The 114,020-nt window shown below is 67.5% G+C and carries 96 protein-coding genes, 1 tRNA gene, 6 pseudogenes and 1 other annotated feature (1 of these 104 running past the window's edge); of the genes and pseudogenes, 62 read left to right on the top strand and 41 right to left on the bottom strand.

Features of this window, described 5'->3' with window-relative positions:
• A protein-coding gene (locus MKK50_RS07220) for an Nramp family divalent metal transporter (RefSeq protein ID WP_499021392.1) crosses the window boundary here: on the top strand, nt 1–1,170 show its 3' portion. Its footprint begins 165 nt before the window's first position; 1,170 of the gene's 1,335 nt are visible here — the last part of the coding sequence; its start codon lies off the left edge, out of view; the stop codon is at nt 1,168–1,170.
• 12 nt (nt 1,171–1,182) lie between these two features.
• On the opposite strand, the gene MKK50_RS07215 is transcribed toward MKK50_RS07220, so the two are convergent.
• Entirely contained in the window at nt 1,183–2,073 is an 891-nt protein-coding gene (locus MKK50_RS07215; RefSeq protein WP_499021390.1) for a LysR family transcriptional regulator, read from the bottom strand.
• Nucleotides 2,074–2,249: 176 nt separating this feature from the next.
• On the opposite strand from MKK50_RS07215, the gene MKK50_RS07210 reads away from it, so the two are divergent.
• The 7 genes from MKK50_RS07210 to MKK50_RS07180 all read left to right on the top strand — a co-directional run bounded on the left by MKK50_RS07210 (nt 2,250) and on the right by MKK50_RS07180 (nt 8,683).
• Complete coding sequence (locus tag MKK50_RS07210) at nt 2,250–3,575, top strand: SLC13 family permease (protein ID WP_499021389.1); 1,326 nt, start codon at nt 2,250–2,252, stop codon at nt 3,573–3,575.
• A 127-nt stretch (nt 3,576–3,702) separates the two neighbouring features.
• Entirely contained in the window at nt 3,703–4,104 is a 402-nt protein-coding gene (gene sdhC / locus MKK50_RS07205; protein WP_253370535.1) for a succinate dehydrogenase, cytochrome b556 subunit, read from the top strand.
• A gap of 9 nt (nt 4,105–4,113) precedes the next feature.
• Nucleotides 4,114–4,533: a succinate dehydrogenase, hydrophobic membrane anchor protein gene (gene sdhD / locus MKK50_RS07200; protein ID WP_004446649.1), complete on the top strand. Its 420-nt coding sequence runs from the start codon at nt 4,114–4,116 to the stop codon at nt 4,531–4,533.
• Between the two features lie 29 nt (nt 4,534–4,562).
• Nucleotides 4,563–6,380: a succinate dehydrogenase flavoprotein subunit gene (gene sdhA / locus MKK50_RS07195; protein WP_253370533.1), complete on the top strand. Its 1,818-nt coding sequence runs from the start codon at nt 4,563–4,565 to the stop codon at nt 6,378–6,380.
• Nucleotides 6,381–6,424: 44 nt separating this feature from the next.
• Nucleotides 6,425–6,985 carry a hypothetical protein gene (locus MKK50_RS07190; RefSeq protein ID WP_499021597.1) on the top strand — a complete coding sequence of 187 codons (561 nt, stop codon included), beginning with the start codon at nt 6,425–6,427 and terminating at the stop codon, nt 6,983–6,985.
• A 67-nt stretch (nt 6,986–7,052) separates the two neighbouring features.
• Nucleotides 7,053–7,877, top strand: coding sequence for a succinate dehydrogenase iron-sulfur subunit (locus MKK50_RS07185; protein ID WP_499021386.1), 825 nt, complete (start codon nt 7,053–7,055; stop codon nt 7,875–7,877).
• A gap of 242 nt (nt 7,878–8,119) precedes the next feature.
• On the top strand, nt 8,120–8,683 hold the full coding sequence (locus MKK50_RS07180; RefSeq protein ID WP_499021385.1) for an AprI/Inh family metalloprotease inhibitor: 564 nt from the start codon (nt 8,120–8,122) through the stop codon (nt 8,681–8,683).
• 12 nt (nt 8,684–8,695) lie between these two features.
• Here MKK50_RS07180 and MKK50_RS07175 read toward each other — a convergent pair whose 3' ends face one another.
• The gene (locus MKK50_RS07175; protein ID WP_499021383.1) at nt 8,696–10,480 is read right to left on the bottom strand and encodes an outer membrane beta-barrel protein; all 1,785 of its coding nucleotides are present in this window, start codon (nt 10,478–10,480) and stop codon (nt 8,696–8,698) included.
• A 249-nt stretch (nt 10,481–10,729) separates the two neighbouring features.
• Here MKK50_RS07175 and MKK50_RS07170 point away from each other — a divergent pair, with 249 nt between their 5' ends.
• From MKK50_RS07170 to MKK50_RS07160, 3 genes are all read left to right on the top strand, one after another.
• Complete coding sequence (locus MKK50_RS07170; protein ID WP_253370524.1) at nt 10,730–11,752, top strand: KpsF/GutQ family sugar-phosphate isomerase; 1,023 nt, start codon at nt 10,730–10,732, stop codon at nt 11,750–11,752.
• 1,055 nt (nt 11,753–12,807) lie between these two features.
• Nucleotides 12,808–14,001 carry a GmrSD restriction endonuclease domain-containing protein gene (locus tag MKK50_RS07165; protein WP_499021381.1) on the top strand — a complete coding sequence of 398 codons (1,194 nt, stop codon included), beginning with the start codon at nt 12,808–12,810 and terminating at the stop codon, nt 13,999–14,001.
• Nucleotides 14,002–14,673, top strand: coding sequence for a hypothetical protein (locus MKK50_RS07160; RefSeq protein ID WP_499021379.1), 672 nt, complete (start codon nt 14,002–14,004; stop codon nt 14,671–14,673).
• 74 nt (nt 14,674–14,747) lie between these two features.
• On the opposite strand, the gene MKK50_RS07155 is transcribed toward MKK50_RS07160, so the two are convergent.
• Together MKK50_RS07155 and MKK50_RS07150 are read right to left on the bottom strand one after the other, a co-directional pair.
• Nucleotides 14,748–14,858, bottom strand: a complete 111-nt coding sequence (locus MKK50_RS07155) for a hypothetical protein (protein WP_499021377.1) — start codon at nt 14,856–14,858, stop codon at nt 14,748–14,750.
• Between the two features lie 95 nt (nt 14,859–14,953).
• Nucleotides 14,954–15,190, bottom strand: a pseudogene (locus MKK50_RS07150) (DMT family transporter); the annotation flags it as partial.
• 363 nt (nt 15,191–15,553) lie between these two features.
• On the opposite strand from MKK50_RS07150, the gene MKK50_RS07145 reads away from it, so the two are divergent.
• The 5 genes from MKK50_RS07145 (at nt 15,554) to MKK50_RS07125 (ending at nt 19,807) form a co-directional block, all read left to right on the top strand.
• Entirely contained in the window at nt 15,554–16,318 is a 765-nt protein-coding gene (locus tag MKK50_RS07145; protein WP_499021374.1) for an enoyl-CoA hydratase-related protein, read from the top strand.
• Between the two features lie 2 nt (nt 16,319–16,320).
• Nucleotides 16,321–17,169 carry an SDR family NAD(P)-dependent oxidoreductase gene (locus MKK50_RS07140; RefSeq protein ID WP_499021372.1) on the top strand — a complete coding sequence of 283 codons (849 nt, stop codon included), beginning with the start codon at nt 16,321–16,323 and terminating at the stop codon, nt 17,167–17,169.
• The gene (locus tag MKK50_RS07135) at nt 17,166–18,020 is read left to right on the top strand and encodes an SDR family oxidoreductase (protein WP_499021371.1); all 855 of its coding nucleotides are present in this window, start codon (nt 17,166–17,168) and stop codon (nt 18,018–18,020) included. Before MKK50_RS07140 ends, MKK50_RS07135 begins: the two co-directional genes overlap by 4 nt.
• A gap of 25 nt (nt 18,021–18,045) precedes the next feature.
• Nucleotides 18,046–19,050 (top strand): magnesium transporter CorA family protein, encoded by a 1,005-nt coding sequence (locus MKK50_RS07130; RefSeq protein ID WP_253370512.1) that lies wholly within the window; start codon nt 18,046–18,048, stop codon nt 19,048–19,050.
• Between the two features lie 211 nt (nt 19,051–19,261).
• On the top strand, nt 19,262–19,807 hold the full coding sequence (locus MKK50_RS07125; RefSeq protein WP_499021369.1) for a YciE/YciF ferroxidase family protein: 546 nt from the start codon (nt 19,262–19,264) through the stop codon (nt 19,805–19,807).
• A gap of 152 nt (nt 19,808–19,959) precedes the next feature.
• On the opposite strand, the gene MKK50_RS07120 is transcribed toward MKK50_RS07125, so the two are convergent.
• A complete protein-coding gene (locus MKK50_RS07120) occupies nt 19,960–20,241 on the bottom strand; it encodes a hypothetical protein (RefSeq protein WP_253370508.1) in 282 nt (93 codons plus the stop codon).
• 1,031 nt (nt 20,242–21,272) lie between these two features.
• On the opposite strand from MKK50_RS07120, the gene MKK50_RS07115 reads away from it, so the two are divergent.
• Nucleotides 21,273–22,943, top strand: coding sequence for a methyl-accepting chemotaxis protein (locus MKK50_RS07115; RefSeq protein ID WP_499021367.1), 1,671 nt, complete (start codon nt 21,273–21,275; stop codon nt 22,941–22,943).
• A 397-nt stretch (nt 22,944–23,340) separates the two neighbouring features.
• Here MKK50_RS07115 and MKK50_RS07110 read toward each other — a convergent pair whose 3' ends face one another.
• Nucleotides 23,341–24,546: an FAD-dependent monooxygenase gene (locus MKK50_RS07110; RefSeq protein WP_499021366.1), complete on the bottom strand. Its 1,206-nt coding sequence runs from the start codon at nt 24,544–24,546 to the stop codon at nt 23,341–23,343.
• 742 nt (nt 24,547–25,288) lie between these two features.
• Nucleotides 25,289–26,209, bottom strand: coding sequence for an oxidoreductase (locus tag MKK50_RS07105; RefSeq protein ID WP_499021364.1), 921 nt, complete (start codon nt 26,207–26,209; stop codon nt 25,289–25,291).
• Nucleotides 26,210–26,333: 124 nt separating this feature from the next.
• On the opposite strand from MKK50_RS07105, the gene MKK50_RS07100 reads away from it, so the two are divergent.
• The 8 genes from MKK50_RS07100 to MKK50_RS07065 all read left to right on the top strand — a co-directional run bounded on the left by MKK50_RS07100 (nt 26,334) and on the right by MKK50_RS07065 (nt 31,115).
• Complete coding sequence (locus MKK50_RS07100) at nt 26,334–26,918, top strand: fasciclin domain-containing protein (protein ID WP_499021362.1); 585 nt, start codon at nt 26,334–26,336, stop codon at nt 26,916–26,918.
• A 260-nt stretch (nt 26,919–27,178) separates the two neighbouring features.
• Nucleotides 27,179–28,015 carry an alpha/beta fold hydrolase gene (locus MKK50_RS07095; RefSeq protein ID WP_499021361.1) on the top strand — a complete coding sequence of 279 codons (837 nt, stop codon included), beginning with the start codon at nt 27,179–27,181 and terminating at the stop codon, nt 28,013–28,015.
• A 198-nt stretch (nt 28,016–28,213) separates the two neighbouring features.
• Nucleotides 28,214–28,726, top strand: a complete 513-nt coding sequence (locus MKK50_RS07090) for a GAF domain-containing protein (RefSeq protein ID WP_499021360.1) — start codon at nt 28,214–28,216, stop codon at nt 28,724–28,726.
• Nucleotides 28,727–28,785: 59 nt separating this feature from the next.
• Complete coding sequence (locus MKK50_RS07085) at nt 28,786–29,004, top strand: hypothetical protein (RefSeq protein ID WP_253370496.1); 219 nt, start codon at nt 28,786–28,788, stop codon at nt 29,002–29,004.
• 241 nt (nt 29,005–29,245) lie between these two features.
• Entirely contained in the window at nt 29,246–29,479 is a 234-nt protein-coding gene (locus MKK50_RS07080; RefSeq protein ID WP_253370494.1) for a hypothetical protein, read from the top strand.
• A gap of 5 nt (nt 29,480–29,484) precedes the next feature.
• Nucleotides 29,485–29,730, top strand: coding sequence for a BrnA antitoxin family protein (locus MKK50_RS07075; RefSeq protein ID WP_253370492.1), 246 nt, complete (start codon nt 29,485–29,487; stop codon nt 29,728–29,730).
• Nucleotides 29,731–29,801: 71 nt separating this feature from the next.
• The gene (modB, locus tag MKK50_RS07070) at nt 29,802–30,515 is read left to right on the top strand and encodes a molybdate ABC transporter permease subunit (RefSeq protein WP_499021358.1); all 714 of its coding nucleotides are present in this window, start codon (nt 29,802–29,804) and stop codon (nt 30,513–30,515) included.
• 240 nt (nt 30,516–30,755) lie between these two features.
• Nucleotides 30,756–31,115 (top strand): energy transducer TonB family protein, encoded by a 360-nt coding sequence (locus MKK50_RS07065; protein WP_499021356.1) that lies wholly within the window; start codon nt 30,756–30,758, stop codon nt 31,113–31,115.
• Nucleotides 31,116–31,310: 195 nt separating this feature from the next.
• On the opposite strand, the gene MKK50_RS07060 is transcribed toward MKK50_RS07065, so the two are convergent.
• Entirely contained in the window at nt 31,311–31,967 is a 657-nt protein-coding gene (locus MKK50_RS07060; RefSeq protein WP_499021355.1) for a glutathione S-transferase, read from the bottom strand.
• A 112-nt stretch (nt 31,968–32,079) separates the two neighbouring features.
• Between MKK50_RS07060 and modC the strand changes: the two genes are divergently transcribed.
• Nucleotides 32,080–33,174 carry a molybdenum ABC transporter ATP-binding protein gene (modC, locus tag MKK50_RS07055; RefSeq protein ID WP_499021353.1) on the top strand — a complete coding sequence of 365 codons (1,095 nt, stop codon included), beginning with the start codon at nt 32,080–32,082 and terminating at the stop codon, nt 33,172–33,174.
• 107 nt (nt 33,175–33,281) lie between these two features.
• Here modC and MKK50_RS07050 read toward each other — a convergent pair whose 3' ends face one another.
• On the bottom strand, nt 33,282–33,461 hold the full coding sequence (locus MKK50_RS07050; protein ID WP_499021351.1) for a hypothetical protein: 180 nt from the start codon (nt 33,459–33,461) through the stop codon (nt 33,282–33,284).
• A 520-nt stretch (nt 33,462–33,981) separates the two neighbouring features.
• Here MKK50_RS07050 and MKK50_RS07045 point away from each other — a divergent pair.
• The 6 genes from MKK50_RS07045 to MKK50_RS07020 all read left to right on the top strand — a co-directional run bounded on the left by MKK50_RS07045 (nt 33,982) and on the right by MKK50_RS07020 (nt 39,436).
• Nucleotides 33,982–34,587, top strand: coding sequence for a nucleotidyltransferase domain-containing protein (locus tag MKK50_RS07045; protein WP_499021595.1), 606 nt, complete (start codon nt 33,982–33,984; stop codon nt 34,585–34,587).
• Nucleotides 34,588–34,712: 125 nt separating this feature from the next.
• Nucleotides 34,713–35,282: a hypothetical protein gene (locus tag MKK50_RS07040; protein WP_499021349.1), complete on the top strand. Its 570-nt coding sequence runs from the start codon at nt 34,713–34,715 to the stop codon at nt 35,280–35,282.
• Nucleotides 35,283–35,423: 141 nt separating this feature from the next.
• Nucleotides 35,424–36,473: a 4-hydroxythreonine-4-phosphate dehydrogenase PdxA gene (gene pdxA / locus MKK50_RS07035; RefSeq protein WP_499021347.1), complete on the top strand. Its 1,050-nt coding sequence runs from the start codon at nt 35,424–35,426 to the stop codon at nt 36,471–36,473.
• A gap of 8 nt (nt 36,474–36,481) precedes the next feature.
• Complete coding sequence (rsmA, locus tag MKK50_RS07030; RefSeq protein WP_499021345.1) at nt 36,482–37,357, top strand: 16S rRNA (adenine(1518)-N(6)/adenine(1519)-N(6))-dimethyltransferase RsmA; 876 nt, start codon at nt 36,482–36,484, stop codon at nt 37,355–37,357.
• 437 nt (nt 37,358–37,794) lie between these two features.
• Nucleotides 37,795–38,667, top strand: a complete 873-nt coding sequence (gene hchA / locus MKK50_RS07025; RefSeq protein ID WP_499021342.1) for a glyoxalase III HchA — start codon at nt 37,795–37,797, stop codon at nt 38,665–38,667.
• A gap of 64 nt (nt 38,668–38,731) precedes the next feature.
• Entirely contained in the window at nt 38,732–39,436 is a 705-nt protein-coding gene (locus tag MKK50_RS07020) for a PA1136 family autoinducer-binding transcriptional regulator (protein WP_499021341.1), read from the top strand.
• A gap of 241 nt (nt 39,437–39,677) precedes the next feature.
• Here MKK50_RS07020 and MKK50_RS07015 read toward each other — a convergent pair whose 3' ends face one another.
• From MKK50_RS07015 to MKK50_RS06970, 10 genes are all read right to left on the bottom strand, one after another.
• The gene (locus tag MKK50_RS07015; protein WP_499021339.1) at nt 39,678–40,793 is read right to left on the bottom strand and encodes an alpha/beta fold hydrolase; all 1,116 of its coding nucleotides are present in this window, start codon (nt 40,791–40,793) and stop codon (nt 39,678–39,680) included.
• A gap of 137 nt (nt 40,794–40,930) precedes the next feature.
• Entirely contained in the window at nt 40,931–42,436 is a 1,506-nt protein-coding gene (locus MKK50_RS07010; RefSeq protein ID WP_499021338.1) for a SulP family inorganic anion transporter, read from the bottom strand.
• Nucleotides 42,437–42,506: 70 nt separating this feature from the next.
• Nucleotides 42,507–42,562, bottom strand: a sequence feature (sul1 is cis-regulatory element that is thought to sense ions involved in sulfur or methionine metabolism; They are found in Alphaproteobacteria).
• Between the two features lie 49 nt (nt 42,563–42,611).
• Nucleotides 42,612–43,328 (bottom strand): LrgB family protein, encoded by a 717-nt coding sequence (locus MKK50_RS07005; RefSeq protein ID WP_499021336.1) that lies wholly within the window; start codon nt 43,326–43,328, stop codon nt 42,612–42,614.
• Nucleotides 43,325–43,711 carry a CidA/LrgA family protein gene (locus tag MKK50_RS07000; protein WP_253370461.1) on the bottom strand — a complete coding sequence of 129 codons (387 nt, stop codon included), beginning with the start codon at nt 43,709–43,711 and terminating at the stop codon, nt 43,325–43,327. The genes MKK50_RS07005 and MKK50_RS07000 overlap by 4 nt, the downstream gene beginning before the upstream one ends.
• Before the next feature lie 93 nt (nt 43,712–43,804).
• Nucleotides 43,805–44,281, bottom strand: a complete 477-nt coding sequence (locus MKK50_RS06995; protein ID WP_499021335.1) for a tellurite resistance TerB family protein — start codon at nt 44,279–44,281, stop codon at nt 43,805–43,807.
• 333 nt (nt 44,282–44,614) lie between these two features.
• Complete coding sequence (locus MKK50_RS06990; protein ID WP_499021333.1) at nt 44,615–45,349, bottom strand: class I SAM-dependent methyltransferase; 735 nt, start codon at nt 45,347–45,349, stop codon at nt 44,615–44,617.
• Nucleotides 45,350–45,376: 27 nt separating this feature from the next.
• Nucleotides 45,377–47,965: an LPS-assembly protein LptD gene (locus MKK50_RS06985; RefSeq protein ID WP_499021593.1), complete on the bottom strand. Its 2,589-nt coding sequence runs from the start codon at nt 47,963–47,965 to the stop codon at nt 45,377–45,379.
• Between the two features lie 72 nt (nt 47,966–48,037).
• On the bottom strand, nt 48,038–49,126 hold the full coding sequence (gene lptG / locus MKK50_RS06980; protein WP_253370455.1) for an LPS export ABC transporter permease LptG: 1,089 nt from the start codon (nt 49,124–49,126) through the stop codon (nt 48,038–48,040).
• A gap of 10 nt (nt 49,127–49,136) precedes the next feature.
• The gene (gene lptF, locus MKK50_RS06975) at nt 49,137–50,306 is read right to left on the bottom strand and encodes an LPS export ABC transporter permease LptF (RefSeq protein ID WP_253370453.1); all 1,170 of its coding nucleotides are present in this window, start codon (nt 50,304–50,306) and stop codon (nt 49,137–49,139) included.
• Nucleotides 50,307–50,493: 187 nt separating this feature from the next.
• The gene (locus MKK50_RS06970; RefSeq protein WP_499021332.1) at nt 50,494–50,631 is read right to left on the bottom strand and encodes a hypothetical protein; all 138 of its coding nucleotides are present in this window, start codon (nt 50,629–50,631) and stop codon (nt 50,494–50,496) included.
• Between the two features lie 348 nt (nt 50,632–50,979).
• Between MKK50_RS06970 and MKK50_RS06965 the strand changes: the two genes are divergently transcribed.
• The 3 genes from MKK50_RS06965 (at nt 50,980) to MKK50_RS06955 (ending at nt 55,112) form a co-directional block, all read left to right on the top strand.
• Nucleotides 50,980–52,473, top strand: coding sequence for a leucyl aminopeptidase (locus tag MKK50_RS06965; protein WP_499021330.1), 1,494 nt, complete (start codon nt 50,980–50,982; stop codon nt 52,471–52,473).
• On the top strand, nt 52,470–53,270 hold the full coding sequence (locus tag MKK50_RS06960) for a hypothetical protein (RefSeq protein WP_499021329.1): 801 nt from the start codon (nt 52,470–52,472) through the stop codon (nt 53,268–53,270). Before MKK50_RS06965 ends, MKK50_RS06960 begins: the two co-directional genes overlap by 4 nt.
• Before the next feature lie 99 nt (nt 53,271–53,369).
• The gene (locus tag MKK50_RS06955; RefSeq protein WP_499021328.1) at nt 53,370–55,112 is read left to right on the top strand and encodes an AMP-binding protein; all 1,743 of its coding nucleotides are present in this window, start codon (nt 53,370–53,372) and stop codon (nt 55,110–55,112) included.
• A 195-nt stretch (nt 55,113–55,307) separates the two neighbouring features.
• On the opposite strand, the gene MKK50_RS06950 is transcribed toward MKK50_RS06955, so the two are convergent.
• The 3 genes from MKK50_RS06950 to MKK50_RS06940 are packed head-to-tail and all read right to left on the bottom strand — an operon-like array spanning nt 55,308 to nt 58,858.
• On the bottom strand, nt 55,308–56,315 hold the full coding sequence (locus MKK50_RS06950; protein WP_499021326.1) for an SGNH/GDSL hydrolase family protein: 1,008 nt from the start codon (nt 56,313–56,315) through the stop codon (nt 55,308–55,310).
• Nucleotides 56,215–57,117, bottom strand: a complete 903-nt coding sequence (locus tag MKK50_RS06945) for a glycosyltransferase family protein (RefSeq protein WP_499021325.1) — start codon at nt 57,115–57,117, stop codon at nt 56,215–56,217. The genes MKK50_RS06950 and MKK50_RS06945 overlap by 101 nt, the downstream gene beginning before the upstream one ends.
• A 4-nt stretch (nt 57,118–57,121) precedes the next feature.
• Nucleotides 57,122–58,858 carry a glycosyltransferase family protein gene (locus MKK50_RS06940; protein ID WP_499021323.1) on the bottom strand — a complete coding sequence of 579 codons (1,737 nt, stop codon included), beginning with the start codon at nt 58,856–58,858 and terminating at the stop codon, nt 57,122–57,124.
• Nucleotides 58,859–59,454: 596 nt separating this feature from the next.
• Here MKK50_RS06940 and MKK50_RS06935 point away from each other — a divergent pair.
• Nucleotides 59,455–60,636: a mechanosensitive ion channel family protein gene (locus MKK50_RS06935; RefSeq protein WP_499021321.1), complete on the top strand. Its 1,182-nt coding sequence runs from the start codon at nt 59,455–59,457 to the stop codon at nt 60,634–60,636.
• A gap of 66 nt (nt 60,637–60,702) precedes the next feature.
• On the opposite strand, the gene MKK50_RS06930 is transcribed toward MKK50_RS06935, so the two are convergent.
• The gene (locus tag MKK50_RS06930) at nt 60,703–61,482 is read right to left on the bottom strand and encodes a DsbA family protein (protein WP_499021320.1); all 780 of its coding nucleotides are present in this window, start codon (nt 61,480–61,482) and stop codon (nt 60,703–60,705) included.
• Between the two features lie 313 nt (nt 61,483–61,795).
• Between MKK50_RS06930 and MKK50_RS06925 the strand changes: the two genes are divergently transcribed.
• Together MKK50_RS06925 and MKK50_RS06920 are read left to right on the top strand one after the other, a co-directional pair.
• A complete protein-coding gene (locus tag MKK50_RS06925; RefSeq protein WP_301288787.1) occupies nt 61,796–62,839 on the top strand; it encodes an HD-GYP domain-containing protein in 1,044 nt (347 codons plus the stop codon).
• 138 nt (nt 62,840–62,977) lie between these two features.
• A complete protein-coding gene (locus tag MKK50_RS06920; RefSeq protein WP_499021318.1) occupies nt 62,978–64,141 on the top strand; it encodes a pyridoxal phosphate-dependent aminotransferase in 1,164 nt (387 codons plus the stop codon).
• A gap of 172 nt (nt 64,142–64,313) precedes the next feature.
• On the opposite strand, the gene MKK50_RS06915 is transcribed toward MKK50_RS06920, so the two are convergent.
• On the bottom strand, nt 64,314–65,756 hold the full coding sequence (locus MKK50_RS06915; RefSeq protein ID WP_499021317.1) for a sulfatase family protein: 1,443 nt from the start codon (nt 65,754–65,756) through the stop codon (nt 64,314–64,316).
• 242 nt (nt 65,757–65,998) lie between these two features.
• Complete coding sequence (locus MKK50_RS06910; RefSeq protein ID WP_499021315.1) at nt 65,999–69,139, bottom strand: Rne/Rng family ribonuclease; 3,141 nt, start codon at nt 69,137–69,139, stop codon at nt 65,999–66,001.
• 948 nt (nt 69,140–70,087) lie between these two features.
• Here MKK50_RS06910 and MKK50_RS06905 point away from each other — a divergent pair.
• The 10 genes from MKK50_RS06905 to MKK50_RS06860 all read left to right on the top strand — a co-directional run bounded on the left by MKK50_RS06905 (nt 70,088) and on the right by MKK50_RS06860 (nt 83,115).
• Complete coding sequence (locus MKK50_RS06905; RefSeq protein ID WP_499021591.1) at nt 70,088–71,413, top strand: N-acetylmuramoyl-L-alanine amidase; 1,326 nt, start codon at nt 70,088–70,090, stop codon at nt 71,411–71,413.
• A gap of 142 nt (nt 71,414–71,555) precedes the next feature.
• A complete protein-coding gene (locus MKK50_RS06900; RefSeq protein ID WP_253370431.1) occupies nt 71,556–73,973 on the top strand; it encodes a penicillin-binding protein 1A in 2,418 nt (805 codons plus the stop codon).
• Nucleotides 73,974–74,266: 293 nt separating this feature from the next.
• A complete protein-coding gene (gene sfnG / locus MKK50_RS06895) occupies nt 74,267–75,379 on the top strand; it encodes a dimethylsulfone monooxygenase SfnG (RefSeq protein ID WP_499021313.1) in 1,113 nt (370 codons plus the stop codon).
• A 273-nt stretch (nt 75,380–75,652) separates the two neighbouring features.
• Nucleotides 75,653–76,912, top strand: coding sequence for an SfnB family sulfur acquisition oxidoreductase (locus MKK50_RS06890; RefSeq protein ID WP_499021312.1), 1,260 nt, complete (start codon nt 75,653–75,655; stop codon nt 76,910–76,912).
• A 159-nt stretch (nt 76,913–77,071) separates the two neighbouring features.
• Nucleotides 77,072–77,722 (top strand): aldehyde dehydrogenase iron-sulfur subunit PaoA, encoded by a 651-nt coding sequence (gene paoA / locus MKK50_RS06885; protein WP_499021310.1) that lies wholly within the window; start codon nt 77,072–77,074, stop codon nt 77,720–77,722.
• A 13-nt stretch (nt 77,723–77,735) separates the two neighbouring features.
• Nucleotides 77,736–78,710: an FAD binding domain-containing protein gene (locus MKK50_RS06880; RefSeq protein ID WP_499021309.1), complete on the top strand. Its 975-nt coding sequence runs from the start codon at nt 77,736–77,738 to the stop codon at nt 78,708–78,710.
• An 11-nt stretch (nt 78,711–78,721) separates the two neighbouring features.
• Nucleotides 78,722–80,959, top strand: a complete 2,238-nt coding sequence (locus tag MKK50_RS06875) for a molybdopterin cofactor-binding domain-containing protein (RefSeq protein ID WP_499021307.1) — start codon at nt 78,722–78,724, stop codon at nt 80,957–80,959.
• Between the two features lie 126 nt (nt 80,960–81,085).
• Entirely contained in the window at nt 81,086–81,340 is a 255-nt protein-coding gene (locus MKK50_RS06870; protein WP_499021305.1) for a hypothetical protein, read from the top strand.
• Between the two features lie 108 nt (nt 81,341–81,448).
• Nucleotides 81,449–82,789, top strand: coding sequence for an NCS2 family permease (locus MKK50_RS06865; protein ID WP_499021304.1), 1,341 nt, complete (start codon nt 81,449–81,451; stop codon nt 82,787–82,789).
• Nucleotides 82,790–82,920: 131 nt separating this feature from the next.
• Entirely contained in the window at nt 82,921–83,115 is a 195-nt protein-coding gene (locus tag MKK50_RS06860; RefSeq protein ID WP_499021303.1) for a hypothetical protein, read from the top strand.
• Here the strand turns inward: MKK50_RS06860 and MKK50_RS06855 are convergent.
• The 3 genes from MKK50_RS06855 to MKK50_RS06845 all read right to left on the bottom strand — a co-directional run bounded on the left by MKK50_RS06855 (nt 83,104) and on the right by MKK50_RS06845 (nt 86,278).
• On the bottom strand, nt 83,104–84,135 hold the full coding sequence (locus MKK50_RS06855) for an LLM class flavin-dependent oxidoreductase (RefSeq protein WP_499021302.1): 1,032 nt from the start codon (nt 84,133–84,135) through the stop codon (nt 83,104–83,106). The two genes, MKK50_RS06860 and MKK50_RS06855, sit on opposite strands and share 12 nt — an antisense overlap.
• A gap of 345 nt (nt 84,136–84,480) precedes the next feature.
• The gene (locus MKK50_RS06850; protein WP_499021301.1) at nt 84,481–85,107 is read right to left on the bottom strand and encodes a hypothetical protein; all 627 of its coding nucleotides are present in this window, start codon (nt 85,105–85,107) and stop codon (nt 84,481–84,483) included.
• A gap of 907 nt (nt 85,108–86,014) precedes the next feature.
• On the bottom strand, nt 86,015–86,278 hold the full coding sequence (locus MKK50_RS06845; protein ID WP_499021300.1) for a hypothetical protein: 264 nt from the start codon (nt 86,276–86,278) through the stop codon (nt 86,015–86,017).
• Between the two features lie 310 nt (nt 86,279–86,588).
• Between MKK50_RS06845 and MKK50_RS06840 the strand changes: the two genes are divergently transcribed.
• Complete coding sequence (locus MKK50_RS06840; RefSeq protein ID WP_499021299.1) at nt 86,589–86,813, top strand: hypothetical protein; 225 nt, start codon at nt 86,589–86,591, stop codon at nt 86,811–86,813.
• A 188-nt stretch (nt 86,814–87,001) separates the two neighbouring features.
• Here MKK50_RS06840 and MKK50_RS06835 read toward each other — a convergent pair whose 3' ends face one another.
• Nucleotides 87,002–88,171, bottom strand: a complete 1,170-nt coding sequence (locus MKK50_RS06835; RefSeq protein WP_499021298.1) for a dimethylmenaquinone methyltransferase — start codon at nt 88,169–88,171, stop codon at nt 87,002–87,004.
• Between the two features lie 411 nt (nt 88,172–88,582).
• Between MKK50_RS06835 and MKK50_RS06830 the strand changes: the two genes are divergently transcribed.
• The 5 genes from MKK50_RS06830 (at nt 88,583) to MKK50_RS06810 (ending at nt 94,884) form a co-directional block, all read left to right on the top strand.
• Nucleotides 88,583–90,217 carry a glucan biosynthesis protein D gene (locus MKK50_RS06830; RefSeq protein WP_499021296.1) on the top strand — a complete coding sequence of 545 codons (1,635 nt, stop codon included), beginning with the start codon at nt 88,583–88,585 and terminating at the stop codon, nt 90,215–90,217.
• Nucleotides 90,218–90,290: 73 nt separating this feature from the next.
• Nucleotides 90,291–92,453, top strand: coding sequence for a glucans biosynthesis glucosyltransferase MdoH (mdoH, locus tag MKK50_RS06825; RefSeq protein ID WP_499021294.1), 2,163 nt, complete (start codon nt 90,291–90,293; stop codon nt 92,451–92,453).
• Between the two features lie 134 nt (nt 92,454–92,587).
• Nucleotides 92,588–92,677 (top strand) — tRNA-Ser (locus tag MKK50_RS06820).
• Nucleotides 92,678–92,841: 164 nt separating this feature from the next.
• The gene (locus MKK50_RS06815) at nt 92,842–94,128 is read left to right on the top strand and encodes a tyrosine-type recombinase/integrase (RefSeq protein WP_499021293.1); all 1,287 of its coding nucleotides are present in this window, start codon (nt 92,842–92,844) and stop codon (nt 94,126–94,128) included.
• 501 nt (nt 94,129–94,629) lie between these two features.
• The gene (locus MKK50_RS06810) at nt 94,630–94,884 is read left to right on the top strand and encodes a helix-turn-helix domain-containing protein (protein WP_499021291.1); all 255 of its coding nucleotides are present in this window, start codon (nt 94,630–94,632) and stop codon (nt 94,882–94,884) included.
• Nucleotides 94,885–95,121: 237 nt separating this feature from the next.
• Here the strand turns inward: MKK50_RS06810 and MKK50_RS06805 are convergent, their stop codons facing one another.
• The 5 genes from MKK50_RS06805 to MKK50_RS06785 form a co-directional block, all read right to left on the bottom strand.
• Nucleotides 95,122–95,307, bottom strand: a complete 186-nt coding sequence (locus MKK50_RS06805; RefSeq protein WP_499021289.1) for a hypothetical protein — start codon at nt 95,305–95,307, stop codon at nt 95,122–95,124.
• A gap of 24 nt (nt 95,308–95,331) precedes the next feature.
• Nucleotides 95,332–96,828, bottom strand: coding sequence for an exodeoxyribonuclease VII large subunit (locus tag MKK50_RS06800; RefSeq protein WP_499021287.1), 1,497 nt, complete (start codon nt 96,826–96,828; stop codon nt 95,332–95,334).
• Nucleotides 96,829–96,857: 29 nt separating this feature from the next.
• A complete protein-coding gene (locus MKK50_RS06795) occupies nt 96,858–97,763 on the bottom strand; it encodes a hypothetical protein (protein ID WP_499021285.1) in 906 nt (301 codons plus the stop codon).
• 354 nt (nt 97,764–98,117) lie between these two features.
• A complete protein-coding gene (locus tag MKK50_RS06790) occupies nt 98,118–99,989 on the bottom strand; it encodes a hypothetical protein (protein ID WP_499021589.1) in 1,872 nt (623 codons plus the stop codon).
• A 62-nt stretch (nt 99,990–100,051) separates the two neighbouring features.
• Nucleotides 100,052–100,441, bottom strand: a complete 390-nt coding sequence (locus tag MKK50_RS06785) for a hypothetical protein (RefSeq protein WP_499021614.1) — start codon at nt 100,439–100,441, stop codon at nt 100,052–100,054.
• Between the two features lie 37 nt (nt 100,442–100,478).
• On the opposite strand from MKK50_RS06785, the gene MKK50_RS06780 reads away from it, so the two are divergent.
• Nucleotides 100,479–100,706: a hypothetical protein gene (locus MKK50_RS06780; RefSeq protein WP_499021611.1), complete on the top strand. Its 228-nt coding sequence runs from the start codon at nt 100,479–100,481 to the stop codon at nt 100,704–100,706.
• Here MKK50_RS06780 and MKK50_RS06775 read toward each other — a convergent pair.
• Together MKK50_RS06775 and MKK50_RS06770 are read right to left on the bottom strand one after the other, a co-directional pair.
• Nucleotides 100,599–100,826, bottom strand: a pseudogene (locus tag MKK50_RS06775) (relaxase/mobilization nuclease domain-containing protein); the annotation flags it as partial. The gene MKK50_RS06780 and the pseudogene MKK50_RS06775 sit on opposite strands and share 108 nt — an antisense overlap.
• A gap of 182 nt (nt 100,827–101,008) precedes the next feature.
• The gene (locus tag MKK50_RS06770; RefSeq protein ID WP_499021283.1) at nt 101,009–101,317 is read right to left on the bottom strand and encodes a plasmid mobilization protein; all 309 of its coding nucleotides are present in this window, start codon (nt 101,315–101,317) and stop codon (nt 101,009–101,011) included.
• Between the two features lie 629 nt (nt 101,318–101,946).
• Here MKK50_RS06770 and MKK50_RS06765 point away from each other — a divergent pair.
• Together MKK50_RS06765 and MKK50_RS06760 are read left to right on the top strand one after the other, a co-directional pair.
• On the top strand, nt 101,947–102,723 hold the full coding sequence (locus MKK50_RS06765) for a hypothetical protein (protein WP_499021282.1): 777 nt from the start codon (nt 101,947–101,949) through the stop codon (nt 102,721–102,723).
• 1,213 nt (nt 102,724–103,936) lie between these two features.
• Complete coding sequence (locus tag MKK50_RS06760; RefSeq protein WP_499021280.1) at nt 103,937–104,521, top strand: hypothetical protein; 585 nt, start codon at nt 103,937–103,939, stop codon at nt 104,519–104,521.
• Nucleotides 104,522–104,659: 138 nt separating this feature from the next.
• On the opposite strand, the gene MKK50_RS06755 is transcribed toward MKK50_RS06760, so the two are convergent.
• Nucleotides 104,660–105,211, bottom strand: a complete 552-nt coding sequence (locus MKK50_RS06755) for a tyrosine-type recombinase/integrase (protein ID WP_499021278.1) — start codon at nt 105,209–105,211, stop codon at nt 104,660–104,662.
• A 926-nt stretch (nt 105,212–106,137) separates the two neighbouring features.
• On the opposite strand from MKK50_RS06755, the gene MKK50_RS06750 reads away from it, so the two are divergent.
• Nucleotides 106,138–106,317: a hypothetical protein gene (locus MKK50_RS06750; protein WP_499021275.1), complete on the top strand. Its 180-nt coding sequence runs from the start codon at nt 106,138–106,140 to the stop codon at nt 106,315–106,317.
• A 531-nt stretch (nt 106,318–106,848) separates the two neighbouring features.
• On the opposite strand, the pseudogene MKK50_RS06745 reads toward MKK50_RS06750, so the two are convergent.
• A pseudogene (locus MKK50_RS06745) lies at nt 106,849–107,327 on the bottom strand (IS3 family transposase); the annotation flags it as partial.
• Nucleotides 107,328–107,358: 31 nt separating this feature from the next.
• Nucleotides 107,359–108,542, bottom strand: a pseudogene (locus MKK50_RS06740) (IS3 family transposase).
• Between the two features lie 785 nt (nt 108,543–109,327).
• Between MKK50_RS06740 and MKK50_RS06735 the strand changes: the two are divergent.
• From MKK50_RS06735 to MKK50_RS06720, 4 genes are all read left to right on the top strand, one after another.
• Nucleotides 109,328–110,064, top strand: a protein-coding gene (locus MKK50_RS06735; RefSeq protein WP_499021587.1) for an IS5 family transposase whose coding sequence is annotated in 2 segments (ribosomal slippage) — nt 109,328–109,657 and nt 109,660–110,064 — 735 coding nt in all. Because the reading frame shifts where the segments join, the coding sequence is not laid out codon by codon here.
• A 36-nt stretch (nt 110,065–110,100) separates the two neighbouring features.
• Nucleotides 110,101–111,093 carry an IS481 family transposase gene (locus MKK50_RS06730; RefSeq protein ID WP_499021273.1) on the top strand — a complete coding sequence of 331 codons (993 nt, stop codon included), beginning with the start codon at nt 110,101–110,103 and terminating at the stop codon, nt 111,091–111,093.
• A gap of 169 nt (nt 111,094–111,262) precedes the next feature.
• A protein-coding gene (locus MKK50_RS06725; protein WP_499021272.1) for an IS5 family transposase occupies nt 111,263–112,068 on the top strand; the annotation gives its coding sequence in 2 pieces (ribosomal slippage) (nt 111,263–111,794 and nt 111,794–112,068; 807 coding nt in all).
• Between the two features lie 490 nt (nt 112,069–112,558).
• Nucleotides 112,559–113,362 (top strand): ABC transporter permease, encoded by an 804-nt coding sequence (locus tag MKK50_RS06720; protein WP_499021271.1) that lies wholly within the window; start codon nt 112,559–112,561, stop codon nt 113,360–113,362.
• Between the two features lie 373 nt (nt 113,363–113,735).
• Here the strand turns inward: MKK50_RS06720 and MKK50_RS06715 are convergent.
• Both MKK50_RS06715 and MKK50_RS06710 read right to left on the bottom strand, forming a co-directional pair.
• Nucleotides 113,736–113,879, bottom strand: a pseudogene (locus MKK50_RS06715) (IS5 family transposase); the annotation flags it as partial.
• A 16-nt stretch (nt 113,880–113,895) separates the two neighbouring features.
• Nucleotides 113,896–114,020 (bottom strand): annotated as a pseudogene (locus tag MKK50_RS06710) (IS630 family transposase); the annotation flags it as partial.

Raw genomic sequence — 114,020 nt, 5'->3', positions numbered from 1 at the left:
AACTGGGCCACCGACATCGCCGGCGGCGCCCAGTTCGGCTACACGCTGCTCTCCGTCATCCTGCTCTCGAACCTGATGGCGATCGTGCTGCAGGCGCTGGCCGCGCGGCTCGGCATCGCCACCGGCCTCGACCTCGCCCAGGCCTGCCGCGAGCGGACCTCCCGGCCCGTCTCCATCGCCCTGTGGCTGATCTGCGAGGCGGCGATCATCGCCTGCGACCTCGCCGAGGTGATCGGCACGGCCATCGCCCTCAAGCTCCTGTTCGGCATCCCGCTGACGCTGGGCGCCATCCTCACGGCCCTCGACGTGTTCGTGGTGCTGCTGCTGCTGCGCCGGGGTTTTCGAGCGCTGGAGGCCTTCGTGATCGGCCTCCTGACGATCATCTTCGTCTGCTTCGGCCTGCAGATCGCGATGGCCGCGCCGCCGATCCAGGCGGTGCTCGGCGGCTTCGTGCCCTCGCGGGAGATCGTGACCAACCCAGCCGCGCTCTACATCGCCATCGGCATCATCGGCGCGACGGTGATGCCGCACAACCTCTACCTCCATTCCTCGATCGTGCAGACGCGCGCCTATCCCCGCACCGATGAAGGCCGGCGCGAGGCCCTGCGCTTCGCCGTCACCGATTCGACGGTGGCGCTGATGCTCGCTTTGTTCGTCAACGCCGCGATCCTGATCATGGCCGCCTCCGTGTTCCATGCGGGCGGGCGCACCGATGTCGAGGAGATCGAGCAGGCCTACGAGCTGCTCTCGCCGCTCCTCGGCGTCGGCCTCGCCTCGACGCTGTTCGCCGTGGCGCTCCTGGCGTCCGGCCTCAACTCGACGGTGACCGCCACGCTCGCCGGCCAGATCGTGATGGAAGGCTTCCTGCGGCTGCGCCTGCCGCCCTTCGCCCGGCGGCTGGTGACGCGTGGCATCGCCATCGTTCCCGTCGTGGTCGTCACCGCGCTCTACGGCGAGCAGGGCACGGCCCGGCTCCTCGTGCTGAGCCAGGTGGTGCTGTCGATGCAACTGCCGTTCGCGGTGATCCCGCTGGTGCGCTTCGTCTCCGACCGGCGGCTGATGGGCCCTCTCGTGATCCCCGGCTGGCTGAAGGGGCTGTCCTGGGTCATCGCCGGCATCATCGTGGTGCTGAATGTGAAGCTCTTGGTCGACACGCTCGCCGGCACCTGATCCGACGGCGCCTCAGGCGTCAGCCGCACGCAGATGCGCCACGAAATCCTGCGCGAAGGGCGGCAGGCCTGCGAGATCCCGCAGGCAGAGCTTGAGGTCGCGCGCCGCCCAGGGATCCTCCAGCGGGACGGGCGCGATGCCCATGGTGCGCTTGGCCCGCCGCGCCGTGGTCTCCGGCACGATGCCGAGGCCGACGCCGCATTCCACGAGGCGGCAGACCGCATCGAAGCTGCGCAACTGCACCCGCAGCCGCATCGGCCGGCCGATGCGGGCGGCCTTGGCCGCGAGGAAGCGGGTCAGCGCGCTCGGCCGGTCGAGGCCGACGAGGTCATGCTCCAGCACCTCCGCGAAGCCGAGGCTGTCGCGGCCCGCGAGCGGGTGGCCGGCGGCGACCACCACGACGAAGCGATCGTGGCGGAAGGGGAAGGTCTGGAGCGTGCCGGTATCGACGGTGCCCGCGACGATGCCGAGATCGGCCGCCCCGTCGGCGACCATGCCGACGATCTCGTCGGATGTCCGCTCCTCGATATCGACGCTGACGCGGGTGTGCAGGGCGAGGTAGGCGGAGAGCGCCTCGGGCAGGAATTCGGTGAGCGCATTGGTGTTCGACAGAACCCGGATCTGGCCGACCGCGCCGCCTGCGAACACAGAGAGATCGCCTTGCAGCCGCTCGATCTGGCCCATGATCTCGCGGGCATGCGCCAGCAGGGTGCGGCCGGCGGGCGTCACCGTCACGCCCTGGCGCCCGCGCAGGAGGAGAGCCGCGCCGAGCGACGCCTCCATCGCCCGCACCCGCGCCGAGGCGGCGGCAAGCGCGAGGTTCGCCCGCTCGGCCCCATGGGTGATCGAACCGGCCTCGACGACGTGGCGGAACAGGTTCAGATCGACTAGATCGAAGCGCATCACAGGTTGAATTCGACAAGGCGCTCTCAGGCCCGCATTCGCGTGGGATGGAGCGAGGAAGGGTGATGAAGCCTATCACGAGAGCGTGAGACTGGCACCCGCCTTCGCGAGTGGCGAAGGCACCCACCACGAAAGCCGAATTGCGAACGCTTCCAATTCGCGTTTGAAGCGCGCCCATGAGCGCGGCAACCGCCAGCATTCTCGGAGCACAAGGCACGGTCGTCGCGGCCGGGGGCCTGCTCGTGCTGTGCATGGGGCTGTGGGCGACCGGGCTCGTCGCCGAGATCGTCACCGCGCTGATGTTCTTCGCGCTGGCGATGCTGCTCAAGCTCGCCCCGGCGCAGACGGTGTTTTCGGGCTTTGCCTCCGCCGCCTTCTGGCTGGTGACGAGCGGCATGGTGGTCGGGCTCGCCATGAACCGCACCGGGCTGGGCGACCGCCTCGCGCGGATGCTGGCGGCGCGGCTGCCGGCTTCCTATCCGGGATTCGTCGCGGGCCTCGTCGCCTTCTCCTTCGCGCTGGCCTTCGTAATGCCGTCCAATCTCGGGCGCATCGCCCTGATGGTGCCGGTGGTCATCGCCCTGTGCGACGCCTTCGGGCTGGAGGCCGGGCGCCCGGGCCGGACGGGAGCGTTGCTCGCCTTCGGTGTCGCCACGCCGATGCTCTCGGCGGCGATCCTGCCGGCCAACGTGCCGAACCTCGTCATGGCCGGCACCGCCGAGACACTGTTCGACATCCATCTGAGCTATCTGCCGTACCTGTTTCTGCACGCTCCGGTTCTCGGCCTGGTCAAGGGCGCGCTGCTCGTCGCCTGCACGATCCTGATCTTTCCCGATCGCCTCGACGAGACGCGGCCCGAACTGCCGCCGCTGCCCCCGTTATCGGCTGCGGAGCGGCGCCTCTCGGTGATCCTCGCGGTGATGCTGGCGCTTTGGTTGAGCGACGGCTGGCACGGCATCCCGCCGGCCTGGATCGGGCTCGCGGCCGCGGTGATCTGCCTGCTGCCGCGCGTCGGCGTCCTGTCGTCCCAGAGCTTCGGCGAGATCCCGCTGCGGACCTGCTTCTACGTCGCCGCCCTGTTCGGGCTGACGGCGGTGGTCAACGAGACCGGGCTCGGAGCCGATCTCGGCCACGCGCTGCTCTCGGTCGCCCCACTGGAGCCGGGCGCGCCCGCCAAGAACTTCGCCACCCTGACCGGCCTGTCGATCGGCTTCCTGTTCACCGCCACCGCCAACGGCGCGCCCGCCCTCTACACGGCGCTGGCGGAGGAATTCTCGCGGGCCAGCGGCTTCGACCTGATGGGCGTGCTGATGGTGCAGGTGGTCGGCTACTCGACGCTGTTCCTGCCCTATCAGGCGCCGCCGATCATCATGACGATGGATCTCGGCCGCCTGTCTCTGGCCGATGCGACCAAACTCACCCTCGCCACGGGCATCGCCTCGCTGCTGATCGCGACCCCGCTCGCCTATTTCTGGTTCAGGCTGACCGGGAGACTGGCGTGAGACAGATCCGCGCGATCGTCAGCTTGACCAATGCTGCACCGCAGCACCGGCATTGCCGGCCGGAGCCGGCCGCCCTAACCCTTCCCTGGAATTTATCCAGTCTTCGACGCGAGGATCGTGAGCCGCGATGAACCCTACCGTCAGACCTACGGTCGCCCAGCCGCTCTCGCCCCATCTCCAGATCTACCGCTGGACCTGGACCATGGCGATGTCGGTGTTCCACCGCATCACCGGCACGGCGCTCTACGGCGGCACCTTCCTCGTTGCGGTCTGGCTGGTGGCGCTCGCCTCCGGTCCGCGCGCCTACGACACGGTAGCGTGGTTCTTCGGCTCGTGGGCCGGGCGCGCCATCCTGTTCGCCTATACCTGGGTGCTGCTGCACCACATGCTCGGCGGCCTCCGCCACTTCATCTGGGATGCGGGCTACGGCTTCGACCGTGACCGCCGCCTGGCGCTCGCCCGCGCCACGCTGATCGGCTCCGTCATCCTGACCGTCGTGATCTGGGCGGTCGCCCTGCTCGTTCGCTGAGGCTTGCCCATGTCCCAGGTCGACAACCGCCAGAACACCGCGCTCTCCATGCGCACGCCCCGCGCCCGGGTGAAGGGGCTGGGCGCATCGGGCCACGGCGCCGGCCATTTCTGGCTGCAGCGCCTGACCGGCGCCTCGAACGCGCTTCTGATGCTCGCCTTCGTCGTCATCATCGCGCTGATGGCCGGGCGGACCTACCCGCAGGCCGTCGCGCTGGTGTCGCACCCGCTCGTTGCGATCATCCTGATCCTGGCCGTGGTGTCGGTGACGATCCACATGCGTCTGGGCATGCAGACGGTCATCGAGGACTACGTGCACAGCCACGGCCTCAAGTTCGCGGCGCTCATCGCCAACACCTTCTACGCGGTCGCGGTGGCCGCCGCCTGCCTCTACGCGATCCTCCGCGTGAGCCTGGGCGGCCTCGCCTGATCGTCGTCCCGGAACCAAGGATTCACGCCATGGCCTCCAACGGAACCAACGGCGGCGCCCCCGCCTACGCCATCATCGACCATACCTTCGACGTGGTGATCGTCGGCGCCGGCGGCGCGGGCCTGCGCGCCACGGTCGGCTGCTCCCAGGCCGGCCTGCGCACCGCCTGCATCACCAAGGTGTTCCCGACGCGCTCGCACACCGTGGCGGCGCAGGGCGGCATCTCCGCCTCGCTCGGCAATATGGGCCCGGACGACTGGCGCTGGCACATGTACGACACCGTCAAAGGCTCGGACTGGCTCGGCGACCAGGACGCGATCGAGTACCTCGTCCGCAACGCGCCGGCCGCGGTGTATGAGCTGGAGCACTGGGGCGTCCCGTTCTCGCGGACCGACGAAGGAAAAATCTACCAGCGGCCGTTCGGCGGCATGACCACCGATTACGGCAAGGGCACTGCCCAACGCACCTGCGCTGCGGCCGACCGAACCGGCCATGCCATGCTTCACACGCTCTACGGGCAGGCGGTGAAGAACAAGACCCAGTTCTTCATCGAGTACTTCGCCCTCGACCTGATCATGGACGAGGACGGCCGCTGCCGCGGCGTGATGGCGATCGATCAGGCGACCGGCGAGATCCACCGCTTCCGCGCCCAGCAGACCATCCTCGCCACCGGCGGCTACGGCCGCGCCTACTTCTCGGCGACCTCGGCTCACACCTGCACCGGTGACGGCAACGCCATGGTGCTGCGCGCCGGCCTGCCGCTGCAGGACATGGAGTTCGTGCAGTTCCACCCCACCGGCATCTACGGCGCCGGCTGCCTCATCACGGAAGGGGCGCGCGGCGAGGGCGGCTACCTTACCAACTCCGAGGGCGAGCGCTTCATGGAGCGCTACGCCCCCTCGGCCAAGGACCTCGCCTCCCGCGACGTGGTCTCGCGCTCCATGACGATGGAGATCCGCGACGGCCGCGGCGTCGGCAAGGAAGGCGACCACATCTTCCTGCACCTCGACCACCTCGACCCGAAGATCCTGCACGAGCGCCTGCCCGGCATTTCGGAGAGCGCGAAGATCTTCGCGGGCGTGGACGTGACCAAGGAGCCGATCCCGGTCCTGCCGACGGTCCACTACAACATGGGCGGCATCCCGACGAACTTCCACGGCGAGGTGCTGACCCTGAAGAACGGCAACCCCGACACGGTGGTGCCGGGCCTGATGGCGCTGGGCGAGGCGGCCTGCGTCTCGGTGCACGGCGCCAACCGCCTCGGCTCGAACTCGCTGATCGACCTCGTGGTGTTTGGGCGGGCCGCGGGTCTGCGCTGCGCCGACATCGTCGAGCCCGACGCCCGTCAGCCGGAACTGCCGAAGGGCTCGGCCGACAAGGCGCTCTCACGCCTCGACCGCTTCCGCTACGCCGACGGCGGCACTCCGACCGCGCAGTTGCGCGACCGGATGCAGCGGACGATGCAGAACAACTGCGCCGTCTTCCGCACCGGCGAGGTGCTGGAGGAGGGCAAGGGCCTGATCCACGACGTCTGGCGCGGTGTCGCCGACATCGCGATCACCGACCGTTCGCTGGTGTGGAACACCGATCTGCTCGAGACCCTGGAATTCGACAACCTGATCGGTCAGGCGGTCGTGACTATGGAATCGGCGGTCAACCGCAAGGAAAGCCGCGGCGCGCATGCCCGCGAAGACTTCCCCGACCGCGACGACAAGGAGTGGATGAAGCACACGCTCGCGTGGCTCGACCAATCCAAGCACGGCGTCGAGATCGATTACCGCCCGGTCCACACCTACACGATGTCGAACGACATCCAGTACATCGAGCCGAAGGCGCGGGTGTACTGATGCAGCCCGCGGCGCAGTCGGTCGAACGGGAAGCGGCGGGGGCGATGATCCCGGTCTCCCGTCGCCTCGTGCAGGCCGTCCTGTCCGCCGCGGCGGGGTTGCTGCTGATCGTGTCGGCAACGGCGCGGGGACCGGCCTTCGACTTCCCGGCCGAAGTCGCCGGCTTCAGTCGCGGCCCCCGCACGGATTACGAGGCCCGCGCGCCGGGTCTCGGCTACTCCGTCGTCTACACGAACGGGCGCTGGAAGGCGGACGTCTACGTCTACGATGCCGGTGTGGCAAAGATCCCCGACGGGCCGTCTTCCCCTGCCGTCACCGGGCAGCTCGCGCAGGCGGCCGGCGACGTCAGGACGGCGGTGGCACAGGGCATCTACCGCGGCAGCGAGGATCGCGGCGCGGTGCGCCTGCCGGGAGAGGCGGGCGCCAAGTTCACCTGCCGCGCCTTCACCATCGATCACCCGGCCCTCGGCCCCACCGAGAGCCTGCTCTGCCTCACCGGTCTGCGCGGCCGCTTCGTGAAGTTCCGCCTGTCCGGCCCGGCCGCGAAGCAGCCTCCGAAGGCGGAGGCCGAGCGGTTCATGACCGGCTGGCTCGACCGGCAATAGGATCTTCGAAACTCGGAGCGCGCCGCAAGGCCGCCGCACCCAAAGGCACAGGGACAAGGCACAGGACATGGCCCAGTTCAATCTTCCCAAGAACTCCCAGGTCACCGAAGGCCGGACCTGGCCGGCGCCGAACGGCGCCAAGAACCTCCAGACATTCCGGATCTATCGTTGGAACCCGGATGACGGGAAGAACCCGCGCATCGACACCTACAAGGTCGATCGCGACGATTGCGGGCCGATGGTCCTCGACGCCCTGCTCTGGATCAAGAACAAGGTCGATCCGACGCTGGTCTTCCGCCGTTCCTGCCGCGAGGGCATCTGCGGCTCCTGCGCCATGAACATCGAGGGCCAGAACGCGCTCGCCTGCACCATGGGCATCGACGAGTGCAAAAGCCCCGACAACGCCCTGCCGTTCCTGACCCGCAAGGACAAGGACGGGGCGGTGAAGATCTACCCGCTGCCGCACATGCCGGTCCTGAAGGACCTCGTGCCGGATCTCACCAACTTCTACGCCCAGCACGCGTCGATCGAGCCCTGGCTCCAGACCGAGACGCCCGCGCCCGAGAAGGAGTGGAAGCAGACGCCCGAGGACCGCGCCCGGCTCGACGGCCTCTACGAGTGCATCCTGTGCGCCTGCTGCACCACGAGCTGCCCGAGCTACTGGTGGAACGGCGACAAGTTCCTCGGTCCGGCCGCCTTGCTCCAGGCCTATCGCTGGCTGATCGACAGCCGAGACGAGAACACCGGCGAGCGCCTCGACGGGCTGCACGACCCATTCCGGCTCTACCGCTGCCACACGATCATGAACTGCGCCAACACTTGCCCGAAGAACCTCAACCCGGCCAAGGCGATCGCCGAGATCAAGAAGATGATGGTCGAGCGCGAGGTCTGATTTCCTCGCCGCAATACAGCCGCCGAGACGACGGTCGAGAGCCGCGCCAGATCCTGGCGCGGCTCTCGCTATTTCGGCCCCCACGGGCGGCGCTCATCGACTGAGGCAGGGCCGCCACACCGCCGCAAAAACCTGGGCGTGTACGGCTTTTCCCGAGTTCGGCGTGCAGCCTGCCTTGCCGCAAGCGCATTTGGCCCTGAGGGCAAGCGCGACCGTTGCGTGTTTGGGGTGAGGGGTCTTTGATGACGCGTGGGTTCCTGTCGAAAGCCGCCTGTCTCGCGCTGGCCGCGAGCGTCGGCGCCTGCGCCTCCAACCGCTTCGAGGGGCCCCGCGAGCGTCCGCGGCCCCAGGCGGCGCTCGAACCCGCCACGCCCGCACTGCCCGCCGGCACGGTGACGAGCGAGCCGCTCGCGCCCCCGCCGGGTACCTCCGCCGCGCCGGGCGAGCCGCCGCCCCCGAGCGTCGCCGCGGCGCCCTCGCAGGCGATCGAGCCGCCGCCCCCGCCCGCCCCGCCGCCTGTTATCGCGACCGGCCGCTCCTCGGTGGTGGGCGCGTGGAACGCCACCGATGCGGCGGGAAGTTGCAAGGTGTCGCTGTCGAGCACGCCTTCGCTCGACCTCTACAAGGCCTCGGCCGCAGGTTGCGGCAACAAGGATCTCGCCAAGGTCTCGGCCTGGGATTTCCGCGACGGAGAGGTCTACCTCTACCAGCCGGGCGGCACCGTCACCGCGCGTCTGCGGCAGGCCGGCGGCGGTCTCGAGGGTGCGCTCTCGAAGTCCGGCGCGCAGCTTTCGATGGCGCGCTGAGGAACACTCTCCTCAAGGGTTCACGCGCACACCGAGCAGCACCGTGTGCGCCTCGTAGGTCGAGAGCGGGATGGTGCTGGCCAGCGTCGAGTAGATGTAGCTGCCGCGGAACGCGAGCCAGCGGTTGAAGCGGTAGTCGAGCCGGGCGGTGGCGGAATACCCCCGCTCGCGGATGCGTACGCCGTCGTAGTTGGTGGAGAGGTAGGCGCCGCCCAGCGTGATCGAGAGGTTGCGCAAGAGGTCGTGCTGCACTTCGAGGGTGGCGGCGTCGGTGAAGGCGCCGCTGGAGCCCGGCACCGCGGTCTCGATCACCCCGGTCTGCTGGTTGAACCGCACCGTGGTGAGCGGCGAGACCGACCAGACGAGCGCCGCGTTGATGACCGGCGCGTTGATGTCCTGCAGCGTGCGGTCGACGTAGGAGCGGTGCTGCAGGCCGCCCGAGATCTCCGCCGTCAGCGTGCTGTTGAGCGCCACCGTCGCGCCCGCGGTGAAGGCGATGCCGTCGGAATCGCGGCGCAGGCCGAACTGATCCACCGGCGTGTCGTAGACACGGGTGTCGAGGAAAGTCTCGACGAAGGGCGTGATCGCGGGCGAAATCTCGTATCCGGCGCGCAGGCGCAGGCCGTACTGGTTGGCGTCGCGGTCGCTCTGGATGATCGTGGTGCCGTTGCCGAGCTGCGCATCCTCGAAGACCGAGCGGTCGATCGAGCCGCGCAGCGAGAGTTGCAGCCGGTTGAAGTTTTCCTGCACGCCCGCGGTCGCGCCGTAGCTGGCAAAGAGCGGCCGGCTCGTTGCCCCGCCCGCGCCAAGATCCGGGCTGCCGAGGCGCTGGCTGTCGAGCAGGAAGCGGGTCTCGAGATCGACGCGGGTGTCGCGGTCGACGTCGATGCGCATCCGCGCGGTGCCCACCGCGTTGGGGCGGCTCGCCTCCGGGTTCTGCGGATATTCGAGATAGCTGCCGCGCATCTCGGCGGTGAGTTCGGAGGCCGACCACTCGCTGCGCAGCGCCAGCTCCGCCTCGCTGCGGAGCGTGAGGGAGGGCCGCAGGCGGGTGCCGCCGATCTGGTCCGGGTTCGAATCGTAGCCGACGCTCTGGGTGAAGGCCGGCAGCAGCGTGAAGGTGCCGAGCCGGATGCCGAGCGGCGCGTAGGCGGTGTCGGCGGGGATCGGCTGGCGCAGCGCCGTGCCGAGCAGGAGCCCGGTGGCGTTCGGCAGGCCGAGCCCGAGGATCGGCGTCGGCAGCGGCACGCCGGAGACCGGTGTCTGGATGACGGGCGAGAGGCGCAGATCCGTGATCGTCTGCTGCGTGCGCGTCTGGGTGATCTGGCGGACCGCCGAGCCGAGCCGGCGCGGGGGTGCCGCGCGCAGGCGCAGGAGAGAGGGCCGGGCCGGGGTGCCCCGCGTCGCGGCGGAGCCGGGCAGGCTCGTCGCGCTGCGGAAGCGCGGCAGGCGCGCCACCGTCGGCTCCTCGCTCTCGGAGGCGGCGGAGGGCGCTTGATTCGTGGTCGTGCCGCTGCCGAGCGGGGCGGGGGACGAGAAGGCGCCGGCGCCGCGCAAAGCCGTCGGCGCGTCGAAGCCGGAGCGGCGCGGGCGGCCCGCGGTCGCCGGTTCGGAGGCGGTGCGCGCCAGCGGGTTCGACGCCGCGCTCGGGGCGGGCTCGGCCTGCGACGGGTCGGGCGTCTCCTGCGCCAGGGCAGGGGCGCCGGGAACGGCCCCGAGCAGGGCGGGGAGCAGCGCCAGAGCGAGCGCCCCGCGGCGCCCCCCGTGCTTGTCCCCGTTCGGCCGCTCGCGTGACACCGGCAGGCTCTTTCCCTGGATACGGCCGGCGGCCCGTGGACGGGGCGGCGTTCCGTGTCCGGCCGGCGCCCCATGGTTAACGGAGCTACACCGGGCATGGTTAACGTGCCGTTGCGGGGCGCCGCGGGCCCTGTCCCGCTGTGGCCAGCCCCCTTCACAGCCCCCTTGCGGCCACAGTCGCGGGTGAAGAGGGCGCGCAAGGAATCGCGAGAGCCCGGCGCCGGGCTTCGAGACGGAAACGACAGCGTCATGGCCCTGGCACAGCGGATCGAGGACCGGAACCGGACGGACGGGGCGGCGCGCCCGCCCGCCATCGCCTCGGCCCTGCGCACCATCGAGACCGAGCGCGAGGGCCTGGCCTGCCTGATGGCGGCGATCGACAACGGCCTCGGCGCGCCGTTCGCGCAGGCCGTCGAGCGCATCGGCGCGGCCCGCGGCCGGGTGATCTGCACCGGCATGGGCAAGTCCGGCCACGTCGCCCGCAAGATCGCGGCGACCTTCGCCTCCACCGGCACCCCGGCGCTCTACGTCCACCCGGCCGAGGCGAGCCACGGCGATCTCGGCATGATCCAGCCCGACGACGTGGTGCTGGCGCTGTCGTGGTCGGGCGAGACCACGGAACTGGCCGACATCATCGGCTACACACGGCGCTACCGCGTCGGCCTCGTGGCGATCACCTCCAACGCCGCCTCGACGCTGGGGCGCGAGGCCGACACCTGCCTCGCGCTGCCGAAGGCCAAGGAGGCCTGCCCGAACGGGCTCGCGCCGACCACCTCGACGGCGATGCAGCTCGCGCTGGGCGACGCGCTCGCCGTGGCGCTGCTGGAGGCCCGCGGCTTCTCCGCCCGCGACTTCTCCGTGTTCCATCCCGGCGGCCGGCTCGGCGCCTCGCTGCGGCAGGTGCGCGAGGTCATGCATGGCGGGGCGCACCTGCCCGTGGTCGCCATCGGCACCGCGATGCGGGCCGCCGTGGCCGAGATCGACGCCAAGGGGTTCGGCTCGGTCCTCGTGGTCGATGCCGACGGCGCGCTCGCCGGCATCCTCACCGACGGCGACGTGCGCCGCGCCGTCTTCTCCCGCGAGGGGCTGGACCGCCTGCCGGTCGAGGCGGTGATGACGAAGAACCCCCGCACGATCACCCCCGAGACCCTGCTCGCCAAGGCGCTGCAGATCCAGGAGGCGATGAAGATCACCGCCCTCGTGGTGGTGGACCAGGGCCGCCCCGTCGGCCTCGTGCACTACCACGACCTGCTGCGCACCGGCGTGGCCTGATCCGGTTTCCGCTCGATCCAAGCGGGGAGCCGGATCAGCCAGCCCGCGCGGCGCCTGAGGAGGGCACCCCATCGCGCGAGCGCGATGGGATCCCGCCGAAGCCCGAATCCGCCATCCCGAAGGGATCAAACGGATTGGGGTTGAGACGCCGCGCTCGGCCTCGTCCGCCCACCCACGCCCTCACGGGTCGAAGAGCACCCGCACAACACGTGTCCCCCCGCGGCCTCAAGGCCCGGAGGACGGCTGGCCGATCGGCCGGCGGGGTACGCATCGGACACAAACCCCGAGGGGGACGCGGGACGCCGCGAAACCTCCGGATGATTGTTTGAGACTTTGCCGGTTTCCCGGCGTCCCGCGGAGGGGCCGCTTCCTTATCACGAGAAGCCGTCCCTCCGTTTTGGCGTCACGGTCTCTCCACCGGCATCGACCCCGGATCTAGGCGCTGTGGACCCCTCGGCCCGCCTCCCCGCGAGGGGAGAGGGTACCTCGGCAGACGGCTATGGGCGGACTCGTCCGCACCGGACCTCGTATTGGGCCCGGCTCCGGTTGTTCCTGGGCGCCAACCCGAGACCGGCCTATGGCCCCATCCCGAGACGGCGTTGTGTCGCGCACAGCGCCCGAGGCGATGGCGACCGGGCCACCGACGCGGGAACCGCCCCACCTCCCAACGAGCCTCGCCGGCCGGTCACCGGAAAAGCTCCCCCGGTTGGTCTGGGAGGCGAGTGGCAGGGGTTGTAGGATTATTTGTCTATTACGTCAAGTGATTTTTCCGGCTCGGTTCGCGAATTTGGACTTGCGCCAGACTGTAGGAAGCATTCATGCTTCAGAGACCCAAACCGAAGCACGTCAGCGGCCAGCTACGGATGCCGTTTGCGGAAGCATTTAGCCCTTCTTCTAAACGGATCGCTCCAAGTGTCCGCGGCATAATATTGATTTATAGCTGTTATTTTTACCGGATAACCCCATTAGGCATACCATTCTATAGATGTGTTACTATAATTATCCAAGGTTAAGACAAAGCATCTATAGCGATTTTACTCGGGAAATCATGGAACATGGCTGATAACGAACTCGAGTTTGTTGACGAAGAAGACACTGCACTCGCGACTGAGGATACTGCAGCCTTCTCGGAGGCAGTCCTATATTCATCCGATTGGACCGTGGAAACGGTCATTTCACAAATGACTAACTCGAATATTGAGATGAATCCTCGTTTCCAACGGCGCGATGCATGGTCGCCAGGTGGAAAAAGCCGCTTCATCGAAAGCATAATTCTCGGGTTCCCTATTCCCCAAATTGTACTTGCTGAAAAGAAGGGTAAAAAAGGCCAATTTATCGTTCTCGACGGAAAGCAAAGGCTCCTATCATTGCTTCAGTTTACGGGACGCGCCGAAGGGGCAAGAAACGGATTTCGATTGAGTGGCCTGGAAGTTAGGGCAGACCTCAACCGAAAATCATATACAGCTATCAAGGATGACCCAAATCGCCGCGATGATATAAATGCATTCTTGAACAATACTATTCGAACTGTTGTGATTCGCAATTGGCCTAGCACAAATTTTCTGCATATAGTTTTTCTGCGCCTAAATACTGGTAGCGTCAAATTATCTCCACAAGAGCTCCGCCAAGCCATGGTGCCGGGGCCATTTTCTGAATTCATCGATGATACAGCGTTAGCCTCGGTGCACACACAGAGGCTCCTTGGAAGAACATCACCTGATCCCCGCATGAGAGATGTTGAGCTTCTCGTTCGCTTTCTAGGATTCCGAAATTATCTCCCAACCTACGGGGGTCGAATGAAAGAATTTCTAGACAGCGTATGTCAACAACTCACTGACACATGGGCAAACAGCCAGCCCCGCGTCCAGGATGATCTTAATGCATTTAATTCAGCAGTTGATGCTTTGATCGAAATATTTGGGGTTGATGACATAGCTCGGAAACCAGGGTCAAAATCATTCAACCGAGCAATTTTTGATGCTCTCGTGTTTTATGCGGCGGACAGCGAAATTCGCAATTCAATGACTGCGCATCCGGAACAAATAAAGGTACTTTATGCGGAATTAGTGAGGGATGATCGATTTAGCGAAGCTATAGAAAGCGATACGGCAGGCATTCCCCACACATTTGCTCGTTTATCGTTATGGGGATTGGGCCTCCGGCGTGTGCTTGGGATTAGATTCAACGTACCCATGCTCATAGAGCGAGCAGATGGAAGCGCGAGCATCGGATTTGATGGATTTAGGTGAATGCCGTCAACGCGTTATCTCGAGCTTGCAGAACGAATCAAAGAGCTCAAGCGTCTCTTGCTACCCAGTAGGTTCGATCCAACGGGCACCTACAAAGACCCTCTTCGAGTCACAACTCGAGCCTTGTCATTTCGCGTTCTCTCTCACGCCGAAGTAGAAACTTACTTTGAAGACCGGGCAATTGAGATAGCGACGACCGCACTAAAGTCGTGGAAAGATCATAAATTTGTTTCGGTTGTAACATTTCACCTTCTAGGCTTCAGTGGAATCGAAACAAGCCGACCCCCACCTACGCTAGAACCTCCAGATCGGCATAAAGCAAAAGACTGGTCCGCAAAATTACTTATTGATGACCGACTTACCAGATGTGTGTCTGGTTTTTATCATCGTGTACATAAAGAAAATCACGGCGTAAAGGAGCAAAATATTATCGATATGCTTATACCTCTTGGCTATGATATGTCTCTCTGCGATCCATTATTTATGCAAAAAATGAGCAGTTTCGGTGAGGCTCGAGGAGCCACGGCTCATACTAGTGGAAAGGGGCACATAAAAAAGGCAGTCGACCCTAAAGATGAATATAATGTTCTGAGAGAAATTCTTGACGGGATACTGCCGATCGACACTGAACTCGACCGGCTACTTCTAGCGTCTCGATCTATTAATAATTGATATTGATACATTTGAAGCAACAGAATGATATATCCTTATATTATCTGTTAAATGATGAAAATCAAAAATATAAATTAAAAGATTGCCACTAACCCACCCCCAATCACCATCAGCGCCGCTCCGGCGACGCGCCAAACGCTCGCCGGGTGCACCTGAAACCCGATCCAGCCAAATTGGCCGAGCACGAGCGAGGCGAGCACGCCCACGGTGACGATGCCCCCCAAAAGGTCGCCGCGCCGATGGCGGGGGAGGCGTAGAGCTGGGCTAGGATCAGCAGAACACGCAAAAACCTGCCGAGCCACGCCCACCCCGGCACCTGCCGGAGTTGCGGGCCGGTGGGCATTGCGAGTTTGCCCAGGGCGAGGCCGCCCACGGGCAGGGCGGCGGTGCTGAGCAGCCGGGTCAGGAGGGCCGCCGTCACCGGCAGGCCGAGCGACTTCGACAGCGGCGCGTTCGGTCCCGGCGGGATCGCGTCGGCGAGACCGGCGAGGATCGTGAGCGCGGAGAGGGACCCCATAGCCCGTCATCCGACGCGCGGACCGCCCGGTTTCGCGGGGGCGACACCGGGCCCGCCCGCTTCGCACCTCCCAAAAATACCGCGCCGATGGCCCCTCGACAAAGCGTCGCCGCAGGGAGAAGGGTGGGGCGGGGGCCGAAGGCTTTTCGGGACACGCCCGCCGCGCGGTCAAACGCCCGAGCGGGCCGTGCGGGAGACCGGGCGTTTCGTGAGGCACGCGGCGTCCCCCAAAGAAGCGCTCTTTCGACGAAGCGGCGGCCGGTTCGGCGAGAGACAGCGCGGTGACACAAAGACCGGGAGACGCCGGCCCGAGGCCATCGGGTCGGAGGCGGCTCTCGGGATCGGCGCGGGGGGCGAGGGCGGATGAGCGAAGCCATCACCATCGAGGACGTGTCCGGCGGCGTCCGCCTGATCCGCTGGAACCGCCCGGCCAAGAAGAACGCGCTGACCGGGGCGATGTACGACGCCGCCACTGCGGCGCTCATGGGCGCCGACGACGCGTCCCAAAACATCGGGGCGGTGGTGTTTGCCGGGGGGCCCGGCGCCTTCACCGCCGGCAACGATCTGGCCGATTTCTTCGCCGCCGGCACGGCGCCGCGCGATTCGTTTTCCGAGATGCCGGCCCTGCGCTTCATCCGGCAGCTCGCCCGCACCCGCACGCCGCTTGTCGCGGCGGTGGACGGGCTCGCCATCGGCGTCGGCACGACGCTGACGCTGCATTGCGACCTCGTCTATGTCGGGCCGCAGGCGCGCTTCCGCATGCCGTTCGTGGAACTCGGCGTGGTGCCGGAGGCCGCCGCGAGCCACCTGCTGCCGCGCCGGATCGGGCTCGCCCGCGCCTCGGCGCTGCTGCTGCTCGGCGAGCCGTTCGACGGCGCGGCCGCCGTGGCGCTCGGGCTCGCCAACGCCGAACTGCCCTCCGACGCGCTGGAGGCGCACGCGCTGGCCCAAGCCGCGCGGCTGGCCGCCCTGCCGCGCCGGGCGGTGCAGGCGACCCGCGCGCTGATGCGCGGCGATCAGGGGTTGGTCGAGGCGGCGATCGAGGCGGAGGCGGAGGCGTTCGAGGCGGGCCTGCGCGATCCGGAGACGCAAGCGCGGCTCGCCCGCTTCCTCTCCGGCAAGGCGTGAGCGTGCCGCCGGATCTGCGGGGAAAGGTCTGCCTCGTGGCCGGGGCCTCGCGCGGGGTCGGGCGCGGGCTCGCCCGCGGGCTGGGGGAGGCGGGCGCCACGGTGATCGTCACCGCGCGCTCCTCCGAAACCGGGCGGCGCACCGAGACGCGCCCGGAAGCGATCGAGGACACCGCCCGCGAGGTCGATGCGGCGGGCGGGGAGGGGCACCATTACCTGTGCGACCACACGAGCGAGCGGGCGGTGGACGAACTCGTGCACTGGTGCTTGCGCCGGTTCGGGCGGATCGATGTCGCGGCCGCAAGCGTCTGGGGCGGCAACGAGGGCTATGACGGCGCGCGCTACCCCGACGGCGCCGCCTGGGGCACGCCGTTCTGGCGCCGCTCGGCCGAGCCGTTCTCGCACTTTCTGGGGACGGGGCCGTATCCGGGGCTGCTGCTGGCCCGCGCCGTGGCGCCGGCCATGGTCGCGGCGCGCGCCGGGCTGATCGCCTTCGTCTCGTTCGGCACCGAGACCTATCTCGGCGACATCTACTACGACATGGCCAAGGCGGCGACGAACCGGCTCGCCTTCGCCTGCGCCGCCGAGCTGCGCCCTCACGGCGTCTGCGCGCTCGGCCTCTCGCCGGGCTTCGTCGCCACGGAGCGGGTGCGCGATCTGGGGCAGGAGGCGCTCGCCACTGAGAGCCCGCTCTATGCCGGCCGGGCGCTCGCGGCGCTCGCCGCCGACCCGTCGGTGCTGGACCGGGCGGGGCGGACGGTCCATGTCGGGGATCTCGCCCGCGCCTACGGCTTCACCGACGCCGACGGCCGCCAGCCGGAGCGCTTCCGGATCGCAGAGGACGACGCATGAGCCTGGCCGGAAAGACGCTGTTCATCACCGGCGCCTCACGGGGCATCGGGCTTGCCATCGGCCTGCGCGCCGCCCGCGACGGCGCCAACGTGGCCATCGCGGCCAAGACCGCGCAGGCGCATCCGAAGCTGGAGGGGACGATCTTCACGGCGGCGCAAGAGATCGAGCGGGCCGGGGGCAGGGCGCTGCCGCTGACGGTGGATGTGCGCGACGAGGCGGCGGTGAAGGACGCCCTCGACCAGACCGCGAAAACGTTCGGCGGGATCGACATCGTGGTCAACAACGCGAGCGCGATCTCGCTGTCGAACACGCCGAAGACCGAGATGAAGCGCTTCGACCTGATGCATCAGATCAACACGCGCGGCACCTACATGGTGAGCAAGTACGCGATTCCCCATCTGGAGCGGGCGGAGAACCCGCACATCCTGATGCTGTCGCCGCCGCTCGACATGGCGGAGCGGTGGTTCGCGCCGCATCTAGCCTACTCGATGGCCAAGTTCGGCATGTCGCTCTGCGTGCTGGGGCTCGCCGGGGAACTCCGGGGCCGGGGCATCGCCGTCAACGCCCTGTGGCCGCGCACCACCATCGCCACGGCGGCCGTGCAGAACCTGCTCGGCGGCGACGCCCTGATGCAGGCGAGCCGCCGGCCCGAGATCGTGGCGGATGCCGCGCACGCCGTGTTCCTGCGGGAAGCCAAGGGCTTTACCGGGCACTTCCTCATCGACGACACGGTTCTCGCCGAGGAAGGCGTCACGGACTTTTCAAAATACCGCGTCACAGCAGGCGTCCCGCTTGCGCCCGACTTCTTCGTGCCGGACACAAGCGTCGCCCCGCCCGGGGCCCTCGACTGAAGCCTCATCCCACAGGTCACATCCGTTGATCTTCACCCACAAGCCCGTCGCGGGCGGCTCCCAGACGGTGCTGGAGCGCCGCTACCTCGAACTGCAGGAGCCGATCTCCGAGGACACGGTCTGGCTCGACCTCGTGCGCCCGACGCGGGAGGAGGAGGTGAAGGTCGAATCCTTCCTCGGCATCACCGTGCCGAGCCGCGAGGAGATGAAGGACATCGAGCCTTCCGAGCTGCTCTACGTCGAGGCCGGCGCCCGCTACATGACGGGGCGCGTGCTCTCCCGCGTCAGCGATTCCGAGGAGCCGGGCCTGGCCGGCATCACCTTCATCCTGCGCGACAACCGGCTCATCACCGTGCGCTACGAGGAGCCGCAGGCGTTCCGGATGTACACCCAGCGCGCCGGCCGGGCGACCGGCAACGGGCCGTCGCGCTCGGTCTCGGGCGAGTCGATCCTGGCCGGGCTGATCGAGGCGGTGATCGACCGGGCGGCGGACGTGCTCCAGCTCCAGGGCGAGCGCATCGACCGCCTGTCGCGAAAGATCTTCGAGGACAAGGGCGACCCGTCCTCGCGCAACAACGCGCTGCAGGACACGCTGCGCTCGCTCGGGCGCTACGGCGACCTGATTTCGAAGCAGCGCGAGAGCCTCGTTTCGATGGAGCGCATCCTGCTCTCGCTCTCGGCGACCTACCGCACGGCGAAAGCGCCCCGCGAGCTGCGCGAGGACGTGCGCTCCACCCTGCGCGACCTGCAATCGCTGGAGGAACACGCGACCTTCATCTCGGCCAAGATCCAGTTCCTGCTCGACGCGACGCTCGGCCTCGTGAACCTGGAGCAGAACAACATCATCAAGCTGTTCTCGGTCATGGCGGTGGTGTTCATGCCCCCCACCCTGATCGCCTCGATCTACGGCATGAACTTCAAGACCATGCCGGAGCTCGACTGGCATTTCGGCTACCCCGCCGCCGTCGGCATGATGGTGGTGGCCGCCGTGCTGCCTTACGTGTTCTTCCGCTGGAAGAAGTGGCTGTAGCCCGCGCCGAGCCCTGCGCCGGGGCATGGGGCCCGGCCTTCGGACGAATCCCGGAAACCCCGCCGCCACCGGCCGCGGTTCCCGGAATTTAACGGCCTCCCCCCAAGAGAATTTTCGGACCCTGTCGCCTGAACTCACGTTCTTAAGGTGTCGGCCGACGGTGAGATCACTCCCCCGGCCCCCTCGTTCAGAAATCGGGAGACGAAACCTAATGGCCACCAAGCCAAAGACCTTGCACGATGCATTCTACGAGACGTTGAAGGACGTCTATTACGCGGAAAAGCAATCGGTGCGTGCGCTGAAGAAGTCGGCCAAGGCGGCCGAACATGACGAACTGCGCCAAGCGTTCGAAACCCATGCCGAGGAAAGCGCCAACCAGGTGGAGCGCCTGCAGCAGGTTTTCGAGATCATCGGAAAGCCGGCCCGCGCCAAGACCTGCGAGGCGATGCAGGGCCTGACCTCCGAGATGGAGGAGGATCTGGAGGATTTCGAGGACAGCCCGGCTGCCGACGCGGTGCTGGCAGCCTGCGCCCAGGCGATGGAGCATTACGAGATCGCCCGCTACGGCACGCTCAAAACCTGGGCGAGCCAGCTCGGCTACGCGGACGCCGCCAAGTTGCTCGACGAGACCCTTCAGGAAGAGAAGAAGACCGACGCGCTGCTCTCGCAGATCGCCGAGCGGATCAACACCGAGGGCTCCGAGGAGGAGGCCGAGGCCAGCGAGGCGAAGGGTAAGGGACGCCGCAAGAGCGCCTGACGCTCAGGCGACGGCCACTGCAGAGGAAAGGGCGCCGCAAGGCGCCCTTATCCCGTTGAGGAGCCCCGAGAACCGGGCCTCCCGCGCCCGGCCGATACCGGCGCACCAGGGCCGGAACCGAAAGGGGCGCCGAACGGCGCCCCTTTCATGCGTCAGTACCGGTCATTCCGGCCCGAATAGGCCTGCCCGCCGCCATAGCCCGCCCCGCGGGGCTGGACCCGGGAGCCGTAATCGACCTCCCGCCGCGCCCGCCGGTTCGCCAGGGCGCGTCCAGCCAGACAGCCGGCCACGGCACCGACCACGCCGCGCTCGGCCAGATAGTGCCCGGCGACACCGCCGATGATCGCGCCCTTGATGCATCCCTTGGCTTCCGCGGCTCCCGCGCCGAGCCCCGTCATGACCGTCAGCGCCAACGCCGTCGCAAGAATTCGCATGCCGTTCCTCCCAAGTGCTGGCGAGAGAAACAACGGCGGCGCGGATGGCGTTCCGCGCCGGTCTCGGCGATGGCCGGGGAACGAGCGTGCCCATAAAAGCGCGGCGCGGACCGGCCTGTCTCGCCCGGTAGAACGGGGCCGTGGGACGGACCTAGATGCGCCGGCCCGATGCAATCAGGTCGGATGCGGCTTCGGCGCCAGCCGGGCTGACGCGCGACGAAGGGATTTGAGTCGAGCCCATCGAACGGTCTGACCTGATCCAGCGTTAAGGGTCCCCAGGTCTGAGGATCCGAGGATCGAGCGATGTGGAGCTGGCGGATCATGGATCGGGCGCCCCGTGACGGCCGCTGGATCATTGCCATCAACCGACGCGAGCCGGACCGCCGAGCCGTCATTCGCTGGGATCCGGTCAGTTCCGGGGACAACGAGCCCTGGCGGGTCGTTTCGTGCGACTACGGCTACGCGTCGGACGCTTTCACAGACTGGATGCCCTTTCCGCCTTGGCCAGATCAGGGCGAAACAGCAGACGCGAGCCCAAGCGAGACACCGGCGGCGTCGGACGGTGAGACGTTGCCGACCCGATTGTGAGGCGTCGAAGGTTCGGGTCAAAACCCAGTCAGCTGACCTTGGGAATAGCCGCTCAGGGCGGGGAGCGGGCTTTGGTGCTGCAACCGTAAGCTGACGTTCCGTCTCCGACCCATCAGAGACGCTCAGCCCTCCGTATTGGCACCCCGAAAATGGTCATAGGATCGCATCGCTCAAGACCTTCCCTCCGAACACCCTTACTGGTCCGAGCGTAGCAAATCGCGGCAAAGATCCAATTTCCGATCAATACGAAATTTTGTCCGTGAAATCGCTCGATCGAGAGCCAGGCAGAAATTTTTCCTCAAAAATGTATTTCAAGCATCCATCCGTCGATACCCATTGTCTTACAAGAATGATCATTGCGCGAATGCGATTGGATGGCGCACAATTTAACATATTTTACATTTTAATGGGATTAGATCTGGGGATCAACCTGGACGAGTACCATGAACTTCAAGATCAAATACGCTCTCACGAGCTTCATTTCTGTGCTCGTTTTGGCCATTCTGGCCCAAGCGGTCCTTGGACTTGTCCAGCTCCGATCGGTGAACAACAATGCGCTCGACTTGTCGGGCAATTGGATGCCGAGTGTCCGGGAGCTTGGCGAACTCAAGTACAAAATCACCCGCCTGCGCCTCGTCGACGCGCGCTTCGTCACGGCCATTGAGCCTGTCGGCGAACTCACCAAGGTGTCGGACAAGCGGCTCGACGAGGTCGTCACCAACGCGGCCCGCTACAAGCCCCTGATCTCCAGCGAGCAGGAGAAGGCGCTCTGGACCGAGTACGAACAGGCGTGGAATACCTACCTGACCTATCGCACGAAACTGATCGCGGCGGCCCACGCCAAGGATCAAGGTGCCCTGAACGAGCTCTTCACGGCGTCGCGTAAGCCCTTCGAAGGGGCCCTGGATTCGCTCAACCGCGGCACCGCCCTGAACATCGCGGGTGGAGACGACGCCACGGCCAATGCCGATCAGACCTATCAGCGGTCGACCTGGCTGACGACGATTCTCTCCGCCGTCGCGCTCGCTTTCGGTCTCGGCGCGATCCTGTACCTGACCTTCGGCGTGACCCGCCCCATCGACCGCCTCATCCGCCGGATGACGGAACTCGCCGCCGGCGACCTCCAGGCCCCGGTCCCCTACACGGATCGGCCCAATGAGATCGGTGCGATCGCCGTCGCCCTGGAGGCCTCGCGCGACGTGTCGCTCCGGACGAGCCAGCTCGAAGCCGAGACCGCCCAGGCGCGGATGGCCGCCGAGGAACAGCGCAAGGCCGGCATGCGCCAGATGGCGGACGGCTTCGAAGCGGCGGTGGGCGGAATCATCAGACTGGTTTCGTCCTCCGCCACCGAGCTGCAGGCGACCGCCCAGCAGATGACGGCGACCGCCACCGAGACCGCCTCGCAATCCACCACGGTCGCCGCTGCCGCCGAAGAGGCCGCCACCAACGTCAACACCGTCGCGGCGGCCGCCGAGGAGCTCGGGACCTCCGTGCAGGAGATCGGCCGGCAGGTCTCCGGCTCGACCCAGCTCGCCCAGTCCGCGGTGGGCGAGGCCAGCCAGACCGTGCACTTGGTGCAGGCGCTGCAGGCCACCTCGTCCCGCATCGGCGACATGGTGGGCCTGATCTCCAACATCGCCAGCCAGACCAACCTGCTCGCACTCAACGCCACCATCGAGGCGGCGCGTGCCGGCACGGCCGGCCGCGGCTTCGCGGTGGTGGCGACCGAGGTCAAGGCGCTCGCCGAGCAGACCGGCAAGGCGACCGAGGAGATCAGCCGCCAGATCGGGGAGATCCAGGGCGTGACCGGTCAGGCGGTCGCGGCGATCGGCGCCATCGCCACGCGAATCCGCGACATCAATGCGGTCTCGACGTCGATCTCTGCGGCGGTGGAGCAGCAGGGTGCGGCCACGCAGGAGATCGTGCGCAACGTCGCCCAGGCGTCCACAGGCACCAACGAGGTGACCAGCAACATCGCCGGCGTCGCCCAGGCGTCGGAGGAGACCGGGGCGGCGGCGGCCCAGGTTCTGTCGGCGGCCTCCGATCTGTCGCGCCAGTCCGAGCATCTCGGCGCGGAGGTCGCCCGCTTCCTCGCCACCGTGCGGGCGGCCTGATCTCAATCCGCTGGCGCCCGAACCCGCCCGGGCGCCCGATCACCACTCGACCGTCCGCTGAAGCACCGAGGGGTGACGGAAGCGGACGGAAAGTCCAGCTAGAGCATCGTCCCGGATATCGGATCCAGGACGATGCTCTAGCCTTTTGTTTTTGCATCATCTTCTTCCGAAAGCCAGCAGCCAGCTTTCGGGATGATGCTCTCGGTTCTTGTTTTGGCGTCGTCTTGTCCGAAAGCCGGTGGTCACCTTTCGGGACGACGCTCTAACCCGGCCGTCGGCCTGCGCCCGACCGGCCCGGCCTGGGACCGTCCGCGGATCGGCCCAGGGGTCGAAAGCGGCCCCTCATACGGCCAAGTTGATTGGGTCTTGACCCTGGCCCGCTCCGGCGCTGACGGCGTCAACGGCGGGGCGTTCCCGGTTCGGCTCCGGAGATGCCGCGGTCGGCTTTCGATCCGAATGGGTGCGCGGGTCCGCCGAGACGCGCGAGAGGTGAAGCCGCGTGGCCGGTCAATTTGGTATAGCGCCCCCGTAAATACAGATACGTTCTTGCAGGCATCCGCTTCAGCAGGCGAGAGCGCCTTGCGAGCAGGAGCGTCAAGAAGGTGGGTGCGTTGTAGCGGATGTAGCGTGGGAGGTTCTCGAACCATTCCGCACTCAGGCGCGCATCCCGTTGCACGCGGGCGAGGGCGCGGCGGCGTCGATGGTCGTACGCGTCCAGGGCGCGGGGAAGGCTGTCGTGCTCGCTCAAGGCCGAGGCGAGCGCGGTCGCGTCGTCGATGGCGAGGCGCGTCCCCGAACCGATCGTGAAATGGGTCGTGTGTGCGGCGTCGCCGATCAGCACCACATTGTCCGCGTGCCACGTTCGGTTGGCCAACGTGCGGAAGCTCAACCATGGCAGTCTGTTGCCGTGGCCATCGCGGCTGATCAGTGCGTGGCCGTCGAGATGCTGGGCAAAGAGGCTTTCCAGCACCCGCAGCTCGGCATCCGCGGGCATCGTGCCGAGTCCGAGCCCGTTCCACGTCTCCGGCGCGCATTCCACGATGAATGTACTCATTCCCTCCTTGAAGGAATAGGCGTGAAACCAGACCCATCCGGCGCGGCTCGGAACGAATCCGAAGGTGAAGGACGGGAATCGCTGTGTCGTTGCGAGCCAGATGTACTTGTTGCGGCCGGCTTCGATCTGCGGCCGGAACTGATCCGCGCGATGCCGACGCAGCTGACTCGCGACCCCGTCTGCCGCCACGATGAGGTCGGCGTCGGCGAGCTGACCCAACTCGCTGATCTCGCTCTCGAACCGCACGTCGACGCCGAGCGCGAGCGCCCGCTCGATGAGGATCTGCAGGAGGCGACGACGGCAGATGCCGTAGCCCCCGCCTCCGGAGTGAAGCGGCGGCTGCCCCTCGACGTCGACCACCTGCCCGGACCAGGGCACCGCCTCATCCGCGATCGCCTGCGCGCTGTCCGGATCGTTGGCCCGCAGGGTGGCAAGAAGATCGTCCCAGAAGACGACGCCCCACCCATGTGTCGTTCCCGCCGGGTTTCGCTCGTGAACGACGATCTCATGGTTCGGGTCGCGCCGCTTCATCACGATCGCGAAGTACAATCCGGCAGGCCCCGCACCGACACACGAAATCCGCATCAAGACTCTCCGTTTAGTCCGACGCTTCATGCATCATGACACGAGGTTACTTTGCTCAAGCGCATTCCGACGCAGTGGCGGCCGGTTCGTCGAAAGAATGCGCGTTCCATCGAAGACCGAGAGACGTCGGCCCGATGCGGCCCCAGGCCGTGATTTCATACGTAGTTTTGTTACCACACCCGTAGAATCAGCAATATTTCCTGCGCACATCAAAAACAAATGCGGCTTTTGACGGTTACAAGAATGCTGACGATCAGCCTGCGCGACGATGCCGCCGTGGCGGCACGACGAAAGCCAGCGATGAAAGCTTGAGACGAACCACCAACGCGCGCAACGTCGATTGCGGAGGGTGGTCGTAACCCCAACGGACTACGCTCGCCTCCAGCCGACCGCTGCACCTGCATTCATTGATCGGTCCTCGCCCCGGGGCCGGGTCGCCAGCGCTGAGTGCGCCGGCTGGTGACGATCCGTGCCTCCACGTCGCAATCGGGTCCGCACGCCCTCGACAAGTCTCGCGAAGCGGCGGTTCAGTCTCTGCTAGCCGAACCGCCGGTTCCCACCCAGGGCGGGCCCCTCAACGACACTTCCGTGGCGACAGGCGGCCCGCAAGGAGCAGCAGGAGCGCGGCCGCTCCGGCCAGTCCGGGCGCCAAGACGAGCGCCGCCTGCATCAAGCGAGACGAGCGGGCGCAAGCCCGACGCGGCCCTCACGACGGGAACCGCACCCCCGTCAGCGTCTCCGAGACCGCCCAGAGCCGCCCGGCCGCCGCGCGGTCGAGGGCGTGGGCGGCGATCGCGGCGGGCTTCGGGTGGCCGCGGGCCTCCCAGATGCCGTCCGGCCCGTAATAGCCCCCGCGCTCCGCCTCCGGCGCGGTGGCCGCGTAGAGGATCGGCAGGGCGCCCTGCGCCGCCGGCTGGCCGATCAGCGAGAAGATGATCCGCCCCGCCGCCTGCTGGACCGCGCCGGCCCGGTCGCCCCGGCGGAACACCTCGGTGAGGGCGAGCCCCGGATGCGCTGCGAGCGAGGCGATGCCCGATCCCGCCGCCTTCAGACGCCGGTCGAGTTCGAGGGCGAACATCAAGAGCGCGAGCTTGCTCTGCCGGTAGGCGCGTTGCGCCCCGTAGGTCTCGCGCCAGTGCAGGTCGTCGAACCGGATGCGTCCGCTGCGATGGGCGAGGCTCGCCACCGACACCACCCGCGCCGCCGGGCTCAGGGCCGGCCGCAGCAGCCCGGTCAGCGCGAAATGCCCGAGATAGTTCGTGGCGAGTTGCCGCTCGAACCCGTCCACGCTGGCCTCGCGCCGGGGCACTGCGGCGATGCCGGCATTGAGCACGAGCCGGTCGATCGCCCACTCCGCCGGCCATTCCGCCGCAAAGGCGCGCACGGAGGCGAGCGAGGCGGTGTCGATGAGGCGCAGTGACAGCGCGGCGCCGGGATGCGCCCGCCGGATCGCCGCCGCGGCGCGCTCCCCCTTCTCGAGATCGCGCACCGCCAGCACCACCGCAGCCCCCGCCCCGGCCAGCGCCCGCGCCGTCTCGAACCCGAGCCCGGCGCTCGCGCCCGTCACCACGGCGCAGCGGCCGGCCTGCGAAGGGATGTCGGCGACGGTCCAGGGCTGTCTCGCCATCGGGCTGCAGTTCTCACACTTCGGTTCGAAAAAAAATCGATCGCGCGAAACCGATCGCGCGCGGGCTCCGTAATGGGCGGCGTGATCCCCGGAAGAAGACGGGGCACGGGCACAGGAGGAAACCATGTTCCGTATCCGCAGTTCGGTTGCCAAATCGCTGACCAAGTCGCTGACCCTTGGCGCTGCGCTCGCACTCAGCCTCGCCGCCGCGCCGACGGCGGCGCTCGCCAAGAACCCGATGGTCGGCGGCGCGCCGATGTACGCCTCGAAGACCATCGTCGAGAACGCGGTGAACTCGAAGGACCACACCACGCTGGTGGCGGCGGTGAAGGCGGCGGGCCTCGTCGACACGCTCTCCGGCCCCGGCCCCTTCACCGTCTTCGCGCCGACCAACGCCGCCTTCGCCAAGCTGCCGCCGGGCACGGTCGAGACCCTGGTGCAGCCGCAGAACAAGGCGACGCTGACGGGGATCCTGACCTACCACGTCGTGCCGGGCACCTACACGGCCAAGGATCTGATGGCGTTGGCCAAGCAGGGCGGCGGCGAAGCCAGCCTGAAGACCGTCCAGGGCGCGCCGCTCACGGTGCAGGCGCGGGGCAAGAAGGTGTTCGTGACGGACGCCAAGGGCAACACCGCCACCGTCACCGTCGCCAACGTGATGCAATCGAACGGGGTGATCCACGTCATCAACGGCGTGCTTCAGCCCTGATCCTTCGCTGAGATGCGCTGACACGCGAAGCCTCGGCCCGTCTGGGCCGGGGCTTTTTCGTTCGACCCCGATCGACGCACGGCGCCGCGCCGGCTCCGCCGGTTGGCATCCGCGTCCCCTGCAAAGTACCACTTCTGGAAACGATGGGTTTCCATCGTTTCTCATGTTCAAATCCGCGTCCCAGGATCATCCTCGCATCGTCGAACCACACCCGGAGCCGAAGTCCGCTCCGGATCACCACATCGCGAGGAGAGGCGAGCATGGCGACGATCACCACCGGGGACGGCACCGAGATCTTCTACAAGGACTGGGGGCCGAAGGACGCGCAGCCGATCCTGTTCCACCACGGCTGGCCGCTCTCGTCCGACGACTGGGACGCGCAGATGCTATTCTTCGTGGGCCAAGGCTTTCGCGTCGTGGCCCACGACCGGCGCGGCCACGGACGCTCGGCGCAGGTCTCCGAGGGCCATGACATGGACCATTACGCCGCTGACGCCGCGGCGGTGGCCGAGCATCTCGATCTCAGGAACACCGTCCACATCGGCCATTCCACCGGTGGCGGCGAGGCCGCGCGCTACGTCGCCCGGCACGGCGAGCCGCAGGGCCGCGTGGCCAAGGCGGTGCTGGTGAGCGCCGTGCCGCCGCTGATGCTGAAGACCGAGGCCAACCCGGAGGGGCTGCCGATCGCGGTCTTCGACGGGTTCCGCAAGGCGCTGGCCGACAACCGCGCCCAGTTCTTCCTCGATGTCGCCGCCGGCCCGTTCTACGGCTTCAACCGCGACGGCGCGGCGGTCCAGGAGGGCGTGATCCGCAACTGGTGGCGGCAAGGCATGATGGGCTCGGCCAAGGCGCATTACGAGGGCATCAAGGCGTTCTCGGAGACCGACCAGACCGAGGATCTGCGGGCGATCTCGGTGCCGACGCTGGTGCTCCACGGCGAGGACGACCAGATCGTGCCGATCGTCGCGGCGGCGCGCAAATCGATCACGCTCCTGCGCAACGGCACGCTGAAGACCTATCCGGGCCTTCCGCACGGCATGCTCACGGTCAACGCCGACCGGCTCAATGCCGACATCCTCGCCTTCATCCGCGGCTGAGCGGGCGCCGGCCCCGCCTCGATGGGGCGGCGCTGGCAGAAGCGGCAATGGCAGAGCGTAACCTGCAGCGGCGGCGAGCGGCTCCTGCGGCGCGGCGGCGGTGATCACCATGCCGTCGTCTCCCGTTTTTGCCCCTCGCGCGTCGCTGCGGGGAGAGGCCTCCTGTACGGATCGGCCCAAACACCCTACCCTAAGCCCATGTTAGATGAGCGCTCCCAGGCCGACCCGCATCTGATGCGGACCGCCGAGCTCATGGCCGCGACTCAGTCCTTGGAGGACGTCGTCGACGTCCTGGCTCGAACGGCCCGTCGGATCGCCGGCTCCGATGGCATCGCCGTCGTGCTGCGGCAGGATGACGCCTGCGCCTACGTGGCCGAGGACGCGATCGAGCCGCTGTGGAAGGGGTGCCGCTTCCCGCTCGACCTCTGCGTCTCCGGCTGGGCGATGCAGAACCGGGAGACGGCCGTCATCCTGGATGTCGGCAGCGATCCCCGCATCCCGGCCGCCGCCTATACCTACAAGGCGATCCGAAGCCTCGTGATGGTCCCGATCGGTGGGCCCGAGCCGGTGGCCGCACTCGGCGCGTATTGGTGCGCCATGGTCTGGCTCGACACGACGACGGTGTCCCGCCTCGAAGCGCTGGCCCACCAAGCCACGGCGGCCCTCGCCCGCCTGCGTGCCCGGCAGAGCACCGAACCGGCCGCCACCTGAGTGCCGGCATGGGTGACCGGCCGCCCGTTCGGGGATAAGCCGCATCGATGGGGGGATGCATGCCGGTTTTCGTTCTCAGAGGCGCCTGCCGCGCACCCGACGGCCAGATCGGGCCGCCCCTGTTCGAGGAGGCGATCACGGCGGCCAGCCCGAGCGAAGCGGTTCGGCTCGCCAACACGCAGGATCTCTCGACCAAGGACGAGCGGGCGAACGCGCTCTGGCTCGTCGATGCGCAGGGCGTGCTGCACTGGTCCCTGCGGCGCGCGGACCGGGATTGAACGGCGCGGGACCGAGCGGACCGGCCCCTGTCTCACGAACGGCGCGATGAGCGGGGGAAAACCGGTCCCACCCCGGCTGAATTGGTCATTGCCGGTGCTTTCGTGCTAAGTCTCGAGGAGAAATCCTCGATGGTCCTGCTCGGGGTTCTTTGCCATCCCGCGCCCGATCTCTCCCGCGTCGGGACGCCGCGCGCCGCCGCCGGGACTTCACGCGGCGCGAATTCTCGTCGAAAGACCTTTCATGAGCGACGATATCGACGCCAAGACCCGCGCCGCCGAGCGCGCGGAGCGATCCGAGCGCATGGCCCGCGAGGGGCAGCAGGCCATGGCCGAGCATCTGGCCGCGGTCAAAGCCGTGGACGAGCGCACCGTGCGCCTTCGGGCCCTGCGGCTCGCCAAGGAGGCGGAGGAGGCCGCCGAGCGAGCCGCCAACCCGCCCGCGCCCAAGCGCGGCCGCAAGAAAGCGACGGCCTGAGCCACATGGCCATCGACCGCACCCGCCGCCCGAGCGACCCGCGCCAAGCGGCCGAGGCCGCTTTCCGGGCGGTGACGACGAAGAAGGCCCCCGAGGCCGCGCCGGCCCCGCCGAAGGCTCCGCTCATTCCCGGCACGCGCGAGACGGTGTCCTTGCGCATCGACCGGGCCGTGCTGGAGCACTACCAGAAGGACGGCCCCGGCTGGCAGGACCGCATCAACGCCGCCCTCAAGGCCGCCGCCGGACTTTGAGGACGGGATCGTGAAGGTGGGGCTCGGCGGATGACCGCGCTCGTCCCTCCCGTCTCACCGGGGAGGGCGCCGTGAGCGGACCCTCGGACTGGCTCGGCCTCAGCCCCGACGAGACGACGGCCCTCCTCCTGTCCCTGCGCGTCGCCCTCGTCGCGACACTGGCGAGCCTCCCGCTCGGCTTGGCACTGGCGTGGCTGCTGGCGCGAAAACGCTTCCCCGGTCACGCCCTGCTCGACGGACTCGTCCACCTGCCGCTGATCCTGCCGCCAGTAGTGACGGGCTACCTGCTGCTGCTCGCCTTCGGCCGGCGAGGGCTTTTCGGCGCGTGGCTGGCCGAGATCGGTATCGTGTTCTCGTTCCGCTGGACCGGCGCGGCGCTCGCCTGCGCGGTGATGGGCCTGCCGCTGATGGTGCGGGCGATGCGCCTGTCGATCGAGGCGGTGGACCGCCGGCTGGAACAGGCGGCGGCGACGCTCGGCGCCGCGCCGCCCCTGGTGTTCCTCAGCGTGACCTTACCGCTCAGCCTACCCGGCATCCTGGCGGGCGCGGTGCTCGCCTTTGCCAAGGCGATGGGCGAGTTCGGCGCGACCATCACCTTCGTCTCCAACATCCCCGGCGAGACCCAGACCCTGCCTTCGGCGATCTACACGCTCACCCAGGTGCCGGGCGGGGAGGCGGGGGCGCTGCGCCTCACCCTGGTCTCGGTCGCGGTCTCGATGCTGGCGCTCGTCGCATCCGAGGGGCTGGCGCGGCGTATGAGCCGGCGGATCGGGGCAGGGCGGTAAGCGCCCATTCCCGGATCCGGGGGCGCGCCGCCCGTCACGCACGGATCTACGGTTGCCACAGGCCATAGCCCGGCAACCGCTGCAATCTCGAGTTATATATTGCAAAAACACAACTTTTGGATCAATTTGCTCAAGCTCGGCCGTTCGCGTCCATCCAGGGGATCACGGCGGTGTCGAGCCGATCGAACCACCCCCGCGACACGACCGGTTATGCTCATCCCCCCGACACCGACAAAAGGAATGGCCGTCGCCATCATGCTTTTGGCATGGATGACGGCCCCAGCCGATGCGTATGCCAAGTCTCGCTGCCGCACAGAAGACGATCCTGGAATATCGGACTACAAAAAAGTCCTTTATCCAATTGCCGTCAGGCTCGTTCGATCGAGAGTCTATGCCCCTCACATCGACCTTGCGACTGTCATCCGCATAACGATCGACAAGAGTGGTCGGCTGGTTTCCTCCAAAACCGAACGGCGGTCGAGGTCGCCCTGGTTCGACAGGGAAGTCCTTTTTGTCTTTCCGGTGGGACTGCGTCTTCCCCCCCTGCCAGACTGCGGACCGGAGGCGATCGAGGTCTCGATTCCCATTCGCATTCGTTGAGCGGTCCGCTTCCCGGGCTCCACCGTCCCTTCGGGACGAACCGATTCCCGCCTCACGGCCGACAGATGGGCGGCTCCCGCGCCGTCCGGCCTCCATGGCGACGGATGGCCCTGCCGACATCGGACGAAGCGGTGACCCGCGAGACCGGCGGCCCCCTTCGGCCATCGCGCCCGCACCCCACCCGCATCGCCCGCCTCACGCATAGGCATACGGCCCGCCCCGCTCCAGCGCCCGCCGGTAGGCGGGCCGCGCGTGGATGCGGGCCAGCCAGTCCGTCAGCTGCGGGCCGGCTCCGGTCCCGCGGGCGGCAAAGGCTTCGAGGGGGAAACTCATCATGATGTCGGCGGCGGTGAAGGCGTCACTGCAGAAATACGGGCGCTCGGCCAGCTCAGTCTCCCAGTAGGCGGCGTGGCGGCGCAGCTCCGGATCGACGAAGCCGCCGGTGACCTTCCCCGCGATGGCCCGCACCAGCGGGCGCAGCAGGGCGGGACTGCCGGGCGCGAGCCGCGAGAAGATCAGCTTCAACAGCAGCGGCGGCATCGCCGAACCTTCCGCGTAATGCAGGAAGTAGGTGTAGCGCGCCCGCTCCGGCGTGCCGGCCGGCGGCACCAGGGCACCGTCGGCGCGGGCGGTCAGGAACTCGACGATGGCGCCGGTCTCCGCCACCACATGCCCGTCCGCGGCGATCACCGGCGACTTGCCGAGCGGATGCACGGCGCGAAGTTCGCGCGGCGCCTGCATCGTCGCGGGGTCGCGCTCATAGCGCTTCACGGTGTAGTCGAGCCCCAGCTCTTCGAGCAGCCACAGCACCCGCTGCGAGCGGCTGTTCTCCAGATGGTGGACGGTGATCATCGCCTGCCTTTGTTCGGTCCTGCGCCGACAACGCGGCAGCGCGCGCATCGGGCCACTTGTCTCCGCATCGGTTTTTCTGAGATGCCGAGGAGACCGTACGGACCGAGGCCGCATGACCATCGCCGTCGATGTTTCCCTCCGCCGCGAAGGCTTCGCGCTCGATGTCGCCTTCACCGCGGGCGCCGGCCTCACCGCCCTGTTCGGGCGCTCGGGCTCGGGCAAGACCACGGTGATCGACCTGATCGCCGGGCTCAGCCAGCCGCAGCGCGGGCGCATCGCCATCGACGGCACGGTGCTGCTCGACACGGAGCGCGGCCTCCGCGTGCCGGTGCATCGGCGGCGGATCGGCTGCGTGTTCCAGGAGGCGCGGCTGATGCCGCATCTCAGCGTGCGGCAGAACCTGCGCTTCGGCCGCCTCTTCTCCCGCGGGGCAGGGGGCCCGAGCCTCGATGCCGTGGCGGACCTGCTCGGCATCCGCCCGCTGCTGGAGCGGCGCCCCGCCGGCCTGTCGGGGGGCGAGCGGCAGCGGGTGGCGATCGGCCGGGCGCTGCTGGCGCGCCCGCTTCTGCTGCTGATGGACGAGCCGCTCTCGGCCCTCGACGAGGCCCGCAAGCGCGAGATCCTGCCCTATATCGAGCGGCTGCGCGACGAGGCCGGCCTGCCCATCGTCTATGTCAGCCATTCGGTGGCCGAAGTGGCGCGGCTCGCCTCCACCGTGGTGGTGCTGGAAGGGGGCCGCGTGGCGGCGAGCGGACCGGTCGATACCGTGCTGCGCCGGCCCGACCTGATCCCCGACGGCGCGGAAGCCGGCAGCGTGCTCGCCATGCGGGTCGAGCGCCACGATCGGGAAGCCGGCCTGACACGCCTGAGCGGCCCCGCCGGCCCGCTCGACCTGCCACTGATCGACGCGCCCCAGGGCCGCCGCCTCAACCTGCGGGTGCCCGCCCGCGACGTGCTGCTGGCGCTCGCCCGGCCGGACGGCTTGAGTGCCCGCAACGTCCTGCCGGGCCATGTTCTGTCCCTCAGGGAAGAGGGGACGGCCTGCCTCGTCGAGGTGACCTGCGGGGAGGCGACGCTGGCCGCTCGCCTCACCCGCGCCTCCGCGCGCGACCTGGGACTCACGGTGGGGTGCCCGGTCTTCGCCATCGTGAAGAGCGTGGCGCTCGATGCGGGCGGTGCGCCGGGGAGCGGGCGGATCGAGATTTGAGGGGGCGCTGCCAAGGCGCGGGAGCCGATGCTCGTCGCAGATCACCCTCGGAACCGGACAACCCGCCCCAGCCGAGCCGGGCGGGGCACCGATGGCGATGCACATCCTCAGTCGGTCAACTTCGCCTGGTTGTCGTTCAGGGCCGGAACGTAGGATTCCGTATTGCGCTGCGCCGACTTTTCGCGCGCCGACAGAATAGCCTTGGCGGTGGCCGGCGAGCGCCGATTGATCCAGGCTTCATGACGGGCGCGCGGCTCGCGAAGGGAGCGTTGTGGGCGGGTATTCATCTTGCCTCCGCAACATACATTGTCGTTTTCTAAGAATGCGCGGAGCGACGGCAACGACAATTTTTGCGACGATTGCAACTTCGCCCGGGCCCTCTTCCGCCATGGGCGTGTCGCCCTGAGGTTCGGTTGGCCGCGCGCGAGGCCACGTTGGGTCCGTTGAGGGGCTGGGGCTCGACGACGGTGTCAAACGAGCGCTGACGGGGCCGCGGCAGGCATCACGGATCAGAGACCGAGCGGTCCGGCCTCACGCGTCCTCCAGCCCCCGCGGCGATGCGCGCCCACGGTTCCTCATCGGGGTCGCTGTGAGGCGGGGCCCACCTCTCGGCCGCTCCCCCGACACCTCGGCGATCGGTGTAATCGCGCTATAAGCCTGCCCATGGCCTCCGACGACAGACCGCTCGACCTCACCCTCGGCGATCGCGCTGGCCGTGGGGCACCCGATCCCGCCTCCGCCCCGAGAGGAGCGGGTTTCTCGCGATCCGATCCGGCGCGCCGCATCGCCGCGCGCGACCGCCCCGGAATGACGGAATGCGGCGTCCCCCCGGATGACGATTGGGCACCATGGCATCCGAGCGAGGTGGCGCGGCGGCTGAGCGCGATCTCACGGCCTTGGTGCGTCGTCGGCGGCTGGGCCCTCGACCTCTGGCATGGACGCCAGACGCGCGACCACGATGACCTCGAAATCACGATCCTGCGCGAAGACTTCAGCCTCTTCCGCCAAGCCCTTGCGGACATGAGGTTCTACACGGTGGACGACGGCCGCTTCGAGCGGCTGCCCCAGGATGAGGAGCCGCCGCCCCACATCGCCCAGATCTGGTGCTTCGACGTCTCCGCCGGCCGCTGGCGGGTCGATCTGATGATCGAGCCGGGCGAGCGTGACCTCTGGGTCTGCAAGCGGTGCCCGGCCATCCGGCGCCCGCGCGCGGAGATGGTGGCGGTGACGCCCGACCGTATCCCCTACCTCAGGCCCGCCGCCGTGCTCCTCTTCAAGGCGAAGCACCGGCGCGACAAGGATCAGGCGGATTTCGTGCGGGCCCTGCCACACCTCCCCCAAGCCGAACGGCTCTGGCTGCGGGACTGCCTCGACCGCTTGCATCCCGGACATGTGTGGTTGCAGGCACTGTAGAAGAAACGCTGGACATGTCCGCTATGCCCTCCGACGACAGACCGCTTGACCTCACCCTCGGTGATCCTTCCGGGATCGGGCCGGCTGTGGAGCGACCGGGGGCGATCGGCGTTCGAGGGCTTGCGATGAGGTTCGGTACGATTGCGGCCCTCGTCGTCGCCCTTCAGGCAAATCCGGCGTTCGCGCAGCAGGAGCCGGTGGAGACGGCCTTCTCGAGCGTCCTGCGGGGTTGCGAGACCTGGGTGATGAACCCGGCGAGCTGGGTCAACGGACCGGAACCGTTCCTCGCCGCGATGGATCTCGGCCCGCGCGTCACCGCCGTGGCGACGATCCCCGAGGCGTTCCGGCCGCCGCCGGGAGAGCTACGGCGTGGCAATCGCTTCTGGCGTATCAACGCGACGGACCGGGCGGGCTTCGCGCTCACCGTCTCCGACCAGCGTCCCATGTGCCATATCGTGGGCGTGGGCTTTGCCGACTTCCGCAAGGCGACCGCAGCCCTCCTCGCTTCCGCGGCATTCACCGCCTCGTGGGAGCCGTTCGACGCGGGGGCGAAAGACACAGGGCGCTCGCTCGTCTTCCGTCACCGCACCGACCGAAAGTTCGTCCTGACGTTGAGCCAGCGGACCGAGGCGCAGGATGGGGCCGGCATCATCCACGTCATCGCCACGGCGACCTACGCGCCCGATGCGGATTGAACCGCCGCAGCCGTGCGAGGGCCGCAACCGGGGCGATGTCGGCACCGCCCGGCTTGGCATCCTCCCGGCCCGGCCACCGCCGTCCGGCCGATCCCCCCAAATCACCTCGGCGATCCAAAAAATCGCGCTATAAGCCCGCCCATGGCCTCCGACGACAGACCGCTCGCCCTCACCCTCGGCGATCCCTCCGGGATCGGGCCGGAGATCGCGCTGGCGGCGTGGCGGCTGCGGGGCGAGAGGGGGGTGCCGCCGTTCCAACTCATCGGCGATCCCGACTTCCTGGAAGCCACCGCCTACCGGCTCGGTCTCTCGGTGCCGGTGGCCGAGGTCGAGCCCGACGACGCCTGCGAGGTGTTTGCCCGCGCCCTGCCGGTGCTGCCGCTGCCGAGCGGCGCCAAGGTGACCGCCACGCCCGGCGCGCCGGATTCGGCCAATGCCGGGGCGATCGTCGAGTCGATCACCGCCGCCGTCGATCTGGTGCGCGCCGGCACGGCCTCGGCCGTGGTGACCAACCCCATCGCCAAGTTCGTGCTGACGCGGGTGGGCTTTGCCCATCCGGGCCATACCGAGTTTCTGGCCGCGCTCGCCGCGCGAGAGGGGCGTGAGCCGCCGCTGCCGGTGATGATGATCTGGAGCGACATCCTCGCGGTGGTGCCGGTGACGATCCACGTCGCCCTGCACCGCGTACCCGAGTTGCTGACGCAGGACCTCGTCGAGCGCACCGCCCGCATCGTCCACGCCGACCTGCGCGCCCGCTTCGGCCTCGCAACCCCCCGCCTCGTCCTCTCGGGCCTCAACCCGCATGCGGGCGAATCCGGCACCATGGGCACCGAGGATCGCGACGTGCTGGCGCCCGCCGTCGCGGTGTTGCGCAGCGAGGGCATCGACATCCGCGGACCGCTGCCGGCCGACACCCTGTTCCACGAGCGGGCGCGGGCGACCTACGACGTGGCGCTGACCCCCACCCACGATCAGGCGCTGATCCCGGTCAAGACGCTCGCCTTCGACGAGGGCGTGAACGTCACGCTGGGCCTGCCCTTCGTGCGCACCTCGCCCGACCACGGCACCGCCTTCGACATCGCCGGCCAGGGCATCGCCAAGCCCGACAGCCTGATCGCCGCCCTGCGGCTGGCGCACCGCCTCGCCCACCGCCCGGCGGACACCGTCCTGCCTTTCCCCGTCCGCGCCTGAAGCGATCGATGACCCTTGACGCGTTGAGCACCGACGGCCTGCCGCCCCTGCGCGAGGTCGTGCGGCGGCACGGGCTGGAGCCGAAGAAGGCGCTCGGCCAGAACTTTCTGTTCGACCTCAACCTGACGGGCCGTATCGCGCGCTCGGCGGGCGCCCTCGACGGCGTGACGGTGGTGGAGGTCGGCCCCGGCCCCGGCGGGCTGACGCGGGCGCTGCTGGCGGCGGGCGCGAAACGCGTGGTGGCGATCGAGCGCGATCCCCGCGCGCTGCCGGCTTTGGCCGAGATCGCCGCGCATTACCCCGGCCGGCTCGACGTGATCGATGCCGACGCCGTCGGCTTCGACCCGCGCCCGCTCGTCGGCGACGGGCCGGTGCGGATCGTCGCCAACCTCCCCTACAACGTCGCCACCGTGCTGCTCACCGGCTGGCTCGGCGCCGACACGCGGGATGACGTCTGGCCGCCTTGGTGGGACTCGGCGACGCTGATGTTCCAGCGCGAGGTCGCCGAGCGCATCGTCGCCGACGAGTCGGACCGGGCCAATTACGGCCGGCTCGGGGTGCTCTGCGGCTGGCGCACGCAGGCGACCATCCTGTTCGATGTGGCGCCAAGCGCCTTCGTGCCGCCGCCGAAGGTCACCTCCAGCGTCGTCCACCTGCGCCCGCGGCCCGAGCCGCTGCCCTGCCGGATCGCCGACCTCGAACGGGTGACCCGCGCCGCCTTCGGCCAGCGCCGCAAGATGCTGCGCCAGAGCCTGAAGGCCGCCACCCCCGACCCCATCCGCCTGCTCACCGCCGCCGGGCTGCCGGAGACGGCGCGGGCGGAGGAAATTCCGGTCGCGGGGTTCGTGGCGCTGGCGCGGGCGCTGGAGGCGGGGGAATCGTGAAAGCGCCCCGTAACCGGGCTTCCGGGGCCGGGCGACGTCATTTTACGGAGTTGGCGGGCATCCTCCGACATGGCCGTCGGTCACGAACTCCGTGCTGGCCTCAGGCCAAGTTCGCGGACGCCTCTGGGCTCGCCTTTCATCGGGGCCCGATCATGGGCCGGTCCTTGTGCCGAACACGGATGGAAGCCAGGAGCCCCTTGGGTGCGAAACCATACGTGTGGTGCCAGACCGCCGATCGCACTTTCAGCGCGATCGGACGAGAAGCCGCTTTCGACTCTAAACGGACAATCGAGCCAGCTTGGTACGAGGACCGAAGTCCTCTGAAAGCGGACGAGCGGCGGCAAAAAACCTACACGTCCCAGGGTTAGGGGATTTCCCTCATTCGCTCCCTGCCGGACCACCTATAGGTTGGTGCATCGTCAGCGAGGGAGGAACACATGGCCAGCAGCGATGACCTGAGCAAGCAACCAACACCGGACGTGGCGGAGGACAACGCATTCTTCCCCTCTGCCTACTCGCTCGGTCAGTTCACCTCGGGCAAGTCCGATCTCGACGGGGCGAGCTACCCGAACGCCTACACGGGCGGGCAGCACAAAATCCTGATGATCGCCACGGATGAGCGCTACCTGCTCATGCAGAACGGCACATTCTTCTCGACCGGCAATCATCCGGTGGAGATGCTTTTGCCGATGTACCACCTCGACAAGGCCGGGTTCGCTTTCGATATCGCTACGATCTCCGGCGAGCCAGCCAAGCTCGAACTCTGGGCCTACCCTAAGGACGACGAGGCGGTCGCCACCATCTACGACAAGTACAAGAAGAAGTTGAAAAGCCCGCTCAAGCTCGCTGACGTGGTGGCCAACAGCCTTGGGGCCGACAGCCCCTACGTTGCGGTCTTCATCCCCGGCGGCCACGGCGCGCTCAACGGCGTACCGTTCAGCACCGACGTGAAAAAGGCGCTCGACTGGGCCTTGCGGGCGGACAAGCACATCATCTCCTTGTGTCACGGCCCGGCTGCGCTGCTTTCGGCCAAGCTCGGCGAGGAAGAGAACCCGTTTAAGGGGTACAAAATCTGCTCGTTCCCCGACACCATCGACGCCAAGACCCCAGAGATGGGCTACATGCCGGGGGCTATGCCGTGGTTCATCGGCGAACGCCTGCGCGCGGACGGCTTGGAGATCGTCAACACCGACATCAAGGGTACCGTCCATCAGGATCGCAAGCTCATCACGGGCGACAGCCCGTTCGCCTCAAACAATCTCGGCAAGGCGGCGGCTGAAGCGCTGCTAGCCGAGTACGGAGCGAAGTAGCCCCGCGCGCCCGACGGCGGGGGGGGCGACGCTCCCGCCGTTGTACATGGAACCGATGATAGCGATGCCTGAGCCTTGGGACGCGCTTAGCCTCATTGAGGCGGGCAGTAATCTCGCCGCAATCCAGCAGGCAGTCCGCAATCTTGCTCAGCCGCTCGGCTACGATCGGATTGTGGTGTTCTCGATCACGGCGCGGCAGGACGAGTTGGTGGAGCAGATCTACTGGGTCGAGGGCGATTGGTTCGAGACGGGGGAGGCGGTCGATGCACTCACCTACGTCCGTCGTTGCCCGGTTACACGGCACGTCCTTGACACCGATCAGCCGTTCTTCTGGACCAAGACCCATACCGAGCAGGGCGCGAGCTACCGCATCGTCAGCGTCCCTCAGGGCTCAGGCATCCACGGGCTCCAGGTACCCGTGTTCGGGCACGGGGGTCTCGAAGGCGCGGTCAGCTTCGGCGGCGGGCGGATCGACGCTACGGCTCAAACGCGCCAGACCCTTGCACTTCTGGGTACGGTAACGTTCCAGGCCGCCCGTCGCTTGGTCGAGGACCACACGCCGACCCTTGCGCGGAAACTTTCAGCACGTGAACGGGAAATCCTGCGGTGGGTGGCGGCCGGGCGTCGCACGGCCGACATCGCGAGTACGCTTGGTCTCTCGGAGCGAACGATTGAGAACCATCTACGGCGCATCCGACAACGACTGCGGGTGACAACGACCGCACAGGCCGTCCAGATGGCGATCCGTTACGGCGACATCGCGCTGTAGGACATCACGACCAGCACCGTCCGCTTTGGTCTGCTTGGTGGACATTCGCTGCGGGGCCGCCGAACTTCGGCTCCCACCCCACGCGAACCTCCCAGCAAGCGCGGTGACATATCCCCCTCGATGTCGGAGGCCCGATGACAGAAGGCTCTGATCGGCCCCCGTGTGGCCCTCGACGAGGACACGTCTCGATGCCCGGCGATCCGGGGCCCGACGGTGCCGGATTCGGCCCCTGCGGGCGCAGCTATCCGAGCTTCATCACCGCGTCGATCGCGCGCTCCACCTTCAGCCGCGCGCCGTAATGGATCATGTGGCCGAGGCCGGGCAGGAGCCGCAGCGTGCTTCCGGGGATCGTCGTGTGCAGCCGCACCGAGTGCTCGCCGGCCTTGACGATCGCGTCCGCGTCCCCGGCCAGGATCGACACCGGCAGCGTCAGGCCACTGTAGCGGCGCTGGAGCCCCGTGACGGCGGAATTCATTGAGGCGGCGTCCTCCGAGACCGCGCGCAACTGCGTCGCCGCCGCAGCGATCTCGATCGGAAACCGCGCCGTGAAGCGGGCCGGCACGGGTTGGGGCCAGAAGACCTGCCGGAACGATTGCCCGGTGAGCGACGCGCTCACCTTCGCCGGCACCATGGCCCGCATCGCGTCGCCGAAGCCCGGCACGGCGAGCGGTGCGATCAGGGCCGCGTCGGTGCGATGCCCCGGAAAATAGGAGCCCGACAAGAGCACGAGCCCGCGCAGCGGGCGCCGCCCGTCGGCGGCGAGCGCCAGGGCGACGATGGTGCCCCAGGAATGCCCGACGATGAGGGGACGCTCGACGGAAAGCTGTTCCAGCACCCGGTGCAGCAGCACGGCCTGCCCTTGAGCGGTCCAGACCCGGTGGCGGGGGCGGCCGGTGTAGCCGAAGCCGGGCCGGTCAATCGCGATCACCCGGTAGCGGGCCGCCAGCCGGTCGATCAGGCCGCAGATCGCGAAATCCTCGGCCATGGTGCCGTTGCCGTGGACGAGCACCACCGGCCGCCCGCGTCCGCGGACGATGACGTGCACCGGCAGGCCATCGACCGTCACGAACTGGCCGGGCGGCTTGCGGGTCGTCTCAGACCCTTTCGCGGTGAGGGCGGCCGCGACCACCTTCTCGGTGTCCCGGACCGTTCGCTTCACGGATCGGACTGTCGCCTTGCGCGTCTCCCGGATCGCCGTCTCGGTCGAGCGGGTCACGGCCTTGGTGGCGGCCTTCGTGACGGACTTGGCGGCGCTCTCGAGGGAGCGCGTAAGCTGCCCCGTCACTTTCCGTGTCGTGCGGGTGAGGCTGCGGCTCGCGCGGCGCCGGGTCTGGCGAGGGGGGTCGAAGGGAAACACGGCGCCTCGCAGGGCAACGGGCCGGCTCGGCCTCAGGGCGACACCACACCGCGACGCTCCGGAGGGTCGCGCGCCGACATTACCGAGTTTCGACCGCACTGCACAACCAAGGCTGGAAATGGAACGCGCCGTGGCCCTCAATGCGCCGGCAGCGAAGCGTCCGCCTTGTCGTGCTGGCCGAAGCGCTCGACCAGGGTCGTGCTGGCCTCGTTGAGACCCACGACCTCGACGGTCCGGCCGGCGGCGCGGGCCTTCATCACCACGCGGTCGAGGGCGCCCACCGCCGAGATGTCCCAGAAATGCGCCGCGTGCACGTCGATGACGAGCCGCTCCACCGGCTCGCGGACGTCGATACCCTCGGCGAAGGTGCCGGCGGAGGCGAAGAACACCTGGCCCGCCACCCGGTAGGTGCGGGTGCGCCCGTCCGGCGACAGCTCGGCGGTGATCCGGCTCATCCGCGCGACCTTGCCCGCGAAGAACACGCCCGAGAGCAGGACGCCGACGAGCACGCCGATGGCGAGATCGCGGGTGGCGACCACCACCGCGACGGTGGCAAGCATCACCAGGGAGGAGGGCAGCGGGTTGGTGCGAAGCTCGAGCAGCGAGCGCCAGGAGAAGGTGTTGAGCGAGACCATGATCATCACGGCGGTCAGCGCCGCGACGGGGACGATGGCCAGCAGATCCTGCAACAGCACCAGCAGCGCGAGGAGAAAGCCCCCCGCCACCAGGGTCGAGAGCCGGCCGCGGGCGCCGGACGACACGTTGATGACCGATTGGCCGATCATGGCGCAGCCGCCCATGCCGCCGAACACCGCCGAACTCATGTTGGCGAGCCCCTGGCCCATGCATTCCCGGTTCTTGGAGCTGCCGGTGTCGGTCATGTCGTCGACGATCTGCGCTGTGAGCAGGCTCTCCAGCAGGCCGACCGCGGCGAGCGTCGCCGAGTAGGGCAGGATGATGCGCAGGGTCTCTAGGTTGAGCGGCACGTCGGGCAGGGCGAAGCTCGGCAGGGCGGTCGGCAGCGCGCCGAGATGGGCGACGGTGCGCACGTCGAGCCCGAGATACGCGGTCAGCGCGGTGAGCACGGCGATGGCGACCAAGGGCGAAGGCACCGCGCGGGTGATTTTGGGAAAGCCGTAGATGATGGCGAGCCCCAGCGCGATCAGCCCGTAGGTGGCCGGCGTGACGCCGGTGAGCTCGGGGAGCTGCGCCAGGAAGATCAGGATCGCCAGCGCGTTGACGAAGCCGGTCATCACCGAGCGCGAGACGAAGCGCATCAGCCGCCCGAGGCGGGCGAGCCCCGCCAGGATCTGGAACACCCCCATCAGGATGGTGGCGGCGAAGAGATACTGGACGCCATGGTCGCGCACGAGATCGACCATCACCACCGCCGTGGCGGCGGTGGCGGCCGAGATCATGGCCGGACGCCCGCCGGCAAAGGCGATGACGCAGGCGATCACGACGGAAGCGTAGAGGCCGACCTTCGGATCGACCCCGGCGATCACCGAGAAGCCGATCGCCTCCGGGATCAGGGCGAGCGCGACGACGATGCCGGAGAGGATGTCGGCCCAAGGGCTGGCGAACCAGTTGGCGAACCAAGCCGAGCCGAACCGCCCGCGGGCGGTTGAAACAGTCGATGACATGGCAGAAGATTCCGCAGAGGGACGCGAGGCTCCGCCGGCTGATGCGGGGAGGGAGCGAGCGTCACGAATGCGTGGTCCGGCGGATCGGCGGCCGGAAGAGCCACCCGGGCTTGCACCGGGTCCGAGCGATTGCGCCGAGGTGTACGGTGCGTTGGGCTGCGGCGCAATACGCAGCCTAACGCAAGAAACTCACCGCCACCGGCACCAGGATCGCCGTCAGGAACGCGTTCAGCCCCATGGCGATGCCGGCAAACGTGCCGGCGACCTCGCTGACCTGGAAGGCGCGGGCGGTGCCGAGGCCGTGGGCGGCCAGCCCCGCTGCGAAGCCGCGGGCGCGCATGTCCTCGACGCGCAGGGTCCGCATCAGCGGCGTGACGATCACTGCGCCGGCCATGCCGGTCAGCATCACCAGCACGGCGGCGAGCGTCGGGTCGCCGCCGAGCGCCTCGACGATGCCCATGGCAACGCCCGTGGTCACGGATTTCGGGGCCATGGCGAGGCGCACGTCGTAGGGGATGCCGGCGAGCTTGGCGAAGACCAGCGCCGAGGTCATCGCCGTGACGCAGCCGACCAACAGGGCGGCGAGCATCGGCAGGAGCGCGCGGGTCACCGTCGCCCGCCGCTCGTAGAGCGGCACGGCGAGCGCCACCGTGGCCGGCCCGAGCAGGAAGTGCACGAACTGCGCGCCCTCGAAATAGGCGCGGTAGGGCGTGCCGGTCAGCGTCAGCACAAGGCCGATCATCCAGATCGCGTGGATCACCGGATTGGCGATCGGATGGCGCCCCGCCGCCTGGAACAGGCGGTCGGCCACCGCGTAGGCCAGCAGCGTCACCGCGAGCCACAGCAGCGGGGTGCGGCTCAGATAGACCCAGAGCGCGAACTCGCCGGTCATCGGCGGTCCAGAAGCTTGGAGACCGCGACGAAGGTGAGCACCGTCGCCGCCAGCGTCAGGGTCACGGAGAGGGTGAGCACCGCCGCCAGCGCGAGCCCGTGGCTCGCCAGCACGTCGAGCTTGCCGACGATGCCGACGCCCGCTGGCACGAACATGATCGAGAGGTGGGCGAGCAGCCCCTTGGCGGTGCCCTCCAGCCCGCCATCGACCAGCGGCGGCGGCAGCCAGCGGGTCGAGGCCGGCTGCGTCCGGTCGCGCAGCACGAGGAAGCCGAGGAGCAGCGCCATGCCGATCACCGGCCCCGGCACCGGCAGGCCGGCGGCGCGGGCCGCCACCTCGCCCAGAAGCTGGGCGAGCAGGATCAGGGTCAGGCTGACGATCATCGAAAGGTCCGGGGTCCCAAGGGGATCATCCCCTCGGCGGGGTGTCGGGGCAGCGCCCCGATGGTTCTCCAGGGCTCTGCTCTGGATCGGCCATCACGCGCCGGCGGGCTCGCGGAAGCCGCGGTCGCGGGCGGCGGCAATCGCCGGCTCGTCGAAGCCGAGCAGCTTGCCGAGGCGCCAGACCAGCGCCTCCTCGAACTCGTGCACCTCGCCGTCGGCGCCGGCCACCGACCACGCCATCGCGAGCAACCGCCCCCGCTCTTCCGGGCTGCTGCCGTCGCTGCCGATCAGCTCGACCAAGCTCGTCATGTCGCGGGTCTGCGCCTCGAAGGTGGCGGCGCGCTCGATCAGGCTCTGCGCCTCCGCGTCGCTGGCCGCGTAGCGGCGGCGCACCAGCCGCACCAGCCGCTCGCCCTCGGCCGGGTCGAGCACGCCGTCGGCGCGGGCGACGTGGACGAGGAGCGCGGTCGCCGCGAGATGCTCCTCGCTGCCGTCGGGCACCGTCTCGGCCGGGGCCGGCAGGCCGAAGGCCGAGGAAGCGTAGGAGAGAAGCCGCTGAAGGAGGGCCATGTCCGTTCCCGTCCGATTTTGCGCGCCACCGTCGGGGGCGTGCGGGACGGGGTCAAGCGCGGAGCGGGCCGAAGCCCGCCCCATCACAGGATTTCCGGCCTCGCCGTGGTGCGGCTGCATAGGGTGTAGCCGCGTCCTGGGCGTGCCGAGGCGAGCGTCGTCTTGCTCGGATCCATCAGCGGCGTGGGATCGGCGGGTCCGTGAAACCCTCCGCCGGGGCGTCCGCGTTGGAGTGACGAGCGAACGCATCGCGCCCGTCGCCCTTCGTTGCGCTCCCGATGCCTTTGCGGGCCATACGTGGGACGATGCCGCCGACACCCCAACCCGAGCGTTTCAGCCTTGCCGGCTCGGCGCCGGGTAGCGCGTGCCGTCCACGATGGCGTCGAGGGGGATGCGGGTCCAGTCGAAGCCCGCCGGCTCGGCGCGCTTGCGGCACAGGATTTCGCTGTGGCCGTACATCTCGGTGATCGGCGCGAAGCGCAGGCCCGGCCGCGCCCGGTCGGTGAAGTAGCCGACGATCGGGCTGCTCATGCCCTTGTCGATCAGCTCGAAGCCGAGGGCGTCGTTGAACAGGGCGCGCAGGCCCATGTCCGAGAACTGGAAGAAGTTCCACGGCCGCTCGTGCGAGCGAAACGAGAAGTGCGTCTCGACGAAGACGTGGCCGCCGACCTTCAGGAGCTTGGCGATCTCGACCGCCGCCACCCAGGGCGCGGCGAGATGCTCGAACACCGCCGAGGAGAAGATCAGGTCGAAGCGCTCGTCTTCGCCGAAATAGTGGGAAAGCCGGTGGGCATCGCCGACCACATCGACGTTCTCGCCCGCGTAGAGATCGAAGCCGACATACTCCGCTTGGGCAAAGCGGTGGCGGAAGTTGGCGCCGGTGACGTTTCGCGAACCCACCTCCAACACGCGCAGGCCCGGCTTGTCGAAGCGCTCCGACAGGATGTCGATCCAGGCGCCGTGCGCCAGGTCCTTCGGCGGGGCGATGCGGTCTCGGCGGAACCTGAACGGGAGCGTGGCCAGGGCGCCATAGGCGCGGATCAGCGAATCGGCCGCCCCCTTCAGCATCGTTGCATTCCGGCGCAGACGACCATCTCAGCGCACCGAGGCGATGCCGTCGGCGGTGGTCGAGCTGCTGACGTTCTGGCGCAGGTCCGCCTCGCCCAGCGTCTTCAGCTCCAGGCGCAGCAGCACGGTCTGGTTGCGCTCGCGCACGCCGATCGCGGTGGCGATGGGCGAGACGATGTAGTTCAGCGAGACCGTGGTGCACTCGTCCTGATAGCCGCCGCCGAGGCTCAGGCCGGAGAGGTAGGTCAGGCCGGGGCTGCTGTAGACCGGGGCGAGGCCGACGGGGTTGGCGAGGTAGGCGGTGTAGAGGTCGGCGAACGTGTCGCGGGTGTCGAGGTAGCGGGTGAAGTCGACGAGCGCCGAACCGGTGACGAACCAGTTCGGGGTGATGCGGTAGGTGGCCGAGGCCGTCACGCCCTCGCGGCGGTGGACGAAGCCGAGCGCCGGCTGCGCCTCGTAGTAGGAGTAGAACAGCGAGGTCTCGAGCGGCAGGAACGGCGAGAACCGCGCGGTCACGCCGGTCTCGAACCGGTTCACGGCAAAGTCGCGCTGGTCGAAGCGGGCGCGGCTGATGAAGCTGATGTTCTGGTTGGGCGAGAGCTGGAACCGGCCCACGAAATCCGAGCGGCGGTTCTCCAGGCCGGAATCGAGGCCGACATTGGCCAGATCCCCGCGGCGGAACGAGTTCACGCCCGCGACCTGGATCGACTCGCCGAACATCAGGTTGGCGTACCAGCCCGACGGGGTCACGACGGAATATTGCGCGCCGAGATTGGCCCGCACGCCGCCCTCGACCCGGTCGTAGCCGGAGAACTTGTCCCACTGGAACAGCGAGGTGTCGTCGAAGACGAGGCTCTGGGCGTCCTCGTTGGGCAGGCGGCCGATCCGGGTCTCGGAGGGCCGGGCGATCACCTGGGCGATCGGCTCCAGGGTGTGGACGCCGAGCCCGCCGAAATCGGCGACGAAGGGATAGCGGTAGTCGAGGCCGATCGCCGGCATGATCCGGCCGGAGAAGCCGTCATCGACGGTGGTGATGTTGTTCACCAGCGCGTTCTGGAAGCCCGAGCGGCTCGGGTTCACGAAGAAGGCGTCGGTGCGCAGATAGGTGAACGGCGTGAAGACCTGGCCGAAATCGTCGATGAAGCTGCGGCGCCAGGAGACCTGGGCCGAGAGCCGCGTGTCGACGCCGCCCAAACCGCGCACGATGCAGCGGTCGCGCACGAAGGTGGTGCAAGTCTCGTAGAGCGGGTAGCTGATCCCGTTGACGCTCGGGGCGAACAGGTAGCTGCCGGTGCGCGGGATGCCCTGGAAGTCGGTCGCCTCGCGGCTGAGGCTCGTGACGTTGGCCTCGAACCGCACCTCGCCGCCGATCTTGCCCGGCCCGTCGATGCGCTTGTCGTAGTCGATCACCGGCAGGACGATCGGCTGCTCCTTCTGCCAGTCGAAGCTCGACAGGGCCTTGAAGTAGTAGCCGCGTGCCTCGAACCACGAGCGGTCGCCCTGGCCGATCAGGTAGGCGGACGAGACCGCCTCGCGGAAATAGTCGGTGGTGATGCTCTGGTTGCGGATGCGGTAGTTGTCGAGGAACCACTTGTCGGTCACGCCGACGAGGTCCCAGCCCGTACGCCAGTGCTCGTTGATGAAGAAGCGCCCGCGCGTCTCGACCGAGCCGCGGAACTCGCGGTCGGCGGCACCCAGCGGCCCCGGCAGGAAGGCCGAGGGCGTCGATTGGAAGATGCCCGACAGGCGCAGGTTGTAGCTGCCGTTGTCGAGGCGCTGGCGGAACTCGGCCTGGCCCAGCACGCCCTGGCGCGAGACGAAGGCCGGCGTGAGCGTCAGGTCGTAGCTCGGGTCGAGATTGATGAAGTACGGGGTCGCGACGCCGCTGCCGAGCGGGGTCGAGGTGATGAAGCGCGGCGTCAGGAAGCCGGTCTTGCGCTTCACCGTCGGGTCGGCGGACTCGAAATAGGGCAGGTAGGCGACCGGGATCCCACCGATCTCGAGGCTCGAATCCTCGTAGGAGATCGTGTGGGTCTCATTGTTGTGGATGATCTTGGCCGCCTTGATCTGCCAGAGCGGCGGCGTCTCCGGATGGTCCTTGCACGGCTCGCAGGCGGTGTAGGTGGCGTAGTCGAAGCTCGATTGCTCGCCCGCGATCCGCTCCGCCCGCGGGGCGGAGATGCGGGTGCGCACCGTCTCGCCCTTCATCACGACAGTCTGCTGGATGCGCAGGGCCTCGACGAAGCCGTTCTTGAAGTCGTCGGTCAGCTCCATCCGCTCGCCGGTGACCAGGGCCCCGGTCTCGTCGGTGAGGCGGACATTGCCCTCGGCGAAGACGCGGCTCGTGCCGCGGTCATAGCGCACCCGGTCGGCCTGGAGCGTGCGCGCGCCGTAATGCAGCTCGGCATTGCCGCGCGCGGTCACGGTGTTGCGGTCGTTGTCGTAGATCAGCTCGTCGGCCTCGACGAGCAGGCGCTGGCCCTTCTCGCCGGGCTTGGAGCCGGCGAGCTTCTCCAGTCCGGCCTGGGCATGGGCGCGCGGCGCGGCGAGCCCGTAGGCTGCCGTCAGCAGTGCGGCCACGGAGACCGTGATCGCGATGTCGGCGACCTTACGCAACGCGCCACCCAACTCCTGTGCAGCCCCCTGCACGACGACCCCGTCCACCCGCCCCACCCGGACAACCGTGCATCAGCCGTCCTCCTGGTAGAGAAGCGTGAGCGTACCGAGCAAGCTCCCTACCACGGCGGGGAACCACGCCGCCACTGTCGGCGCGACCATCCCCGACGCGCCGAGGCCCTCCATGACCTGCCGCGCGACGTAGAGCACGAAGCCCGCGCTCACCCCGCCGAGCACCAGTTTTCCGACACCACCAAAGCGGAAGAACCTTAAGGAAACCGTTGCCGCCACGAGGACCATCGCGAGGTAGAGCAGGGGCGTTGCCAGCAGCACATCGTACTGGAGCCGGTAGCGCGTGGCATCCAGCCCGGCCCGCTCGTGGCGTGCGATGGTCTCGGGAAGTTGCCAGAAGGGCACAGATTCCGGAGGGGTGAAGCGCTGGCGGATCTGGCTCGGATCGAGCGTAGAGGCGACGAGGTAGACCTCGTGGCTCTCGGGCGGTTCATCGCGTGTGAGAACCCGCACATCGCGCAACTCCCACCAGCCGTCGTGCAGGGTCGCCCGTGCCGCCTCGAGCTGCGCGGTGAAGATGCCCGCGTCGTCGAACTGGAACACGGTGACGCCGGCCAGCGTCGTCGTGCCCTCGACCGCCGTCTCGGCGCGGATGATCGCCTGGCCGTCGATGCTGCGCTGGCGCAGCCACAGGTCCTTGCCGGTGCCAGCCTTGGTGGATTTGGCGAAGATCTTCGCCTCGATCTCGCTGGAACGCTGCTTGAGCGCCGCCGAGAGGGGATTGTAGGCGCCGATGGCGAGCGCACCGATCGCCAGCGCCACGAAGGCGCCGGGCTGGAGGAACTGCCACGCCGAGATGCCGGCGGCCCGCGCCACCACGAGTTCGAGCTTGCGCGAGAGCTGCAGCAGGGCGGCCATGGAGCCGAACAGCACCGCAAACGGCAGCACGCTCTCAGCCACGGCGGGCGTGCGGTAGAGCGCGAGCTGCGCCATCAGCCCCGGCGAAGCGCCCTCCGCATCGCCCGCGCGACGCAGCAGCTCGACGAAATCGAGGGTGTAGACCAGGGCGAAGACCGTAAGGAACACGCCGAGGATGGTGCGCACGAAGCGCCACGCGAAGTAGCGGCCGAGGGTCGCGCCGATCAGCATGCCGGTGCCCTCAGGCCCGTCCGGCGAGCGGGCGCCGCCGCAGGCTACCGGCGAGCCTCCGACCGAGCCGGCCGAACCACTCGTTCATCGCGCGGGTTCGGGCGCCGCCGAAGATCAGCAGGCAGGAGAGGGCGATCGCACCGAGCGGCGCGGCGTAGATCGCGACCACGGCGCCAGGACTGCGCACGGCCGCACTGCTCGCGGCAAAGCCCGCGATGCGCAACGCGATGACGCCGAGCACCGCGCCGGCCACGGCGAGGCCCCGGCCCTGTCGCGTGGTGCGCGGATCGCCCAGAGCGGCAAATGCGATGAAGGCCAGCGCCAGCGGGTAGAGCCAGGCCGAGAGCCGGTCATGCAACTCGGCCCGGAAGCGGCCCTTCTGCAGGCGGTAATAGCCCTCGCCCGTATCGGGGAAGAGCAGCGCCAGGGTCGAGCGCTCGCGCGGCTTGTAGACCGTCTCGGAATCCGGCGGCGTGAAGGCGGCGAGATCGACGGCGTAGCGCTCGTAGCTCACGATCGAGGAATCGCGGCTGTCCTTCTGCTGGCGGTGGATGCTGCCCTTCTCCAGCACGAGGTAGGTCTGCCCATCGACCTCGCTGACGCGCCCGCGCTCGGCGAGGTAGACCACCGCCTTGCCGGCCTCGCGCTTGTCCTGGATGAACAGCCCCTGGAGCGAGCCGTCGGCACCGCGCTCGCGGAAATGGAAGGTGATGCCGTTGTCGAGCGCCGTGAACTGGCCCTCCTTGACGACGTTGGCGACGAAATCCCCGCGCACCCGGGTCAGCACGTCGCGCAACTCCTGGAAGGAGGAGGGCATCACCTGGATCGTCAGGAAGGCGACCACGACGCTGATGGCGAGGGCCAGCGTCGCGAAGGGCCGCAGCAACTGGCGCGGCGGCATGCCGGCCGCCGACATCACGATGAGTTCGGAATCGCCGTTGAGCTTGTTGAGCGCGTAGACGCAGGCGATGAACAGGGCGACCGGGGCGATCACCGTGATCAGCGTCGGCAGCGACAGGGCGGTGATGAACAGGAAGACGAGGAGCGTCTGCCCCTTGGCCGTGACGAGGTCGAGTTCGCGCAGGGCCTGCGTCACCCAGATCGTGCCGGTGAGGCCGATCAGGCAGGTGAGGAAGGCCCCGAGCGCGATCCTGAATATGTAGCGCTCGATCTGCGTCATCCGCGCCTTCCGACCCTCGCACCCCTTCCTCGCCGCCGGTCCCGGCGCCGCGCATTCTCGCCGGTCGCGGCGTCCAGGCCAAGCTGTCCCGAATGCCGATGCCTTTGGCCTTGAGTCTCGGGGCGCCCGGATTGAGGCCGTTTCGCGGCGCGGGCCAGTGGTGGCGGGGGAAGGGCTGGGGGCGGCTTCAGGCGGCCTCGGGCCCGGTACGCACCGCGGCGACCGTCATCCGCGGGTAGGCCGCGGCATCCTCAGGCGTGCGGATGTCATTCGCGCTGTCGAATGGCGTCGTCGGCCTTCCTGGCGACGCGTCGGGATTCGACATGACCTCCTGCTCGAGCGGCCCGGGCAAGCACCTTCGCGCAGTTCGTCTCCGGCAGGATACGACGGCGGATAGTCCGGTGCATGAGCAACGATGCTCAAGCGAGCATGCCGCCCTCCGAAGCGGGCTCGCGGACAGGCCGGCCATCACGTACCGCTGGTGGAAGCCTTCCCCTGTCTCCGGTCTCCGGCAGGAACTCGGGCTACTGGCTTGAGTGCCCCCTCGGCAGTGCCCCCCCTCTGCGGCTCGCCCACGCGTTGCGTTCTGCGTTTCAGCGGGTACACAGGTTCGCCGGTTGTCGCGGGATCCGCGGAGGAGCCGGCGGAAGACGGGTTGAGAGCGAAGAGCATCATGGCCGGTGGGATCGAAATCGCCTTTGAACCGCTGTCGTCGCGCGGTGCCGGGGGCGACCTCGTGGTGTTCGTGGGCGACGACCTCGCCGTGTCGGGGGCTGCGGCCGAGATCCTGGGGCGGCCCGGCACCGAGCTGGTCGCCCGCGCCGCCGCGAGCGAGCGCTTCAAGGGCAAGGCGCAGAGCGCGCTGGCCCTCCCGGCCCCGGCGGGCGTGGAGGCCGATCGGCTCGTGGTGATCGGGCTGGGGTCGGAGAAGGACCGGGCCAAGATCGACTGGACCGTGCTGGGCGGCTTCACCGCCGGCAAGGTCGGCGCACGCAGCGCCCGCATCGTGCTCGACGGGCCCGGTTTCGCCGCCAGCGCCCGGGATGTCGCCGACTTCACCCTCGGCGCGCGCCTGCGCAGCTACCGCTTCGACCAGTACAAGACCAAGAAGAAGGACGAGGACGAGGCGGGCGCCGCGCTGACCCTGCTGGTCGCCGACCCGTCCGGGGCGCAAGCCGCCGCGCGGAGCGCCGAGGCGGTGGCCGAGGGCGTGATCCTCGCCCGCAACCTCGTCAACGAGCCGCCGAACGTCCTCTACCCCGAGGAATATGCCCGGCGCGTCTCCGAGCTGACGCAGCTCGGCGTCGAGGTCGAGATCCTCGACGTGGCGCGGATGAAGGAGATCGGCATGGGCGCCCTGCTGGCGGTGGCGCAGGGCTCGGCCCGCGAGCCGCGGGTGGCGATCATGCGCTGGAACGGGGCGGACGACGCCGCCGAGCCGCCGCTGGCGCTGATCGGCAAGGGCGTGGTGTTCGATTCCGGCGGCGTCTCGATCAAGTCGGCCGGCGGCATGGAGGACATGAAGGGCGACATGGGCGGCTCGGCCGCGGTCGTCGGCACCCTGCACGCGCTGGCCTCGCGCAAGGCCAAGGCGAACGTGATCGGCGCCATCGGCATCGTCGAGAACATGCCCGACGGCGCGGCCTACCGCCCCTCCGACATCGTCACCTCGCTCTCGGGGCAGACCATCGAGGTCATCAACACCGACGCGGAAGGGCGCCTCGTGCTCGCCGACGTGCTCTGGCACGTCCAGGCGACCTACAAGCCCAAGGCGATGATCGATCTGGCCACGCTCACCGGCGCGATCATCGTCGCGCTCGGCCAGGACATCGCCGGGCTGTTCTCCAACGACGACGCGCTCTCGGGCCAGATCACCGCGGCCGGCGAGGCGGCGGGCGAGCGGGTGTGGCGGATGCCGCTGATCCCGACCTTCGACAAGGCGATCGACTCGAAGTTCGCCGACATGAAGAACACCGGCGGGCGTCACGGCGGCGCGGCGACGGCGGCCGCCTTCCTCAAGCGCTACGTCAACGACGTGCCGTGGGCCCATCTCGACATCGCCGGCGTCGGCATGTCGTCCACCCCCTCCGAGATCAACCGGAGCTGGGGCGCGGGCTGGGGCGTGCGCCTGCTCGACCGGCTCGTGCGCGAACACTACGAGCGGTGAGCCGCACCGGAGCGCTCTCCGCCGGCCTTGAGGCCGGCCCGGCGGAGACGCGTGCATCGCGATCGGAACGGGGCCGCTTGGCCATCGCCGCGGCGCCGCTGCTGGCAGCACTCGCCGCCCTGTTCGCCGTCTTCCTCACCGGCTTCGATGGTCGCAGCGCGATGCCGCCGGACGTGGCGACGCGGTTCTACGGCTTCTTCCTCGACCGCTACCCGCTCTTCGCCTTCGCGCTGGTCTACGGGCTCACCCGCATCCTGGCGGTGATGCTGGCGCCGGGCCCCGCCTCGCTCGCCCGGCGGGTCGTCGGCGGGGGGATCGGCCTCGTGCTGCTGCTGGGGGTGAGCCTGCACCCGACCTTCGGCGGCCTCGTGCTGCGGGCGGGCTTCGGCACCGGCAGCGGTGCCTTCCTCAACGGCACGCCGATGGTGATCGCCTACACGATGGGGGCGGGCGCCGCTGCGGGCCTGTTCGGGCTGGCCATGGGGCTCGGCGCGCGGCTGGCCGGCCGGCCGGGTCCGGCGCGTAGCGGAGGCCGCTGGCGCAGGGCAGGGCGGGCGCTGCTGGGATGGGCCGCGGGCTTCCTGGCCCTGTGGTTCGCCGCCGCCCTGATCGGGCTCGCCCGCGATGCCGGGTTCGGCCCGTGGCCGCGCCGCCCGCTCGACGCCCGCGACCTCGTCGTCGCAGCAGGGCTGCTGACGGTGGCCGCCCTGCCGCACGGGCTGCTCGTGGCCGCCCGCCTGCGGCCGCAGCGGACAGCCCAGGCAACACCTCAAGCCGCGCGGGCGGGCACGGCTTGATCGAACGCGCCGGAAACGCTTAAGCCACGACGGGAAGCGGCGGAGCCGGCGTGAGGCCGGCCCTCATAAGCCGCATGCCACAGGGCAGGAGGGACGAGGATGGCGCAGGACCGGAGCGCGGAGCGTCCCTGGCTGGCCGCCTATCCCCCCGGCATTCCCGCCGACATCGACACCGATTCCGTCGGCACGGTGGTCGATCTGTTCGACCGCAGCGTGCTGCGCTTCGCCGAGCGCCCGGCGATCACCTGCTTCGGCGCGAGCCTGCGCTACCGCGAGGTCGGCGCCGCGGCGCAGGCGGTGGCGGCGTGGCTCGCTTCCAACGGCTACGGCAAGGCGAGCCGGGGAAGCGAGGCGGGCGTCGACGGCATCGGCGACCGCGTCGCGGTGATGATGCCCAACGTCCCGGCCTGTCCCGTCGCGCTCCTCGGCGTGCTGGTGGCGGGCTGCACCGTCGTCAACGTCAACCCGCTCTACACCCCGCGCGAACTCGCCGCGCAGATCAACGATTCCGGCGCCCGCGTCCTCTTCGTGCTGGAGAATTTCTGCCACACGGTCGAGCAGGCGCTGCCGCAGATGCCGAGCCTGGAGCGGATCGTCGTGGCCGGGCCCGGCGACGGGCTCGGGCTGAAGGGACGGATCGTCGATCTCGTCTCGCGGCGGGTGAAGCGGGCGGTTCCGCCCTACGCCCTGCCGGCCGGGCGGACCCAGCGGTTCGAGGCGGTGGTGCGGGCGGGCCGCGGCCTCAAGCGGCCCTCGGTCCTGATCGAGCCCGGCGACGTCGCCTTCCTGCAATATACCGGCGGCACCACCGGCATCGCCAAGGCGGCGATGCTGACCCACCGCAACATCATGGCCAATGTCGAGCAGAGCCGGGTCTGGTTCCGCGGCCCGTTGGGGGGCGGGGATGGGGAGAGGCAGGTGGCGGTGACGGCGCTGCCGCTCTACCACATCTTCGCGCTGACGGCCTGCTTCCTGTTCTTCTTCCGGCTCGGCGGCTGCTGCCTCCTCATCCCGAACCCGCGCGACCTCGACGGCTTCGTGAAGACGCTCAGCCGCACCCGCTTCACCAACTTCGCCGGGGTGAACACGCTGTTCAACGCGCTGAACAACCACCCGAAGATCGGCACGGTCGACTTCTCGCAGGTCGAGTACGTCGTCGGCGGCGGCATGGCGGTGCAATCGGCGGTGGCCGCCCGCTGGAAGGCGATCACCGGCCAGACCATCCTCGAAGGCTACGGCCTGTCGGAGACCTCGCCGGTTGTGAGCGTCAACCCGCTCGGGCTCGCCGAATGGACCGGAACCATCGGTTATCCGCTGCCCTCGACCGAAGTGACGATCCGCGCCGAGGACGGCACGGTGCTGCCCTTCGGCGTACCGGGCGAACTCTGCGTGCGCGGGCCGCAGGTGATGGCCGGCTACTGGAACCGCCCGGAGGAGACGCGGGCGGCGATGACCGCCGACGGCTTCTTCCGCACCGGCGACGTGGCGGTGATGACGCCGGACGGGCAGATCCGCATCGTCGACCGGATGAAGGACATGATCCTCGTCTCCGGCTTCAACGTCTACCCGAACGAGGTCGAGGACGTGCTCGCCACTCATCCGGCGGTGCTCGAATGCGCCGTGGTCGGCGCGCCCTGCGGCGACAGCGGCGAGATGGTCGTCGCCCACGTGGTCCTGCGCGATCCGTCCGTAGAGCCGGACGCGCTCAGGGCACATGCCCGCGCGAGCCTCACCGGCTACAAGGTGCCCCGCCGGATCGTGATCCAGGACAGCCTGCCGAAGACCAATGTCGGCAAGGTGCTACGCCGCGCGCTGCGGGAGGGCGGGCCGGCGGCCGGGTGAACGGTCCCGGGTGACGGGGACCGTCGCGTCGAAACGCGCTCCGAAGCATCGCCCCCGACCATCGGATTTGGAACGATGGTCCCGAATCTCGATCCGACTCTCTTCACCGCAGATGAGCATCTTTCACAAAGCGCCCGCTGCGCCTTCGTGCACGGAGGAAAAGCGCCCAGCGACCGGGCGTCTTGTGAGAGATACTCAGATCACGCCCTGGTCTCGGAGCGCCTGGGCGAATCCGCGCTCGACCAATGCCTCTGCTGCCCGCCCCGCCCCGAGCCCGGTCAAATGGATGTCATCATAGAACATGCCATCCAAGCCGTCGGCAAACGACTGGATGTCGATGTAATGAGCACCGAGCTGGCAGCATAGGTCTTCGATCTGCCGGTTCGCCAAGCGGCGATTGCGCACCCTGACGGAATACGCGTCCTTGCTTGGATAATGTCCTTGTACATACGCTCCCTGAAAGACAGTCTGGTGCGGGGTCGAAACGAACACGAGCGGAATCGCGAACGCTCGCGCGGCGTCGATGAGCAGTCGATTGAGGGTCGATCGACTGTTCTCGTCCATTTCCTCGCGAAAATTCTGGTCCCAGAAACCCGGCGCGTCGCCGTTGTCCATGATGCTGCGCAGATAGGCGTCTTTGCTCCAGAAGCTGTCGACCTTGAACATCGCTTCCAGATCCATGATGCCGGTCATGAGGAAGACCGCATCCGGTTTCAGCGGGACGACCTTGTTGATGAAGGCATTTAGGACATGGAGCGTCGTACTCCCGCTGTAGCCGCCATTCAGCACATTGATACTCTGACTCGTCTCCTGACGTATCCGTTTCTGGAGCTGCGCACAGAAGCGGTCATCTTCTTTGACGAACAGGCATTCCAGCACGCTGTCCCCCAATCCGATGATCGTCTTACCTGTTAAGGAATGGCCGGACAGAATGAACCCGTTCTCATCGGTACGAACGCGGCACGGGCGGTCATCGATGGCATGACCACGGGCCTCAACGTAATCTGCGGAGGGGATCGCCTCGAAATCAAGGTTGGCACCATATTCCTTCAGTCGGATTGATCTTCCGGCCACACGCCCCTCCGCGATAACTATCAAAATTTCATTTTGCGCGCGACAAGCACCTATCGATGAACTGGTTTGCGGAGCACAATGTTTCCAGCTCGCGCCGGAATGCTTCAGCGCGCCGCAGCTGCTCGTCATAGCTCTCCAAGGCCAAGTCGAGGCGAGACATGAGATTGCTGCCCAGGTCGTTGGTGAAGATGAAGGGGCAGGCCGTCATCCAGGGCGGGATCGGAATAGGCTCCGACACGACCACTGCCCCGACCGCGGCACCGATCAAGGTCCGAGGCTCGAACGACACATGATCCTCCGCATGGATGTTCAAAACGACCTTGGACCTACGAAGCAAACTGACAAGTTCTTCACCGAACAACCCGTGATCGATGCTGACCAATCTAAATTTTCGCCGCTTTAACGGTTCGAGCATTTCGTACCTACGCGGCGAGACACGCCCTATGAAAAGTACATCGATATCTTTATGGCAACTTTTTCGCTCGAAAAGTATTGGATTCAGAGGATAAGGAGGAAAATCTGCAAATTTCATTCCGACACTATCGAAAAATTCTTTTGAAGAGATGTCATAATGATAGAGCTGATCGAACCGCCGGATCGCGCTATTGTCGAAAAAATCGAATTTCCTTCTATGAACCTCTGCTCCGACGATGCGATCCCCGATTTTTTGCGGGAAGATTTCGCTTGAGAAGCCGATTTTCTCGCCGGAAAACGAGAGCAGCACGGATAGCGGCACGAGCTCGGGCCGAAACGCAAGCAGCGCGTCCGGCTTGAAAGCCTCGATTACGTTGAATGCGCGATTCTCAACACCATGATAAAATTCGAGCTTATGGATCAGCGTCTTTCCATGCGTCTCCGGCATGTGAAGTTCAAAGTAGGGTCGGTGCCCCACAACGAGGACCCTGCGCTCGTAGTTCTGGTTGATCGCCATCCCACTAGCTCCAGGCAACGAAATCATCGTTGAACATTTTTGGAAACCAGACACTGGCGTGACCGACCGATGTGTACAATTGGAGACGCTCGCGATCCCAGACGAATTTACTGTCGTCGAAATCAGCTTCGTAGTGTACGTGCCACCCTTTTTCCATTCGCTCTTTCTCGAATCGGGGGAGCCTTTCCAGCGTAATCTTACGTCGAGCGTGGCTCACGGAGCGAAGTGCATAATGTTTGCGCGGGAGGCGCAGGGGATAAGCTTTGATACCGCCGAACTGCACACAATGTCCGGCTGAACTGGCGAGATCCACAACTGTATCGGGCTGAACCCAAGCCTTTAGTTGGCTCGCATATCCGGGCTTGTCACTGAACTCGAAATAGTCGAAATGCGCTTCGATATCAGGACCGGGCTCCGATCGGTCGATCGGCCTGAAGTCGAACATGCGCATGTTGACAGCATTATACCCGAGCGAGGCTATCGCCTGCAGCATCGATGCGCAGGTGGAATTGCCGACAAGCGAGGTGGTTATCTCGTCGCTGTCCTGATGAAGGATCCATCGGCCAGGAAATTGGCTGGCGATTACCTGCTTCCGGCTGAGGATGCCGTGCCAGTCGTACTGATCGCTCGGCCCGGCGGATGGGAATCTCTCGATTCCGTCGATATAGGGCGTCAGATCGGATGCTGAAGCCAACTCACTGATGATCTCGTAGGTCGCGTCAGTCGACCAGTTATCGATCAGCCATAGCGAGAGACCTTCTCTCACAGCGGCACGAAGCACGGCCTCGATACAATCAGCATCGTTGTACATAGCAATAATGGCAAGTGGGCGACGCGCGTCCTTTCCTCTGTCTTCGCCGATGCGGTAGATCAGCTTATCGAGGTAGATGTAGCGGTTAAAAATCTCCTTTGTTCCGAAATAGTCGGAATAATTTACGAACTTGAACTGCAATCGATCGATCTCGTTCGCGTGGCCGGCAGGCGAATCGTTCAAGGGCATTGTCACGCGGCGCTCGCCGAGACCGTAGGCGGTGAAATGCGCCAGCGGGCTGACGTTGTTTTGAGCGACGTCGGGATATCGGGCGTTGTAGAATTTGGTGTCGAAAAGGGGGTGGGTATCGATAGCACTCCATTTGTCGTTCGAAGACATGTAAATTTTGAGAATAGGCAGGGTTTGCCCGGAATTTACGCCAAGCGCGCTGCCGATCCGGTGCATCGAGAAAAAGGGCGACGTACTATACCCGTTCTCGGAGCCAATCTGTAAAAAGTGCTCGAGAGGAGAGCCCCCTCGTTCGGTGTGCTTCATGTATGTGCCGACATACCAATCGTTATCAAAATACATCGATGGAGAGATATTATCCCTCCAACCATCTTTGCAATAATGCTCGAATGGTTCGACATCGATGCAAAAACCTTTCTTTTCCGCCTCATGAATATAGTATCCGATATCGAACATGACATGAGGACACAGTCCAATCCTCCACCCTCTCTTGATGTAATGCAGGAGATAGTTGGCTGGGCGTCGAGCGTGCGCTGGAAATCGTGCTTTGTAAAATTCGAGGTCGAATACGCCATCAGTGCCGATTTTTGATTGCCGCTCAGACCGCCGGTATGAACGTGCAGCTTTTAGCCTGCCCTCGTGAGGCAAATTCTTTATCAAGCTGAATGAGTTGAAGACTGCGCTGCTTGCCAGCAGCCGGATATCTTCATTTTTTACAATGATGGACAACAGTCTTCTCATCGACGGTCGAGTCTCCACAAGGATGTCTTCGGCGCGAACGGTCTCCGAAAGTTGCGCCTGCGCTGCGGCGTCGCTTCGCCACCTGCTGACCGGTGACCGGGTGGGGCTACGTCAAGACTGATCTCGTTGCGGCCGAAGCGACACTCCAACGAAGCATCGATATGCATCGCTCAATCGCTCATCTCGCCATGAAGAGGATACACCCGAAAGCTCAAAGCAACAGAACATGAGCACAAGTGATATCCTGAAATATTTGATGCCATCGTCCACTTTTATCGATGAGTGCCAGCGCTTTTCACATGACGTGAACCCGCCACCATAAATCTCTCTAAGGTTGGCTTTCCAGGCAGAAGCCGCGCGGTTAGCAACTTAAAAGAACGCTCAGGGTGTCGAACGTCTCGTGCTGCCACGCAGAAGGACCGCGTGCCGTTGTGTTGGCGCTTCAGCGCTCGCGGATCGGGCCCGCCGGTTGCCGGCGCCGCGCCTCGGTGCCGCGGGGCATGCAATAAGGGCGGTGGCGGGAGAGTAGCTGCACCATTGTGCAGTGCGGAACCGTGCCTGGCAGCGATCATTGCCCCCTGACGAGGAGGTGATCGATGGCGGAAGTTCACGCATTCTTCGATCAGATGATCGGCTGGATCGTCCAATGGCCCTGGTGGGTGGCGAGCCCGATCCTGCTGGCCGGCTGCTGCGCGCTGGTGCTGCCCCTGCACGGGGCGGCCTACCGCTTTGCGCAGAGGGCGGTGAGCGGAAAGAGCCTGTTCTGGCGCTCGCTGGTGTCACGCACCCGAGGGCCGAGCCGGCTCGCGCTGCTGGTCATCAGCTTGGCACTAGCGGTCTCCACCGCGCCGCTGACGTGGCAGATCCGGCTCGTCCTCAATCAGGTGCTGCTCGTCGCCTTCGTGACGCTCGCGGGTTGGACCTGCGCCACGGCGATCCACATCGCCACCGTGATCTACCTGCGCCGGTTCAAGCTCGATGCGGAAGACAACCTGCTCGCCCGCAAGCACTTCACGCAGATGCGTATATTGGAGCGGGCGGCGCTGACCTTGGTCGCCCTCGTCACCGTCGCCATCGCGCTGATGACCTTCGAGCCGGTGCGGCAATACGGGGTGAGCCTGCTCGCCTCGGCGGGCGCGGCGGGGCTGATCCTCGGGCTGGCGATGCAGCCGGTGCTCTCCAACCTCGTGGCGGGCATCCAGATCGCCATCACCCAGCCGATCCGGATCGAGGACGCGGTCATCGTCGAGAACGAGTGGGGCTGGGTCGAGGAGATCAACGCGACCTACGTCGTCGTGCGGCTATGGGACTGGCGCCGCCTCGTTCTGCCGCTGACCTACTTCATCCAGAAGCCGTTCCAGAACTGGACCCGCGACGGCGCCTCGCTGATCGGCTCGGTGTTCCTCTACGTCGATCACAGGGCACCGATCGAGGCGATGCGCAAGGAACTGCGGCGCATCGCCGGGGCGTCCCGGCTCTGGGACGGCAACGTGGTCAACCTGCAGGTCTCGGACGCGCGGGAGAGCGGGATCGAGCTGCGGATGCTGGTGAGCGCCCGCAACGCGCCCCAGACCTGGGACCTGCGCTGCGAGGTGCGCGAGAAGATGATCGGCTTCCTGCAGAAAGAGTATCCTGGCGCCCTGCCGCGCCAGCGCGCGGAATGGGTGAACCCCGATCCGCCCCCTGCCGGCGGCCAAGCCGCGCTGCAAGCCGGCAACGAGCCCGGCATCCGCGGCGAGCGCCCGCTCCGGAGCGATCCCCGCGCCGCGGCGGCCTGAACGAGAAAGGGCCCGGTGCGGATCGATCCGCACCGGGCCCTTCTTCTGTCCGCCGAGGGTGGCGGCTCAGCAGCTCGCGTGGCCGCACTGGCGGATGTCGCTGATGGTCTTGCGCATCGGCTCGACGCCGACCGCGCCGGGCAGGATCTCGTCGCCGATGACGAAGGCGGGCGTGCCCGACAGGCTGAGCTTGTCGCCGAGGCCGACATTCTCGGTGAGCGCGGCCTTCACCTCCGGCCCCTGCGCATCCTTCTTCAGGCGCTCCACGTCGGCACCGAACTCACGCGCCACCGCGATCGCCCGCTCGCCGTTGATGCGGCCCTTGGTCTCGAGCAGCTTGGCGTGGAAGTCGAACATCTTTTCCGGCTTGATCTGCATCTTGGCCGCGAGCGCGATCCGGCTCGCCTCCAGCGACTCGGCGCCGAGCACGGGGAAGTCCTTGAGCACCACGCGCAGCTTCGGATCGGACTTGATCAGGGCCTGCACGTCGGTGAAGGCCTTGCGGCAATAGCCGCAATTGTAATCGAAGAACTCGACCACGGTGACGTCGCCGTTCGGGTTGCCGGCGACGATGCCATGGGGCGAATTCGTCAGCGCCTCGCGCGACTCCTTCAGCGCGGCGGCCTGGGCGAGCTTCTGCGTCTCCTGGGCGCGGTGCTCGCCCTCGGCGATCGCCTCCTGCAGGACGTCGGGGTTCTTGACGAGGTAGTCCTTGACGATTCCCTCGATCGCCTTGCGCTGGGCGTCGGTGAAGGGGGCGGCGTCCTCCGCGCGGGCGCCCACACCCGCACCGAGCGCAAGGCCGCCGGCGAGGGCGAAGACGGAAACGGAGCGGAAGAGCTTCATCGATACCTCGAAATGCGTGGCGGGGACGAAATCCCGGCCGGGACCATCGACAAGGCGCTCCAACCGGCCCCGCCGACGAAACTATGGCACAGCGCGCGCCCCGCGCCGATCCGAATCTGCCCGGACGGAAAGCCGCCCCCTGAAGGGTCTCGCGCTGTTCCTGCTCCCGGGCTGCGGCGATTTCGCGGCGCCCGCCCTCTGGCGCGGTTGCGGGATCGAAAGTCGTTCAGTCTTAGCACTTTGCTAAATGATACACTTCAAGTTCCAAGCCAGCCGCGATGCCGCCGGGATAGGCGAAACGGGGAGGGTGAGCTTGATCGTCGTGCTGAGCGACCGCCCGGATCGTAGCCAACCCCTGGTCGAGGCCGTGCGCGCGGTCGCCGAGTGCCGGGTCGTCGGCACCGACGAGACGTGGGACCGGATCGGGTTCGTCCGCGGCGTGATCGCCGACATCACCCTGACCCGTCCCGAAGCCAAGCGCTGCCTGCGCCTGCTGGCAAACCGCCCCGCGCGCACCCGCACACCCCTCATCTGCCTGACGCGCGGCAACGGGCAATCCGCCTTCACCGAGGCGCGCAACCTCGGCGCCACCCTGTGCCTGTCGGCGCTGGCCGAGCCGCGCATGGTGGTGGGCTCCCTCGTGCGCGAGGTCTGGCCCGAGAAGTCGGTGGCCGACCTCGTGGTGACCCGCGAGGCCGAGCGGGCGGGCACGCTGATGACGCGCCTGTTCGAATCGGCGCAGACCGGCCCGATCGACCTGTCGAGCGTGGAGCGGGGCATCGCACCGGTGCTCGACGCGATCCACGAGGGCGGCCTGTCGCGCTGGCTCGACGAGGTGTGGGCGCATGACGACGTGACCTTCCAGCACTGCCTGCTGGTCTCCGGCGTCGTCGCCGCCTTCGCCCAGAACCTCGGCCTCTCCGCCGCGGACAAGCAACTCATGACCCGCGCCGCGCTGGTGCACGACGTGGGCAAGTCGCGCATCCCGCTCGTCATCCTCAACAAGCCCGGCCGGCTCGACGACGACGAGCGTGCCGTGATGCAGACCCACGCGCCGGTCGGCCACGAGATCCTGACGGCGTCCGGCGGCTGCGACGCGGTCACGCTCGCGGTGACGCGCCACCATCACGAGATGCTCGACGGCTCGGGCTACCCGGACAAGCTCTGCGCCGACGCGATCGGCGACCCCGTGCGGCTGCTGACGATCTGCGACATCTATGCCGCCCTGATCGAGCGGCGCCCCTACAAGGCGCCGATGTCGAGCCGCGACGCGCTCTCGATCCTGTCGGGCATGCAAGGCAAGCTGGAGGGTGGGCTGGTGCAGGCCTTCGGCCGCGCGGTGCAGACGGTGCCCTGAGGCTGCCACGCATTGCCGCGGACGGATCCATAGACACCGAGCGCCGCTCGGCGCGCAGGCGGAACCCGCCGGTTGAGCGGGGGACCGGCAGGGTCTACCTGACCGGGGTCTTGCCTCTCCCGTGAGGAGCCCCAGCCCGTGAGCCCCGATCCCGCCCTCTCGCGCCGTGCCCAGGCCGTCGCGCCCTTCCTGGCGATGGACGTGATGGCCGCCGCTGGCGCGCGCGAGCGGCGCGGCGAGGGCGTCGTCCACATGGAGGTCGGCCAGCCCTCGGCCCCGGCGCCGCGGGCGGTGATCGCGGCGGCGCAGGCCGCGCTCGCCGACGGGCGCATCCCCTACACCGAAGCGCTCGGGCTTCCCGCTTTGCGCGCGCGCATCGCCCGGCACTACGCCGAGACCTACGGCGTCAGCCTCTCGCCGGAGCGGGTGGTGGTGACGACGGGCTCCTCGGCGGGCTTCGTGCTGGCCTTCCTCGCCCTGTTCGATGCGGGCGCCCGCATCGGCGTGCCCCGCCCCGGCTACCCGGCCTATGACGGCATCCTGCGCGCCCTCGACCTGATCCCGCAGCCGCTGACCCTGCGCGCGGAAGACCGCTATGCCCCGACCCCCGCGCTGGTGCGCGCGGTCCATGCGGCGCATCCCCTCGCCGGCCTGCTGGTGATGAGCCCGGCCAACCCCTCCGGCACGGTGATCGCGCCCGCCCGCCTCGCCGAACTCTGCGCCACGGCGCGGGCGCTCTCGCTGCCCTTCATCTCCGACGAGATCTATCACGGCCTCAGCTACGGCGTGCCCACGGCGACTGCGCTGCAATTCGACGCGAACGCCCTCGTCATCAACTCCTTCTCGAAATTCTACTGCATGACCGGCTGGCGGATCGGCTGGATGGTGGTGCCCGAGGCGTTGGTCCGCGGAATCGAGCGGCTGGCGCAGAACCTCTACATCTCGGCGCCCTATCTCTCGCAGATCGCAGCCCTCGCCGCCTTCGACACCCTCGACGAGATCATGGCGATCCGCGAGGGCTATGCGCAGAACCGCGCCGTGCTCCTCGACGCGCTGCCGGGGCTCGGCTTCACCGATATCCACCCGGTGGACGGGGCCTTCTACCTCTACGCGGACATCGCCCGGCACACCGACGACGCGAGTGCCTTCTGCCGACGGATGCTGGAGGAGGCGGGTGTCGCCGCAACGCCCGGCCTCGACTTCGACCCGGAACAGGGCAGCCACCACATCCGCTTCTCGTTTGCTGGCTCGAACGCGGACTGCGCCGAGGCGGTGGCGCGGCTGAAGGGATGGCTCGGATAACCGATCGAGCGACGTTCCGCGGCCAAGCGGTGGCGCGAGAGGGAGACCCCTCTCATACCAAATCCGGTCGATCCCTTCGGGATGGCGGATTTGGACGTCGCTCAGTCGCCGCCCGGGCTGGCTGATCCGGTCCCCGCTTGGATCAAGCGGGGACCGGATCACTCCGACGCTCTCAGCGCGGCGTCTCCCCGGCGGTGGCCGGCGGGGGTGGGGTGCGCGTCGGCGTCTGCACGCCGAAATGATCGGCGAGCTGGCTCCCGTCATAGGTCTCGGAGAAGGTGTCCGGCTTCTCCGGCAACATGGTCTCGTTCCAGGTCTGCCAAGCGGCCTGGAGGCGGGAGAAATCCTCCGGCCGGCGGCTCTTCAGGTTCGCCCGCTCCATGGGATCGGCGGCGACGTCGAACAGGAAGGTGTTGTCGCGAATCTTGAGGTACTTGAGGTCGCCATCCCGTAGGGCGGCCTGCGCGTTGGCCCGGTAGCGCCAATGAAAGTGGCGGGGACGCTCGGGCGCCTGCCCGGTCAGGATCGGCAGGAGATCGATCCCATCGGAAGGGCAGGCCGGATCGGGTGCGGCACCGGCTGCGGCGAGGAGCGTCGGCAGCCAGTCCATGGTGATCGTCGCCTGCGTCGAGACGGCGCCCTGGGGCAGGCGGCGCGGCCAGGAGACCAGCGCCGGAATCCGCAGGCCGCCCTCCAGCAGCTCGGTCTTGCGCCCCGTGAACGGCCATGTGTCGGAGAAGCGCTCGCCGCCGTTGTCGCTCGTGAACACCACGACCGTGTCCTGCGCCACGCCCGCGGCGTCGAGGGCGTCGAGCACACGGCCGATCTGGGTGTCCATCTCGGCGACGATGCGCCGGTAGGTCTCCTGGGTGCCGCCGTCGAAGTGACGCAGGTTGCTGCCGGCGATGCGGTGCGACTCCGCCGCGTCGTCCGGCGTCTCCCAGGGCCAGTGCGGCGCGTTGAAGTGCAGGCTGAGGAAGAACGGGCGCCCGCCGCGGGCGAGGGCCGTGACGGTCTCGACCGCGCGCTGGCCGAGGAGATGCGTGACGTAGCCGGACTGCTCGACCGGCACGTCGCCGTCCCACAGGTCCGGCTTGTCGTCGGTGCCGCGGTGGCTGAAATAATCGATGGTACCGCCGCGAAAGCCCCAGAAGGTGTCGTAGCCCCGCTGGAGCGGCCCGTATTCCTGCACGCTGCCGAGGTGCCACTTGCCGACCAAGGCCGTGCGGTAGCCGGCTCGGCGCAGGAGACCGGGTAGGGTCGGGTGATCCGACGGGATGCCGCCGGTAAAACGGGTCGTCACCGGCTCCTGAAGGCCGACCGGCAGGCGGTACTGGTAGCGCCCGGTGATCAAGGCCGTGCGCGTGGCCGAGCAGACCGGCGAGTTGGCGTAGCCCTGAGTGAAGCGGATGCCCCGTGTCGCGATCCGGTCGATATGCGGGGTCGCGAGATCCGGCCGGCCGTAGCACGCGACATCGGCGTAGCCGAGGTCGTCCGCCATGATGAAGACGATGTTCGGCTGCTGCGCCGCCCGCGCCTCACGCCTCGCCGTCATCACCGCTGCCGTGCCGGCTGCTGCACTCCGCAGCACCCGCCTGCGCGTCATGTTCGCCATGTGATTCCCCGTCGTTCGGGGGATCTGTAAACCAACGCATGTTGGCTGGCAGCCGTGCGGCCTGTCAGTTCCAGCGCCTCTGTCAGCACCCATCAGGCTCTGGCCGAAAGCCGGCCCGGCGCTGCGCGGGCTCGTCCTTCAGGAGCCGGTGATAGCCCCGGTCGGCGAAGCGGGGCCCGGCAAACCGGGCCCCCCGTCTCGATTGCGCAATGTGCGCGGGATCCGCGATCCCGCGCCGCGTCTCACTCGCCCGACAGCGCCGCCTTGGTGCGCGACCACCAGCCCGCCCGCTTGGGACGGTTCGGGTCCGGCGGCGTCAGCACCACGGCGACGGGTTCCGGCGCGGGCTCGGCGGAGGCCGGAGCGGGGGCTGCCGCCTCGGTGGCGGCCTCCGCGAGAGCCTCGACCTGGATCGGCTCGACCTCCGGCGCGCGGACGACCGGCGGCTCGGCCGCGGCGCCGTTCTCGGCGGCGAGCGAAACCGTGCTCACGTCGGCCTCGCTGACCGGCTCCTCGGGGCCGACCGGCAGGGTGTCGGAGGCGGTCTCCTCGGGATGCGCTTCAGAATGCCCCTCGGATTCCTCCGTGGCCCGCAGTTCGCCGGCCTCGTCCGCCTCGGCGTCCGACTCGGAATCCGAACGGCCGTTGCGCTCGGTCCGGCCGCGGCCGCGGCCGCCCCGGCGCCCGCGGCGACGGCGGCGTCCGTTGGCGTCCTCGCCGTTGGCGTCGGCCGCATCCGATGCGGTCTCGTCCGGTTCGGCCGCGGCGCCGAGAGCCGCCTCGGCGGCCTCCGGCTCGGAATCGGGCGACTCGTCGCCATCCTCCGCGCCGTCCTCGCCGTCGGTCCCGTCCTCGTCCCGCGCGCGGGCCTCGCCCTCACCGGCGGTGCGGCCACCACGGCGACGGCGACGGCGACGGCCACCGCCCTCCTCGGACGCGTCGGCGGCCGGGCGCTCCTCGGAGCCGCCCTCGACTTCCGCTTCGACCTCGGTCTCGACCTCTTCGGTCTCCTGGCTTTCGATCGCCTCGTCCTCAAACTCCTCGGCCTCGTAGACCGGCGAGATCGCCACGGCGCGCACGCCCGTCACCGGGCCCTCGTGCTTCACCGCCGGCTCGCCGCGTTCGAGCTGGAAGGCGGAGGTCGCCACGAGCCGGTCGTCGGCGGAGACCGTGATCGTGACAGAGAAGCGCTGCTCGAGATCGAAGAGATGCGCCCGCTTCTGGTTGAGGATGTAGAGCGCCGTCTCGGTGCGGGTGCGCAGCACGACGTTGTGGCTCGCCGACTTGAGCAGCCCCTCCTCGATCGAGCGCAGGATGTGCAGCGCCACCGAGGAGGTCGCCCGCACGAAGCCCGAGCCGCCGCAATGGGCGCAGGGGATCGAGGAGGATTCGAGCACGCCGGTGCGGATGCGCTGGCGGCTCATCTCCAAGAGGCCGAAGGGCGAGATCCGCCCGACCTGGATGCGGGCCCGGTCGTTCTTGAGCGCCTCGTTCAGGCGCTTCTCCACCGCCCGGTTGTTGCGCTTCTCCTCCATGTCGATGAAGTCGATCACGACGAGGCCGGCCAGATCGCGCAGGCGGACCTGGCGCGCGACCTCTTCGGCCGCCTCGAGGTTCGTCTTGAGCGCGGTGTCCTCGATGTCGTGTTCGCGGGTCGCGCGGCCGGAGTTCACGTCGACCGAGACCAGCGCCTCGGTCGGGTTGATGACGAGGTAGCCGCCCGAGCGCAGGGCCACGTGGGTCGAGAACATCGCGTCGAGCTGCTGCTCGACGCCGTAGCGGGCGAAGATCGGCGTCGTGTCGCGGTAGGGCTTCACGACCTTCGACTGGTCGGGCATCAGCATCCGCATGAAGTCCTTGGCCTCGCGGTAGGCGTCCTCGCCGGAGACCAGAACCTCGTCGAGATCCTTGTTGTAGAGGTCGCGGATCGCCCGCTTGATCAGCGAGCCCTCCTCGTAGACGAGCGCGGGTGCGGTCGAAGTCAGCGTCAGCTCGCGCACGCTCTCCCACAGGCGCATCAGGTACTCGAAGTCGCGCTTGATCTCGGGCTTGGTGCGCGAGGCGCCGGCCGTGCGCAGGATGATCCCCATCCCCTCCGGCACGTCGAGGTCGGCCACCACGTCCTTGAGGCGCTTGCGGTCGGCGGCCGAGGTGATCTTGCGGGAGATGCCGCCGCCCCGGCCGGTGTTGGGCATCAGCACCGAGTAGCGGCCGGCCAGCGACAGGTAGGTGGTGAGCGCCGCGCCCTTGGTGCCGCGCTCTTCCTTGACGACCTGGACGAGGATGATCTGGCGGCGCTTGATCACCTCCTGGATCTTGTAGTGGCGGCGATAGGCGCGCGGACGCTCGGGGAGTTCGGCGAGCGCGTCGCCCGAGCCGCCGACCTGCGCGACGCGCGGCTCGCCGTCCTCGGACTCCTCGTCGTCGTCCTCGTCGTCCGAATCGTCTTCCTCGTCGTCGTCCTCATCCTCGTCGTCGGACTCGTCATCCTCCGAGTCCTCGTCGTCCGAGTCGTCGGTCTCGGCGTCCTCGTCGGAATCTGCCTCGGCTTCCTCGATCTCGGCCTGGGAGAGCGGCGCGCTGGCGGCGACGGGCTGGGGCTCGACCGTCTCTGCCTCGGCGGAATTGGCCTCGGCGGGAGCAGCCTCGGACGAGTCCGCGGTCTCTACGGGCAGGTTCGGCGCCTCGGAGATCGCGGCGATGTCGGAGGGCTCGACCGCGACGGCTTCGTCAGCAGAGGTCTCGACGCGCGCCTCGTCGGCGGAGGTGCCGGGCTCCAGCGCCGCCTCGGGCAGGCTCGCGGAGGCATCGCCGCCGGCCTCGACGGTTGCGGACGCCGCGTCGCCCTCGCTCCGCTCGTCGGTACGTCCTTCGACGAGAGCGGACCGCACCGCCTCGATCGCCTCCGGCGCGGGCGCGTCGGCGGCCTGGCCCTCACCGGGGATCGCGGCGTCTTCGGAACCCGCCTCGGACCCGGCCTCTTGCGACTTCACCGTGTCGTCGGTGCGTGAGCCGCGGGCCTCGGCCCGGCGCCCGCGCGAGCGGCGGCCGCGCGGCGGACGGCGCTCCTCGCGCTCGCGGTGCTCCTCCTCCTCGCGCGCCTCGGCCTCGATCAGCGCGAGGCGGTCGGCCATCGGGATCTGGTAGTAGTCGGGGTGGATCTCGTTGAAGGCGAGGAAGCCGTGGCGGTTGCCGCCGTACTCGACGAAGGCCGCCTGGAGCGAGGGCTCCACGCGGGTGACCTTGGCGAGATAGATGTTGCCCCTCAGAGGCCGGCGGTTGGCCGCCTCGAAATCAAATTCCTCGACCCGCGAGCCTTGGACTGTGACGACCCGGGTCTCCTCCGGATGCATCGCATCGATGAGCATCTTGTTGTTGGCCATGACGTGCTTTCGACATGGCGGCCGACGTCGTTCTCCTCACGCTCGCGCCGCTTGGTCCCGGCGGCGCCGCCCCCGGCCTGCGGGCCGGAAGGAGATGGGCGCGTGCCGGCCTCGTCGCCGAGGTCGCGGTGGATGCGGGGAGGGGATTGCCGTCAACCGCCTTGACGCGCCGGGCATCGGCGCGGTGGGGGTTGAACAGGGCCGGGGCGACGGAAGGGGCGAGGCGACGCGAAAACCGCGCGCCTTCGGCACGAGCAGCGGCAACCGATGCTGTGCGTCCTCCCATCCTGATCCGGCCTCGCGAAGATGGTGGGCCGGCGAGCGGCCCGTACAGATTTCATGGGCACGACCGCCCCGGAATGATCGGGAGGCCGCGAATGCCGTGACACCCGCCCGGATGCCGGGAGGCGCCGACTGACGCTGCTGATTCGAGCGAGGTGGGCGCCGACATGCCCCGGGCGCGCCCGGGGGCCGCCGAAGCGCCAACCCGGGAATGGGGTCGGTATCATTACAGAGTGTCGCGGGAGAATTGCAAGGGTTCCGTATGACGGGCCTCGGCACTTCGTCACGGATGCGCCATCGCCGGCGCCTTTCCGTCGCCCGACAGCCGCGCCAACTAGGGACATCCCATCCGCCGCCCTCGATCCTGAGAGAGCCGCGCCAGCGGCCTCGAAAAATCCTCCAGCCGGACGCGCAATCCCCGGAGGATCTGTCGAAGCCGGCGCTGCGCGCCGTCACCTCAGGATGAGGGGGAGGGTGGGACAGGGCGCCCCGCCAGCCCTGTTGTGCCGAACGATCTACAGCCCCCGCCTGCGGCCCCAGACAGTGTCGCCCTCGCACAACAGCGGCGCCGGGATCGGCGGGGGCGAAGTGAGGAACGGTTAACCATCTCGGCCGTATCTCGTATCGGAGGCTTCCCCGGACCCCCCGATGCCGCTTGGCCGCCCGATGCCGCACAGCACTCGCCTGCCCCGCACCGGACTCGTCCGCCCCATCGCCGCCATCGGGCTGGCGGGCGGCCTAGTCCTGGCCGTCGGTATCCTGGCCGCCAGCCCTGCGCCGGCTCAGGACGGCCCCGGCAGCCAGCAAGCCGGCGGCGCGGCGGTGGCGATCGCCGCCGAAACCGCGACGCGGGACGGCACGACCCGGCTCACGCTCACCCTGTCGAAGGCGATCGAGGCCCGCGCCTTCGTGATGGAGCGACCGGACCGGGCGGTGATCGACCTGCCCGAGGTCAACTTCCAGCTCGATCAGGAGCCGGGCAAGATGAGCGGCCGCAAGCGCGACGGCGCCATCGCCTCGTTCCGCTACGGCCTGTTCGCCCCGGGCCGCTCGCGCATCGTCGTCGATCTCGCCGGCCCCGCCGTGGTCGAGGCGATCGAGACGGTCAAGACCCGCGAGGGCGCGGTGCTGGTCTCGATCCCCTTCCGCAAGGTCGATCGCGACACCTTCCGCAAGGCGGCGGTGGCGGGCGATCCGAGCCCGGCCGCCGCGGGCAAGGCCGCGCCGGTGCGCGAGACCGCCGACACGCGCCCGCTCATCGTCATCGATGCCGGCCACGGCGGCACCGATCCCGGCGCCATCGCCGCCACGGGGGTGTTCGAGAAGGACATCGTCTTCGGCTTCGCCCAATCCTTCGCCGAACGCCTGGAAGCCTCCGGCCGCTACCGCCTCTTGATGACCCGCGACCGCGACGTGTTCGTACCGCTGGCCGAGCGGGTGCGCCTCGCCCGCGAGGCCAAGGCCGACCTGTTCGTCTCGATCCACGCCGATTCGATCTCCGCCGCGCCGCAGGTGAAGGGCGCCACGATCTATACGGGCTCGGAGAAGGCGACCGACGGCGAATCCGCCCGGCTCGCCGAGCGCGAGAACCGGGCCGACGCCGCCGCCGGCACCGAATCCGGCGAGGCGCCGGCCGATGTCGCCGACATCCTCCAGGAACTGACCCTGCGCGAGACCCGCGGCTTCTCCTCGGGCTTTGCCGGCCGGCTGATGGGCCAGCTCTCCCCGGTGATGGAGATGAGCACGAAGCCCCACCGCGAGGCCGGCTTCAAGGTGCTGCGCTCCCCCGACGTGCCCTCCGTGCTGATCGAACTCGGCTACCTGTCGAGCAAGAGCGATCTGGAGAAGCTGCAATCGGAGGAATGGCGCATGCGGGTGACGGGTTCGATGGCCAAGGCCGTTGACCTGTTCTTCTCCGGCCGGGCAACCCTCTCGCATCCCGGCCCGGTTGCGCCGCGGCGCTCGGCGGCCATCGCCCCAGTTTCACCATAGAACCGGTGTCGATACGGGGCTCGACGAGCCCCCGTCCGCTTGCAAGAAGCGCGGCCGCGCGGGGCCTCACCAGTGCCCGCGGCAGGCCCTCGCGCCCGGCCTTCATCGGCGCGCAGCGGACGAGCGACGGAACGGACCCCGGATGCGTTTCATCCTGCGATTCTTCGCCTTCCTGTTCTCGGCCGGCGCGGTGGTGTTCTGCCTCGCCGCCGCGGCCGGCGCGTTCTTCTACTGGAAGTACAGCCAGGACCTGCCCGACCACGCCGCGCTCGCCAACTACGAGCCGCCGGTGATGACCCGCGTCCACGCGGCGGACGGTTCGCTCCTGGCCGAATACGCCCACGAGCGGCGCCTCTACCTGCCGATCCAGGCGATGCCCAAGATCGTCGTCGCCGCCTTCCTCTCGGCCGAGGACAAGAACTTCTACAAGCACGGCGGCATCGACCCCGAGGGCATCGTCCGCGCGATCCTCACCAACGCCCAGTCCGGCAAAAAGCAGGGCGCCTCGACCATCACCCAGCAGGTGGCCAAGAACTTCCTGCTCTCGGCCGAGCAGACCTACGACCGCAAGATCAAGGAAGCGCTGATCGCGCTGCGGATCGAGTCGGCCTATTCGAAGGACAAGATCCTCGAACTCTACCTCAACGAGATCTTTCTCGGCACCATCGTTCCGGGCCGCAACCTGCACGGCGTCGCGGCGGCGGCCCTGGATTACTTCGGAAAATCCGTCCACGAGCTGACGATCAACGAGGCGGCCTATCTCGCCGCCCTGCCCAAGGGGCCGAACAACTACCACCCCTACCGGCGCACCCAGCAGGCGTTGGCGCGGCGCAACGAGATCATCGGCCTGATGGCCCAGAACGGCTACATCACCGCCGAGGAGGGTACCGAGGCCAAGAAGCAGTCGCTCGGCGTCAACCCGCGCGTCGCCTTCCCGAACGCGGCCAACGCCAACTACTTCACCGAGGAAGTCCGCCGCGAGATCTCCGAGCGCTACGGCCAGAGCAAGCTCTACGAGGGCGGCCTGTCGGTGCGCGCCACCCTCGACCCGAAGATGCAGGCCTGGGCGCGCAAGGCGTTCATCGACGGCCTCGTGCGCTACGATCAGGGCCGCGGCTGGCGCGGGGCGGAGCATAAGGTCGATCTCACCGGCCGCGACTGGGGCCAGGCGGTGGCCGAGATGCCCGCGCTCGGCGACATCGCCCCCTGGCGGCTCGCCGTGGTGCTGAACACCAATGGCGGCGTGGCGCAGATCGGGCTTCAGCCCAAGCGCGAGGCCGGCGGCACCCTCTCGAAGGAGCGCGAGACCGGGGCGATCACCGCGGAAGGCGTGAAGTGGACCGGCCGCGCCGTCGCCACCGCGGTCAAGCCCGGCGACGTGGTCTATGTCGAGGCGATCGACCCGGCCAAGGGCACCTACCGCCTGCGCCAGAAGCCCGAAGTCTCCGGCGCCATCGTCGCGATGGACCCCTATACCGGCCGCGTCCACGCCATGGTCGGCGGCTTCTCCTACGAGGAATCCGAGTTCAACCGCGCGACCCAGGCGATGCGCCAGCCCGGCTCCTCGTTCAAGCCGATCGTCTACTCGGCGGCGCTCGACAACGGCTACACCCCGTCCTCCGTGGTGCAGGATGCGCCGATCACCATCGAGGCCGGCCCCGGCCAGGAGGCGTGGTCGCCCTCGAACTACGACGGCAAGTCCGGCGGTCCGCATACACTGCGCTACGGCATCGAGCACTCGAAGAACCTGATGACGGTGCGGCTGGCCAAGGATATCGGCATGCCGCTGATCGCCGAGTATTCCCGCCGCTTCGGCGTCTACGACGACCTGCTGCCCGTGCTGCCGATGTCGCTGGGTGCCGGCGAGACCACGGTGATGCGCATGGTCACCGCCTACTCGATGCTCGCCAATGGCGGGCGCCGCATCCGCCCGACGCTGATCGACCGCATCCAGGACCGCACCGGCGAGACGATCTACCGCCACGACAACCGCAAATGCGTCGGCTGCGATGCGGAGAAGTGGTCGGGCCAGGATGAGCCCAAGCTCGTGGACGAGTCCGAGCAGGTGCTCGACCCGCTCACCGCCTACCAGATGGTCTCGATCATGGAAGGCGTGGTCCAGCGCGGCACCGCGACCCTGCTCAAGCAGATCGGCAAGCCGCTCGCGGGCAAGACCGGCACGACGAACGACGCCAAGGACGCGTGGTTCGTGGGCTTCTCCCCCGATCTCGCGGTCGGCGTGTATCTCGGCTTCGACAAGCCGCGCTCGCTCGGCGACCGGGCGACCGGCGGCGGGCTCGCCGCCCCCATCGTCCTCGACTTCCTCAAGGTGGCGCTCAAGGACAAGCCGCCGACCCCGTTCCGCGTGCCGGCGGGAATCAAGCTGATCCGCGTCAACGCCTCCTCCGGCACCCGCGCCGGCTCGGGCGAGGGCGGCGGCACCATCCTGGAGGCGTTCAAGCCCGGCACCGCCCCGCCGGACTCCTATGTCGCCCCGTCCGCTCCCGCCGCGGTGCCGCCCGATGCGGGCGCCGCCGCCCAGGCCGGCGGCGTCTACTGAAGCCCGTCCACCACGAACCCGGTATCGACAGAGAGCCGCCCCACACGGGGCGGCTCTTTTCGTTTCGGCGTGCTCCCGATGGTGGATCGTATTCAACGACAACGATCTTCGCCCGGATGCGGTACGGCGAAGAACGAGCTTTCGCGATGAGCTGAAAATACGCCCGATCATTCCTTTGACGGCGTGCTGTTCCGCAGCAATGATCCAACACGACGAGATGACGTGACAGCAATACCTGTCATCGCCTCGAACTGTTCCAGATCAACGCTTCTCAAAGCGAGCGCCGCGCCACCATGTCCGTCCGCAACGCATCCTCCTCGCCCGAGCCGATCCGCTTCGCCTACTGGGTGCCCAACGTCTCGGGTGGCCTCGTCATCAGCAAGATCGCGCAGCGCACGAGCTGGGATGCGGATTACAATCGCAAGCTCGCGCAGATCGCGGAAGCCGCGGGCTTCGATTACGCGCTGACCCAGATCCGCTTCACCGCCGGCTACGGCGCCGAGTACCAGCACGAATCGGTGGCCTTCAGCCACGCGCTGGCCGCCGCCACGACGCGGCTGACGGTGATCGCCGCGATCCTGCCCGGCCCGTGGAACCCGACGCTCGCCGCCAAGCAGATCGCCACGATCTCCCAGCTCACGGAGGGGCGGATCGCGGTCAACATCGTCTCGGGCTGGTTCTCCGGCGAGTTCCGGGCGATCGGCGAGCCCTGGCTCGATCACGACGAGCGCTACCGCCGCTCGGAGGAGTTCATCCGCTCCCTGCGCGGGATCTGGACGCAGGACGCCTTCAGCTTCCGCGGCGATTTCTACCGCTACACGGACTACACCCTGAAGCCGAAGCCGGGGCCGAACCTGCCGGAAATCTTCCAGGGCGGCTCCTCGCGCGCGGCCCGCGACATGGCCGCCCGCGTCTCCGATTGGTACTTCACCAACGGCAACACCCCGGAGGGCGTGCGGGCGCAGGTCGCGGATCTGCAGGCCAAGGCCCAGGCGAACGGCCATTCCGTGAAGGTCGGCGTCAACGCCTTCGTCATCGCCCGCGAGACGGAGGAGGAGGCCCGCGCCGTCCTTCAGGAGATCATCGAGAACGCCGACCCGGACGCGGTGAAGGCCTTCGGTCACGAGGTGAAGAACGCCGGCAAGGCTTCGCCCGAGGGCGAGGGCAACTGGGCGAAGTCGAGCTTCGAGGATCTCGTCCAGTACAACGACGGCTTCAAGACCAACCTGATCGGCACGCCCGACCAGATCGCCGAGCGCATCCTCGCTCTCAAGGATGCCGGCGTCGATCTCGCGCTGCTGGCCTTCCTGCACTTCCAAGAGGAGGTGCAGTATTTCGGCGAGCACGTGATCCCGCGGGTCCGCGCGCTGGAAGCCGCCCGCGAGCGCCGGGCCGAGGCGGCCTGACCCTTACGCCATCAGCCGCATTTTCCCTCTCCCCGAGCGGGGAGAGGGCCGCGACGACCCTGTGGTCGGCGCGGCAAGGCGGCAGCCGAGGGTGAGGGGGCTTGGCCGGAAGGGCTCATCCGGAGCCGCCCCCTCACCGCCGCTCCGGCTTCGCCTCCGCTTCCCGCAGGCACGACAAGGTGCCTGCGGGCCTCTCCCCGCGTGCGGGGGGAGGGGGGCGCTTCCGACAGGACGCAGCCAGCCATTCTTCCCTCCATCGACGGAGACCGCTCCATGACCATCGCCGTCAATCCCACCACGGCCGAGGCCGGCAGCCGGCCGCAGGGCGTGCCGGGGCCCGCGCGCCCCGCGACCCCGGCCCACGTCATCCGCGACGACGCCGAGGCGATCCGCATCGCTCACGAGCTGGCGAAAGCTTTCCGCGAGGGCGCGTCCGAGCGCGACCGCACCAATGCCCGGCCGCTCGCCGAGCTCGACGCCTTTTCCCAGAGCGGCCTGTGGTCGATCAACGTGCCGCGGGCCCATGGCGGGCCGGAGGTCTCCTATAAGACGCTGGCGCAGGTGATCGCGATCATCGCCTCGGCCGACCCCTCGATCGCGCAGATCGCGCAGAACCATCTCGGCATCGTCGCGGCGGTCCGCACCGTCTCCGATCCGGAGCAGCAGGCGCTACTTTTCGCCGAAGTCCTGAAGGGCACCCGCTTCGGCAACGCCTTCTCCGAGCGCGGCACCAAGCGCGCCGCCGAGTTCGAGACCCGCTTCACCGATCACGGCGACCACGTCATCGTGCGCGGCCAGAAATTCTACTCGTCGGGCGCGCTCCTCGCCCATCTCGTGCCGATCGTCGCCCTCGATGGAGAGGGCCGCGCCTGGTACGCCATCGCCGAGCGCGATGAGCCCGGCCTCACCGTGATCGACGACTGGTCGGCCTTCGGCCAGCGGGGGACGGCCAGCGGCACCGTCATCATCGAGGACGTGCGGGTGGAAAAAAGCCACCTCGTGCCGGGCTACCGCGCCTACGAGGCGCCGCGGGCGGACGGCGCCATCTTCCAAATCATCCAGGCTGCCGTCGATGCCGGGATCGGCCGCGAGGCGCTCGACGACACCATCGACTTCGTGCGCGAGAAGGCGCGCCCCTGGATCGACAGCGGGGCGGAGCGGGCCTCCGACGACCCCTACACCATCCGCACCATCGGCGACCTGACGATCCGCCAGCACGCGGCGGAAGCCCTGCTCGACCGGGCCGGGCTAGCCATCGACGCCGCGCTGACCAACCCGACCGCCGAGAGCGTGGCGGCGGCCCAGATCGCGGTCGCCGAGGCCAAGGTGCTGACGACCGAGACCGCGCTCGCGGCCGCCAACATCCTGTTCGAACTCTCCGGCACCCGCTCGACGCTCGCCGAGCACAACCTCGACCGCCACTGGCGCAACGCCCGCACCCATACGCTTCACGATCCCGTGCGCTGGAAATACGCGATCATCGGCAACCACGCTCTCAATGGGGTGAACCCGCCGCTCCACGCCTGGAGCTGAGGCTTCCGATCCGCCGGGCAGACCGCGCCGCTGCGCCATAGGGGCGCGGGCTCGCCTCGGATCAACTTGAGCGCTGTCGCGTTCCGCCTGTCAGATTTCGATCCATTCCAGACTGGCCGCCACACGCGGCCGGTCCGGATGCGCGGGACGGCAGGCCTGATGACGGACCATTCGACGAGAGACCGACGCTTCGATCCATCGCGCCGCACGGTGATGGGAAGCTGCGCCGCGCTGGCGACACTGGGTGCTTCCCTGCGCGGCCGGGCGGAGGCGGCCCCGGTGGCGGTCGATCCGCAGCCGCAGACCATGCCGGTCTCGCTCGAGATCAACGGCACCCGGCACAATCTCACCCTCGACACCCGCACGACCCTGCTCGATGCGCTGCGCGAGCATCTCGACCTCAACGGCTCGAAGAAGGGTTGCGACCACGGCCAGTGCGGCGCCTGCACGGTGCTGGTGAACGGCCGGCGCATCAATTCCTGCCTCTCGCTCGCGGTCATGCACGAGGGCGATTCCGTCACCACCATCGAGGGGCTGGCGGGCGGGGACACCCTGCACCCGCTCCAGGCCGCCTTCCTGCACCATGACGGCTACCAGTGCGGCTACTGCACGCCGGGCCAGATCTGCTCGGCCGCCGGCATGTTCTCGGAGATCGAGGCGGGCTGGCCGAGCCACGTCACCGACGACCTGACGCAGAAGGCCTCGCTCACGGATGCGGAAATCCGCGAGCGGATGAGCGGCAACATCTGCCGCTGCTCGGCCTATCCCAACATCGTCGCGGCGATCCGCGACGCCAGCACCAAGATCTGAGGAGGCGAACCCCATGAAGGCTTTCGCCTATGAGCGCCCGGCCACGGTTCAGGACGCCGCGCGTCTCGCCGCCGAGCGGCCCGGCGCCCGCTTCATCGCCGGCGGCACCAACCTGCTCGACCTGATGAAACTCCAGATCGAGACGCCCGCGACTTTGATCGACGTCAACCGCCTGCCGCTGGCCGAGGTGACCGACACGGAGGAGGGCGGCCTGCGCATCGGCGCGCTGGTGCGCAATTCCGATCTCGCCGCGCATCCGCGGGTGCGCAAGGACTACGCGGTGCTGGGCAAGGCCCTGCTCGCGGGTGCTTCGGGCCAGTTGCGCAACAAGGCGACCACCGCCGGCAACCTGCTGCAGCGCACCCGCTGCTACTATTTCTATGACACGACCAAGCCCTGCAACAAGCGCGAGCCGGGCTCGGGCTGTGCGGCCATCGGCGGGTTCAACCGGATCATGGCGGTGCTGGGGGCGAGCGATGCCTGCATCGCCACCAACCCCTCCGACATGAACGTGGCGATGCGCGTCCTCGATGCCACCGTCGAGACGGTCGATCCGCAGGGCGCCAAGCGCAGCATCGCGATGGCAGACTTCCACCGCCTGCCCGGCGACACTCCGCAGATCGAGACCGACTTGAAGGCCGGCGAACTCATCACCGCCGTGACGCTCCCCAAACCCGTCGAGGGCGTGCACCTCTACCGCAAGGTCCGCGACCGGGCGTCCTATGCCTTCGCCACGGTCTCGGTCGCCGCGATCATCGCCAAGGGCGAAGGCGACAAGCCGAAGCTGGCCAAGCTCGCCTTCGGTGGGCTGGCCCACAAGCCCTGGCGTGTCGAAGCGGCGGAGGCTGCGCTGGTCGAGACCGGCTCGGCCGATGCTGCCGCCGACCGGGTGCTGGAAGGCGCCCGCGGCCAGGGCACCAACGACTTCAAGATCCCGCTCACCCGCCGGACGCTGCGCGCCACCGTCGCCGAAGCCCTGCGAGCCTGAGGAAATCCGCCATGGACATGAACCAGCCGATCGGCGCGACGCCCCTCGACGGTAAGCCGGACGGGCTCGTCGGCCGCCCCATCGACCGCATCGAGGGGCGCCTCAAGGTGACGGGCGCTGCGCCCTACGCCTACGAGACCCGCGACCTGAAGAACCCCGCCTACGGCTTCCTCGTCGAGGCCGGCATCGCCAAAGGCCGCATCCGCAGCCTCGACGTCTCCGCGGCCAAGCGCGCGCCGGGCGTGCTCCTCGTGATGACCCACGAGAACGTGCCGGAGCAGGGTGAGAAGAAGGAACAGGTCTACCCGCAATTGCAGGGCACCGAGATCCGCTTCCACGGCCAGCCCATCGCCTTCGTGGTGGCGCAGAGCTTCGAGCAGGCCCGCGCGGCGGCTGCGCTGGTCAAGGCCGAGTACGATGTGCAGACGCCCGAGGCCTCGCTGAAGGCGGCCCGGCCTACGGCGATCGAACCGAAGCCGGCGCAGACGCAACCGGACTCCAAGCTCGGCGACTTCGACGGCGCCTTCGCCGGCGCCCCGGTGAAGCTCGACGTCGAATACACCACGCCGGTGCAGATCCACGCGCAGATGGAGCCGCACGCGACCATCGCCTCGTGGGAGGCAGGGCCGGACGGCGAGCGCGTAACCTTGTTCACCGCCAACCAGATGCTCAACCGCGGCCAGACCTCACTCGCCTCGGTCCTGAAGCTAAAGCCGGAGAATGTGCGGCTCGTCTCGCATTATGTCGGCGGCGGCTTCGGCGCGAAGCTCCAGCCGCAGCCCGAGGCGATCCTGTCCGCGCTGGCTTCGAAGAGCCTCAAGCGCCCGGTGAAGGTCGCCCTGACCCGCCAGCAGGAATTCCACGTCGCGACCCACCGTAGCGACACGATCCAGCGCATTCGCCTGGGCGCCGACGAGAACGGGCGGCTCACTGCCATTGCCCACGAATCCTGGTCGGCCACCGCGCCGGGGGATCCGTTCTACGAGACCTCGGCCGTGGTCACCCGCTCGCTCTACGCGGCGCAGAACCGTCTGACCCGGCACCGGCTCGCCAACCTGAACGTGCCCATCGCCTCCTCCATGCGGGCACCGGGCGAGGCGGTCGGCCAGCTCGCCTTCGAATGCGCCATGGACGAGTTGGCCGAGCAGCTGAAGGTCGACCCGATCGAGCTACGCATCCGCAACGAGCCGGAGCAGGATCCGGAGAAGAAGGTGCCGTTCTCCACCCGCCAACTCGTCGCCTGCATGCGCGAGGGTGCCCAGCGCTTCGGCTGGGACAAGCGCGGCGCCACGGGCACGACGCGGGACGGGCAGTGGCTCGTCGGCATGGGCATGGCGGCGGCCTCGCGGCTCAACCCGCTGATGCCCTCGCAGGCCGGGGTGCGCCTCAACCCCGACGGCACGCTGACCGTGCGGATGGCGATGACCGATATCGGCACCGGCACCTACACCATCCTGGCGCAGATCGCGGGCGAGATGATGGGCCTGCCGGTCGAGCGCATCCATGTCGAGATCGGCGATACCGCCTATCCCAAGGCGGCCGGCTCCGGCGGCTCGTTCGGCGCGGGCTCGGCCGGCTCGGCGCTCTACGTCGCCTGCGACAACCTCCGCCAGGCGCTGCTGCAATCGGCCGGCATGAGCCCGGAGGGTGCGGTGTTCTTGGAAGGGCGCGTCACGGCCGGCAACCGATCGGAGGCGCTGACGGATCTGGCCGGGGCGCAGGGCGTCGAGGCTAAGGGCGAGATCAAGCCCGGAGCGATGAAGGAGAAGTTCTCGCAGCACTCCTTCGGCGCGCATTTCGCCGAGGTCGGGGTCGATATGGACACCGGCGAGATCCGCCTGCGGCGGATGCTCGGCGTGTTCACCGGCGGGCGCATCCTCAACCAGAAGACCGCCCGCTCGCAGGCGCTCGGCGGCATGATCTTCGGCATCGGCGCCGCCCTCATGGAGGCTGCCGAGACCGACACCCGCTACGGTTACTTCGTGAACCACGATCTGGCCGAGTACCACGTTCCGGCCCATGCCGACGTGCCGGCCATCGACGCGGTGTTCCTGCCCGAACTCGACGACAAGGCGAACCCGTTGAAGAGCAAGGGACTCGGCGAGGTCAGCATCTGCGGCGCCGGGGCGGCTCTGGCCAATGCCGTCTACAACGCCACGGGTCTTCGCATCCGCGACTACCCGCTGACACTCGACAAGGTGATCGACGGCTGGAACGAGCGGGAGGGCGCGGCCCAGCGCCGAACCTGATTCCTTTCGCCCCATCCCGCGCGGACGGCACCCGGATTGCGGATCGTGATCCGGGTGCCCAGGTCGGAGTCGCTGTTCCTGCAAACATCGTCCGACCGGCTTGGGCCGGAATGTAAGTCCCCCTCCATGACCCGTTTTTCGATCCTCGCCGCGCTCGTCCTCGGCAGCATCACACCTGCCGCCACCGCGATGGCGCAGACCTTCCCGAACGACGAGGCGTCGGCGCGCTACCGGCAGCTCATCCAGCAGCTTCCGCCCTCCGAGCGCCCGCGCCCGCACGATCCGCGCTGGACCACGAACGCGCTCAGCCCCAGCGTCGGCCGCTTCGGCCTGCCCCTGTCGGGCCCGGCCTCCCGCGGCGGGATGACGGCCGTTCGCTGAGCCTTCAGACGGACACGGCGGGCTGACGCGCTTGCGGTGACTGGATTGCTTCGCGGACCCTTGCGATGACGGTGCGGAACCGATCATCCGGGAAGGGGCCGTGAGGCAATGGACACCGAGCGGGACACGTCCACCGCGCCGCCGAACCTGCTGGAGCGCCTGTTCCAGCTCCGCGCGCACGGCACCACGGTCCGCACCGAACTGCTGGCGGGGCTGACCACCTTCCTCACCATGGCCTACATCGTCTTCGTCAATCCGAGCATCCTGGCCGATGCGGGAATGCCGAAGGGCTCGGTGTTCGTCGCCACATGCCTCATCGCCGCGCTGGGCTCCCTCGTGATGGCGTTCGTCGCCAACTGGCCGGTGGCGCTGGCGCCGGGGATGGGGCTCAACGCCTACTTCGCCTACGTCGTCGTCCAGGGCATGGGCTACACATGGCAGGCGGCGCTCGGCGCGGTATTCATCTCCGGCCTCTGCTTCCTCGCCGTGACGCTGACGGGCCTGCGCGGGATCATCGTCGCGGGCATCCCGCGCTCCATGCGCATCGCGCTCACCGTCGGCATCGGGCTGTTCCTGGCGATCATCGCGCTCAAGAACGCGGGCGTGGTGGCCGCCAACCCCGCCACCTTCGTGACGCTGGGCGACCTGCGCCAGCCCGGCACGGTGCTGGCCGCCCTCGGCTTCCTGATGGTGGCGGTGCTCTCGGCGCGGCGGATCAAGGCGGCGCTGCTCCTTACCATCCTGACGGTGACGGGTCTGAGCTTCGTCTTCGCCGGCAACGCCTTCCAGGGCATCGTCTCGGCGCCCCCCTCGCTGGGCCCGACGCTGTTCGCCCTCGACATCCCCGGCGCGCTCACCGGGGGGCTCCTCAACGTCATCCTCGTGCTGTTCCTCGTAGAACTGTTCGACGCCACCGGCACGCTGATGGCGGTGGCGGGCCGCGCCGGCCTCCTGCCGGAGACGGGGCGCTCGGCCGCGCTCGACCGGGCGCTGATGGCCGATTCCGCGGCGATCTTCGCCGGCTCGCTGCTCGGCACGTCGAGCACCACCGCCTATCTCGAGAGCGCCGCCGGGGTGGAGGAGGGCGGGCGCACCGGGCTCACCGCCGCGACCGTGGCCGTGCTGTTCCTGGCCTGCCTGTTCTTTGCGCCGCTCGCCGGCTCGGTGCCGGCCTACGCCACCGCGCCGGCCCTGTTCTACGTCGCCTGCCTGATGCTGCGCGATCTCACCGCGCTCGATTGGGACGACCTCACCGAAGTGATCCCGGCCTGCGTCACCGCGCTCCTGATGCCCTTCACCTATTCCATCGCCAACGGCGTCGCCTTCGGCTTCATCACCTATGCGGTCCTGAAGGCGCTGACCGGGCGCGCCCGCGAGGTGAAGCCTGTGGTGTGGGTGATCGCGGCCGTGTTCCTGTTCAAGTTCGTCGAGAGCGGCGGCGCGCACTGATCTTTCCACCGGCCGAACGACGTTTTTCAAGAACAAGTCGGTATCCGCGGGATCGGCGGCACGATCCGTCAAGGAATCCCCGCCACGATCAGGCTGTCCACGCCCGCCGGGCCCGGCCCTGGATACCGGCCATGATCAAGCACACCGGCATCGCGATCCTTCTCGGCCTCGGCGGCTTCGCCCTGGGCAGCATCATCGCGCGGGTGACGGAGAAGGCGGGCGCCCTTCCGGCCGGGATGACGGAGGCGCCGCCGGCCCTGCGCCACATCTCGCAGCTTCTGCCGCCGCCCGCCGCCGGGAAGCCCGCGGCCCGTTCAGGCCGCTGAGCGCGCGGGCGGGGCTTGCACCGCCAGAGCGCCATGCGCCTCGGCAAGGATCGCGTAGGAGGCGAGCCGCGCCTCGTGGTCGTGGATGGCCGAGGCCACCATGACCTCGTCGGCGCCGGTCTCGGCCACCAGCGCCTCCAGCCCGGCGCGGACGGTCTCGCGCGAGCCCACCAGCGCGCGCGCCAGCATCCGCGACGCCTGCGCCTTCTCGGCCGGGTGCCAATACGCCTCGATGTCGTCGATCGGCGGGGGCAGGAGGCCGCGGGTGCCGCGCACCAGCCGGGTGAATTGCTGCTGCACCGTGGTGAACAGGCGCTGCGCCTCCGCATCGGTCTGCGCCGCGACGACGTTGACGCCCACCATGGCGTAGGGCCGCTGCAACTGCTCGGAGGGCTGGAAGCGGGCACGGTAGGCTTTGAGCGCCGGCAGCAGCGCATCGGGCGCGAAATGCGAGGCGAAGGCGTAGGGCAAGCCGAGCGTGCCGGCGAGCTCCGCCCCGAACAGGCTCGAGCCGAGGATCCACAGCGGCACCTTGAGGCCGGTGCCCGGCACCGCCTGAACCGACTGTCCCTCCCGCGCCGGGCCGAACAGGGCCTGCAATTCGAGCACGTCCTGGGGAAAGCGCTCCGCCGACTCGTACGTGCGGCGCAGAGCGCGCAGCGTCAGCCCATCGGTGCCCGGCGCCCGGCCGAGCCCGAGATCGATCCGGCCCGGATACAGCGATTCCAGCGTGCCGAACTGCTCGGCGATCACCAGCGGCGCGTGGTTGGGCAGCATGATCCCGCCCGCGCCGACCCGGATGCGGTCGGTGCCCGCCGCCACGTGGCCGATCACCACCGCCGTGGCGGCGCTGGCGATGCCGACCATGTTGTGATGCTCGGCGAGCCAGAAGCGGCGGTAGCCGAGCCCCTCCGCGTGCCGGGCGAGACTGACGCTGTTGGCAAGCGCCCGCCCCGGCGTGGCGCCCTCCGGGATGAAGGCGAGATCGAGGACGGAGAGGGGCGGCGGGGAGGAGGACATCGGCAAGTCGCGCACCTTCGCTTCGCGCCCGTGCGGGCGGCAAAATCTGTTTCCCCTCGATGCGGACAGATCGTGTGCAGGGTGGCCCGGCGCAAGGAACAGGGCGCTCTTGAATGGCCATGGTATTAAAGCTCTGCAGGTTACCGCTCGAAGTTGTAGGGAAGCCACCCAACATACGAGAGTGCGATAGTGCAATTTGCAAAGAAAAATAGGACGACAGCGATATGCAGTCTTTTTGATATTTCACCTATAGGTTGATTGATTTTCCAGGACCGCCATTAAGCAGCGATTCAATTCGGCAAGCATAATTTAATAATAATGTTTTATATATTAGTCAGAAAAAATCTATCTAGTTAAAGCGGCCATGATGGTCACACAGACTGCCGTTATAGCAATACAAATAGGCACAACGAATCTAATTTTCAGCCGACGCTCGGCAGCCATTTTCTTGTTCAGCTCTTCACGAGCTAAATCAAGCCGATTTGCTGTACTGGAAAGGTCTCTGAAAAATGATTTATGTCGCTCATGATCTAAATCGCGATTATCACCAACCTCTCGAGGCTGATTGAGCGATCTTTCTGCTTCTTTCCTTTTTACGAGTATATCTTGCCAATCCTTAACAACATCCCCAATTGTTACCAACTGATAGTTGCTCTTGAATAAATCTATCTCCCGCAGAGCAATTTGAATGCCGGCCTCCGCCGCTTCATATGTAGCTCTTTGAGCATGTCTAATGGCTTTGCGCAGTTCTTCGACGTCGCAGGCTGAATTAGACGACCCTATAGAGTGCAGCAGGTGATAGCCAACATACCGCATTTCATTTATAGCGGGTATACCGGCCTCATCCCTGAAATTTTGCACCTCTTTACAGAACTCATCGGCCCTGATGTATTCCGCTTTGAGGTGAATGACCAATTCGATCGGGTCGCTACTCGTCAGAGGCGCCGAAGCTGGTGCGCTTGAGTCGCTCATTTTCGGCGTCTATGTCTTTCTTTGTGTAATAACGCCCCTGTTGCAGCAAAATGTTGCCGTGCGAACGAGCCCCGACAACGCTTCGCGCAATCGCTTCCCTATCCCTTTTTGTGGATGAGGGAGGAGATGGAGGCAACGCAAAAACACTGATGATTTTTTTTAACATGCTCATAATGCGTAGCTTCGCGTTTAGCGGTTCGCCTTGGGGGCGAGTTGACACGCCACTGCCGAAACGGTTGCGGGTACGCGCAAACACGATTCCACCCCCTCGTACGATTAGGAGTGGAACCCTTCGCTATATGCCTTGCCAAATTGCTCCAACAATGGCAAGGCGCAAAAAATAAGCTGAGCTGTTACCCGTAATCCACGCCCCTCCACAGCTACCTCAACGATTTTGTGCAAGGTTGCTGCATGATACCGCTTGGCCTCCATCAGGTGCGTACAACTCTGGTGAGGCGAACCTCGATTTTGTAGATGCATCGAGCGAGCGAGGGTCAAAGCCGTGGAGGCGGTCGCCGCCGCCGACAAGAGGGAGGCGAAGCGAAAAAAGAGGGCTTGCGCGCCGTGCGCGAACCGTCCTAGCCTCTCTTCACAGGCGCTGCGGCGCCGTCCTGAGACAAGGAGGTTGGCCATGAAGCATCACGGCATCACCGTCTCCCCTACGCGCACCGCCGACGCGGATCAGGACACGCCACCCAACCAGGATCGGCAGGGATAGTGGCTCCCTAAACGCTGCGACAGGTCGAGTTCCCCCGCCGGTCCGAGGGCGAGGCGGCAGCTCCCATCGCGCGAGAGAGTGTGGCCCCTGCAAAAGCCCGTCGGCGAAAGCCGGCGGGTTTTTCATTGCAGCGATCCGAGCGCCCGGATCGCCGGATCCGGGCGCCTCTTCAACGTTGGCGGAAGAACATCAGCGATCTTTGGTCTTGGTCGTGCGCGAGTCCTGGGTCTTGTTGCCGTCGGACCCGGCACTGGTGCCGGGATTGGAGGAATTGGGCGCCGAACCGGCCGTGTCGCCCGCCTTCATCTTGTCGGCCTCCCGGGCGGGGGATGCGCTGTTCTCCGGCGTGGCGGAGGTGCCGCCGGCCGCGCCACCCGAAGTGCCCTGCGCAAGAGTTGGCCCTGTGAGCGCCGCGAACAGCGTCGTTGCCGCAATGATCGTCGAAATTCGCATCTGACTCTCCGTACTGAAGGTACGGGCAGAACCTCGCTCGAAAATCGATGTTCAATAATTTCGCAGGAATCAGGCAGTATTATTCTTATATTTCCATCAATATGCCAATATGTATTACGATTATGCCGATTATTCCCGACCTCATCTTGGAAACAATCTTCGGCGGGCGAACACACCGAGATGGTTGGACGTCGACTTGTCCGATGCGTGGCCGGGATGCGCGGACTCGCTCTGGAATTGTCCTGCTCTTTCATCACGGCGCGGGGCTTGCAGGGACCGCTCCGACACCCGCTCGGAGATCGGCCGCCGGATGCCCCTCTTTCATTTCGAGCTGTGCCGGAACGGCCGGGCGGTCGGCCGGACGGAGACGCGCGATTGCCCCGATTGCGGCATGGCCTTCCGCGCCGCCCGCGACATGATCCGCACCCTGCGCGAGGCCGACACCCTGCCCGACGGCGCCCGCGACCACACGCTGCGCGTCAGCTACGTCGATCATTCGACGCTGTTCGACCTGCCGTTCAACCTGGGGATCTGAGAGCGTTCTCGGTCGGCTGGCGCCTCACTGCGCTCCCCAACGAGGGGGAGACGCAGACACATCCGAAGCAATCAGCCGAAGCGGTATGAGACGGCATCCACTTGGTAGCTTCGGTGTCTTCGCCGTCACAGCGAGCGGAGCAAGGCCGTCCGGCGGCGCTGCGCCCTACGACCGCGCGAGGGGGCGGGTCAGCCCTTCCAGTTCTTCAACGCGGCGAACGGGCTGCCGGACAGGTCCGGGGGCGGGGGGTTGAGCACCGGCTCGACCTGGGCGACCGCGTCCTCGCGGGAATGCGCGCTGCCCTGGGGCAGCTTGCCCCCGGCTGCGTCGCGGTGGCCGCCGCCGCGGAAGGCGCGGGCGCCGTCGAGCGCCGTGCCGTCGATGGAGCGGAACGAGAGCGTGCCCGCCCGCTGCACGTTGACGACCCGCTTGGCCCGGCCCGCCTCCATCACCTGATCGGAGACCCGCTGGAAGGTGCCGGAATCGAGGCCGAAGGAGAGCAGGGTGCCGTCCGAGAGGCGGTGGAACAGCGCGTCCGAGCGGGCGAGCGCCCGGGCGAGGCGCTGGCGCGCGGTCAGCGTCGGATCGTCGCCGGTCTCGTCGGCGAGGAGGCCATCGACGAGGCGGGCACGCAACTCGCCCGAGCGGCGCTCCAGCTCCGCCGGGGTGGCGCCTGCCCGCAGCAGGCCGGCCGCCGCCATCAGCAGATCGGAGACGAAGCGGTCGTGCCAGGGGTGGCTCGCCGGCACCAGGGTCGAGACGCTGTCCCAGAACATCTCGTCGAGGGCGAGACCACCGGCGAAGGCGGGTTCGCCCTTCTTCCACAGGTCGAGCGCCTCGACCGACTCGATCAGCGCCGCGAGGTCGGCCGCCGCCGTCTCTCCGGGCACCTTCGCCTCGGGCGCGTAGAGGGCGCGCTGGTCGTGGGTCATCCGCGTGGCGCAATGCGCCTCGTCGATGAGCACGAACACCTCCGGATCGCTCAAGTCAGCCCGCAGCAGCCCCGCGCGCTCCGGATCGGGCGCGACCTCCAGGTTCTGGCGCTTGAGCTGATCGATCGAGGAGGCGTGGTGGTCGAGCACCACGAGGCGGTGATGCGCCCCCTCCGCCCGGCCGCGGTTCATCGCGGCGAAGCGGCGCAGGAAGGCGATGGTCGGCTCCTCCAGCCCGAGATCGGTCATCAGCAGCGTCTCGGCGGCGACCGCGCCGCGCAGGCGCTTCAGTTCGTCCTCCACCACCGGGCCGACATCGGAATAGCGGGCGACATGCACCACCCGCGACACGTCCGCAAAGGCGGCGGCCACCGTCGAGGCGCCGTAGCCGTCGAGGTCGTGGTGGGTGATCTGCGTGACAATCATCGGCAGAATCATCGTCTCAAGGCTGGACAGGAGGCTCGCGGGACGCGAGACGGCGGGCACCGCTGACGCGGCGTGCGAGATCCAGGCCTCTTACGCCGGCTGGCCCCGGAAGGTCCACGGGCCTTCGTCGGCTCCGGGCTCGATGCCTTCTTTCCTGCGGCGCAGCGCCCGGCAACGGAAGCGGTGGCAGACGTGCCGCGAAGTCCGGGCAAAGCCGGCAACCTTAACGCCCGGTTCAGGCGTTAAGATCCTATCTGCGACCGTTCCTCACGCCGAGAACGCTCCGAGACGAACAATGTCTCACCAAACGCCCGGTCTTCGATCGTCTCCCCTCCGGGCCCGGCGGCGCAGCGGGCGTTTCTTGAGAAATGCGATGACTTTGTGACGATGACCGTGAGAGCCGACGAGGGAATGACGCATCCGACCGACTTTTCGACCCGCGATGCGGGTTCGGCGCCGATCGACCGCCGCCGGCTGCTCGGCGGGGTCGCGGCCGGTGCCGCCCTGGCCCTGCTGCCGGGCCGGGTGCAGGCGCAGGCCGCGCCGCCGGCCCTTCCCGCGGCGGGCTCGCCCTTCTCGGATGCCACCGTGCCCGACCTCGCCCGGGCGCTCGGCAACCGGCCCTTCGCGGCCCAGGCTACGAACGACGTCCCCGACGCGCTCAAGAACCTGTCGCGGGAAGCCTACGAGGCGATCCGCATCCGGCCCGAGGCGCTGATCTGGGGCGGCGAGCCGCACGGTTTCGCCGTCGAGCCGATGCCGCGCGGCTTCTACTTCACCGACCGGGTCGCGCTGTTCCTCGTCGAGGACGGCGTGGTCCGCCCCGTCGTCTACGACCGCGCGCAGTACGACGCGGGCTCGGAGGCGGGCGCCGCAGCCCTGCCGGAATCCGGGCGCGAGCTGGGCTTTTCCGGCCTGCGCATCCGCGCGCGCTTCGGCGAGGGGCACCAGGATTTCGCGGTGTTCCAGGGCGCCTGCTTCTACCGGCTGGTGGGGCAGGGCCAGGAATTCGGCGTCGACGGGCGCGCGCTGATGCTGCGTCCGGCCGACCCGCGCGGCGAGGAATTCCCCCGCTGGCGCGCGCTGTTCGTCGAGCGCCCGAAGACGCCCGACGGCCCGCTGGTGATCCACGCCCTGATCGATTCCGATTCGCTCGCCGCGGCGCTACGCCTGGAGCTGCGCCCCGGCGAGACTTCGACCGCGGCGATCACCGCCACCCTGGTCACCCGCAAGGCGGTCGATCACCTGGGCTTAGGCGGCATGCAGGCGCCGTTCCTGTTCGGCCCGCACGACCGGCGCGGCGCGGACGACGCCCGGGCGGCGGTCTACGCCGCGGGCGGCCTGCAGATCCGCAACGGCGGCGGGGAGGCGATCTGGCGCCCGGTGCGCAACCCGGAGACGCTCCAGATCTCGGGCTTCCTCGACAACGGCCCGCAGGGCTTCGGCCTGATGCAGCGGGACCGTTCCCCGGCGACCTTCGAGGACGACGCGCACCGCTGGGAGCGCAGCCCCTCGCTCTGGGTCGAGCCGGGCGAGCCCGGGGGGCGCGCCGAGGGCCTGTGGGGGGAGGGCGCCGTGACGCTCCTCGAGATCCCGAGCGATTCGGAAGTCAACGAGAACGTCATCGCCTATTGGCGGCCGAAGGCGGCCGTGCCCGCGGGCCAGGAGGTCCGTCTCGCCTACCGGCAGAACTGGGGCCGCGCAGAAGCCCCGCCCTCGCCGCAGGGCGGCCCGCTCGCGCGGGTCACGAGCACGCGCAGCGGTCGCGGCACCGCCAATCCCCGGCGCCTGTTCCTCGTCGACTTCACCGGCGACGGGTTGTTGACCGCCGAGGGCGCCCTCGTGCCTCTTGAGACGGTGCTGATCGCCGGCCCCGGCCGGATCGTCGAGGGCGCGACCCGCTGGATCGCCCATCCGGAGACCCGCACCGTCCGCGTCGCCTTCGAGCTCGATCCGGGCAGCGAGCGGGCGTGCGAGTTGCGCCTTGCCCTCAAGACGGAAGGGCGACAGATCACGGAAACGTGGCTGTACCGCTGGACGCCGTAATCCCGTGTGAGCGCCGCGCCGACCCCTTGCTGACCCTTTGCCGGCCCCTTGCCGACCCCTCGCCGGAGCAACGATGCCCGACACCGCCGATAGCGCCTCGACCGTGATGGACCGCCCCGTGGCGCACCGGGCCGAGGCGCGGACCGAACCGGCCGCCATGCCGCCGCGCGCACAGCTGGCGATGCCGGTGCAGGATCTGCGCACCCGGCCCGCGACGCGCCGGGACGGCGGCGGCGGGCCGCTGGCGGCGCGCCTGTTCGTGTTCGGCGGGGCCGCCGCCCTCACCACCTACGGCGCGTGGCAGATGTACGAGGTGATCTCGGTCTCCGGCGGCGCGACCTGGCTCCAGTACGTGCTGCTGGTGCTGTTCGTCCTGAACTTCTCGTGGATCGCGCTGGCCTTCACCGGCGCGCTCCTCGGCTTCGCGACCCTGCTGCGGCGGGACAAGCCGGCGCCGCTGCCGGCGGCACTCGCCACCCGCACCGCCATCGTCATGCCGGTCTACAACGAGGGCAGCGCCCGGGTCTTCGCCGGGCTCCAGGCGATGCATGAGGAAGTCGAGGCCACCGGCCTCGGGCGCCATTTCGACTGGCTCGTGCTCTCCGATTCCACGCAAGCCGACGCCTGGGTCGCCGAGGAGCGCGCATTCCTGGATCTGCGCGCCGAACTCGGCCCGGAGGCCCGGCTCTACTACCGCCACCGGGCAAAGAACCATCACCGCAAGGCCGGCAATATCGGCGATTTCGTCACCGGCTGGGGTGCTGCCTACGATCACATGCTGGTGCTCGACGCCGACAGCCTGCTCACCGGCGAGTGCATCGTGCGGCTAGCCGCCGCGATGGAGGCCGACCCGCAAGCCGGCATCATCCAGAGCCTGCCGCTCATCATCAACCGCAACACCCTGTTCGCCCGGCTCCAGCAATTCGCCGCGCGCATCTACGGCCCCGTCATCGCCACCGGCCTCTCGGTCTGGTCGGGCCGCGACGGCAATTACTGGGGCCACAACGCCATCATTCGGATGCAGGCCTTCGCCGAGGCCGCGGGCCTGCCGGACCTCAAGGGCCGCCCGCCCTTCGGCGGCCACATCCTCAGCCACGATTTCGTCGAGGCGGCGCTGATCCGGCGCGCCGGCTGGGGCGTCACCATGCTGCCGCGGCTCGAGGGCTCCTACGAGGAGAGCCCACCCTCGCTGATCGATCTCTCCGTGCGCGACCGGCGCTGGGCGCAGGGCAACCTCCAGCACGCCCGCGTCATCGGCGCGGCGGGCCTCGCCCCCGCCTCGCGCCAGCACTTCGCCACGGGCATCGCCGGCTATGTTGCCTCGCCGCTCTGGCTGGCGCAGCTCGTGATCGGCATCATCATCGTGCTGCAGACCGCCTGGGTACGCCCGGAATACTTCTCCGCCGAGTTCGGCCTCTATCCGGTCTGGCCGCGCTTCGACCCGGTGCGCGCGCTCCAGCTCTTCGCCCTGACAATGGGCATCCTGCTCGCCCCGAAGTGTTTGGGACTGATCCTGGCGCTTCTGGACGGGAAGACCCGGCGGGCGAGCGGGGGCGCGGGACGGCTGACCCTGTCCTTCCTGATCGAGATCCTGCTCTCGGCGCTGATCGCGCCGATCGCGATGCTGGTCCAGTCGGGCTCGGTGTTCCAGATCCTGGCCGGGCGCGACACCGGCTGGAACCCGCAGCGGCGCGACGACGGCTCGATTCCCCTCTCGGACATCGTGCGCCGCCACCGCTGGCACACCGGCCTCGGCCTCGTTACCGGCGTTGCGGCCTTTGCCATCGCCACCTCCCTGTTCCTGTGGATGTCGCCGACGATCCTCGGCCTCGTGCTGGCGATCCCGCTCTCCTGGGCGAGCGGGCAACTGGCGCTCGGGCTCGCGCTGAAGCACCGCGGCCTGCTGGTGACGCCGGAGGAGCAGACCCAGCCGCCCATCGCCCGCCGCGCCGGCGAACTCGCCCGCCGCAACGAGGCCCGCGCCTTCGACGACACCGACGCGCTGGCCGCGCTCCACGCCGACCCGAGCCTCGCCCGCGCCCACGCGACAATGCTGCCCGAAGGCACGCCCCGACCGCGCGGGACCATCGACGCCGACCACACGCTCGCCCGCGCCAAGATCGTGGAGGCGGAAACCCTGACCGAGGCGCAGGCCTGGCTCACCCCGAAGGAGCGCTTCGCCCTCCTCCACGACCGCGCCCTCCTCGACCAGCTCACCCGCCTGCGGCCGGCCTAAGCCCGGCTCTCCGTCACCGCCCTGCGCAGCCGCACCGCCCGGATCCGCACATCGTACATTGACGCTGATCCCCGCGGGGCCATAGACAAGCCTGTGACGCGACGGCGCGCGTGATTGCGCGCCGTCGCGGACGGGGAAGGGTGGCCGAGTGGTTTAAGGCAGCGGTCTTGAAAACCGCCGTGGGGGCAACTCCACCGTGAGTTCGAATCTCACCCCTTCCGCCAGTTTTTCGATCTGCATGGTCATGCGTGGTTTGCCGGGTTGTCGAACCCGTTGATGCAGCACCATATTCTCCGGTGACGTGGTCGCGTGGGGGTATGTCAGGACCGCCAAGGATACGCGTCATGCTTGGGCAAATGCTTGGGCACTCTCGTACCGGGATCGGACCATGCCCACCATTAACAAGCTGACCGCAAAGCAGATCGTGACCCTCCCCCTCGGCCTGCACAGCGACGGCGGAAACCTCTACCTGTCAGTGCGCCCGGGCGGATCACGCCAGTGGGTGATGCGCTATCGGTTCGGCGGGCGACAGCGCGAACTTGGGCTTGGAGGAGCTGGCTCCCATGCGCTCACGCTCGCTGCCGCGCGGACGGCGGCCGAGGAGATCCGCTCGCAAATCCGTCAGGGCGTCGATCCGTTGGCGAAACGTGAAGCGGACGCGAAGGTGTTGCGCATTCCGACCTTCCGGGAGGCTATGGACGATTTTATCAAGCGTAGCGAAAGCACTTGGAAGAGTAAGAAGAGCGCCCCGCAGTGGCGGGCCAGCCTCGACACCCATGCTGCGGCTCTGATGAAGCGGCCTGTCGATCAAATCAACACGAGCGACGTTATCGCCGTCCTCGACCCAATCTGGAGCCGCTTGCCTGAGACCGCGAAGCGGGTTCGCGGACGGATCGAGGCAATCCTATCGATGGCTAAAACGTGCGGCTTCCGCTCCGGAGAGAACCCTGCCGCCTGGCGCGATAACCTCAAGAACGTGTTCCCGGCCAAGCCGAAGCTCGTGCGTGGCCACTTCAAGGCGATGGATCACGACGAGATCCCAGCCTTCATGACCCAACTACGCGCCACCGATTCAATGAGCGCACTGGCGCTGGAGTGGATCATCCTGACCGTCCTGCGCCCAGGCGTCGGCGTAAGCGCGCGCTGGTCGGAAATCGACAGGAAGAGCGGAACCTGGACGATCAAGGCGGAGCGTATGAAGAGCCGTAAAGAAGCGGCTCTCGTCGGCGAAGATCATGTTGTGCCACTCTGCGACCGCGCCCTCGACCTTCTCGATCGAGTGGAGGCACTCCGGCTCACGAACAAGGGCGATGAGCTTCTCTTTCCGAGCCAGAAGCTCAAGCCACTCTCTTTGACGGCGCTCGAACACTGCCGTGAGAGGATGGGTGTTTACGTGACGACTCACGGCTTCCGCGCGACCTTCCGGACCTGGGCCAGTTCCGCCACGTTCCACGAGGTGGAACTGGCTGAGAAGGCGCTCGGCCATCTGGTCGGAGACGAGACCGAACGCGCCTACAACCGTGGCCACCTTCTCGAAAAGCGACGACGGCTGATGGCCGATTGGGCAGACCACTTGGCCGGCACCCTGACCCCGAAGAAGAACCCGTTCGTCATCCAGGGCAGCGCGATCCCACGGCAGGTCGTCGATGAGATGCGCAGACGCTGGGCACGTTGAGGCCGGCAGAAGCATCCACTCGGCAGGATCCGATGTCCCCCGGGACGACGAGATGCCGCTCGGCAGCGCGCATATCCTTCCTAGCTTGACAGTTAGCTGATGCGGCCTACCTTCGATTGCATGGAAGTGCGCGCGGCGTTTTATCGGCGGCAGGGCAAAGCGGCTGGTACAACTTGGCGTCTGAGCCAAACCGTAAGCATGGCGGCCCCTCTGAGCGACTGTTCCGGACACGATTGCGGCTGACAGAACAACCCGCCTAGCAAACATAGAAGCGGACTGGACCTGCAACCAGGCGTGACCGGATCAAAGGGTGTCCTCGCCAAGGGCACCTGGTGGCAATTGAGGAAGAAATCGGCGGCGTGACCAAAGGCCTATGTCGCGCAGTCGAGGCAATTCTACGGGGCGGTCGGGCAGGACCGCAGCAGCCTTCCGTAGTCTGATGGCATTCACGCGACCGGAGCCCGTCTACGGGCAACGGCTGAACGCTATCGGACCGACAACATGCCCGAAATCAATTCCAGCACCACTTTGATCAAATTTGTGACTATCGACGAGCTCGCTTCAATTTTTGGAGTTTCACGTTCAACGGTGAAGAACTGGCGCGCTCGCCGAATTATCAACCCGTGTGTAGCGATTGGGGGCGTCGTTCGCTTCGATCCAGCCGAATGCAAGCGTAAACTTGCTGAATTTGGAGGGAAAACCTCAAATCAGAGATTGAAAAAGGGCGTAATACAAAATAATAAATCTATATCATAAAGTAAATATCGTATTATTGATTACATTCGGGGGTAGGTCTAGAATCTCCTGAGAAAGTCCTCATGCGCTCCATCACTGGGAGAAGCCTACATTCAACCTATCCAGAAGTGGCTCCGCGTTCCCGGGATTTTGGACCATGCCCATACCTGTGCGGCAGGGGCTCCGCCAACTGACCTCTCGGTGCGATCGCGCTCAAACGCCGCCGATGAACTCTCATCGGCGGTGATGCTGTTTCCGTTACGCGCTGCGGCGGCGCAGCTCGGAGATCCGCGCGTTCAGCACGGCGCGTAGATCCTGCACCTCGGCATAGGCGGCTTCCGCTTTCTCGAAGGCGGCCAGACCATCACGGCGGATCTCCTGGGTCAACGCTTCGATGCGCTTGACCGCGGCCAGGAAGCTCGGGGTCTCGGGGGGATGGGTCATGGTATCGGTGTCCTCGTTCGATGTTCAGTGAGTGGTAGAAGACAAGGGTTCGACCCGGACGGGTACGGCACCGTCCGGGAATTGCAGCAGCAGCGGCAGGCCCGCTGAGAGATCCTGGGCGCGGGTGACGAGGCAGCCCGTGTCGGTCGCGATCACCAGCACCAGTGCCTCGCTTAGGAGGGCGTCGTCCTCGGTGTCACCGGGAGGACCTACTTCGACGGGCTCGGCACTCGGTTCTTTCCGCGCGATCCCGTCTGCTGCCGCGCTCAATCCCGACAGCAGACTCTGCTCGACGGCCCGATCGAGCTGTCGCAGGCGCGCTTCGGCCGCGGTGACGAGATCCTGCAGCGCCGCGTCGAAGGCGGTCGTGGCTCGTGCCAGGGCGATGCGGCCGGCCGCCCCGAGATCCTCCTCGATTGCAGCCTCGAAGGCGGCGAGCGCCCGCTCAGCCCGGACCCCGGTGCGCTCGACGAGGTGGCGCACCAGCATCGCGGCCGCTGTCGGAGTCGGCTCAGAGCGCGCTGCCACTGCATCGAGGGCGGTGCGCGGCGTACCGGCATGGCCGAGGCCCACGATCAGGTTCGGCAGTCGATCAGCTGTCGCGGCGCGCGCAACCGCGTAGCTGTTGAGCGGACGGAAGGCTTCGATCGGCCCACCGCCGCGGCAGACCAAGGTCGCCGACAGTCCATACTCGGCATGCAGGCTCGCAACGCGGGTAAAGGCTTCGACCAACGTGCGCTCGGCCCCGGCACCCTCGAAGTTGGCCCACACCCGGTGGAGGCGGAGGAGGCCGGCTCCTTCGAGCGGCTGCAGCACATGCTCGACGTCGCGCCGCGCCTCGCCATGCTCTGAGACGACGAGCGCAACCTGATGGAGATCCTCCGGTTCGACCCAGCTGTCCGGCCCGAAGCGGGCTCCCTCGAGCCTCAGCCGCTGCAGCGTGCACTCGCGCTCGAGTTCCGCTCCGAGCGGGATCTGCCCGAGCGAGAGCAGGGCCATGAGCTTGGCCTGCACGCCGGCTCCGCGGCCGAATCGCTGACGCAGGCCGGTGCGCAACTGAACCGCGATGGTACGGTTGATGAGGTCAGCCGGGTCGAAGTTGGCACCGCACTCAGCCCGGATCCGGGCAAGTTCGGGACCATCGAGTCGGACCTTCATCCGCGGTGGATCGTGGCTGAGGCTCGCCTGCGCTTCGCCCAGCAAGAGCAGATAGCTGTTGGGACCGGCTGTTTCCGCGGTCAAGACGCAGGCCCGCACACTGTGTTCGCCGCGCAAGCGTTGGCGCAGCCAGCCGATTAGGTCGCGCAGTTCGTGCACGTCGTCGGGGAGTGAGTCGGGTTCGTGTGTGCCGCTGCGGTGGTGGCGGACGCCCAGTGGCGCGTCGCCGTCCGGATGAGGCTGGTGTGGCGGCGTGTCCCTCCACCCGGGTAATCGATGATGTCGCATGGTATCTGTCCGTGTCATTGTGTGAATGGCGGGGGCGGGCGGCATGGCGGGGGCGGGCGGGCCGGCGGCCGTCATGCGGTCGCCGGACCGGGAGCGGCAGAGCGTCAGTCGAAGAGCGCTCCGTCCTTGGCTGGCTGGTCCTCGGCCGCCGGTGCCAATTGGAGTTCGCGAGCGATCGCCTCCAAGCGAGACCGGTCAGCCTGGCGCAACTCGCAGCGCAAAATCTCGATCAGCAGCGCGGCGAGTTCGGGTGCGGTGTCGAAGCTGCGGAAGGCGAGCCCGTCGAGCAGCGTCACCGGCCGCGTCCGACGCGTCAGGATCGGCACCGGGAACTCGCATAGCCGCTGCGCCAGCCCCGGGTCCGACAGGGACCGGAAGGCGAAGCCCGTGCCCGGTTCGACGATCATCGCGTCCAGCGTGCCCCACTCATATTGATCGAGGGCGGCATCGAGAGCGCGGTGAAGCGCTGCCACCGAACCCGGCTCCTCGAACGCGAGCGGGTGGCGGATCAGCGCGATCATTCCGAGTTCGTGCCAGCGAGCGAGACCGTCCGCGATCGCGTGCGGCGCGCCGTCGTCCGGCTCGATCAAGAACACGCGGCGCAATCGGCGCGGCATCGGTAATTCGCGCTGTCGTTCCCATATGCCGTTGGCGTCGAGCGCCTCTCGCGCCTGCGCGTCCCGCTCGGCCCAAGCTCTCAGCATTAGCCCGCGATCCAGGCCGATGATCCGCCCGGTCAAGCCGAGCAGCGGATCGACGGTGAGCGTCAGCAGAACGGTGTGATCGCCGACGAGATCTTCCTCGTGCAGCTGAATGCCAGAGACCTGTTCGACCTGCTGGGTGAAGTCAGCGGACATGAAGGCGGTGAGCCGACCGCTGCGGGTCGGATCGAGCGCCTGGAGGTCGAACAGCCAGCCGTCGTGGTGCCGCCGGGGTCGGCTCGCCGTGGCGCGTACCCACAAGCCGGTGGGCTCGAGTGGGCAAGCGGCCGCGTCCGCACTGGCGGGCATGTCGTGATGTGTCATTTCTAGAGGTCCGTTGTCGGAGGAGAGGTCGAAGGAGCCTCGCCGATGCGAAGCGGACGCTGTCTCAGCGCCGCCCTGCCTCACCCGTCCTTCCCGGGATTTTCAGCGAAAGTGCCTTCGCCCTTTCCCCTTCGATCCCTGCTCTCCAAGCACCCGAGCAACGGCTTGGGTGCGCACGTCTTTCTCCGTCTTTCGTGATATCCAACGCAGGCGCACGCGTGCTGTTGGGGGCCTGTGTCCAAGGCATCGCGGCGCCGAGCGACGAACGCTGGTGCGTTCCGCCTCAAGCCGACGCTGCCCTCGGGTGCAGCGCGTCCACAATCCCTCTGAGCGCCGATCTCACCGCTCCCCCAGGCCGTCCGGATCACCACGGCTGTTCCTCGATCTCCTGCGTGTCGTACCCAACTTGGCTTCGCTCCTTGGCGGGTGAGGCACCGGTCCGACGAACGGCGGCACAGGCGAGGGTGTAGGCTTTGGCTTGTCCGGCCGCGCGCGCGCCTTCACGGCCTGTTCCAGCTCGGCCCACATCGCCGGTGTCGCTCGGTCGAACGCCCAGCAGCTGTCGGCCTCGTCACGGAAGGCATGGGCCGCCGCGCGCCGGCCATAGCCGGTCCAGGCGCGACGGCCGATGCGCGGAACACCCGGCGCACAGGCGGTGACGAGGGTGGCGATTGCAGCTTCGCTGTGCCCGGTGCTGCGTAGGCGGCGGGCAATCAGCGCGTCGACCCGCGAGGGATCGGGCCAACGACCCTGCCAGCGCGCGAGCAGGTCGGCGCGGTGGGCCCAGTACAGCGGCGCGTCGGTGAGCGACGCGCCATCGTCCGGGTCCGCGCCGCGGCCGAGGCGCGAGCCCGGACCGAGCCCGAAACGCCGGGCGAACACACCAATGAAGTGCGAGATGAGACGGCCCAGCCGCTCGCAGATTGATCCCGTCGCGGTCACGATCCGCGCGTAGATGCGGGGGGCGTGACGCTCCGCACCGGGCAGAGCGGTGCCTGGGCGCTCGGCCGCGTCGATGCGCAGGCCGAAGCGCGTGCGGCCGAGGCCGAGGCTGAGCCGGAGATGCTCACGCGCCTCGGCCAGGGCGGCCTGTTCGTAAGGCCGGTTCCGGTTCGGTGCGGTGAGCACGACCTCGTGGCGCCCATCCCGCCGGTCCAGCACCAGGGCTGGAGCGAAGCCCGCCGCCTGCAGTCGGCCGACATCCTCGAGGCGTGCCCCCGAGAGCACGACGTGATGCCGCGCGTCCGAGAAGGGCGTCAGATAAATGGCACTGTCACTCCCGGCCGCCCTCTCCAGCGCCGACCGGCCGGCAGCGATCCCGACCATCGGACGCGGCGTCAGTTGCACCAGCCGATCGGGAACCGGTCGATGCCGTCCGTTCTGATCGGAGGAAGCCGGTGAGCGGGTGCGCTCGGCCACGACCCGGTAGCACTCGGCCTGCATCCCCGCGTCATAGAGTGAGAGCAGGCCGGACAGGTCCGAGCCGCTTGCTGCCGGCTGTCGCACCGGAGCGAGGCGCGGCAGCGGCTTGCCGATCCGCCGCGCCAGCGTGCGGGCGTTCGGGGCGGCGCGCGGGGCCGGGCCGACGACAGCGGCTTTCAGTAGAGGCGCGATGTTCAGTTCCGGGTAGGTCGCGTCGTACGTCTCACGCGCCGCACCTGCAGCGGTCTGCGCCTGCCGGGCGACGGCGAACAGCGCCGGATCGATGCCGGGCGCGGCGCGCGGCGACGGGACCGCCGGTGCCCGGCGATGGCCCTGCGGCAGTGGCGCACCGTCACCTGCCGGTCCCGGCTGGAACGGGCCGAAGCGCGTCTCCAAGCGGGCCCGACTGGCCGCGCGGCAGCTCGAGGCCTTCAGCACGATCCCGTCGACGATGAACACCGCGCCCGAACCCTTTGCAGCGTAGGCGATGCCGTGTTCGGCGAGGCTCGTGTGCAGGTCGGCCCACGATCGGGACCGCGTCGCGATCGGACCGGCGATCTCGATCACCCGCCGCGCGGCGCTCTCCTCGCCGCGGTACACTTCGGCTCTCGCCGCTCCGGCCGGTAGGGCATCGCTCGGCTCCACGCTGCGCGCGAGCAGCGGCGCGGACGCTGCCGCGCGGTGGGCTTGCCGGGCGCTGACCGCCGCGACGAGGCGGGCGCGGGCCGCTTCCGGCGTCGGTGCCGAGACCGCGCGCAGCCGTTCGATGACCCGCTCGGCCCTGACCACGTCCGGATCGGCACCGGGATCGAGCTGCCGGGCCGCGGCGGCCCGAACACGCGCGGCGTGGCTCAGGCGGGCTTCGGCGAGTCGGCGGACTGCGCGGGCCTTGTCGTTGCCCGCACCAGCCTGTCGTAAGTTTCGTCGCACCGCGTCTGCAGCCTCTGCACCTGCGTCCCCAGCGTCTGCATCTCCAGACGCAGGGCCTGCATCTCCAGGCCATGCCCGTCCTGTCCGGTCCGGATCTCGCCAACGACCGCCAGCACCGTCCGGAGCAGATCGAGCACCTTCGCCTGTCGCTCGATCGTCAGCAGTTGCCCCTCCGAGATCGCCGCCAGCGGGTCCGCTTCCTCGTCGCGTTCCCGCAGCATCTTCAGGATCTCGCCCGTGTCCTGATGCGCGCCCGCGGCCTCGCAATGCGCGCCGAGCGCCTCCCGCGCCGCTCGCTCGACCCAGGGCATCGTCGGTGCCCCGCCCGTGTGTCCGGTACCGGATGACATGCTGCTCTCCTGTGTGTTCCTCGATAACTTCGAAGTGCGCGCCAAGCTCGCGCTGCCAGCCCTGTGCGTGCTCGATCCGGGCGATCCCGCGCCCGATCGCGTTATGGAAAAAGGCGACTGGAGTCGGCCTGTCCGCATCCGGTGCGACGCGCGAGATCAGCGCGTGCAGGTGTTGGTTGCCGGACCCGCCGAGATGCAGGGTCCAGATCACTTGATGACCGCGTAAGCCGGTCTCCTCGAGCAGGATCGCGAGCGCCTGTTCAATCTGTGGAAGCGCCGGCTGCTCGCCGGCCCGCCACGACAGCACGATGTGCTCGATCGAGCTGCGGGCGCGGGGAGCGCCCATCGCGCTGGCGATCATCTCCGCGACCTGCCCCGATCGCGTGTCGGCGATCAGGTGGAGCTGGCCCTGAGCCAGCACATCGCCGCGCTCCACCCCGCCTGCGCCGCCGTCGATGTACGCAGCCAATTGCACCACTTGGCTGGCGACCGATGCGCCGTCGCCGCGCCTGGGCATGCGCTTGCCGATCACGACGGCGCGGCCAGCTGCGCGATGGCGCGGCGGATGTCGGCGAGCGCGAGGCGTCCCGCTTCCGCCATGCCCGGCGTGCGAATGGCGAGCTTCGCGAGCCCTCCCAGCCGGCGCAGCTCCCGGATCAGTTCGCCATCGACCTGTGCGGTGATGTGCAAGCCGAGCAGCCGCTTTCGGGTGAGCGCAGCAAGCGTCAAGCCGGCAGCCTGCGCCTCGCCGAGGAGACGCTCGTACTCCTCCTCCGTGAGCCGGATCCCGACCTGTTGAGTCAGTTTCCGCGTCTCAGATCCCCGCTGGCCGGGCATCGGTGATTTCCTCGTCTGAAAGCTTCGTGGGCGTTCGGGGATGGGGTCCGGGGGGCTCGCCCCGGCAGGCTGAAGGGAAGGTGAGAAGCGTCAGCGCCGAACGGCCCCGTCTCGTTGCGGCCCGCGCCCGGCTTGGCCGGCGCGGATAGCAAAGAGCATCCTGCCCGCCTCTTTCTCCCTGGGACCGTCCTTCTGGGTAGACCCGGTGAGCGACAGCGATGACCGGCCCATCCATGCACGGACAGCGACGGCTAGGCTCGCACACCCGCGGCCCTGCTCCGGCACCATCGCCCCACCTGGGGCGCGTACATCGGCATCTACGTAGATCGACACAGGCTCAACTCCGCAGCTTCGACCGCCTCGCGCCCGCTCTCCAGGCACAGCGCAGGTTCAGGTGCAGGATAAGCGCAAGGCAAAGCTTGATGTCAAATATGCTCGATTCGCGAATAGCGATTCGCAAGCTCCGAGATGATGGTGAGACCAAAATTTATCGACCGAATCGGTGTGGACACGTTGCCAAAGCTTGCAACAAGCGCGACCATACGCGTGTCGGGTCAGCAGCCAAACGGTCCGACCAGCCCCACCACCAACCCGTGAGACATGCGATGACCAAAGCCCGAACCCGACCGATGCCGATCCTGCCCAGCGAGATGGACGCCAACCGCGCGGCCCTCGCCGGTCTGAAGCGGGAGACACCGCTGCCGCCACCGGAGCGGATGACCACGGCCAAAGCGGTGGCCGAACTCGCGCCCGAGATCCGGGCGCTGCTCAAGGCGGGGCATTCGCTCGACGAGATCGCCAAGCGCCTGATCTTCGGCGGGCGCTCGCTGAGCGCGCGGCAATTGCAGCGCTACCTCACCGAAGCTCAATCGCATGCGGCGAAGAAGAAGGGTCACACGGCCAAGAACCCGACGCCGCCCGCGAACCGGGGTGCGACAGGCCCCGGGTCACAGGAAAGGTCGATCGTCGTCCCATCGACACGCGCCACCGGCGCGCAGCCGGATCTGCCGCCACGCGGCACGGCCACGCCCGTGACGGCAGCGCCAGTCGGCCCCAGCGTGGAGGCTCAGGCTCGGGGGACGGCAGGTCCACTGTCAGCCCCGCTCCTCAACACCCCGGGCAGCGTCGCGCCGACCGGTCCGGCCACCCACACGGCGAACCCGGCGACGGCTGCCGGTCCGGCTCTGGCGAAGCCGCAAAGCACGGCCTCGCCGGCGATCGACAGCCTTTCCGTGTCGGAGGCACAGATACGGTCGATCAACATGCTGACGCGAACCGCACCTGCAAGTGCGAAGGTCGATCGTCCGCGCGAGACGAACATCACCTGGAGCGGGATAGGCACCACGACCCCAGCACGAGACGATGCTCAGGCCCATGCGCGGCCCGAGCCCGGCACGCTGCTCTGAACGATCGTATGACCGTCGTTCTGCCCGCGGCGCGATCCGCCCTGGGCAGAGCTGCCGTCAATGCTTCCCGCTGCTGACGCCGATGAGGCAACGGCCCTGGCCTCACGGCAGCGGACATGAGGCAACGCGGCCAAGACGTTCCTGGCCGCGACATCCTGCGATCTCGAGTGGCGCTCCTCTCCAGGCGCGCTACCGGATGTCATCCCAAGCGGACGAATCTACCGTTGTCGTTCGGCAGGCTCGTTCGCAACCCCGGCAACTCTTCCGACGCGGCGTCTCCCATCCGGAGACCTCCCGCGTCCGACATCCCCACGGACCTCCGTCCCGTTGTCCTCACGGGCGATCGCCCGACCGGACCGCTGTTTCTCGGCCAGTTCTGCGGCAGCCAGCGCGATCGCGTCATCCTCTGGCAGGGTACGATCCACTCGTGCCGATCGCCGACGCACCGGGGGCTCACCGAAAAAGCCGACGATCCCGAACGTGTCACCCGCGACACCATCGACCTCGCCCGCGACGATCCCGCCGTGGCAGCGATCCGAACCTCACCACGATCGACGAGCCATCAGCCCTGGCGGCGCCGTACACCGACGCCAACCACCTGCGCGTCGATGATCCTGGGTGGGGCGAGGGCGATGTGGTGTTCCCAATCGCGACACGGTCACCGAGCCGGAGGTGCACGATCACCGCGGCGGTCTCAGCGACATCGCGGTGAGGCAGCGTTTGGAGGCCGTCCTGCTCGATCTGCTCGCGATGCTTGGGCCGAACGACAGGACGACGTCCACGACATCCTGCGGAATGGGACCCGTCGCGCCCGTGGCGTGACATCGGCAAGGTGCGACACCATCGAGGACGTCCTCGGTCTGTACCACGTCGCCGCGTAGCGGATGCCCATCCTTCGGCCTATGGCAAGCGCGAGCCGCGGGTGCGACGGGGCAACCGATCGCGCTCGTTTCGCGTGCCTCATCGACCCTACAGCCAGGTGAGGCCGCTTGTTGCCGACCCGCGACGGTCAGCGGGCAGGACGACAGGGATGATCCGGTCGGGTGCGAGCGCGTGACGATATCGTCACGAAACTTCGGTTTCGGCCGCAGCGCCGGAACCCGAGATCTGTCACGCATTGCATTACGAAAAGGGTCGGCGGCAGCCCTGGCGCCCCGTCACGGAATCGGTCACAAAAGATGGGCGACGCTCACTCTTGCGGAGACAGGCCATCTTGTCTGGCACGATCAAGCCGTTCCAGTGCGATGCGGTGACGAAGAACGGGCTGGAGAGCCTTTGTGACGAAATGCGATCGGAGTACGCGCGCCACCTGAAGGAGCGGATCGACCCGATCTGCGAACGATACAGGCGGGCCGTGGCCAACCGGCTCAGGAAAAGAGCGTCGATCCTCCAGAGGGGTGAAGACTTAGCTTCGGCCCCTCCCGGCATAGAGAGCGTCACGGTCACAGCCAACATCGTGACTTATCGGGAGCGACAGCGCTGGCCGTTCGTCGTCGTCTATCATCGGCGTGCCTACCGGGAGTACGGCCTCGGCGGCGTGTTGTGGCTGATGCGGAGCCTGAGCCGTGATACGAAGGCCCCGAAGCTCTCGGCCGTGGTGCTGCTGATGATGACGCGGCCGGACGATTTGACGCCCGGCGTGATCATGCGTTGGATCCGACAACTGGAGGGCGAGGGCCTTCCCGTTGCGCCGACGATGAAAAGACCGGGGCGTCGGGCGCTCGGGGTGACCGCGATGACGCCCGCGGAGCGGCAACGCCGGCATCGAGTGCGGAAACGGACGGCGTCCGACAAGTAGCCTCGTACCGCTCGGGACCCGCGGCCGGAATGATCGTGCGGCCATGCCGGACCGCGCGATGCACGGCATGACGCAGCCCGCGCTCCCGCCGCGCGGCCTCCGAAGGGTGCGACGGAGCGCGGTTCTTCGGCAAAAGCGCTACCACATCCGGGCGGCGAACTCGCGTTCCTCGGCTCCCAGCACGTCGGCGTAGATGGCAGTAGTAGACAGGCTGGCGTGGCCGAGCCAGCGCTGCAGCAGGGTGAGCGGCACACCGGAGCGCAGCGCGTGGACGCCGAAGGCGTGGCGCAGGCCTTTGGGCGAGGCGGCCGATGCGCTCACGCCCACTTCCCGCATCACCGTTTTGATACGCTGCCAGGCAGTGCTGCGGCTGATCGGCCAAAGCTGCTGCTCCGACGGTCCGATGTCGTGCACGAAGTCGAGGATAGCCATGACGCCCTCGGGCACCGGCACGTCACGCATGACGCCCGTTCGACGCTTCTTCAAGCAGTGCAGGCTGACGATGCCACCGGCTTGGTCGAGATCGGCGTGGGTGAGGGCCAGGGCCTCGGAGATGCGGCATCCGGTATAGGCTAGGATCAGGCAGAGGGTGAGGTTCTCGGGCGGCTGACGGGATGCGGCTGCGAGGAAGCGGGCGCGTTCGTCGGGGGTGAGATACTTGCGCCGACCTTGCTCGGTGTGAAGCGACATGCGGGAGGGGCCGGGGCGGCGGGTGGAGCGGTCCCTCTCCGCGCTTCCCGTGGGATTGGCGACGCGGTGGGAAACAGCCCGGCCGGGTGGCCGATCATGGAGCCGTGACGGTCGGCCCGACAAGCCGGATAGAGCTGATGTGTGAGCCATGGCGGCGCGTCCTCGCACGCGGCTAAGCCGGTGCCTGTGTGACCAGAATTGCCAATTTTGTTCGGCGCCGCCCTCGGAGGCGCCTGATGCGCTCTGTGGCGGGATGCAACGGCCGCGCTTGTACCGCAGCCCATCAGGCTTACGCAAGCAAAAACGCGTTAAAAATCAAAGGACGACAGAATTGGCAATTCTGTTCGGCGCCATGATGCTTGTGTAGCGCCGGCAAGAGGCTGCGTAAAGATCAATGTGTGCCAACACACGCGATTCGATACTTTCGGCTGCTTTCTCTGATCGCCGGGCCAGCCTCGCTCGCCGGGTCGCACATGATATCCAACGCAGGGCTAAGCCTCTGGCGAACATTCTCTATTTTTCGTGAAAAGATATCCAACGCACCTGCCAGTGCAGTCTCCTCTCATGCAAAGCTGCCTCCCTGCGTTGGATATCGCAGCGATACGAATGGTGATGTCCAATGCGGGCTACCGACGTCGCAGGCCGCTGTCGTGGGATGGCCGCTCCGGGGCCGCAGCTGAGACCCTGGACGACGAACCTCAGTTGGTGCGGCCGGCGCCGCGATGAGGCGAGAGCCGACCCCGGAAAGCTTCTCCGTCTGCGTCGCCCTCGTCCTAGTCACTTACCTGTTTGTCCTGATGGTCGGTGGCTGGCTCGGCTGATCCCTGTCGTACCCCTCAACCTGCAGATCCCAGCCCATGTCCGAGAGCCGTCGCTCCTCTTCGCACCCTCGCAGGTCCCGGTGGCGGCTGCGTCGCGCTGCCGACATGCTCCTTCCGGGCGAGCGCATATCGGACCTCGCTGTCTGGGCCGTAGTGATGCTGCTGGCTGCTTTGCTGCTGATGTTCGTGGTGCGTGAGATCCGCGACGGCGTGCTCACCGGCTGCCCGGGATACGATGGCGTCACGCACAAGCGGGAGGCTGAAGCGCTCTGTGCAAAGCCCTGACGTAACCAGCACCATTCTGAAAGCTCGGAAATATGTGCCCTGCTCGCTGAACGCGGTCGAACATGCTCCTGTGATCCCAGCAACGGCTTCGAAGCTCATTGGAAGCAGGAGCGGCGGGAGTGAGCTGGACCGATTTTGGTGGGAAAACTCGGAGCCGGTCCGAAGTAGCACCAAGACCGGCGCCTGCCGGAGAAAATCCTGCTGCTGCGCCGTTCAGGATACGTTGCGATCGTGGCATCGCCTGATTGATAAGAGAAACATATTCTCCGACAACCTGTGTTGAGCAATGCTTGGCGCGCCGCATGAGAGTTTTTCAACAAAATCGACCCATTGCAGACCATCGAGCGTAATGGACCAAAAGTCCGCTCAGTAGGAGTAAGCCGACCTGTAGGTGGCGGCTGCGACATCATCAGGTCCGGGCACGTTGGCGACCGCAACGTTCCATCGCGCGCAGTCGCCGTTCCCGGCCGCCACCGCCCCGAGGCGGCAAGGGTGCATGTCAACGGCGGGACCGCCCACTTCGTGGTGGTTTAGCATCCGGAACGGACGTCCGTCGAAGATGCGGTCGGACATGAGGTTCATCGCCCAGACCTCGTTGGGTCCGCCAATCGCCGGTCGCCCCTGGCGATACCGCCAGGCCCGCTTGCGCTTGGGCAGCTTGGACCGGATCGACAGCCCCTCGTCGCGGTAGATCCGGTAAGTGCGCTTGTGTTTCACCTTCCAGCCCTCCCGTCGCAACAGGATGTGCAGCCGCCGATAGCCGTAGTGCACCCGCGCGGCGACCAGCTCATTCAACCGCATGCGCAGCGCTACCTGAGGGTCCGAGCGCTTCCTGTAGCGCTGCGAAGAACGGCCGAAGCCGGTGGCCTGGCAGGCCCGACGTTCGCTGATGTCGTAGGCCGCCTGCAGGTGGCTGGCGACCGCACGGCGAGCGGCGGGCCTTACCACTTTCGCTTCAGGAAATCCTGCAACAAGGAGCGATCCAGCATCAGATCGGCGACCAGCCTCTCCTGATCCTCCCCTGATTCCACGGACACTGGGTTAGCTTGCGTTCTGCTCGGCCTGCTCGGGTGTGATGTAACCGAGTGCCGGGTGGATGCGCTTCCGATTGTAGTAGCCTTCGATGTAGGCGAACAAGTCGCATCGGGCCTCATCCCGGGTCGCCCATCGTCTCTGGTGAACGAGTTCGACCTTGAGCGTGTGGAAGAAGCTTTCCATGGGAGCGTTGTCGTAACAGCAGCCCGTCCGGCTCATGGACGGCGTCGCCTTCATGTCGGCGAGCTGTTGGCGATAGGCCTCGGCAGCGTATTGGCTGCCGCGATCCGAGTGGCAGATGAGGCCGGCCCCCGGTCTTTGCCGTTGTGTCGCCATCATGAGGGCAGCCTGCGTCAGCTCGGTCCTCATATGGTCGCGCATAGACCAGCCGACGATCTTGCGGGTGGCGAGATCGAGGACGGTCGCCAGGTAGAGCCAGGCCTCACCGGTGGGCAGGTAGGTGATGTCGGCAAGCCAGACCGTGTTAGGTAAGGCGGCCAAGAACGACTGTTTGAGGAGGTTGGGCGCGATCGGCAGGTCGTGCCGGCTGTCGGTCGTGCAGGGCCGGAACCGACGCCCAGCTAGGGCCCCGGATGCCATGGCGGCGCATCAGGCGCTCCACCCGCCCACGGCTGGTTGTTCGTCCCTTAGCGCTCAGGGCCGCATGCACTCGCGGTGAGCCGTAGCGCCTATGATGCCCGGCATAGATACGCCGGACGTCGTCGAGGAGCTGACGGTTCGACACCGACCGGGCGCTCTCGGGACGTGACAGCCAGCCGTAATACCCGCTGGGGGAGACTTCGAGCACGCGGCACATGAGACGCACCGGCCAGGTGTTCGCATGCTGCTCGATGAAGGCGAACGTCACTTGGGCATCTCCGCGAAGATGCCGATCGCTTTTTTAGGACGTCGCGCTCCATGCGCGTCCGGTCGAGTTCACGCCGCAGACGGGCGATCTCGGCTGCCTGATCGGAGGGGGAGGCCACCGAACTCGCAGGGGCGGCTCCCGGTGATCCGGCTGCCCGCGGTGGGGAAGAGCCTCCCATCAGCGCCGTGCGCCACTGCCTCAGCATCGAGGGTTGGATCCCGAGTTCAGCCGCGACCTGCATCTGTGGTCGGCCGCTACCTTCCAGCAATGCGACCGCCTCGCGTTTGAACTCCGGGGTGAACTCACGTCGCGTCTTTGCCATCAAACACCTTCCCCGCCCGCAAGGAGCGTATCAGAGGTGTCCGTGAAATCGGGGGAGGATCAGTTCGTTCGTGAAGCGTTTGCGAGGCATGGCATCGACCCTCTTTCAGGGTTCAGGATGCCCGAAAAACTTGCGCTCAGCGTGGACCAGTTTGATGGGTCAGGGTCACTTTGGGCTAGCTCAGCCCTATCGAGTTCGAAAACCGTGCCCAATGAGCTTAGGATGGTGTCCACCAAACCGGCAGCAGGCTAGGTGGTGATTGCCGCATGAAGCCGGGGAAGACATCCTGTTCGGTTTCTTGAAGGCTTTCGCCGGCATTCAACCATATCCATCAGGGCATTGGAGATTGCCCGCCGAAGCGTTTGATGCGGCTTCCGCGAATGGTGACAATCACCCGCGGAAGCCTAAGCCGGAAAGGTAATCTGGGTCGCCTTTCGGCCTGGTTCGCAGATAACACACATTCAGTGGAACCGCACCAGAAGCTTACGCCTTACGCGCCCGTGCGAGCAGGCTCTCGGCATTGGCGACGACGGAACTCGCCCAGCCGTGACCGGCGACGGCCGCGGCGAGATTTAGGCGGTAGCCGTTGGCGATCGGGTGGGGGCGGCGGCAGCGGGATCCGCGAGGTATACCTCGACCGTGGCGTTTACCTCGTAGTCGGCGACGGCCTTGGCCTTGAAGAGATCGCTGACGGGCGGGGAGGAGTCGGGCATGGGCTAGGCTCTGGACCCATAAATTTGGCTTGGCATGAGTGTCCGTGATCCTTTGTGATGAAGGAGGACCGGATGGACGAGTTTTGGCTAACGGACGCACAGTTTGCGAAGATTGAGCCGCACTTGCCGACAGATACGCGAGGCAAGGATTGCGTCGATGGCCGTCGGGTGATCAGCGGCATCATCCACATGCTGAAGTCGGGCGGGCGTTGGGCGGATGCGCCACGCGAGGTTTATGGTCCGAGGAAGACGCATTACAATCGTTTCGTGCGGTGGGCGGCCAAGGGGGTCTGGACCGATCTGTTCGAGACCCTGGCCAAGGCTGGCGGCCCACCCTCGCAGGTGCTCATCGATTCCTCGGCCGTGAAGGCGCATCGCTGCGCATCCGGCGGAAAAGGGGGGAGCACAATCAGGCCATCGGCCGTTCGCGGGGCGGGCGCACGACCAAAATCCATGCGCTCACCGACCGGTTCTGCCGCCCGCTTGCTTTACTGCTGGCAGGCGGACAGGTCGCGGACTGCAAAGCAGGAGCCTTACTCCTCGAGCGTTCGCCCCGGTGCCGCATCCTGCTCGCCGACAATGGCTACGACAGCGACGCCATCCGCCGGCAGATCGAGGCGACGGGAGCCGCCCCCAACATCCCGCCGAAATCCAATCGGCGCTGGAAGCCGTGCTTCTCGCCAGTCCTCTACAAAGGTCGCAACGCCATCAAGCGCATGTTCGGTCGCATCAAGGACTTCGATCGCGTTGCCGCGCGATACGACAGGCTCGTAACCAACTATCTCGACGTGTTTGATCCCAGGGTTTGAAGGTGCACTCTTCACACTGGAGTGGAGGGACGCGCTATGGGCCAGGTTCTTTACGGCAGCGCCACGACGACTGAGACGATCCGTCGAGCGATCCAGCATCGTCAAGCGAGCCTGAGGGCGCTCTCGAAGCGCTATGGGATCAACCCGAAGACGGTCGCCAAGTGGCGCCAGCGGACCTCGGTCGCCGACCAGCGCACCGGTCCAAAGGATCCGCACTCGACGGTGCTGTCACCCGAAGACGAAGCGGTGGTGGTCGCCTTTCGGCGTCACACGCTCCTGCCGCTGGACGACTGCCTCTACGCGCTGCAGGCCACGATCCCGCACCTGACCCGCTCGTCGCTGCATTGCTGCCTGCAGCGCCATGGGATCAGCCGATTGCCGGAGGTCGATGGCGACAAACCCAAGCGGTCGCGCTTCAAGGCCTATCCGCTCGGCTACTTCCATATCGATCTGGCCGAGGTTCACACGGCCGAAGGCCGGCTCTACCTGCTCGTCGCCATCGATCGTACGACCAAGTTCGCCTTCGTGGAATTGCACGGACGAGCGACGCGGCGAGTTGCCGGCGACTTCCTACGGCATCTCATCGAGGCCGTGCCCTACAAGGTGCACACGGTGCTCACCGACAACGGCACTCACTTCACCACGCCGGGCAACGTCGCTTCAGCTGCCTCCATCATCAGGGAAGCGATTGCAGCCAGCGAGACCTTCCAGGCCCACAGCTTCGAGGCCGCTTGCGCCCGAAACGATATTGATCATCGCCTGACAAAGCCGCGTCACCCCTGGACCAACGGTCAGGTCGAGCGAATGAACCGCACGATCAAGGAAGCCACGGTCAAACGCTATCACTACGACAGCCACGAGCAGCTCCGCGCTCATTTGGCCGACTTCGTCAGTGCCTACAATTTTGGCCGCCGCCTGAAGACCCTGCGCGGTATCACGCCCTACGCGGCCATCTGCAAAGCATGGTCCGCCGAGCCCAGTCGCTTCAGGTCAAACCCGCTCCACCAAATGCCGGGACCAAACATCTAGGAGGCCTTCACCAGCCTCGCGGCAAGCTTTATCACCATCAACCAGATCAGGCGGTTCTGTTAGGTGCTCTTAAACCCCGTTTCATAACGGGGTGTCGGTGGCTGTCTTGGGGTGAGCGGCGAGCATCGTCAGCGTTGGGAGAGTATCTGACGCTCACCCCGGAACACCGATGTGGACACCCGCCGCCCGCGCCGAGCTCTCGCGCGAGAGCCTGCCTTATGCAAGTTGCCTGACTGGTGCCGAGTGGGCGCTGATCGCCCCGCTCCTGCCCCACCCCTCCCATACCGGTCGTCCGTGGCGCTGGCCGCTGCGGGCGATCCTGGATGGCATTCAGTACGTCCTGCGAACCCGTTGCGCGTGGCGGCACCTTCCCCTCGACTTTCCGCCGTGGTCCACGGTTCACTGCTGGTTCCTGCGCTTGTCGAAGACCGGCGTGTTCGAGCGCCTAGCCCACGCCCTGACCCTGGCCGACCGAGAACGCGCCGGGCGCGAGGCCAGCCCGACCGGTGGTATCCTCGATGCGCAGGCCGCCCGCTCGGGCGGCGTCGGCGTCAAGGGCGAGCGCGGCTACAATCTGGTCGGGCGCAAGCGTCACGCGCTCACCGATACCGACGGCCGCCTGCTCCTGGCCGCCGTCTCGCCCGCCAAATTGCGTGACAGCCACGGAGGCGTCGCTCTGCTGCGCGCCTCGCGTCGCCTCTGCCGTTCCTGGCCCACTGCTTTGCCGATCAGGCCTACCAGGGGGACCGGGTCGGCAATGCCACCGCCATCACCGTCGAAATCGTCAGACCGGAAAAGGGCCAGAAGGGCTTTGCCGTCCAACCCCGACGCTGGGTCATCGAACGAACCTTCGGCCGGATCGCCCGCTGCCGCAGGCTCGCTCGCGACTACGAAGCCACCCCGTCATCAGCCCTCGTCTTCTTAATCCTCGCCGCAGCTATGATCCTCGTCAGGAGATTGGCGCGAACCTTATGAAACGGGGTCTTAGTCGAGAGGCAGCGAATGCATGACTGGCCGACGCCGCGCCGCTCGCTCACCCGTGCGCTTCCTGAACTTAATGAACGAGGGCACGTCACTAAGTAAGTGTCAGAGTTTTTGCGAGAATGTCCTACAGGATGCGCATTTCGAAGCTGAGATCAAACATGATACGCTTGATCTTGCTGCTGAATTCTTGAGAAGATTCAGCTAGCACAACACTTCCACGATCGATATCCCGATTTTTGCCTGCTTCAACCTGAAAACGGTCTGCTTTTCTTCACGTCTCGGCTTCCCCATCAGGGCTCACAAACTGGAAAACTTGCAATTCAGGCCTGACCAAAGCGACGGAGGGACGTCAATGGCGGCTGCAGTTCCAACAGCCTGAAACATTCGCCGCCGTTCAGTTGCCTCGGAACATCGGCACCCTCATTTTCGTCGCTATCTTGCGCAATTGCTAAAACCAGAAGCGCCCCCGAAGACGGACACCATGGCCGCCGACGTTGAACTACCCCGAGGCAATCCACAGTCATTGCAGCGCAGCGATGTTTATCTCCGCGTCATCAGCGCCTTGATGCTGCGCGACATGCGGAGCCGCTTCGGTGGAAATTACTGGGGCTACTTAGTACAAGTTCTTTGGCCATGCGCTCACATTGCCATCATTGTTGGCGCAATGACTTTCCGCGGCCTCAAATCACCGATGGGCGACAGCTCAATGGTGTTCGTCGCTACAGGCGCAGTGCCGGCCCTTGCCTTCCAATACATTTCTCGCGAAGTCATGAAGGGCTATCTAATTCATAAACCTCTGACCTATTTTCCGCAAGTAAAAAAATTTGATACAGTCGCCGCTCGCGCCCTTGTCGAGATTGTAAGCAGTTTTTTAGGCGTGATGCTTGTATTTATAGGGTTGATTTCTTTTGATTGCGATCCGGTTCCACTTGACCTGTTCACCACTATTACAGGATATCTCGCAGCTATCGCCCTGGGAATTGGAGTAGGCAGTATCAATGTTGGTATTTGCTCTGTATTTCCTGGATACGTACTCGCTTACATATTGATTTCATTGATTGTATATATGTCTAGTGGAATTTATTTCCTGGCATGTTATATGCCAGACGAAATCTACGCAGTTATGAAGTACAATCCGGTCACGCAAATTATCGAGTGGGTTCGATTGGGGTACGATCCAACGCTACCTATTCAGGTTGACTATTTGTATGTATTAGGCTGGATATTCGGAAGTTTAACAATAGGTCTTCTGATGGAACGATATATCGTTCGAGCGCAAGGGTAACAGGATGCCGTCATTACAAGCGGTGCTTTCATCCATCTGCGTAGCTATGTGTCTATGGTTTCTAAATGCAACTTTTTTATCTGCGCGACAGGGTCAGACAGGGCGCGCCATTTTCTACTTGCTTATCGCAGGCTTACCCTTTGGTGCCGCCGCTATGTGGGCAGATTCGCGGCAAGCACCGGAGGAGCCTGGAGCCCAACGTCGAGCAGATAATGGCCGAGCTATAGGAGGAGCGACCGTCGTGCCCGAAGATAGTGTGCCACAATAGGCCAGTCGATGCATCGGCGGACGTGTTCTCAGAACTTATGTGGTTGCGCATTGTTGAGTGGCGATGTTTCCTCAGCCGAAGTAGACAAATAATCACTAGGTCCTGTCATCGCTTGATCCAGTCGGTGGTGTCAGCGAGGGAGAGGACGCTGGCGAAGCTGACGGCGGTTTTCTCGTAGCGGGTAGCGACCGTGCGCCACTCCTTGAGGCGCGCTCAGACCCGCTCGACGATGTTGCGGTTGTTGTAGATCTAGAGCTGTTGCCGATCATGTTGGATCGTATGCGTCGTATCCAGCTGCGGCGAGGCAGTTGCGGCAGGCCCTTGGCGTGAGGGTGTCGAAGGCGGATCGGATGGCCGCTTTCAGATCTGGAAGCGTCCGAGCGGCGGCTT

It is taken from the genome of Methylobacterium sp. J-043, assembly GCF_022829505.1.
Classification (GTDB): Bacteria; Pseudomonadota; Alphaproteobacteria; order Rhizobiales; family Beijerinckiaceae; genus Methylobacterium; species Methylobacterium extorquens_A.
The sequence above is the reverse complement of the archived record's forward strand: the minus strand, read 5'-3'. Positions and strand labels throughout refer to the sequence as shown.

Excerpts from the sequence above, each read along its gene's own strand:
- MKK50_RS07215 (WP_499021390.1), bottom strand. The coding sequence starts at position 2,073 with ATGCGCTTCGATCTAGTCGATCTGAACCTGTTCCGCCACGTCGTCGAG.
- MKK50_RS07210 (WP_499021389.1), top strand. The coding sequence starts at position 2,250 with ATGAGCGCGGCAACCGCCAGCATTCTCGGAGCACAAGGCACGGTCGTC.
- sdhC (WP_253370535.1), top strand. The coding sequence starts at position 3,703 with ATGAACCCTACCGTCAGACCTACGGTCGCCCAGCCGCTCTCGCCCCAT.
- sdhD (WP_004446649.1), top strand. The coding sequence starts at position 4,114 with ATGTCCCAGGTCGACAACCGCCAGAACACCGCGCTCTCCATGCGCACG.
- sdhA (WP_253370533.1), top strand. The coding sequence starts at position 4,563 with ATGGCCTCCAACGGAACCAACGGCGGCGCCCCCGCCTACGCCATCATC.
- MKK50_RS07190 (WP_499021597.1), top strand. The coding sequence starts at position 6,425 with ATGATCCCGGTCTCCCGTCGCCTCGTGCAGGCCGTCCTGTCCGCCGCG.
- MKK50_RS07185 (WP_499021386.1), top strand. The coding sequence starts at position 7,053 with ATGGCCCAGTTCAATCTTCCCAAGAACTCCCAGGTCACCGAAGGCCGG.
- MKK50_RS07180 (WP_499021385.1), top strand. The coding sequence starts at position 8,120 with ATGACGCGTGGGTTCCTGTCGAAAGCCGCCTGTCTCGCGCTGGCCGCG.
- MKK50_RS07170 (WP_253370524.1), top strand. The coding sequence starts at position 10,730 with ATGGCCCTGGCACAGCGGATCGAGGACCGGAACCGGACGGACGGGGCG.
- MKK50_RS07165 (WP_499021381.1), top strand. The coding sequence starts at position 12,808 with ATGGCTGATAACGAACTCGAGTTTGTTGACGAAGAAGACACTGCACTC.
- MKK50_RS07160 (WP_499021379.1), top strand. The coding sequence starts at position 14,002 with ATGCCGTCAACGCGTTATCTCGAGCTTGCAGAACGAATCAAAGAGCTC.
- MKK50_RS07145 (WP_499021374.1), top strand. The coding sequence starts at position 15,554 with ATGAGCGAAGCCATCACCATCGAGGACGTGTCCGGCGGCGTCCGCCTG.
- MKK50_RS07135 (WP_499021371.1), top strand. The coding sequence starts at position 17,166 with ATGAGCCTGGCCGGAAAGACGCTGTTCATCACCGGCGCCTCACGGGGC.
- MKK50_RS07125 (WP_499021369.1), top strand. The coding sequence starts at position 19,262 with ATGGCCACCAAGCCAAAGACCTTGCACGATGCATTCTACGAGACGTTG.
- MKK50_RS07120 (WP_253370508.1), bottom strand. The coding sequence starts at position 20,241 with ATGCGAATTCTTGCGACGGCGTTGGCGCTGACGGTCATGACGGGGCTC.
- MKK50_RS07115 (WP_499021367.1), top strand. The coding sequence starts at position 21,273 with ATGAACTTCAAGATCAAATACGCTCTCACGAGCTTCATTTCTGTGCTC.
- MKK50_RS07105 (WP_499021364.1), bottom strand. The coding sequence starts at position 26,209 with ATGGCGAGACAGCCCTGGACCGTCGCCGACATCCCTTCGCAGGCCGGC.
- MKK50_RS07100 (WP_499021362.1), top strand. The coding sequence starts at position 26,334 with ATGTTCCGTATCCGCAGTTCGGTTGCCAAATCGCTGACCAAGTCGCTG.
- MKK50_RS07095 (WP_499021361.1), top strand. The coding sequence starts at position 27,179 with ATGGCGACGATCACCACCGGGGACGGCACCGAGATCTTCTACAAGGAC.
- MKK50_RS07090 (WP_499021360.1), top strand. The coding sequence starts at position 28,214 with ATGTTAGATGAGCGCTCCCAGGCCGACCCGCATCTGATGCGGACCGCC.
- MKK50_RS07085 (WP_253370496.1), top strand. The coding sequence starts at position 28,786 with ATGCCGGTTTTCGTTCTCAGAGGCGCCTGCCGCGCACCCGACGGCCAG.
- MKK50_RS07080 (WP_253370494.1), top strand. The coding sequence starts at position 29,246 with ATGAGCGACGATATCGACGCCAAGACCCGCGCCGCCGAGCGCGCGGAG.
- MKK50_RS07075 (WP_253370492.1), top strand. The coding sequence starts at position 29,485 with ATGGCCATCGACCGCACCCGCCGCCCGAGCGACCCGCGCCAAGCGGCC.
- MKK50_RS07065 (WP_499021356.1), top strand. The coding sequence starts at position 30,756 with ATGGCCGTCGCCATCATGCTTTTGGCATGGATGACGGCCCCAGCCGAT.
- MKK50_RS07060 (WP_499021355.1), bottom strand. The coding sequence starts at position 31,967 with ATGATCACCGTCCACCATCTGGAGAACAGCCGCTCGCAGCGGGTGCTG.
- modC (WP_499021353.1), top strand. The coding sequence starts at position 32,080 with ATGACCATCGCCGTCGATGTTTCCCTCCGCCGCGAAGGCTTCGCGCTC.
- MKK50_RS07050 (WP_499021351.1), bottom strand. The coding sequence starts at position 33,461 with ATGAATACCCGCCCACAACGCTCCCTTCGCGAGCCGCGCGCCCGTCAT.
- MKK50_RS07045 (WP_499021595.1), top strand. The coding sequence starts at position 33,982 with ATGACGGAATGCGGCGTCCCCCCGGATGACGATTGGGCACCATGGCAT.
- MKK50_RS07040 (WP_499021349.1), top strand. The coding sequence starts at position 34,713 with ATGAGGTTCGGTACGATTGCGGCCCTCGTCGTCGCCCTTCAGGCAAAT.
- pdxA (WP_499021347.1), top strand. The coding sequence starts at position 35,424 with ATGGCCTCCGACGACAGACCGCTCGCCCTCACCCTCGGCGATCCCTCC.
- rsmA (WP_499021345.1), top strand. The coding sequence starts at position 36,482 with ATGACCCTTGACGCGTTGAGCACCGACGGCCTGCCGCCCCTGCGCGAG.
- hchA (WP_499021342.1), top strand. The coding sequence starts at position 37,795 with ATGGCCAGCAGCGATGACCTGAGCAAGCAACCAACACCGGACGTGGCG.
- MKK50_RS07020 (WP_499021341.1), top strand. The coding sequence starts at position 38,732 with ATGCCTGAGCCTTGGGACGCGCTTAGCCTCATTGAGGCGGGCAGTAAT.
- MKK50_RS07010 (WP_499021338.1), bottom strand. The coding sequence starts at position 42,436 with ATGTCATCGACTGTTTCAACCGCCCGCGGGCGGTTCGGCTCGGCTTGG.
- MKK50_RS07005 (WP_499021336.1), bottom strand. The coding sequence starts at position 43,328 with ATGACCGGCGAGTTCGCGCTCTGGGTCTATCTGAGCCGCACCCCGCTG.
- MKK50_RS07000 (WP_253370461.1), bottom strand. The coding sequence starts at position 43,711 with ATGATCGTCAGCCTGACCCTGATCCTGCTCGCCCAGCTTCTGGGCGAG.
- MKK50_RS06995 (WP_499021335.1), bottom strand. The coding sequence starts at position 44,281 with ATGGCCCTCCTTCAGCGGCTTCTCTCCTACGCTTCCTCGGCCTTCGGC.
- MKK50_RS06990 (WP_499021333.1), bottom strand. The coding sequence starts at position 45,349 with ATGCTGAAGGGGGCGGCCGATTCGCTGATCCGCGCCTATGGCGCCCTG.
- lptG (WP_253370455.1), bottom strand. The coding sequence starts at position 49,126 with ATGCTGATCGGCGCGACCCTCGGCCGCTACTTCGCGTGGCGCTTCGTG.
- lptF (WP_253370453.1), bottom strand. The coding sequence starts at position 50,306 with ATGACGCAGATCGAGCGCTACATATTCAGGATCGCGCTCGGGGCCTTC.
- MKK50_RS06970 (WP_499021332.1), bottom strand. The coding sequence starts at position 50,631 with ATGTCGAATCCCGACGCGTCGCCAGGAAGGCCGACGACGCCATTCGAC.
- MKK50_RS06965 (WP_499021330.1), top strand. The coding sequence starts at position 50,980 with ATGGCCGGTGGGATCGAAATCGCCTTTGAACCGCTGTCGTCGCGCGGT.
- MKK50_RS06955 (WP_499021328.1), top strand. The coding sequence starts at position 53,370 with ATGGCGCAGGACCGGAGCGCGGAGCGTCCCTGGCTGGCCGCCTATCCC.
- MKK50_RS06950 (WP_499021326.1), bottom strand. The coding sequence starts at position 56,315 with ATGACGAGCAGCTGCGGCGCGCTGAAGCATTCCGGCGCGAGCTGGAAA.
- MKK50_RS06945 (WP_499021325.1), bottom strand. The coding sequence starts at position 57,117 with ATGGCGATCAACCAGAACTACGAGCGCAGGGTCCTCGTTGTGGGGCAC.
- MKK50_RS06940 (WP_499021323.1), bottom strand. The coding sequence starts at position 58,858 with ATGAGAAGACTGTTGTCCATCATTGTAAAAAATGAAGATATCCGGCTG.
- MKK50_RS06935 (WP_499021321.1), top strand. The coding sequence starts at position 59,455 with ATGGCGGAAGTTCACGCATTCTTCGATCAGATGATCGGCTGGATCGTC.
- MKK50_RS06930 (WP_499021320.1), bottom strand. The coding sequence starts at position 61,482 with ATGAAGCTCTTCCGCTCCGTTTCCGTCTTCGCCCTCGCCGGCGGCCTT.
- MKK50_RS06915 (WP_499021317.1), bottom strand. The coding sequence starts at position 65,756 with ATGGCGAACATGACGCGCAGGCGGGTGCTGCGGAGTGCAGCAGCCGGC.
- MKK50_RS06910 (WP_499021315.1), bottom strand. The coding sequence starts at position 69,139 with ATGGCCAACAACAAGATGCTCATCGATGCGATGCATCCGGAGGAGACC.
- MKK50_RS06905 (WP_499021591.1), top strand. The coding sequence starts at position 70,088 with ATGCCGCACAGCACTCGCCTGCCCCGCACCGGACTCGTCCGCCCCATC.
- MKK50_RS06900 (WP_253370431.1), top strand. The coding sequence starts at position 71,556 with ATGCGTTTCATCCTGCGATTCTTCGCCTTCCTGTTCTCGGCCGGCGCG.
- sfnG (WP_499021313.1), top strand. The coding sequence starts at position 74,267 with ATGTCCGTCCGCAACGCATCCTCCTCGCCCGAGCCGATCCGCTTCGCC.
- MKK50_RS06890 (WP_499021312.1), top strand. The coding sequence starts at position 75,653 with ATGACCATCGCCGTCAATCCCACCACGGCCGAGGCCGGCAGCCGGCCG.
- paoA (WP_499021310.1), top strand. The coding sequence starts at position 77,072 with ATGACGGACCATTCGACGAGAGACCGACGCTTCGATCCATCGCGCCGC.
- MKK50_RS06880 (WP_499021309.1), top strand. The coding sequence starts at position 77,736 with ATGAAGGCTTTCGCCTATGAGCGCCCGGCCACGGTTCAGGACGCCGCG.
- MKK50_RS06875 (WP_499021307.1), top strand. The coding sequence starts at position 78,722 with ATGGACATGAACCAGCCGATCGGCGCGACGCCCCTCGACGGTAAGCCG.
- MKK50_RS06870 (WP_499021305.1), top strand. The coding sequence starts at position 81,086 with ATGACCCGTTTTTCGATCCTCGCCGCGCTCGTCCTCGGCAGCATCACA.
- MKK50_RS06865 (WP_499021304.1), top strand. The coding sequence starts at position 81,449 with ATGGACACCGAGCGGGACACGTCCACCGCGCCGCCGAACCTGCTGGAG.
- MKK50_RS06860 (WP_499021303.1), top strand. The coding sequence starts at position 82,921 with ATGATCAAGCACACCGGCATCGCGATCCTTCTCGGCCTCGGCGGCTTC.
- MKK50_RS06855 (WP_499021302.1), bottom strand. The coding sequence starts at position 84,135 with ATGTCCTCCTCCCCGCCGCCCCTCTCCGTCCTCGATCTCGCCTTCATC.
- MKK50_RS06850 (WP_499021301.1), bottom strand. The coding sequence starts at position 85,107 with ATGAGCGACTCAAGCGCACCAGCTTCGGCGCCTCTGACGAGTAGCGAC.
- MKK50_RS06845 (WP_499021300.1), bottom strand. The coding sequence starts at position 86,278 with ATGCGAATTTCGACGATCATTGCGGCAACGACGCTGTTCGCGGCGCTC.
- MKK50_RS06840 (WP_499021299.1), top strand. The coding sequence starts at position 86,589 with ATGCCCCTCTTTCATTTCGAGCTGTGCCGGAACGGCCGGGCGGTCGGC.
- MKK50_RS06835 (WP_499021298.1), bottom strand. The coding sequence starts at position 88,171 with ATGATTGTCACGCAGATCACCCACCACGACCTCGACGGCTACGGCGCC.
- MKK50_RS06830 (WP_499021296.1), top strand. The coding sequence starts at position 88,583 with ATGACGCATCCGACCGACTTTTCGACCCGCGATGCGGGTTCGGCGCCG.
- mdoH (WP_499021294.1), top strand. The coding sequence starts at position 90,291 with ATGCCCGACACCGCCGATAGCGCCTCGACCGTGATGGACCGCCCCGTG.
- MKK50_RS06815 (WP_499021293.1), top strand. The coding sequence starts at position 92,842 with ATGCCCACCATTAACAAGCTGACCGCAAAGCAGATCGTGACCCTCCCC.
- MKK50_RS06810 (WP_499021291.1), top strand. The coding sequence starts at position 94,630 with ATGCCCGAAATCAATTCCAGCACCACTTTGATCAAATTTGTGACTATC.
- MKK50_RS06805 (WP_499021289.1), bottom strand. The coding sequence starts at position 95,307 with ATGACCCATCCCCCCGAGACCCCGAGCTTCCTGGCCGCGGTCAAGCGC.
- MKK50_RS06800 (WP_499021287.1), bottom strand. The coding sequence starts at position 96,828 with ATGACGGCCGCCGGCCCGCCCGCCCCCGCCATGCCGCCCGCCCCCGCC.
- MKK50_RS06795 (WP_499021285.1), bottom strand. The coding sequence starts at position 97,763 with ATGCCCGCCAGTGCGGACGCGGCCGCTTGCCCACTCGAGCCCACCGGC.
- MKK50_RS06785 (WP_499021614.1), bottom strand. The coding sequence starts at position 100,441 with ATGCCCTGGGTCGAGCGAGCGGCGCGGGAGGCGCTCGGCGCGCATTGC.
- MKK50_RS06780 (WP_499021611.1), top strand. The coding sequence starts at position 100,479 with ATGCTGCTCTCCTGTGTGTTCCTCGATAACTTCGAAGTGCGCGCCAAG.
- MKK50_RS06770 (WP_499021283.1), bottom strand. The coding sequence starts at position 101,317 with ATGCCCGGCCAGCGGGGATCTGAGACGCGGAAACTGACTCAACAGGTC.
- MKK50_RS06765 (WP_499021282.1), top strand. The coding sequence starts at position 101,947 with ATGCCGATCCTGCCCAGCGAGATGGACGCCAACCGCGCGGCCCTCGCC.
- MKK50_RS06755 (WP_499021278.1), bottom strand. The coding sequence starts at position 105,211 with ATGTCGCTTCACACCGAGCAAGGTCGGCGCAAGTATCTCACCCCCGAC.
- MKK50_RS06750 (WP_499021275.1), top strand. The coding sequence starts at position 106,138 with ATGCTCCTTCCGGGCGAGCGCATATCGGACCTCGCTGTCTGGGCCGTA.
- MKK50_RS06730 (WP_499021273.1), top strand. The coding sequence starts at position 110,101 with ATGGGCCAGGTTCTTTACGGCAGCGCCACGACGACTGAGACGATCCGT.
- MKK50_RS06720 (WP_499021271.1), top strand. The coding sequence starts at position 112,559 with ATGGCCGCCGACGTTGAACTACCCCGAGGCAATCCACAGTCATTGCAG.